Source organism: Petrotoga sp. 8T1HF07.NaAc.6.1 (assembly GCF_016772115.1).
GTDB classification, from domain to species: domain Bacteria; phylum Thermotogota; class Thermotogae; order Petrotogales; family Petrotogaceae; genus Petrotoga; species Petrotoga mobilis.
Map to the genome: position 1 here is coordinate 57,672 of NZ_AUPG01000002.1, position 115,343 is coordinate 173,014.

General features: G+C 36.5%; 114 protein-coding genes, 2 tRNA genes, 6 pseudogenes and 1 riboswitch (2 of these 123 cut by a window edge). Of the genes and pseudogenes, 42 read left to right on the top strand and 80 right to left on the bottom strand.

Annotated elements, in window-relative coordinates:
- Both NAAC61_RS01745 and NAAC61_RS01750 read left to right on the top strand, forming a co-directional pair.
- Positions 1 to 617, top strand: the 3' portion of a protein-coding gene (locus tag NAAC61_RS01745) for an AAA family ATPase (RefSeq protein ID WP_041534021.1). 265 nt of this gene lie to the left of the window's left edge; 617 of the gene's 882 nt are visible here — the last part of the coding sequence; its start codon lies off the left edge, out of view; it ends in the stop codon at positions 615 to 617.
- 137 nt (positions 618 to 754) lie between these two features.
- Positions 755 to 1,030: pseudogene (locus NAAC61_RS01750) on the top strand (GNAT family N-acetyltransferase); the annotation flags it as partial.
- Position 1,031: 1 nt separating this feature from the next.
- Here the strand turns inward: NAAC61_RS01750 and NAAC61_RS01755 are convergent.
- A complete protein-coding gene (locus tag NAAC61_RS01755) occupies positions 1,032 to 2,216 on the bottom strand; it encodes an MFS transporter (protein ID WP_202695123.1) in 1,185 nt (394 codons plus the stop codon).
- A gap of 399 nt (positions 2,217 to 2,615) precedes the next feature.
- Here NAAC61_RS01755 and NAAC61_RS01760 point away from each other — a divergent pair, with 399 nt between their 5' ends.
- Positions 2,616 to 2,978 carry an ArsR/SmtB family transcription factor gene (locus tag NAAC61_RS01760; RefSeq protein ID WP_202695125.1) on the top strand — a complete coding sequence of 121 codons (363 nt, stop codon included), beginning with the start codon at positions 2,616 to 2,618 and terminating at the stop codon, positions 2,976 to 2,978.
- A gap of 134 nt (positions 2,979 to 3,112) precedes the next feature.
- Positions 3,113 to 4,162 (top strand): ACR3 family arsenite efflux transporter, encoded by a 1,050-nt coding sequence (arsB, locus tag NAAC61_RS01765; protein ID WP_103079489.1) that lies wholly within the window; start codon positions 3,113 to 3,115, stop codon positions 4,160 to 4,162.
- Positions 4,163 to 4,237: 75 nt separating this feature from the next.
- On the opposite strand, the pseudogene NAAC61_RS11290 reads toward arsB, so the two are convergent.
- From NAAC61_RS11290 to NAAC61_RS02050, 59 genes and pseudogenes are all read right to left on the bottom strand, one after another.
- Positions 4,238 to 4,345 (bottom strand): annotated as a pseudogene (locus NAAC61_RS11290) (GDSL family lipase); the annotation flags it as partial.
- A 105-nt stretch (positions 4,346 to 4,450) separates the two neighbouring features.
- Positions 4,451 to 4,651, bottom strand: a complete 201-nt coding sequence (locus NAAC61_RS01770) for a DUF6440 family protein (protein WP_202695127.1) — start codon at positions 4,649 to 4,651, stop codon at positions 4,451 to 4,453.
- A gap of 123 nt (positions 4,652 to 4,774) precedes the next feature.
- Positions 4,775 to 5,209 (bottom strand): MOSC domain-containing protein, encoded by a 435-nt coding sequence (locus NAAC61_RS01775; protein ID WP_202695131.1) that lies wholly within the window; start codon positions 5,207 to 5,209, stop codon positions 4,775 to 4,777.
- Positions 5,210 to 5,593: 384 nt separating this feature from the next.
- Positions 5,594 to 6,124, bottom strand: coding sequence for an HD family phosphohydrolase (locus NAAC61_RS01780; RefSeq protein ID WP_150888704.1), 531 nt, complete (start codon positions 6,122 to 6,124; stop codon positions 5,594 to 5,596).
- A complete protein-coding gene (locus NAAC61_RS01785) occupies positions 6,072 to 6,791 on the bottom strand; it encodes a putative ABC transporter permease (protein ID WP_150888707.1) in 720 nt (239 codons plus the stop codon). The genes NAAC61_RS01780 and NAAC61_RS01785 overlap by 53 nt, the downstream gene beginning before the upstream one ends.
- A 40-nt stretch (positions 6,792 to 6,831) precedes the next feature.
- Positions 6,832 to 8,520 carry a 2-polyprenylphenol 6-hydroxylase gene (ubiB, locus tag NAAC61_RS01790; protein WP_150888834.1) on the bottom strand — a complete coding sequence of 563 codons (1,689 nt, stop codon included), beginning with the start codon at positions 8,518 to 8,520 and terminating at the stop codon, positions 6,832 to 6,834.
- Between the two features lie 142 nt (positions 8,521 to 8,662).
- Positions 8,663 to 9,529, bottom strand: a complete 867-nt coding sequence (locus NAAC61_RS01795; RefSeq protein WP_202695134.1) for a DegV family protein — start codon at positions 9,527 to 9,529, stop codon at positions 8,663 to 8,665.
- Positions 9,530 to 9,625: 96 nt separating this feature from the next.
- Complete coding sequence (locus tag NAAC61_RS01800) at positions 9,626 to 9,976, bottom strand: phasin family protein (RefSeq protein ID WP_027107875.1); 351 nt, start codon at positions 9,974 to 9,976, stop codon at positions 9,626 to 9,628.
- A gap of 25 nt (positions 9,977 to 10,001) precedes the next feature.
- Positions 10,002 to 10,577, bottom strand: a complete 576-nt coding sequence (locus NAAC61_RS01805) for a TetR/AcrR family transcriptional regulator (RefSeq protein ID WP_027107876.1) — start codon at positions 10,575 to 10,577, stop codon at positions 10,002 to 10,004.
- A 140-nt stretch (positions 10,578 to 10,717) separates the two neighbouring features.
- The gene (locus NAAC61_RS01810; RefSeq protein ID WP_150888713.1) at positions 10,718 to 12,280 is read right to left on the bottom strand and encodes a recombinase family protein; all 1,563 of its coding nucleotides are present in this window, start codon (positions 12,278 to 12,280) and stop codon (positions 10,718 to 10,720) included.
- Position 12,281: 1 nt separating this feature from the next.
- Positions 12,282 to 12,698 (bottom strand): recombinase, encoded by a 417-nt coding sequence (locus tag NAAC61_RS01815; RefSeq protein WP_202695136.1) that lies wholly within the window; start codon positions 12,696 to 12,698, stop codon positions 12,282 to 12,284.
- Positions 12,699 to 14,264 carry a recombinase family protein gene (locus tag NAAC61_RS01820; protein ID WP_202695138.1) on the bottom strand — a complete coding sequence of 522 codons (1,566 nt, stop codon included), beginning with the start codon at positions 14,262 to 14,264 and terminating at the stop codon, positions 12,699 to 12,701.
- 61 nt (positions 14,265 to 14,325) lie between these two features.
- Entirely contained in the window at positions 14,326 to 14,541 is a 216-nt protein-coding gene (locus NAAC61_RS01825) for an SHOCT domain-containing protein (protein WP_026478190.1), read from the bottom strand.
- A 55-nt stretch (positions 14,542 to 14,596) separates the two neighbouring features.
- Positions 14,597 to 16,537, bottom strand: coding sequence for a DNA polymerase (locus NAAC61_RS01830; RefSeq protein ID WP_202695140.1), 1,941 nt, complete (start codon positions 16,535 to 16,537; stop codon positions 14,597 to 14,599).
- A gap of 70 nt (positions 16,538 to 16,607) precedes the next feature.
- Positions 16,608 to 17,159 (bottom strand): DUF2815 family protein, encoded by a 552-nt coding sequence (locus tag NAAC61_RS01835; protein ID WP_202695142.1) that lies wholly within the window; start codon positions 17,157 to 17,159, stop codon positions 16,608 to 16,610.
- Positions 17,160 to 17,163: 4 nt separating this feature from the next.
- Positions 17,164 to 18,300, bottom strand: coding sequence for a DUF2800 domain-containing protein (locus NAAC61_RS01840; RefSeq protein ID WP_202695227.1), 1,137 nt, complete (start codon positions 18,298 to 18,300; stop codon positions 17,164 to 17,166).
- Complete coding sequence (locus NAAC61_RS01845) at positions 18,293 to 18,610, bottom strand: hypothetical protein (RefSeq protein WP_202695144.1); 318 nt, start codon at positions 18,608 to 18,610, stop codon at positions 18,293 to 18,295. Before NAAC61_RS01845 ends, NAAC61_RS01840 begins: the two co-directional genes overlap by 8 nt.
- The gene (locus NAAC61_RS01850) at positions 18,585 to 18,803 is read right to left on the bottom strand and encodes a hypothetical protein (protein WP_069980594.1); all 219 of its coding nucleotides are present in this window, start codon (positions 18,801 to 18,803) and stop codon (positions 18,585 to 18,587) included. The genes NAAC61_RS01845 and NAAC61_RS01850 overlap by 26 nt, the downstream gene beginning before the upstream one ends.
- Before the next feature lie 361 nt (positions 18,804 to 19,164).
- Positions 19,165 to 19,878: pseudogene (locus tag NAAC61_RS01855) on the bottom strand (peptidoglycan recognition protein family protein); the annotation flags it as partial.
- The gene (locus NAAC61_RS01860) at positions 19,878 to 20,285 is read right to left on the bottom strand and encodes a phage holin family protein (RefSeq protein WP_202695146.1); all 408 of its coding nucleotides are present in this window, start codon (positions 20,283 to 20,285) and stop codon (positions 19,878 to 19,880) included. The gene NAAC61_RS01860 and the pseudogene NAAC61_RS01855, both read right to left, overlap by 1 nt.
- 86 nt (positions 20,286 to 20,371) lie before the next feature.
- On the bottom strand, positions 20,372 to 22,843 hold the full coding sequence (locus NAAC61_RS01865; RefSeq protein WP_202695147.1) for a glycosyl hydrolase family 18 protein: 2,472 nt from the start codon (positions 22,841 to 22,843) through the stop codon (positions 20,372 to 20,374).
- Positions 22,840 to 23,421 carry a hypothetical protein gene (locus tag NAAC61_RS01870; protein WP_202695148.1) on the bottom strand — a complete coding sequence of 194 codons (582 nt, stop codon included), beginning with the start codon at positions 23,419 to 23,421 and terminating at the stop codon, positions 22,840 to 22,842. The genes NAAC61_RS01865 and NAAC61_RS01870 overlap by 4 nt, the downstream gene beginning before the upstream one ends.
- Positions 23,422 to 23,430: 9 nt before the next feature.
- Positions 23,431 to 23,625, bottom strand: a complete 195-nt coding sequence (locus NAAC61_RS11295; protein WP_069980589.1) for a hypothetical protein — start codon at positions 23,623 to 23,625, stop codon at positions 23,431 to 23,433.
- A gap of 14 nt (positions 23,626 to 23,639) precedes the next feature.
- The gene (locus tag NAAC61_RS01875) at positions 23,640 to 26,162 is read right to left on the bottom strand and encodes a phage tail spike protein (RefSeq protein ID WP_202695149.1); all 2,523 of its coding nucleotides are present in this window, start codon (positions 26,160 to 26,162) and stop codon (positions 23,640 to 23,642) included.
- A gap of 4 nt (positions 26,163 to 26,166) precedes the next feature.
- The gene (locus NAAC61_RS01880; protein WP_202695150.1) at positions 26,167 to 26,940 is read right to left on the bottom strand and encodes a distal tail protein Dit; all 774 of its coding nucleotides are present in this window, start codon (positions 26,938 to 26,940) and stop codon (positions 26,167 to 26,169) included.
- 13 nt (positions 26,941 to 26,953) lie between these two features.
- Positions 26,954 to 29,238: pseudogene (locus NAAC61_RS01885) on the bottom strand (phage tail protein).
- A 91-nt stretch (positions 29,239 to 29,329) separates the two neighbouring features.
- Positions 29,330 to 29,941 (bottom strand): GNAT family N-acetyltransferase, encoded by a 612-nt coding sequence (locus NAAC61_RS01895; RefSeq protein ID WP_202695153.1) that lies wholly within the window; start codon positions 29,939 to 29,941, stop codon positions 29,330 to 29,332.
- Positions 29,942 to 29,944: 3 nt separating this feature from the next.
- Entirely contained in the window at positions 29,945 to 30,391 is a 447-nt protein-coding gene (locus NAAC61_RS01900; RefSeq protein ID WP_202695154.1) for a MarR family winged helix-turn-helix transcriptional regulator, read from the bottom strand.
- Positions 30,392 to 30,473: 82 nt separating this feature from the next.
- Positions 30,474 to 30,665 (bottom strand): annotated as a pseudogene (locus NAAC61_RS11300) (hypothetical protein); the annotation flags it as partial.
- Positions 30,662 to 31,045, bottom strand: a complete 384-nt coding sequence (locus NAAC61_RS01905; RefSeq protein WP_202695155.1) for a hypothetical protein — start codon at positions 31,043 to 31,045, stop codon at positions 30,662 to 30,664. The gene NAAC61_RS01905 and the pseudogene NAAC61_RS11300, both read right to left, overlap by 4 nt.
- An 11-nt stretch (positions 31,046 to 31,056) precedes the next feature.
- A complete protein-coding gene (locus tag NAAC61_RS01910) occupies positions 31,057 to 31,659 on the bottom strand; it encodes a major tail protein (RefSeq protein ID WP_202695156.1) in 603 nt (200 codons plus the stop codon).
- A 3-nt stretch (positions 31,660 to 31,662) separates the two neighbouring features.
- A complete protein-coding gene (locus NAAC61_RS01915; protein WP_069980583.1) occupies positions 31,663 to 32,016 on the bottom strand; it encodes a hypothetical protein in 354 nt (117 codons plus the stop codon).
- A complete protein-coding gene (locus tag NAAC61_RS01920) occupies positions 32,013 to 32,444 on the bottom strand; it encodes an HK97-gp10 family putative phage morphogenesis protein (protein ID WP_202695157.1) in 432 nt (143 codons plus the stop codon). Before NAAC61_RS01920 ends, NAAC61_RS01915 begins: the two co-directional genes overlap by 4 nt.
- Positions 32,437 to 32,772 (bottom strand): phage head closure protein, encoded by a 336-nt coding sequence (locus NAAC61_RS01925; RefSeq protein ID WP_202695158.1) that lies wholly within the window; start codon positions 32,770 to 32,772, stop codon positions 32,437 to 32,439. Before NAAC61_RS01925 ends, NAAC61_RS01920 begins: the two co-directional genes overlap by 8 nt.
- Positions 32,773 to 32,775: 3 nt before the next feature.
- Positions 32,776 to 33,084: a head-tail connector protein gene (locus NAAC61_RS01930; RefSeq protein ID WP_184308332.1), complete on the bottom strand. Its 309-nt coding sequence runs from the start codon at positions 33,082 to 33,084 to the stop codon at positions 32,776 to 32,778.
- Between the two features lie 19 nt (positions 33,085 to 33,103).
- A complete protein-coding gene (locus tag NAAC61_RS01935) occupies positions 33,104 to 33,322 on the bottom strand; it encodes a Head fiber protein (protein ID WP_202695159.1) in 219 nt (72 codons plus the stop codon).
- Positions 33,323 to 33,337: 15 nt separating this feature from the next.
- Complete coding sequence (locus tag NAAC61_RS01940; RefSeq protein WP_202695160.1) at positions 33,338 to 34,537, bottom strand: phage major capsid protein; 1,200 nt, start codon at positions 34,535 to 34,537, stop codon at positions 33,338 to 33,340.
- A gap of 12 nt (positions 34,538 to 34,549) precedes the next feature.
- On the bottom strand, positions 34,550 to 35,230 hold the full coding sequence (locus tag NAAC61_RS01945) for a head maturation protease, ClpP-related (RefSeq protein WP_202695161.1): 681 nt from the start codon (positions 35,228 to 35,230) through the stop codon (positions 34,550 to 34,552).
- Positions 35,227 to 36,483 carry a phage portal protein gene (locus tag NAAC61_RS01950; RefSeq protein ID WP_443146876.1) on the bottom strand — a complete coding sequence of 419 codons (1,257 nt, stop codon included), beginning with the start codon at positions 36,481 to 36,483 and terminating at the stop codon, positions 35,227 to 35,229. Before NAAC61_RS01950 ends, NAAC61_RS01945 begins: the two co-directional genes overlap by 4 nt.
- Positions 36,484 to 36,501: 18 nt before the next feature.
- Positions 36,502 to 38,103 carry a terminase large subunit gene (locus tag NAAC61_RS01955; RefSeq protein ID WP_184308442.1) on the bottom strand — a complete coding sequence of 534 codons (1,602 nt, stop codon included), beginning with the start codon at positions 38,101 to 38,103 and terminating at the stop codon, positions 36,502 to 36,504.
- Between the two features lie 108 nt (positions 38,104 to 38,211).
- Entirely contained in the window at positions 38,212 to 38,436 is a 225-nt protein-coding gene (locus NAAC61_RS01960; protein ID WP_202695163.1) for a DUF7678 domain-containing protein, read from the bottom strand.
- A 4-nt stretch (positions 38,437 to 38,440) separates the two neighbouring features.
- Positions 38,441 to 38,620 carry a DUF5049 domain-containing protein gene (locus tag NAAC61_RS01965; protein ID WP_110133560.1) on the bottom strand — a complete coding sequence of 60 codons (180 nt, stop codon included), beginning with the start codon at positions 38,618 to 38,620 and terminating at the stop codon, positions 38,441 to 38,443.
- Positions 38,610 to 38,840 carry a DUF4314 domain-containing protein gene (locus NAAC61_RS01970; RefSeq protein ID WP_202695164.1) on the bottom strand — a complete coding sequence of 77 codons (231 nt, stop codon included), beginning with the start codon at positions 38,838 to 38,840 and terminating at the stop codon, positions 38,610 to 38,612. The genes NAAC61_RS01965 and NAAC61_RS01970 overlap by 11 nt, the downstream gene beginning before the upstream one ends.
- On the bottom strand, positions 38,824 to 39,516 hold the full coding sequence (locus NAAC61_RS01975) for a hypothetical protein (RefSeq protein WP_202695165.1): 693 nt from the start codon (positions 39,514 to 39,516) through the stop codon (positions 38,824 to 38,826). The genes NAAC61_RS01970 and NAAC61_RS01975 overlap by 17 nt, the downstream gene beginning before the upstream one ends.
- A 103-nt stretch (positions 39,517 to 39,619) precedes the next feature.
- Positions 39,620 to 40,855, bottom strand: coding sequence for a site-specific DNA-methyltransferase (locus NAAC61_RS01980; protein WP_202695166.1), 1,236 nt, complete (start codon positions 40,853 to 40,855; stop codon positions 39,620 to 39,622).
- On the bottom strand, positions 40,845 to 42,008 hold the full coding sequence (gene metK / locus NAAC61_RS01985) for a methionine adenosyltransferase (protein ID WP_237729708.1): 1,164 nt from the start codon (positions 42,006 to 42,008) through the stop codon (positions 40,845 to 40,847). The genes NAAC61_RS01980 and metK overlap by 11 nt, the downstream gene beginning before the upstream one ends.
- 2 nt (positions 42,009 to 42,010) lie before the next feature.
- Positions 42,011 to 42,550, bottom strand: a complete 540-nt coding sequence (locus NAAC61_RS01990) for a P27 family phage terminase small subunit (RefSeq protein WP_184308349.1) — start codon at positions 42,548 to 42,550, stop codon at positions 42,011 to 42,013.
- A 117-nt stretch (positions 42,551 to 42,667) separates the two neighbouring features.
- The gene (locus NAAC61_RS11175; RefSeq protein WP_337919684.1) at positions 42,668 to 43,030 is read right to left on the bottom strand and encodes an HNH endonuclease; all 363 of its coding nucleotides are present in this window, start codon (positions 43,028 to 43,030) and stop codon (positions 42,668 to 42,670) included.
- Between the two features lie 138 nt (positions 43,031 to 43,168).
- On the bottom strand, positions 43,169 to 43,594 hold the full coding sequence (locus NAAC61_RS02000; RefSeq protein WP_069980567.1) for a DUF1492 domain-containing protein: 426 nt from the start codon (positions 43,592 to 43,594) through the stop codon (positions 43,169 to 43,171).
- On the bottom strand, positions 43,591 to 43,815 hold the full coding sequence (locus NAAC61_RS02005) for a hypothetical protein (protein WP_069980566.1): 225 nt from the start codon (positions 43,813 to 43,815) through the stop codon (positions 43,591 to 43,593). Before NAAC61_RS02005 ends, NAAC61_RS02000 begins: the two co-directional genes overlap by 4 nt.
- Positions 43,812 to 45,169: pseudogene (locus tag NAAC61_RS02010) on the bottom strand (SNF2-related protein). The gene NAAC61_RS02005 and the pseudogene NAAC61_RS02010 overlap by 4 nt, the downstream one beginning before the upstream one ends.
- Positions 45,166 to 45,645 carry an HNH endonuclease gene (locus tag NAAC61_RS02015; protein WP_069980565.1) on the bottom strand — a complete coding sequence of 160 codons (480 nt, stop codon included), beginning with the start codon at positions 45,643 to 45,645 and terminating at the stop codon, positions 45,166 to 45,168. The pseudogene NAAC61_RS02010 and the gene NAAC61_RS02015 overlap by 4 nt, the downstream one beginning before the upstream one ends.
- On the bottom strand, positions 45,623 to 45,907 hold the full coding sequence (locus tag NAAC61_RS02020; RefSeq protein ID WP_202695168.1) for a VRR-NUC domain-containing protein: 285 nt from the start codon (positions 45,905 to 45,907) through the stop codon (positions 45,623 to 45,625). Before NAAC61_RS02020 ends, NAAC61_RS02015 begins: the two co-directional genes overlap by 23 nt.
- 157 nt (positions 45,908 to 46,064) lie before the next feature.
- Positions 46,065 to 48,413 carry a virulence-associated E family protein gene (locus NAAC61_RS02025; RefSeq protein ID WP_202695169.1) on the bottom strand — a complete coding sequence of 783 codons (2,349 nt, stop codon included), beginning with the start codon at positions 48,411 to 48,413 and terminating at the stop codon, positions 46,065 to 46,067.
- A gap of 69 nt (positions 48,414 to 48,482) precedes the next feature.
- The gene (locus tag NAAC61_RS02030) at positions 48,483 to 48,914 is read right to left on the bottom strand and encodes a DUF7768 domain-containing protein (protein ID WP_069980562.1); all 432 of its coding nucleotides are present in this window, start codon (positions 48,912 to 48,914) and stop codon (positions 48,483 to 48,485) included.
- Entirely contained in the window at positions 48,901 to 49,122 is a 222-nt protein-coding gene (locus NAAC61_RS02035; RefSeq protein ID WP_202695170.1) for a hypothetical protein, read from the bottom strand. Before NAAC61_RS02035 ends, NAAC61_RS02030 begins: the two co-directional genes overlap by 14 nt.
- A 14-nt stretch (positions 49,123 to 49,136) precedes the next feature.
- Positions 49,137 to 49,799, bottom strand: coding sequence for a Rha family transcriptional regulator (locus NAAC61_RS02040; RefSeq protein WP_202695171.1), 663 nt, complete (start codon positions 49,797 to 49,799; stop codon positions 49,137 to 49,139).
- Positions 49,800 to 49,863: 64 nt separating this feature from the next.
- Positions 49,864 to 50,412, bottom strand: a complete 549-nt coding sequence (locus tag NAAC61_RS02045; RefSeq protein WP_202695172.1) for a sigma-70 family RNA polymerase sigma factor — start codon at positions 50,410 to 50,412, stop codon at positions 49,864 to 49,866.
- 296 nt (positions 50,413 to 50,708) lie between these two features.
- The gene (locus tag NAAC61_RS02050) at positions 50,709 to 50,852 is read right to left on the bottom strand and encodes a hypothetical protein (RefSeq protein WP_169833029.1); all 144 of its coding nucleotides are present in this window, start codon (positions 50,850 to 50,852) and stop codon (positions 50,709 to 50,711) included.
- Between the two features lie 288 nt (positions 50,853 to 51,140).
- Between NAAC61_RS02050 and NAAC61_RS02055 the strand changes: the two genes are divergently transcribed.
- The 5 genes from NAAC61_RS02055 to NAAC61_RS02075 are packed head-to-tail and all read left to right on the top strand — an operon-like array spanning position 51,141 to position 55,687.
- Positions 51,141 to 52,142 (top strand): ABC-three component system protein, encoded by a 1,002-nt coding sequence (locus tag NAAC61_RS02055; RefSeq protein WP_202695173.1) that lies wholly within the window; start codon positions 51,141 to 51,143, stop codon positions 52,140 to 52,142.
- Entirely contained in the window at positions 52,135 to 52,587 is a 453-nt protein-coding gene (locus tag NAAC61_RS02060) for an ABC-three component system middle component 2 (RefSeq protein ID WP_202695174.1), read from the top strand. Before NAAC61_RS02055 ends, NAAC61_RS02060 begins: the two co-directional genes overlap by 8 nt.
- A gap of 6 nt (positions 52,588 to 52,593) precedes the next feature.
- Complete coding sequence (locus NAAC61_RS02065; protein WP_202695175.1) at positions 52,594 to 54,426, top strand: AAA family ATPase; 1,833 nt, start codon at positions 52,594 to 52,596, stop codon at positions 54,424 to 54,426.
- Positions 54,427 to 54,458: 32 nt separating this feature from the next.
- On the top strand, positions 54,459 to 54,668 hold the full coding sequence (locus NAAC61_RS02070) for a helix-turn-helix domain-containing protein (protein ID WP_202695176.1): 210 nt from the start codon (positions 54,459 to 54,461) through the stop codon (positions 54,666 to 54,668).
- Between the two features lie 35 nt (positions 54,669 to 54,703).
- Positions 54,704 to 55,687 (top strand): restriction endonuclease FokI catalytic domain-containing protein, encoded by a 984-nt coding sequence (locus tag NAAC61_RS02075; protein ID WP_202695177.1) that lies wholly within the window; start codon positions 54,704 to 54,706, stop codon positions 55,685 to 55,687.
- Here the strand turns inward: NAAC61_RS02075 and NAAC61_RS02080 are convergent, their stop codons facing one another.
- Entirely contained in the window at positions 55,688 to 56,899 is a 1,212-nt protein-coding gene (locus NAAC61_RS02080) for an ISL3 family transposase (protein ID WP_202695178.1), read from the bottom strand.
- Positions 56,900 to 57,015: 116 nt separating this feature from the next.
- On the opposite strand from NAAC61_RS02080, the gene NAAC61_RS02085 reads away from it, so the two are divergent.
- Positions 57,016 to 57,798 carry a restriction endonuclease FokI C-terminal domain-containing protein gene (locus NAAC61_RS02085; protein WP_202695179.1) on the top strand — a complete coding sequence of 261 codons (783 nt, stop codon included), beginning with the start codon at positions 57,016 to 57,018 and terminating at the stop codon, positions 57,796 to 57,798.
- Between the two features lie 30 nt (positions 57,799 to 57,828).
- On the opposite strand, the gene NAAC61_RS02090 is transcribed toward NAAC61_RS02085, so the two are convergent.
- From NAAC61_RS02090 to NAAC61_RS02140, 11 genes are all read right to left on the bottom strand, one after another.
- Positions 57,829 to 59,829 (bottom strand): Dam family site-specific DNA-(adenine-N6)-methyltransferase, encoded by a 2,001-nt coding sequence (locus tag NAAC61_RS02090; RefSeq protein WP_202695180.1) that lies wholly within the window; start codon positions 59,827 to 59,829, stop codon positions 57,829 to 57,831.
- Between the two features lie 590 nt (positions 59,830 to 60,419).
- Positions 60,420 to 61,595, bottom strand: a complete 1,176-nt coding sequence (gene rlmD / locus NAAC61_RS02095; RefSeq protein WP_202695181.1) for a 23S rRNA (uracil(1939)-C(5))-methyltransferase RlmD — start codon at positions 61,593 to 61,595, stop codon at positions 60,420 to 60,422.
- 115 nt (positions 61,596 to 61,710) lie between these two features.
- On the bottom strand, positions 61,711 to 62,985 hold the full coding sequence (locus NAAC61_RS02100; protein ID WP_202695182.1) for a hypothetical protein: 1,275 nt from the start codon (positions 62,983 to 62,985) through the stop codon (positions 61,711 to 61,713).
- A gap of 88 nt (positions 62,986 to 63,073) precedes the next feature.
- Positions 63,074 to 66,241 carry a hypothetical protein gene (locus tag NAAC61_RS02105; RefSeq protein ID WP_202695183.1) on the bottom strand — a complete coding sequence of 1,056 codons (3,168 nt, stop codon included), beginning with the start codon at positions 66,239 to 66,241 and terminating at the stop codon, positions 63,074 to 63,076.
- A 37-nt stretch (positions 66,242 to 66,278) separates the two neighbouring features.
- A complete protein-coding gene (locus NAAC61_RS02110; protein ID WP_202695184.1) occupies positions 66,279 to 69,095 on the bottom strand; it encodes a hypothetical protein in 2,817 nt (938 codons plus the stop codon).
- 36 nt (positions 69,096 to 69,131) lie between these two features.
- A complete protein-coding gene (locus NAAC61_RS02115) occupies positions 69,132 to 70,922 on the bottom strand; it encodes a tetratricopeptide repeat protein (RefSeq protein ID WP_012208251.1) in 1,791 nt (596 codons plus the stop codon).
- Between the two features lie 502 nt (positions 70,923 to 71,424).
- Complete coding sequence (locus NAAC61_RS02120; protein WP_012208249.1) at positions 71,425 to 71,781, bottom strand: hypothetical protein; 357 nt, start codon at positions 71,779 to 71,781, stop codon at positions 71,425 to 71,427.
- A 24-nt stretch (positions 71,782 to 71,805) separates the two neighbouring features.
- On the bottom strand, positions 71,806 to 72,933 hold the full coding sequence (gene tgt / locus NAAC61_RS02125; RefSeq protein WP_012208248.1) for a tRNA guanosine(34) transglycosylase Tgt: 1,128 nt from the start codon (positions 72,931 to 72,933) through the stop codon (positions 71,806 to 71,808).
- Positions 72,933 to 73,514 carry a cyclodeaminase/cyclohydrolase family protein gene (locus tag NAAC61_RS02130; protein ID WP_012208247.1) on the bottom strand — a complete coding sequence of 194 codons (582 nt, stop codon included), beginning with the start codon at positions 73,512 to 73,514 and terminating at the stop codon, positions 72,933 to 72,935. The genes tgt and NAAC61_RS02130 overlap by 1 nt, the downstream gene beginning before the upstream one ends.
- Positions 73,515 to 73,699: 185 nt before the next feature.
- A complete protein-coding gene (locus NAAC61_RS02135; RefSeq protein WP_103898142.1) occupies positions 73,700 to 74,773 on the bottom strand; it encodes a M24 family metallopeptidase in 1,074 nt (357 codons plus the stop codon).
- 120 nt (positions 74,774 to 74,893) lie between these two features.
- Positions 74,894 to 75,544 carry a peroxiredoxin gene (locus NAAC61_RS02140; RefSeq protein WP_012208245.1) on the bottom strand — a complete coding sequence of 217 codons (651 nt, stop codon included), beginning with the start codon at positions 75,542 to 75,544 and terminating at the stop codon, positions 74,894 to 74,896.
- A gap of 259 nt (positions 75,545 to 75,803) precedes the next feature.
- On the opposite strand from NAAC61_RS02140, the gene NAAC61_RS02145 reads away from it, so the two are divergent.
- From NAAC61_RS02145 to NAAC61_RS02175, 7 genes are read left to right on the top strand one after another with little or no spacing between them, the layout of a single operon-like run.
- Positions 75,804 to 76,073, top strand: coding sequence for a flagellar biosynthesis anti-sigma factor FlgM (locus NAAC61_RS02145; RefSeq protein WP_012208244.1), 270 nt, complete (start codon positions 75,804 to 75,806; stop codon positions 76,071 to 76,073).
- A gap of 5 nt (positions 76,074 to 76,078) precedes the next feature.
- A complete protein-coding gene (flgN, locus tag NAAC61_RS02150) occupies positions 76,079 to 76,576 on the top strand; it encodes a flagellar export chaperone FlgN (RefSeq protein WP_103064564.1) in 498 nt (165 codons plus the stop codon).
- A gap of 10 nt (positions 76,577 to 76,586) precedes the next feature.
- Positions 76,587 to 78,980 (top strand): flagellar hook-associated protein FlgK, encoded by a 2,394-nt coding sequence (gene flgK / locus NAAC61_RS02155; RefSeq protein ID WP_237729720.1) that lies wholly within the window; start codon positions 76,587 to 76,589, stop codon positions 78,978 to 78,980.
- A 42-nt stretch (positions 78,981 to 79,022) separates the two neighbouring features.
- Positions 79,023 to 79,919, top strand: a complete 897-nt coding sequence (gene flgL, locus NAAC61_RS02160) for a flagellar hook-associated protein FlgL (RefSeq protein WP_202695186.1) — start codon at positions 79,023 to 79,025, stop codon at positions 79,917 to 79,919.
- A 17-nt stretch (positions 79,920 to 79,936) separates the two neighbouring features.
- Positions 79,937 to 80,410: a flagellar assembly protein FliW gene (gene fliW / locus NAAC61_RS02165; protein WP_103064561.1), complete on the top strand. Its 474-nt coding sequence runs from the start codon at positions 79,937 to 79,939 to the stop codon at positions 80,408 to 80,410.
- A 2-nt stretch (positions 80,411 to 80,412) separates the two neighbouring features.
- The gene (locus tag NAAC61_RS02170; RefSeq protein ID WP_103064560.1) at positions 80,413 to 80,679 is read left to right on the top strand and encodes a carbon storage regulator; all 267 of its coding nucleotides are present in this window, start codon (positions 80,413 to 80,415) and stop codon (positions 80,677 to 80,679) included.
- Positions 80,680 to 80,703: 24 nt separating this feature from the next.
- Positions 80,704 to 81,072, top strand: coding sequence for a cupin domain-containing protein (locus NAAC61_RS02175; RefSeq protein WP_103064559.1), 369 nt, complete (start codon positions 80,704 to 80,706; stop codon positions 81,070 to 81,072).
- A 62-nt stretch (positions 81,073 to 81,134) separates the two neighbouring features.
- Here NAAC61_RS02175 and NAAC61_RS02180 read toward each other — a convergent pair whose 3' ends face one another.
- Positions 81,135 to 81,599 carry a chemotaxis protein CheW gene (locus NAAC61_RS02180; protein ID WP_121959861.1) on the bottom strand — a complete coding sequence of 155 codons (465 nt, stop codon included), beginning with the start codon at positions 81,597 to 81,599 and terminating at the stop codon, positions 81,135 to 81,137.
- A gap of 181 nt (positions 81,600 to 81,780) precedes the next feature.
- Here NAAC61_RS02180 and NAAC61_RS02185 point away from each other — a divergent pair, with 181 nt between their 5' ends.
- From NAAC61_RS02185 to NAAC61_RS02280, 20 genes are all read left to right on the top strand, one after another.
- Complete coding sequence (locus NAAC61_RS02185; RefSeq protein WP_202695187.1) at positions 81,781 to 83,592, top strand: DUF5074 domain-containing protein; 1,812 nt, start codon at positions 81,781 to 81,783, stop codon at positions 83,590 to 83,592.
- Between the two features lie 44 nt (positions 83,593 to 83,636).
- Positions 83,637 to 86,390, top strand: coding sequence for a formate dehydrogenase subunit alpha (gene fdhF, locus NAAC61_RS02190; protein ID WP_202695188.1), 2,754 nt, complete (start codon positions 83,637 to 83,639; stop codon positions 86,388 to 86,390).
- Entirely contained in the window at positions 86,356 to 86,949 is a 594-nt protein-coding gene (locus NAAC61_RS02195; protein ID WP_202695189.1) for a molybdenum cofactor guanylyltransferase, read from the top strand. Before fdhF ends, NAAC61_RS02195 begins: the two co-directional genes overlap by 35 nt.
- Positions 86,946 to 87,221: a MoaD family protein gene (locus NAAC61_RS02200; RefSeq protein WP_202695190.1), complete on the top strand. Its 276-nt coding sequence runs from the start codon at positions 86,946 to 86,948 to the stop codon at positions 87,219 to 87,221. Before NAAC61_RS02195 ends, NAAC61_RS02200 begins: the two co-directional genes overlap by 4 nt.
- A gap of 1 nt (position 87,222) precedes the next feature.
- Entirely contained in the window at positions 87,223 to 87,894 is a 672-nt protein-coding gene (locus NAAC61_RS02205) for a HesA/MoeB/ThiF family protein (RefSeq protein ID WP_202695191.1), read from the top strand.
- A gap of 600 nt (positions 87,895 to 88,494) precedes the next feature.
- Positions 88,495 to 89,697, top strand: coding sequence for an iron-containing alcohol dehydrogenase (locus tag NAAC61_RS02210; RefSeq protein WP_103064554.1), 1,203 nt, complete (start codon positions 88,495 to 88,497; stop codon positions 89,695 to 89,697).
- A 368-nt stretch (positions 89,698 to 90,065) separates the two neighbouring features.
- On the top strand, positions 90,066 to 90,200 hold the full coding sequence (locus NAAC61_RS02215; protein ID WP_199718827.1) for a 4Fe-4S binding protein: 135 nt from the start codon (positions 90,066 to 90,068) through the stop codon (positions 90,198 to 90,200).
- On the top strand, positions 90,188 to 90,553 hold the full coding sequence (locus NAAC61_RS02220) for a 4Fe-4S dicluster domain-containing protein (protein ID WP_199718826.1): 366 nt from the start codon (positions 90,188 to 90,190) through the stop codon (positions 90,551 to 90,553). Before NAAC61_RS02215 ends, NAAC61_RS02220 begins: the two co-directional genes overlap by 13 nt.
- 1 nt (position 90,554) lies before the next feature.
- Complete coding sequence (locus tag NAAC61_RS02225; protein WP_202695192.1) at positions 90,555 to 92,369, top strand: aldehyde ferredoxin oxidoreductase family protein; 1,815 nt, start codon at positions 90,555 to 90,557, stop codon at positions 92,367 to 92,369.
- Entirely contained in the window at positions 92,366 to 93,598 is a 1,233-nt protein-coding gene (locus tag NAAC61_RS02230) for an NAD(P)/FAD-dependent oxidoreductase (RefSeq protein WP_121959857.1), read from the top strand. The genes NAAC61_RS02225 and NAAC61_RS02230 overlap by 4 nt, the downstream gene beginning before the upstream one ends.
- Before the next feature lie 43 nt (positions 93,599 to 93,641).
- Positions 93,642 to 93,763, top strand: a riboswitch (molybdenum cofactor riboswitch).
- Between the two features lie 163 nt (positions 93,764 to 93,926).
- Complete coding sequence (gene wtpA / locus NAAC61_RS02235) at positions 93,927 to 94,892, top strand: tungstate ABC transporter substrate-binding protein WtpA (RefSeq protein ID WP_202695193.1); 966 nt, start codon at positions 93,927 to 93,929, stop codon at positions 94,890 to 94,892.
- Complete coding sequence (locus NAAC61_RS02240; protein WP_202695194.1) at positions 94,885 to 95,694, top strand: ABC transporter permease; 810 nt, start codon at positions 94,885 to 94,887, stop codon at positions 95,692 to 95,694. The genes wtpA and NAAC61_RS02240 overlap by 8 nt, the downstream gene beginning before the upstream one ends.
- On the top strand, positions 95,687 to 96,730 hold the full coding sequence (wtpC, locus tag NAAC61_RS02245) for a tungstate ABC transporter ATP-binding protein WtpC (protein ID WP_121959855.1): 1,044 nt from the start codon (positions 95,687 to 95,689) through the stop codon (positions 96,728 to 96,730). Before NAAC61_RS02240 ends, wtpC begins: the two co-directional genes overlap by 8 nt.
- 16 nt (positions 96,731 to 96,746) lie before the next feature.
- Positions 96,747 to 97,358: a hypothetical protein gene (locus NAAC61_RS02250; RefSeq protein WP_202695195.1), complete on the top strand. Its 612-nt coding sequence runs from the start codon at positions 96,747 to 96,749 to the stop codon at positions 97,356 to 97,358.
- 15 nt (positions 97,359 to 97,373) lie between these two features.
- Positions 97,374 to 98,609: a molybdopterin molybdotransferase MoeA gene (locus tag NAAC61_RS02255; RefSeq protein ID WP_202695196.1), complete on the top strand. Its 1,236-nt coding sequence runs from the start codon at positions 97,374 to 97,376 to the stop codon at positions 98,607 to 98,609.
- A gap of 210 nt (positions 98,610 to 98,819) precedes the next feature.
- Positions 98,820 to 100,718: a molybdopterin biosynthesis protein gene (locus NAAC61_RS02260; protein WP_202695197.1), complete on the top strand. Its 1,899-nt coding sequence runs from the start codon at positions 98,820 to 98,822 to the stop codon at positions 100,716 to 100,718.
- Positions 100,719 to 100,736: 18 nt separating this feature from the next.
- The gene (gene moaA, locus NAAC61_RS02265) at positions 100,737 to 101,708 is read left to right on the top strand and encodes a GTP 3',8-cyclase MoaA (protein WP_202695198.1); all 972 of its coding nucleotides are present in this window, start codon (positions 100,737 to 100,739) and stop codon (positions 101,706 to 101,708) included.
- Between the two features lie 2 nt (positions 101,709 to 101,710).
- Entirely contained in the window at positions 101,711 to 102,193 is a 483-nt protein-coding gene (gene moaC, locus NAAC61_RS02270) for a cyclic pyranopterin monophosphate synthase MoaC (RefSeq protein WP_121514536.1), read from the top strand.
- Entirely contained in the window at positions 102,171 to 102,620 is a 450-nt protein-coding gene (locus tag NAAC61_RS02275; RefSeq protein WP_202695199.1) for an MOSC domain-containing protein, read from the top strand. The genes moaC and NAAC61_RS02275 overlap by 23 nt, the downstream gene beginning before the upstream one ends.
- Before the next feature lie 11 nt (positions 102,621 to 102,631).
- The gene (locus NAAC61_RS02280; protein ID WP_012208219.1) at positions 102,632 to 103,114 is read left to right on the top strand and encodes a MogA/MoaB family molybdenum cofactor biosynthesis protein; all 483 of its coding nucleotides are present in this window, start codon (positions 102,632 to 102,634) and stop codon (positions 103,112 to 103,114) included.
- A 28-nt stretch (positions 103,115 to 103,142) separates the two neighbouring features.
- Here NAAC61_RS02280 and NAAC61_RS02285 read toward each other — a convergent pair whose 3' ends face one another.
- From NAAC61_RS02285 to NAAC61_RS02315, 7 genes are all read right to left on the bottom strand, one after another.
- On the bottom strand, positions 103,143 to 105,122 hold the full coding sequence (locus NAAC61_RS02285; RefSeq protein ID WP_202695200.1) for a glycoside hydrolase family 13 protein: 1,980 nt from the start codon (positions 105,120 to 105,122) through the stop codon (positions 103,143 to 103,145).
- A 2-nt stretch (positions 105,123 to 105,124) separates the two neighbouring features.
- Positions 105,125 to 106,945, bottom strand: coding sequence for a ribosomal protection-like ABC-F family protein (gene abc-f, locus NAAC61_RS02290; RefSeq protein WP_202695201.1), 1,821 nt, complete (start codon positions 106,943 to 106,945; stop codon positions 105,125 to 105,127).
- 28 nt (positions 106,946 to 106,973) lie between these two features.
- Positions 106,974 to 107,933, bottom strand: a complete 960-nt coding sequence (locus NAAC61_RS02295) for an ABC transporter ATP-binding protein (RefSeq protein WP_231282474.1) — start codon at positions 107,931 to 107,933, stop codon at positions 106,974 to 106,976.
- Positions 107,890 to 108,342 (bottom strand): SsrA-binding protein SmpB, encoded by a 453-nt coding sequence (gene smpB / locus NAAC61_RS02300; RefSeq protein WP_012208215.1) that lies wholly within the window; start codon positions 108,340 to 108,342, stop codon positions 107,890 to 107,892. Before smpB ends, NAAC61_RS02295 begins: the two co-directional genes overlap by 44 nt.
- Positions 108,343 to 108,407: 65 nt before the next feature.
- Positions 108,408 to 109,517: a DNA integrity scanning diadenylate cyclase DisA gene (gene disA, locus NAAC61_RS02305; protein WP_121959852.1), complete on the bottom strand. Its 1,110-nt coding sequence runs from the start codon at positions 109,515 to 109,517 to the stop codon at positions 108,408 to 108,410.
- Between the two features lie 4 nt (positions 109,518 to 109,521).
- Entirely contained in the window at positions 109,522 to 110,868 is a 1,347-nt protein-coding gene (gene radA, locus NAAC61_RS02310; RefSeq protein ID WP_103065779.1) for a DNA repair protein RadA, read from the bottom strand.
- Positions 110,865 to 113,357 (bottom strand): ATP-dependent Clp protease ATP-binding subunit, encoded by a 2,493-nt coding sequence (locus NAAC61_RS02315; protein ID WP_103065778.1) that lies wholly within the window; start codon positions 113,355 to 113,357, stop codon positions 110,865 to 110,867. Before NAAC61_RS02315 ends, radA begins: the two co-directional genes overlap by 4 nt.
- Before the next feature lie 291 nt (positions 113,358 to 113,648).
- On the opposite strand from NAAC61_RS02315, the gene NAAC61_RS02320 reads away from it, so the two are divergent.
- The 5 genes from NAAC61_RS02320 to NAAC61_RS02340 form a co-directional block, all read left to right on the top strand.
- A tRNA-Thr gene (locus NAAC61_RS02320) sits at positions 113,649 to 113,724 on the top strand.
- Between the two features lie 19 nt (positions 113,725 to 113,743).
- Positions 113,744 to 113,830, top strand: a tRNA-Tyr gene (locus tag NAAC61_RS02325).
- A 37-nt stretch (positions 113,831 to 113,867) separates the two neighbouring features.
- Positions 113,868 to 114,032: a 50S ribosomal protein L33 gene (rpmG, locus tag NAAC61_RS11305; protein WP_012208211.1), complete on the top strand. Its 165-nt coding sequence runs from the start codon at positions 113,868 to 113,870 to the stop codon at positions 114,030 to 114,032.
- 37 nt (positions 114,033 to 114,069) lie between these two features.
- Complete coding sequence (secE, locus tag NAAC61_RS02335; protein WP_012208210.1) at positions 114,070 to 114,288, top strand: preprotein translocase subunit SecE; 219 nt, start codon at positions 114,070 to 114,072, stop codon at positions 114,286 to 114,288.
- Positions 114,289 to 114,345: 57 nt separating this feature from the next.
- Positions 114,346 to 115,343 carry the 5' portion of a transcription termination/antitermination NusG family protein gene (locus tag NAAC61_RS02340; RefSeq protein ID WP_012208209.1) on the top strand. 67 nt of this gene lie beyond the right edge of the window, so 998 of the gene's 1,065 nt are visible here — the first part of the coding sequence; the start codon lies at positions 114,346 to 114,348; its stop codon lies off the right edge, out of view.

A 115,343-nucleotide genomic window follows, 5' to 3' on the forward strand; every position in this document is an offset into this window, starting at 1 on the left:
TTCTCATAAATGGAATCATCGAGCGATTTATTTCCGATAGTGTTCCAACATTTCTGAATGATGAGAAAGTGAATAAGCTGACGGATTTTATCAACAGTCATCTAGGCAAAATCCGCAGCTTCCACGACTACTTCATCAAGGCAACCATTGCCCCAAATCCAACAGAAATGCTGATGAGCCTTTTCTATCTCTCTGATGGTGATAGGAAAATTGAGTCGACAGGAAGCGGTGTCCAGTATCTGGCGATGGCTTCGATAAACATACTGCGCCAGATAATGGAGTTATACAGAAGTAAGTCCACTCCGTTTGAGGAACACCTATATAGCGACGACAAAGGCAAAAAACTGATGCCACTCGTATTGTCGATTGACGAACCAGAAGTCCACCTTCACCTGTACTTACAACGGTCGCTCATCGGCTACTACAAGAGAATTCTGCAGAATCAAGATGCTGAATTCACCGAGCTTTTGAAGAGTTGCTTTGGTATAGATGGCATAGACGGACAGTTAATTATCGTCACACACTCAACGGACGCATTGCTTGGGGATTACCGTAACCTTATACGTTTTTACAAGGAAGGTGATAAAACGGCGGTAGTCAGCTGTGGAGCGAACTGAGCAAAGTAAAAGCTTAAGTCTAAAACACTGATAAACAAAGGAGAAGGAAGGCATGTAGTGACACTTTTGAAAAACAGAGAAAGCAAAAAACGCCTTTTTGCTATTATTCATGCCTGTTTTAGAATTCTTACGTTTTTGTAACTGTCAAACTCAGGAAAATCATCGGTACAATCCTGTGTGGCGAAGATGGAAGAAGAGGATATCTCTACCATCTTGCGGTTGATAAGAAGTATAGAAGAAATGGGATAGGGAAAGAATTGGTAAACTTGGTTTTAAATAGTTTAAAAGAAAAAGGTATCATAAAATGCCATTTGTTTGTTTATTATGAGAATGAAATTGCTAAGACATTTTGGGAAAAAACAGGGTGGTACAAACGTGATGAATTACTGATTTACTCAAAGGATATTAAATAAATCAGGGGTTACTATTGATCACGGGCTTTCTCAAAAATAAATTATTTGCGTTTTCCACCATGACTATCATAAGAAAGGCTAATATAATCAAATATATGGGGTATAACCTTATATCAAAATGTTCTTGCAAAAATCCAAACAAGGGTGGCATAAGAGTTATTCCAAGATATGCAGAAGCCATCTGTACCCCTATAATGGAATGTGAAACATCCTTACCAAAATTAGTTGGTGTTGAATGCATCAAACTTGGATATATCGGTGCACAACCTAAACCTATGAGAATAAGGCCTATAAATGCCGTATAATTGCTAAAGGGAAGAATCAATAGTAACAATCCTAAAATGATGATCCCTTGCCCCAAACGTATCATATTTTTATTATTCATTTTGAAAGTTATAAATCCGGATATAAACCTTCCTATTGTAATTCCGAAATAAAATGAAGCAGCCCATTTGGCTGCTATTTCAGCAGATATACCTCTATTTAGTACTAAATAACTTGCCGCCCACAAACCAGTGGTTGCCTCTAAAGCACAATAAGAGAAAAAAGCGATCATAATAGACATTGCCCCAGGTAAGGCAACAACATCTTTTAAAGAATAATTTTTGTATTCTCCTTCTTTGGTTTTGTTATCTGTTTTTTTCTCTTTCCATAGCGGCAAAGTAAGAAAAAGTACAGAGGTTAAAGCGATCTGAATTAACGAAATAGTAAAATATCCTGAATTCCATTTAAAACCGTTAGTCAACAATATCCCCATAATATATGGGCCAAGTGTGGCTCCAACTCCCCAAAAGCAATGTAACCAGTTCATATGTCTAGCTTTGTAATGCAGGGCGACAAAGTTGTTAAGTGCTGCATCAACACTTCCTGCACCTAAACCGTAAGGTATCCCCCACAGACACAAATGCCAAAAAGAAGTTGATATAGAAAAACCAAACAACGCTATAGCAGTCATTCCAACGCTTATGGAGGTCAATTTCCCAGTACCAAGTTTATGAATAAACTTACCGCTGAACAAAGTTGAAAAAATAGTTCCTCCTGAGATGATCATGGCTATAATTCCTGCATACGATACTGGCACGTTTAATGTTTCATACATGCTTGGCCAGGCTGACCCTAAAAGAGCATCTGGCAATCCAAGACTGATGAATGAAATATAGATAATCACTAGTAAGATAGAATACATATTAAAATCTCTCCGTTGATTTAAAATTTGAATAAGTTCGAATGCAAGTAAAAGCATTTTTGGTGATTGATTAGATTTACAGATTTAATCTTAAATTTTGAAAATGCTTTTTGCTAAAACGCATTCCATAAAAACACAAAAATAAATATACATCCCCAAGCATTTCCTGTGATTTCTCTTACCAATAGCATACCATAAATAATGATTATTACAGTTAACAATTGGCCCTTATGTGTGACAATTGGTATCCAAATCAATTTTTAGTAGCTTATGTCTTTTGGACCAGTAAGTATCCATAGATCTTTGCTTTGTCCGAAAACTTTTTCAAACACATTGACAAAATTTGATATGATGTATATAATAGTATCATATCAAATAATTTTGATATGAGGTGATATCTTGGCAACTGTTTATGAGAAACAAGCAAAGGTATTTAAAGCGTTTTGCGATGAAACACGTCTGCGAATACTCCAGCTACTTCGCACCGGTGAAAAGTGTGCATGTGTTTTGCAAGAACAGCTGAACTTGGGGCAGTCGGGACTTTCCTACCACATGAAAATTCTGGTTGAATCAGGCGTTGTGGAGAGCAGGAAGGAAGGGAAATGGACGTACTACACAATTAGTGAAAAAGGTAGTGCTTATGCGGCTACTTTGCTTAAAAGGCTGACAACTCCTAAAGCGATTGCTAAAGAAAGCAATTGCTGCAAAAACAAGCCATCTAATAAGAATTTTAAAACGGAAAAACACATCAAAATTATTTGATATTGACGTTATTTTATTGAAAGTGGCGCAGGCACAGTTTGGATGGAGAAGTTATCTCTTATACCAAGATCTTAGAAGTCGAAGAGGTCCTATAGATTTTGCAAAAAATCCAATAGAATTTGAAGGGTGGTTATATGAAAAAAAGCGAAAATACAGGGATCAGTTTTTTTGAAAAATATCTCACGGTGTGGGTTATCTTGTGCATGATTGCAGGTGTACTGATTGGTAGATTCCTCCCTGGAATTCCTGCGTTTCTAGGACGCTTCGAGTATGCCAATGTATCCATTCCGATTGCCATACTCATCTGGCTCATGATCTATCCCATGATGCTGAAGGTCGATTTTCAAAGCATTAAAAACGTGGGCAAAAATCCAAAAGGGCTGTTTGTAACATGGGTGACGAACTGGCTCATCAAGCCTTTCACGATGTTCGGAATTGCCTGGTTGTTTTTCTTTGTGATTTTCAAAGCACTTATCCCCGCAGAGCTCGCTAAGGAGTATCTAGCAGGAGCCATACTTTTGGGAGCTGCTCCATGTACTGCAATGGTGTTCGTATGGAGTTATCTGACAAATGGAAATGCAGCATATACTGTTGTGCAGGTTGCAACTAATGATTTGATTATCCTTGTTGCTTTCACTCCGATCGTAGCATTTCTGCTTGGTGTAGGAGGCATATCTATACCATGGGACACCTTGATTCTGTCGGTAATTTTGTTCGTTGTCATCCCCCTTGTAGGCGGAGTAATAACTAGGAACTATATTATCCGCAAGCATGGTCTGGAATATCTTCAGAACCACTTTATTCCGAAATTTGGAAATGTTACAACCATTGGACTTCTTTTGACATTAGTCATCATTTTTTCATTCCAAGGCGATGTTATTCTTGCTAACCCTCTACACATAGTTTTGATTGCAATACCCCTGATCATACAGACATTCCTTGTTTTTTTCATCGCTTATTTTTCAAGTAAGAAATTAAAACTGCCGCATGATATTGCTGCACCAGCCAGTATGATCGGGGCATCAAATTTCTTTGAACTTGCTGTCGCTGTCGCGATCTCTCTTTTTGGTACACAAAGTCCTGCCGCCCTTGCTACAATAGTTGGTGTTCTAACTGAGGTGCCAGTTATGTTGATGCTCGTAAAGATTGCAAATAATACAAAAAAATGGTTCAAGCATGCGTAAATTAAAGAAAGATAATCTATAGCAGTTTGCATAAAATGCGCAATCTGGGGTAATTCCTTGGATTTTAATGTCATTTTATAACGCTTCCACAGTCCCAAGCCAAGATTGCGTTATAAGCGCATGCCCTGCAGGCGATGGATGTACGCCATCGGGCAACCAAAAGGCGGGATCCCTTTGTTTAGAGAAATTTACAGTCCTTCTATTCCTCAAGCCTTGACACCAATGCCACGGACTTGACTCGAAGTTTCGGCGCCAGAAGTAGGAGCAGACAGACTGCCTCTATATGCGTCATTGCTTTATTCCTAACTTGTCAACAATTACTTTACCTTCTGAATCTAATAAAGGTGTAATACCCTTTGGCCCAATACCAGTGTTCATTAAATAATTAACTCCAGTTTGAGTATCAACAACGATATAAATAGCACCTAATCCTAATGATTGTTCTTCTTTAATGACAAACCGTTCCTGTTTCTTCTGTTTTTTAAACATATAAAAATCTCCCCCGTATAATATGTGTGGATGTGAAACTTAAAAAATGGTACTAAAAATCTGTCAGGAGTATTGATTAAATTAATTTTAACAGAAAGATCGCAATAAAAAAAAGGCCCTGAATTATTCCAGGATCTCTATCTCATCTCCAGGACGTATATATCCACCCTTTATTACCTTTGTGAACACCCCTTCCATGGGCATAGCGCAGACACCCACCTGTTCAAAGATTGCACATTTTGTATGACATTTTTTGCCTATCTGACTAATTTCCATTACTGTCTCGCCTATCTTGAGCCTTGTCCCTACAGGATATTTATATAAATCTATACCCTCTGTCGTAAGGTTCTCGGCAAATTTTCCCGCACTAAGGTCTTCGATGCCCAGTGCAGCAATCTTATCAATACTTTCCTGGCCTAAGAGGCTCACTTGTCTATGCCATTCTCCAGCATGGGCATCTCCCATCAGACCGTGGTTTTCCTTGAAATACCCCAAAGATATCGGCTCCTTTATCACTCCCTTTTTCTGGCTTATATTAACTGCCGTAACCCTTCCCATATACTATTCCCCCTCGTATAATATGTATGGATGTGAAACTTAAAAAAGGTGGTGAAAGGTGGTTCTCAATTTTTGGATTTACAAAGACTTACACGCCATGGGTTCCATGTATAGCTTATTATTGTAAGGTAAGAAAGCAGCTTGGAATTAAGTGAAATTTGACTATAGAGCTGTATTAGATAGTTAATCCACTCTCGTCATCAATGCTACTGACTCAACGTGCTTTGAGAGGTCATGATAGCTATCAATTAAGATTGTTCCAAGCTCTTTTTTTCAAGGATCGTTTACGGGAATATATCCAAGAATGACTGTCGTATAGGGGAACAAATCAACCTCTAATACATTTTCAGTTAATCAGACGAGTAGAAGATTATTTAAATTCTTCTACTTGCTGATTCTGCTTTCGTATCTTTTAAGTTGATTGGTATTTGAGCTTAATAAATTCAATGTCTCAGTTAAGGCGCAATATTTATCTACCATCAAGACAACATATGACTCCTTATATCTTGGAAGTCTTAATGTTAATGGCCACATATGTTTTTCAATAATGTCCTTCTCAATATTATTCATTGCAAAATACTCATTAGCATTTTGCAATGCTATACCAGGATGAACAAGTCCATGTAGCCCATTGTAAGTTTTTTTATCAGCGTGCCAGTCATACAAGAAAAAATCATGAAGCAGCCCACCCCTTGCTGCAGAATGGTAGTCCAGCCCCAGTTTCTTGCATAATCGAAAACTTATATACGACACATGTAGACTGTGGGAGTAACAACTAATATCCCCATGTTGCATATAATCTTTCATTGATTTTACCTTTTCGTGATCAATCAAATCATAAACACAATCCCAATATTCCTTTTCAAGGTTGAAATTTATTTTTAAATTCAGTTTTGATTTTATTAACTCTACCATTCAAAATTCTCCTCACATCGCGATTTAAAATGCCCGCATTTAGGAATAGTAATCTAGGAAAGGCAAGAAATATCCTTTTATATTTTATAACCTTATCTTTATATATACGCACCGATAGTTCAGAATAAAGTAAAATTGTTTTTCTTAAATCCAATACATCAACAATAGATTTTGTAGTGTCAATAATAAAATAAACAATGAGAATGATAGCAGCAGAATTTTTTAACTGAACTGGAATGATATGGACTAAATTTGTAACAATTGGATGGATTATCTGAATTAATGCAAAGGCAAGCACTCCCCACAAAATGGAGTATTTAATACATATATACCCTTTTAGGTTCAAAATATTATCGCTGTAATCCCACCATTTTGAATGGAATATTTTTTCCAATGCAAATCCTGTAACAAACTCCAATATCGTAACTAATAATATTGAAACAATCAAATTCATAATCAACAATAAAGATTTACCATCTATAGAAAATGGACTCCAATTAAAATATGAAACGATTAGAACCCCGCCAAATCCATAGATCGGCGTAAAGGGTCCTATCAGAAATCCTCTATTGATAAATTTTCTTTCTATTATACTTGCAAATACAGTTTCAAGTACCCATCCTAAGAACGAATAAATCGTAAAAAAAAGTATTATATCAACTGCCATATTAATTTTTCTCCTCTATAGTTAATTATCATTGATTAGGTTATATTCGTTTTGATCTGAAAATTGCAATAATCAGTGCAACAAAGGTAATTACTGCTAGGATAAGGCTGCTCCTTAGTATTATACTTGTGACTGCTATAAAATCAGACCCTCCCACATCAGTTAAACTTAATCCAATGATCGTTCCTGCTATTACAATACTTAAAGATAGTAAAACTAGGCTGATTGATAACCGGCTAAATGCCTTATCAAGCTTTTGCGCATATCGGTCTGCCTCTTTAAGTTTAAGTTGCACAGTAAAGTCATCGTGTTCCATTTTATCTAGGAAATTCAAGAAAATAGACGGGAATTTTCGAACAAGATTACCGTAGTCCATGGCACCACCCAGGATTTCCCTGCCAATTTTTTCTGGGGTAATTAATGTAAAAACCAACTTTCCAGCAATAGGTTCGGCAATTTCCAAGACATTTAGCTCTGGATCCAATTTTTCAACCAACCCTTCCAGAGTAATAAGGGATTTGGCAAGCATAGTAAATTCTCCAGGAATCATAATATTATATGAAAATGCTAAATCAAAAATTCCATTAAAAATTTCACCGATTTTAATTTGACTCAATGGAACTGACAATACTTGATCTCTCAATCGATCAATATCTTTTTCCAGGTTTCTCATATTGATTCTTTCTGACATTGCGTCAAGTTCAACAATTGCTTGAACAATCAGTTTACTATCTTTCAGCGTTATCCCCATCAACATTTTCAGGAATTGGTTTTTCCTATGAGTGTTCAATTGTCCTATCATACCTAAATCTAAAAATGCTATTGTATTATTCTCAAGCACCATTATATTTCCTGGATGAGGATCCCCGTGGAAGAAACCATCCCGTAATATCTGATATAAAAGAGAATTAGCTAAATTTCTTGCAATTATCGTTTTATCTAGCCCTAATTGATCTAACGCTTCAAAATTCTTTAACGAAGTCCCTTTGATTTCTTCCATTGTTAAAACACGATTAGTTGTATGAATCCAACTAATCTCTGGAACAATTACATTAGCATCATCCTTGAAATTCACTTTAAAAGTTTCTGCATTTTCTCCTTCTAATCTAAAGTCTAATTCATTCGATAAAGTGGTTTCAAATTCTTCAACCATTTTGCTAAAGCTATAAAGTTTTCCAAACCTAGTTCGATTATCAATAAAATCTGCCAGATCTTTTAATATACCTAAATCAAGCTCAATATTTTTCTCGATATTTGGTCTTTGAACTTTTACTACCACTTCTTTACCCGCTAATAATTTTGCACGATGGACTTGACCAATAGAAGCTGCAGCAATAGGTTCCTCTTTAAACTCTCTGAATATGTTTTCAAGTTTATCTCCCAACTCAAATTCTATTACTTCTCTTACTTCATTTATGTGAAATGGGGCCACTGCATCTTGAAGTTTTTCCAGTTCGTGTATAATGTCACGGGGCAATAAGTCCGGTCTTGTACTCATGATTTGACCTAATTTTATAAATGTCGGTCCCAATTCTTCGAAAGATAATCTCAACCTCTCCCCAACTGATAATTTTGAAATTTCCCTCTCTGTATATTCTTTGGTTTGCTTCTCTATTTTAAGATATTTAAGGATACCCAATCTGTCTATTAAGGTGCCAAATCCATGATTTATAAAAATCGTAACGATTTGCCTGGATCTCTTAAATTTTCTATATTTACCAACCGCCATCATTTATCACCACTCAGTCTAATCTCATTTTTTGTAAAAGAAATAGCAGATATAGATTAAAAGACGCCCTGTCATCTATATCTGCTTAAACATTAGTAAGCTAATATACCTTTTTTTAATCTTATTGGAAACGACAACATAACTATCTTTCTTTCCCTAAAAAAAACACACCTACCATGTCTGGTCCTGTATGGGTCCCTATAACTGGCCCTAAACTATTTATTACTATATCTTTGTGCGTTGTCTCACTTAGAATCAGAGATTTTAGATACTCTGCATCCTCTATACAATCACCATGAACGATGTATATCATCTGTTCTTCTGGTTTAATGGCACGAGTTTTATATTCTTCAAATAAAGTCCTAATTGATTTTTTTCTTCCTCTAACTTTTTTTACAACGTTAAGGCTTCCATCACTAGAGACATGTAAAACCGGTTTAACTTCAAGCAATCCACCTATAGCTGCACTGGTGGCTGAAATTCGTCCCCCCCTCTTTAGATGTTCCAAACTATCTATAGTAAACCAGTGGTTTACCTTAAGTTTGTTAGCCTCAATCCAATCTACGATTTCTTGTTTAGATTTTCCTTGTTTTAACATCTCGCACGCATAATACACCAATAAGCCCTGACCAGCAGTAGCGCTTTTTGAATCAATCACTGTTATATCTGCTTCTGGTTCCGCTTCCATTATTTCATTTCTAGCTAGAACGGAACCATTAAACGTTTCACTTAGAGCAGATGAGAAACCTATATAGATAACAGAATCTCTTTTTGAAACTAAACTTCTAAACTCATTTTCAAAAGTATATGCAGTAATCTGAGCAGTTGTTGGCATACTTCCATTTCGAATTCCGTCGTAAAATTCCTTGTAACTTAAAGATTTCCCAAAATCCTCTGTGTAATTAATCCCATTTAGTACATAGGTAAACGGAATAACATGTACATTGTTTTGGGAAATATATTCAACAGGCAAATCACAATTTGAGTCGGTAACAATAACTATTCCCATTTCTAACGCCTCCTAATTAATAAATTGCTCAGCTAAAACTTTACCAACATATAAAAACCAACCATTGTTCTGTCTTTTAGCTGACCAATCATAATTTTATTTTTTTAACTCATTTATATCCTTCTTTGTAGCTATTTCTTTCTCTTTTAATATATCAATTAACTCTTCTCTTATAATCTTTCTGAAGTCCTCTTTTTCCATGAGATCTTCTTTACGGGCAATATCTTTCGCATCTAGCGCTTCTAAAATTTCATCCTTGACCATTTTCTTGAAATCATTACGTTGATCTTCGCCTTTTTTTACTAAATCATTAACCAGATCCTTTGCATCTTTCCTAGTAACTTCACCTTTATTCACTAATTCATCAACTACTTCTTCAATTTTTTCTCTAGAGTAAGAAAACAACCCCAACCCTAAATTGACTGACTTTTCAATTAATCCTGACATAATAAATTACCTCACTTTCATATAATTATTCAAATAAAATTTGCATGGCATTTAATGCTTCCGGTAATTCTTCATCTTGGTCAAGTAAAACCTGAATACCTGTACCAAACATCGACCCCAAAATTAAACGAGACAAATTTTTTGTAGAATAGCCTTTTAATTCCTTTAATTGAAGATCTTTAAAAATATACTTTTCAATCATGTCCGATAAATCTTTAAATAATTCACTAAGCAAGCTACTGAATACAGGAGACCAAATTGCTAAACCTGTAAAATCATAGAGCAATCTAAAAAGTTCCGGATTGTGCTGCAACATATTTTTAAAGTAATTAATTAAGCCTTTTGCTCTTTTCTGAGGTGAATTTTCCTGCTTTAATGATGCTTCAATCTCCTTTAAATACTTTAAAATCATCATTCTTACAACTTCTTTAAACAGTCCCTCCTTATTTTTAAAATAATAGTTTATCTGGCTTAACACTACTTCCGCTTCATCAGCAATGTCCCTCATCGATACGTTGGCATAACCTCTAGTCGAAATGCACGCATAAGCTGCTGATAATATTTTTTCAGATTGAGTTTGTTCATTTGTTTCGTTAATCACAACACCATCACCTCACAATTCGGTCGTTCGTCCGATTTATATTTTATGATAATATTTTTTGACCAGTTTGTCAACAACTAAAATGATAACCACTAGTTCCCTTTAGCTAAGTAAAACGGGTCAATTCTATAATCCGTTTTTTATACTTCAATCTCAATGCCAGATTTAAAGCTTATCACAAAATGCTCTTCGTACACGGTGACGTTTTGGATGAGCTTCCTTACAAGCGTGTCGTCATATAGTAGGGTGCGATATTTGTTTTTGCGGATAATTTCTACCAGTTCGTTGATCCGCTCATTCTCACCACTTAATGATGCATCTTCCACAAGGAGGCTCTGTCGCTCTTCACGGAGCTTATCAATCTCATCGGCTAAGAATTCGTAATCCTTTCCTTTGTTGGCGAGGCTGATTACTTCTTTCTGCTTTTCCTCTAGTAGTTTGTTAATTTCTGAAATCTTATATTCTGTGGTGTCACCAATTACCGCATGGATGTTTTCTTCTAGTGTTCTTATCATGTTATCTCCACCGGCAAGGAGTCTATTAATGGCAGTCATAACCGCATCATATAAATCTCCTTCTTTTACCGTCCGGTTCTTACACGTTTCAGGACCTTGCTCGATTCTCGTAACGCATCGCCATACAAACTCTTTTCTACCGCGTATATTCCAATACACCCGTCTGTAAATGTCCCCGCAATCCCCACAGAAGGTTATGGTGCTCAAAGCATATTTACTGCTATAGAGTCTTTTGTTTTTATCTGTTCCTGTGTAAATATTATTCCTGCGATGAAGTTCTTCCTGAGCCTGTAAAAATAGTTCCTTTGGTATGATCGCCTCATGGCTATTTTCAACATAATACTGTGGGACATGGCCTTCATTCTTGACCCTTTTCTTTGTAAGGAAATCCACGGTGAAGGTCTTCTGTAAAAGGGCATCACCGATATACTTTTCGTTCAAGAGAATCTTCTTTATGGTCTCCGGTCGCCATCTCTGTTTTCCTGCAGCTGTTAAAATACCATCCTTCTCAAGATCCCTACCAATGCCAGCTAGGCTTTTCCCCTCAAGGTATTCTCTGTAAATGCGCTTAATAATGTCAGCTTCTTCTGGAACTATGATCAGGTTGCCTTCTTCATCTTTCGTGTACCCCATAAATCGATTGTGGTTGACCTGGACTTTCCCTTGCTGATATCGATACTGAAGTCCAAGTTTAACATTCTGAGAAAGGCTCTGACTTTCTTGCTGCGCGAGGGATGCCATAATGGTAAGTAGCACCTCCCCCTTGGCATCCATTGTATTGATGTTCTCTTTCTCGAAAAATACGGCTATGTTCTTATCCTTGAGTTGCCTAATATATTTTAGGCAATCCAGAGTGTTACGGGCAAATCGACTGATGGACTTTGTAATAACTAGATCGATGTTCCCCTCCATACACTCATCAATCATGCGGTTGAACTCTTCTCGTTTTTTCGTGTTCGTGCCTGAAATACCGTCATCTGCAAATATTCCAGCAAACTCCCATTCAGCATTTTTCTTTATAAACTCGGTGTAATGAGCTACCTGGACCTCATAGCTTGAGTTCTGCTCTTCAGTTTCTGTAGAAACACGGCAATAAGCAGCAACACGCAGTTTCTTTACTTTTTCTTTTGCGGCTGTACTTCCGACCCTTTTTCGTGCTGGAATTACAGTTATGTTTTTCTCTGCCAATTTAAACCTCGCTTTCTATCAGACTATACAGGTACTCCGCTCGCGCTACTGGATCATCTGGAAGTTTACCTTCTGATTTTATCATTTTAAATCTTTCTATAGGTGGGGGAGCACTGAAAGCTGCAAGCTCTGCAATCCTCCCTAGGTCCTTCGCACGTTTATTTCTAACTTCTTCGGCCTTATCAAACGTCTCTTTATCAATGATTTCGGGGTATACGTCATTTCCAAGATAGTTGATGTTTTTCAAAATAAGGCCCATTGATGAATGAGTCTTCTCAATACCTGCCTGTTCACCAGCCACTGTAAGGGAAAGTCCTGAAATGTACTTTTCAAAGAACTCCTTTACTTGACCTGCTGCCTTCTCATCGACAGTTATGACTCCGTCTTTAACTGTATATCCGTATGGTACATATGCCATTTATCTCACCACCTTTTCTATAAGGGAAAGTCCACATTTCATTTTAAAGGTTAGTTCATCCCTTGAATTTACAATGATGTTTTCTACAAGCTTTTCAAAAGCTTCATCTGTATAATTGCCATCAAAATTATCTGCTGACACATAATCAAGAAGTGCCTTTACCTCGTCTGCCTGAGAAGAGCCACTTGTAAATGACATGACTAGGTTCGTCTTCTCAGCAGTAAAATTTTTCATTTCTTTATCCAGAACATTTCGTTCCTTGTTAAAAAGAGCTGGTTCAAGAAACCCTTTAGTCATAAGACCAATCAGTGTATTGCGTTCTTCGGTTAATTGCTCCATGCGTTTATCTATGGCATCAATTCTTGCAAGATCGCATTCTTCATCAATCTTGTTTATAGAATCATAAAGTGGCTTCAGTATTAGCTTTTTGCTAAATGCGAGCTTATTCATCATGGTTGAGAATGTTGCTTTTATCTCTCCATCACGCAAAAATAACATGGAGCAGCTGTCCTTGTCTTCAATGTGTCCTTTGCAGCTCCAAGCAATATAACTTCTGCCAACAGAGTAGTTTGTTCTTCTCTTGAATTTACTGCCGCACTCTCCACATAGGATTCTGCCACTTAGCACATACCTGTTTTGATAAGCTTTCTTGTTAGCAGTTTTGCTCATAGATTTTGCTCTTTGAGTTATCAGCTTTTGAGCCTTGGAAAATACTTCTCTGCTGATGATCGGTTCATGATGATCCTTGCAGTAAAACTGATCTTTCTCTCCATTGTTAATGTGTCGATTGAAGTTGCTATCCGTGTAGGTCTTTTGGAAAAGCACATCACCTTTGTATTTTTCGTTACGAAGCATATCAATCACCGTACCAGAACTCCAATGATTGCCCCTTCTTGCAGGGATTTTGTCCTTGTTCAGGCCTTTTGCGATAACACTTCCACCTTTCCCTGAAAGGCACTCTGCAAAAATACGTTTGATTATTTCAGCTTCTTCAGGAACAATAACCATCTCACCATTTACGTTTGCATAGCCATATGGCGGAGTGCCAATAATGTAACTGCCATTTTGAAACTTTTTACTGATTGACCATGTTGTGTTCTGTGAAATAGACGCGGACTCTTCAGCAGCAAAACCAGATAAAATAGAAAGCATTAATTCACTTTCCATATCACCTGTATTCAGATTTTCTTTTTCAAAATAAATATAAACACCGATATCCATTAGGAGCCTTACCAGCTCCAGGCAATCCGTGGTATTTCGTGCAAAACGACTGATGGATTTGGTGATAATAAAATCAATCCTATTACTTTCACAATCACGAATCATACGGAGAAGTTCAGGTCGTTTTTCCTTCTTTGTGCCTGATATGCCTTCGTCATAATAAAGTCCGGCAAACTCCCATTCCGGATTGGATTTAATATATTTTTCATAGTGTTCCCGCTGAGCTTTAAGGCTTACCAGCTGGTCATCACTATCCGTTGAAACCCTTGCATAAGCGGCAACTCGAAGTTTGCTTTTTGATGGCTGTGATTTGGGCAGTTCATCTATTTTCGTTATCTTTTTCATCATCTCACCTCACTTTCTGCTATTACATATATCACTCTAAAAGGTAATAATAGCAAGTGTTTCAGGGCATTATCTCGGCTAACTTCGGAGAGAATTTCTGGCGGTTTAATGCTGATATTTTGTGTAGTTCATCTTGTGTAATCTTGCCCTCTTTATAGAGCATGCCAACAATGCTCTCAGCTATATAAAAGTCATATTCTTTCTGTAACTGTTCTTCTGACATCGGTTCTGTCTCACCCTTGATAGGAGAACCATCTTTCACTTCAATAATGTTCATAAAAAAACACCTCCTACCTGGTAGCCACGGCGGGAGGTGAAATCTGATGTTTTCTTTAATCTTTCTTATAAAAATCGCATTCGTAGCCATCGGCATCAAGGAGCAGTCCCTTTGCCCAGGGAGGTACTCTGCCCATCTGCTTGCATACCATATCAAGTGGTACTCGAGGATTAGCCTCAATAATTATTTCATCATGTACATGAGCCACTATGCTACAAGTGCTAAGTGTCTTCATGGCATACATTAAAATATCACGGGAGATGGCTTGAACAATGTTTTCTACAAACTTGGGTCCATAACTTTCAATCCGCTCCCATTTCTTTGTAGCACCAACTCCCTCATAAGTAACTGATTCACCACCGAAGATATTTTCTCCAATATTAGGCTTTACATAGGCAAGCTTTCTGCCAGAAGGAAGAACAATAAACAGCATTCCACTCATGTAATGAAACTTGATATTTTGAACTTCTTGAGACTTTTTTTCCTTAATGCATTTCTTAACTTCTCTATCCACATCCCACCAGAATTTTACGATGTATGGATTGGCCTGCCTCCAGGCATTAACAAGGGGTTTTAGTTCTTCTTCTAAAATTCCCATCTCTAGGGCTCCCATAGCCTTTAAAGCACCCACTGATCCACCATAACCAAGTGCCAATTCTGCAATTTTACCTTTCTGCCTTAAATGAGCATTTACACCATGCTTTTCAACAGGGACTCTAAACATCTGTGATGCCGAGGCACAATATATATCACCGCCATTTGCGAATACTTCATTTCGCCACTGTTCACCCGCAAGCCAAGACAGCACACGAGCTTCAATGGCAGAAAAATCGGCAACAATAAACTTATTGCCTTCTTTTGGTACAAAGGCTGTGCGGATCAGCTGTGAGAGCGTATCAGGTATATCTTCGTAGAGCATTTCAAGGGTTTCATGATCACCGCTCTTTACTATGCCTCGTGCCTCTTTTAAATCCGGCATATGGTTCTGAGGTAGATTTTGTAACTGCACAAGCCGTCCTGCAAAGCGACCGGTTCTATTTGCACCGTAAAATTGGAACATTCCTCTGGCACGTGAATCGGCACAAACAGCCTTTTCCATTGCCGTATATTTCTTAACGGATGATTTTGACAGCTGCTGACGGAGTTTAAGAACTTCAGACAAGTCATCCGGTGCATCCTTTAATAGTTCTGCCACAGCCTTTTTGCCAAGAGTGTCTGTCTCAAGACCATTTTCAGCGAGCCAACCTTTCATCTGCTGTACCGAGTTTGGGTTATCAAGTTCTGTTATTTCCTGCATCTGATTCATCAACTTAGTATGAGAAATCTCATCTGTAGCAATCGCCTGTTTTACAAAATCCATGTCTACCTTAATGCCGCGGTCATTGATTTCTTGGTCGAGAAGATATTCATCCCATATTTCATCTGGCACAGGAAACTTAATAAGTCTTTGCTGAATTAACATTTCTGTTTCAACATCACGCTTGTTATAAGCTACAAACTTCTGCCACTTTTCCATTTCATCACTTGGTAGATTACGGTTTCTACCACCATTTGTTTTGGTAGGATTACACGGAATACAAAAATATCTGATTAGGTCTTTCCCTTCCGTCAGTTTTTGTTTTTCAAGCCCAAGAACGGCTCCCACACCTTCCAAAGAAAGGGGAAGTCCCATATAGGCTGACCACACCATTGAACATTTCCACGATGAAGGGTTTAGATAAGATCCAAAAGGATATCCAAGGTAACGGGAAAGGCATACACGTTCAAATTGAGCGTTAAATGCCCATTTGGTAATATCTTCATCAGTTAAGGCATCCAGTATATCGCTAGGTATCTTTTCACCGGCCATTAAATCTATCACCTTCACTTCGCCACCATCAACAGAATAGCCAAACAACATTATTTCAAAATCATCTGCCTCTACATAGCGATAAACTCCGCTCTTTTGTAAGTTTATAGATGAGTAGGTTTCGATATCGATTTCAAGATTCTTCATTTCCTACCTCCATTCCTAAAAAATAGGTGGCAGAGGAAGTACCTCCACCACCATCAATCGATCCTTTCTTTTAGGCAAGGAAGTCATCATCTACAAGCGTTGAAAAATCATCTGCTGCAGAGGTCTTTCCACCAAGTGGCTCTCCATCCTTAATTTTTTGAATATTACCCAAACCACAAGCAACACCTTTATTACCGTTTGAGTTAAAAGCATAGAAATTGAGTGAAACTCTACCATAGCAACCGCTGTACACTTCGCTGCGATCCATAATAGGTTTAACACTTTTATCTACAATCTGTGGAGCAGTTTTGCTATTGGCATTGATAAAATAATGCCCCTTATAAGCCTCATCATCACGCTCTACATCTCCGTCACGCAGTGGCAGTTTAATTGCCGCTTTGTTCGGTTTCTTTCCACCAAATTTAGCGATGCCTTCCTCAATGGCTGCATCCACTGCAGCATTTATGGCATTAATGGTTTCTGTATCGTCTTTGGGAATAAGCACAGATACGCTATATTTTTCTGCGCCACCGTTGATGGATACTGGCTCCCATCCGTGAAAATAAGAAAGCCTTGTGTTTACACCTGTAATAACTTTAGTTCTGTTTTCGATTTTACTCATAATATTAACCCTCCATAATTTCGTTAAATTCGTTTTTTGCATCAGCTACGTTCATCGCCGGTCTTTTATCCGAATTGGGGACAAGAGTCGGCTTGCCCGGTGGTTTATAAATGAGGTTTCCTAGAATTTCCTCAAATTTGGTTTTACCCATCAATTTTTGCATTTCTGTCATAGGGATGAGGCTCTTACGATAAATGTCCTTGTATCCGCTGATTACAGCTTTTTCTGCTACTGCATTTTCATCTTTATACTTTCGAACAGATCGACCTTCCACAACCTTAAAACCTTGCCACTCTTTACCGTGATTGACTGCAGCATCTGTCGCATAAGCAGTTATCTCATTCGCCCATTTGGTAAGGTCGGGAAGAATGGATAGCACTTCTTCTATCTCACTATCTGTAAGTAACGGTGGCATCTTAAACTCCATCTGTGCCAGTTTCAGATTTTCATCAGCTCTAGCACGACATCTGCTGGATGCTCTGCAGAAAGTACACCACGAGCCAGGCATATATTCACCTTCACCTTGATAGGCTTTTGCGGCTTTTGGTTTTAGTTCCTCTTCTGCCCAAGCTTTAAGTTCTTCTACCGGAACAGTCCATGTGCTGACATTTTCTCTTCGTGGTTGAAAAATTGTCATTGATATTTCTTTGATGTCGTATAGGCTGTCATAAATCTCTAAAGCGCCTAATGCATACAGTTTCATCTGTGGATTGTCCTCTGCATCCACTAGCACGCCCATACCATATTTGAAATCTACGATGTGAAGTCTATCATCTGAGATGATCACACAATCTCCTGTCCCAAAACCATCTGGAACATAACAAGAGAAATCAAGACGTTGTTCAATAAGAACGATAGGATCTGTGCAAGACTTTCTTGCAAGTTCTACCTGCTCCATGATGAAGTCAACGTAGGCATCCGTGCATTCTTCCATTTCATCTGAATCATACTCTGATGTAGGCCTCTTACTTCTGATTCGAAGTGCCTTTTTTAGCTTGTGTTCAGAGAGGGCATGAGCTGCTGTACCTTCTTTTGCTGCTTCTCCATTTGTGTTTTCAAACTCAAGTTCAAGCCTTGCAGACGGTAAACAATGAAGCCATCTGTGTGATGAAGATGCAGATAATATTGCATGATTACCCATTCCCAAGAACCTCCGCATCTTTCAAGATGTCAGCATAATAAGCCTTATCAACAGCACTTAACTTGTCAGCACCATACTTCCCGATGATGCCCCGCACTTCAGCGGTAAAGCCAAGCTGACTTTTTTCGGCAAGTACCATTCTCACTTTTTCCAGCGAAATATCCGGCTCCTTTGCTTTTTCTGTCTTTGTGGTAGGTGTTTCTTTTGGAGCAGAATCGCTATCTGCCATTGCATCACAAACCGCTTGTATGCTATCAGCAAGACTTCGCATATCATTTACCACATCAAGCAGTAACTTTATTTTGCTCAAGGTCATTTCCTCCTTTCGTCATCTCACAGATAGAGAGTTCCTCGATGCTGTCTCCGGGGATTACAATCGTTACACGCTGTTTTCCCCCAAGTAGGAATCGAAGGATGCGCTCCCTCACGGAAAAGTTACGGTAAGTAACAATCCCGCCTGTCTGTGGTTTCTTTGAAACACTAATTTTTAGATTGTGCTTCATATCCATCACCTCTTTCTGAAGGGCGCTTTTATTTGTTGCCCTCTACCTGGTAGCCTCAGGAGATACATAAATCTGACGGTTTAATAAAAAAAATGCCCAAGGAAGTTTTAAACCTCCAAGGGCATCATGCTTAGTTAGGGATTTTCAGTTTTTGACCGGTATAAATAATCGTTGATTTTAAATTGTTCAGTTTAACAATCTCTGTGTATCTTGTGCCGCTACCGAGTAGCTTGGCTGCAATTGCCCAGAGAGAATCACCTTTAACTACCGTATACTCTTTGTAAGTTGGTGAAGAGGTGCTACCGGTGGGATATACAATCATACCATCGTTGTTGAAAACATAATAACCTGGGTTCATATCAACCTGTGCCTTTGCATTGGAAAGGATACGATATGCACCAAGCTGTGATTTCGTATCTGCCCAAGTCTTTCTAACGCGGTAATAGCCTGTAGTCAGCTTTTCAGGGTAGGTTGTATTTTCAGAGCCCCCAGCAGGTGGTTCATCTGCTGAAAGTAACTTTTTAACCTCTGTTCTAAAAGTGTCCATGCTCTTACCATATCTTGAAAACCAATGTCTTGGATCAGCATGATTGGATGCAATCCCTCGTTGATACCCCTCATAGTGGCCGATAATCGTACCGTCAGCCATCGGGTCGAGTTTATACTCCTTACAAAGGTATGCACATAGCTCCACCGCTTCTTTATAGATAGCATTAAAATACGAGGCATCGGTCAAACCGTCCTCGCAGATTTCAAAGCCAATATGTGTGTTATTTGCATCGCCTCCAGCATGCCAACCTCTATGATTCCATGGTAGGGTTTGATAAGTTGCAATGGAGCCATCTTTAAGTTTCCCTATAAAGGCATGGACACAAACCTGTCTTCCATCTGGTCTGTCTTGATTCCAATGATTATTATATTGATTTACTCCTAACAGACCATCATCCGGTCCAACATATCTGCGTAAATTTGGATTGTTCGCTCCGGTGCTATGAACCATGATGCCTTTTGGTGTAATCTTTCTGCCTGCCTTGTAGCAAGCATTCTCTGTAAAAATAAGCTTTCTGAGATTCATTATTGCTCTCCTCCTTTGTTATGCAGCTGAGCAAGAATATCCTTTAATTTCTCTGGTATCGGTAATCCTAAGCGCCCTGCATTTTCCAACATGGAAACCCCTTCATTGGAGCAATAGAAAAAGATGATGGCGGTTCGGAGCATGCTACCGTCTCCTATAAGGTTCGTGTCGATAATATGGCCGATTCCAACCATTACAAAAATAAGCACCTTCTTAAAAATGCCTCGAAAACCGACTTCGCTGGATAGTTTTTTATCAACAATGGCGCACATGACACCAGTGATATAATCAGCCACCATCAATGTAACTAATGCATATAAAAACCCATCAAACCCTCCTAAAAACCATCCCAAGAATCCGCCTAATGCAGTTAGTGCCACTTGTACCCAGTTCCAAATTTCCTTCATGACTTTTACCTCCTTCATGATTTTGAATATATAAAAAGAGTGCCTGCATCTTCGCAAACACTCTTGGATCGTTATAATTGATTCGTTTATATTTGTTTAGGCAGTGCCTCCCATAATCTCATGTCCTCCTGTCCTAAAGACCAAATGGCAATTCCTCTAAGTTTCCACCGATATGCTGCTTCATTTGCCCAATAAACAAGGCTGTCTACGTCCTGGTAATAAAGAATTGAAAAACCATCAGCATCTCCAAGAAATAGGCGAGAGATCCAAACATTGATATCCTTAGGCACGACTTTTACTGAATAATCATTTCCGCATACAAGTGGCAAGACTCCTGAGTGAAAGAAATCATAATCCATGGAGATGTCTTGGCTTCTTGTTGAAGACTCCTCCACATCACTATTTACAGCGAATACCTGAAACTCATTATCCCAAGTCACACCAGTCCTTGAAAGCCTTCCATACTCTACGGTCGTTCCTCCTGGAAATATCACATCAAACCTTTCATACGGTTCATAGACCCAAGCATCTCCCAACCTTAATAGTTCACAAAGAATGCGACCATCAGAACGAACCCCTGCATAACCTCCTGAAAACCCATTAAGGGTTGCAGTAAATCGAAGAGTATTACTTGCCCCTGAATAGACCCTTACCGAGTTACCTCTAATCCTCATTTCAATAGTGTACACTCTCAGATTGGAACGAAGGTTTGCCTCTGTTGTTTTTATAATCTCAGTGGCAGTACTACCTAGTAGGGAAGAACCTTTATAAAGCTCGATGCGTTGCGTATTGAAATTAAGACAGCAAAATACATCCCCGCAAAATACCCCCGCTCGGCCATTTCCTTCCGGTGTAAATGCTATTCTTGCTCGTAAATGAACATCTGAAAAACCTGTGTAATTCCATGCCAACTCTCCTGATCCATCAAGCTGTGAGTAGGGACGACTAGTTGTTTGATTAGGATTTCTCCACACCTGCCACTGTCCACTTAAAGCTGTCCAATAACTAGATGGTAAGGGGTTGTCATCCCTAAAGTCTTCATACCAAACTAGTGCAGAGTCTGCTTTTCGACGTAGCACCTCTGTGGTTAGCTTAAATCCTCGATCCGGTTCAGCCATCACTCCGTTAACATCTTTAAACATTCGTGGTGATAACATAAATTCTGCCTCTCCTGCAGAAGGACTCTCATAGAAATTAGAGCATACACGAAATCCATAAAACTGCACACCTGGTACTAGCGCACTGACGCTGATTGTGTGCGTGCCGGCTGAAAGATATACACCCGAAGACAAGGAAAGCCAGCAAGTTGTGCGCCAATATGGCCACCATAGTCTATTCTCACTAAAAGTAGAACTTACACCATCCAAAGCAACATGAATACCATTCTTATCCCAAAAGGGAAAAGAGATACGGAATGCAACATCATAAACACCGGCAGTAGCTATTTCAAATTCATATTCTGCTTCGCCTCCTTCTCCAAGGGTTACCATTTGAGTAGAAATGGACACGCTCCCAGTATGGCTATCTGGACTTCCTCCAGTACGGTCTACATAGATTGTGCCAAACTCAGTTCTTTGCTGTTTACTATAAGCTGTCAAATATCTGCGCCTGTTATAGGTTTCTCCAATTAACGGATACGTTCTTGAAACCGCATCCCACCCTTCCATGTAGTCATACACCTGCGGTAAAGCCCAAGGAACCTTATCGTAATCATCCCAATACGCAATGATAGGAATACGAGGTTGGGGAGGAGCATCATTTGTGAAGTTATAGACTCCAGTCATCCAGTTTTGGGCTGCATAATAGGTGTTGGAAATTCCTCGGTAGGTAATGCCTAGATTCGCAGGAGAATCGTGTATCCTCCAGTTCCAACCATAAGCAGGCAGTCCAAAGAACACTTTTTCAGGAGTCATTACGCGAGCCGCATAATCATAGGTCCCTTCCAGCCAATTCCTAGGGGATACAGGTCCCGGTGCAGAACCCGCCCAAGCCATGCCATAACTCATGATTGCTGCTGTATCGCAGTAGGGATCTAAATCTTCATAAACACACCAGTTTTCACCACCAACGGAGCCTTGTACCCCTGTCATGCCGGGTAAGCAAATATTCACGAGTTTAGATGGATTGTATGCTTTAACCGTATTATAGATATCTCGAAAGAGAGCATTAGCCGCATCCTTATTTTCATAACCCCCACCACGCTCCAAGTCTATATCCACTCCAGCGCACCAAGGGTATTTATTCATAATACGAATAATCTCAGTAAGGAATTTATCCTTCGCGCCGTTTGTATTATTTCTAAGGGCTGTAAAAATGGATGCTGTACCATGATTCATGATTGTAAGCAGCCACTTGATGTGTGGCCATCGGTTGATGTAAGTAAGCATGCTGGAGATGCTTGTACCTGTTTCTGTTATTGTTCCGGTAATATCTACTTCAAAGGTAAAAATCCCTACGGTATCCAAGCGATCACCATAATCACGTAAGGCTTGGTACATACGAGCATTGCCCATGAAACTCCAAACCATGCACCGCTTTCCTTTTAAATAATCTCTCATGGGCGTTCACTTCCTTCCTGCATTTCTTGAAACTCGAATAATACCCTGGCAGATTTTCTATCTTCTAACTTCACCACATGCTTACTATCACTAGCTGCGGTGTATTGAAAAAAGCCCTCTTTTTCAGAAGGGCTCCCATTTTTCAAACACTGCCTGGTAGAGGCTAAAAGAGAAAATGTGTCTCCTGGGTTTATGGAATCTTTAAACTTAACCTTATGTGCTCCAGCTCCTTGAGATAACTCAATACCTCCTGCTTGCATACCCTGTATCGGGTAAATGTGACAATCAAGACCAGCTGAGGTTTTACCAAGATTAAAAAGGATGATTGTTTCACTACTACGAACCACTCCGTTATAAAAACGAACAGGCACAATGCTATTATTCTGCCTAAATTTCTGGAGCATGGTTTCTGTATTGATTGTGTAACCCGTCAAGCGGTCTCCTTCTTGCGCTTGAATGTCGGTAAAATAAACCGTACCGGTGCAGTCTTCTAAAAGTAGTTCCACCGTTATGCTAACAACACGCTTTTCTTCTTTGCAATGAATGGTCTCTGCAAATCTAGTAAAAGAAACTGACAATATCACCACCTACCCATCTAGTGTCCATTTAATTTCTGATACATGGGGAGTCCAGCCTGTAGCAATTGAGCCTCCTTGTAAAAGCATATCAGTAAAGAATACTGCGCCTGTGCAATCAGAAACATATATACGAATGGTTAGAGCCTTTATCTTGCTAAACCCTCGCGGTGAGATAACATGAGCTGTATGGAAAAAATAAGCCATAGCACCACTCCTTCCTAAAAGAGATCAATAAACCTGGTTTCGGTTGTACCATCCTCGTATTCAATCATAACTTCAATGCCAATTTGCCCATTAGGACCTTTTTGAAGATTCTCTGATGCAATCTGAGCTGAGAATGTGTAACTCCTCCTACTTGCTGGATAGATAGTTTGGGATAGACTTTTTGTCATACCTAAAACCCCATCAGCTTTAAAGGAAGCATCTCCTGAGACACCATTGTTTGGATCAACATCAAACCCTGAATTGAGCCAGTAGGTGATCCCGTCATCGGCTCTTGAATTTCTTAGATGGTTAAAGGGGACTAAATCTTTTACTTCCTGCCTGTCAAGGACATCGGCTGAGGATAAAATATCGGCAGCTTTATCCCACCCAGCAGATGCATCCCCTAATTCTCTTAAGGTGGTGGATAGCTCCAGCACTGTTTTCCATGGCTCTTGTAGATTGTACTGCCTGCGCACCACACGAGTTTTTACTGACAAATTTAAGTCTTTATCATCCACGGTAACGATGTCTCCAAGATTCCAAGCTTCATGTTCATATCCCGTCAGCACAGATAAATCCATAGCTGAAAGAACATAGGAAATTCTAGGCCTTGAATACTGTGCTAATCGCATATTAGCAAACTCGAGCATCTGATAAGGATTGCTAAAGGATGAGGCATCAAGGGTTGCCACTCTTACTTCTGATGAGTAACTGTAGTCCTCCACATATTCTTTATTTCCATTAATAGAGGCAAATGTCATCCCATCTTTTCCATATGCATAAAGTCGAGTGATTAAGCTTCTTGTATCTACTACCCTTTGTATGCTTTTCATGTTTTTTCTATAGCAAAACAATGCTCCACTGTCTGTGCCACCAAATGTCAGAAGATGCACCAACCTATTAGCACTATCAAATATTAAATCTCCACCATGAATGTTCTGTATGGCCCGAAGAATTGATAGAGCGTTTTTCTCGGTAGATTGCCATGTTCTCCTTGTACTTACCGTGACATTCCCTAAAGCCCAGCCTGTACCAAGAAGGGCATAATGCATAGGAGCCTCTGGTGTTTCAGCGACAAAATCCATCGGCTCTTTTGCCGTGCTGAATGAAAGATCATAAAAGGCAGCTTCCGCATACACTTGTGTAATCACTCGACCATCAGAAGTTTTCTCATCTGTCGTGGTCCGAATTCGGTACACATCATTTACAATCTGCACCTGTTTCTCATTATCTAGGGACTCTCGCTTGGGATCATGAAATGGCAACTTAAATTCCAAGATATCGGCGCCATTTACCTCACTGGTTACAATGATGTCAAAGGCATTTTCTAACACCGCTTCCCACGCACCGTTGGTATCCAAAACAACTGGTCTTGCAAATCCCAGCCTCTCGTAAGGTGGTTTCGGAATATCATGAAGCTGTATTTCTATAAGCTTAGGTGTTCTTGTTGTATCTTGAGTGGTCAAAGTAATTCGATAACGAATATAAGCTCTATTCGGTGACTGAAGTTCTCCGCTGGGTCCCACTGACTGCCACTGTGTCCAACTGACTAAATCATCAGAGGTAGAGGTTTCAACAAGGGAGATAGCAGTTACCCCTGCTGTGTATTCGCTGGTTACTGATACTCGTCCTGTTCCTGCAAGACCACAGGCAGCTGCATTTGTATAAAGCTGACCATTTTGAGCATAAACACCACTTGTTGCCTTCAGCATAACAGTACCCGGTTCCGTTAGGGCATCTACATCAGAGGCACTGTCACCACCATTTGCCAAGATAGAAGATTTGAAGTAGGAAATAAGCTCCTCCATGGTAAGGTCAGAATTCTTTTCATAAAACCAATCATCAAATCCGCCTGCATAATAATAAGTATCAGCCAGCATTCCCATGACAATATTGGCAACACAATTTTGATTCAAATCTCCGGTAAAAGTTCTAAGGGGCGATTGCCAAACAGCACCATCACTTCGGTCACAGACCAAATTTTGTACTCTTTTGCTATTTACTTCAATAATGGACGCTATAAAATACCAACCATTATTCCTAAGCGTAATACTTGGTGTTTCCGTTTGATCATAAATCAGCGAACCCGATGCATTGTAAAGCATTAATCTTAATCTGCCTTGGTATAAGGAAACATAGAAAATCGGCTGTCCTGGTCCATGTCTGGTATTAAAGATGGGAATAAAATTTTGACCAATGGAATAAGTTGTCGGGTTAATCCATCCACCCACTACGATTTTTTCTCCTAAATCACTAAAAAAGCTACCGTCATTGGTAGCCACTAAATGGGTTCTTTCACTTGTAGGGTTGACAATGTTTTGCCTGAAAAATCTTCCAAGTCTACCTAAGACCAAACTAGCTGAAGTTCCTGACCATCCGGAAACAAAGAAGTTTCTGTTATTGCCTGACGCATCTAAAAGCATGGTGTTTCCATCTGGCGCTGATTCATTAAATCTCCAAAGTCCAACGGTCTGATCACTTACTGGATACTCGCCTGTAAAATCTGTTTGCACTGTTAAAATCGACTTAATGGCCACCTGATCACCTCCATCTGCTTTTAGCCAGAATCCTTAATTCAGAAAATGTTGCTCCCGCCACAGTGATTGTTATTTCATTATCTCCCTTATGAAGAACAGGAAAATTCAGCTCATCCAAGCCTGGTAAACCATTTCTCAATGTGTTTCCGTTTGTATCAGTTATTTTGGCTGTCACTAGTCCACTGTCAATGACAAGAACTTCATCTGCGGTCAAAGCTCCAACAACTCGTAATTCTTCACCATTAGTTGTAATCGAGATATAGGTGGAGGCTGAACTGCTTATTGTCCCCTTAAGTTGATAAACGGGTTCTGAGTCAGCATTTCCGGTTAATCTTTCAATCTCATGATTGCCTTCGCTGGAAAGTGTAAATTGCTCATCAGTTAAAGCATAAGCATGAGGATCTGGGCAGATAAACTTAAGATCAAATGCCCCTGCCGTTCTAAGTAGCCTCTCACAATCCACCTGTTCAGTAAGACGGGCATAAAAGTAACGATCTGGAATATCATCCAATACAAGTTGTTTCAAACCATTCATGGGGTTTAACCATTCAGCTAACCCATCCAATACATCTACTAGATCAGCAAAACTTTTTTGTGGGTATACATTACAATTAACGATGATGATTCGCTCTGAGCTATCACAACCAAAATCAGCAACCCCCGCTTTACCCGGCACCATTTCATAAGAGTTTCTAAGAGCGGGCGATGCCTGCCAGCTTGTGAGTCTTGCTTTTATCTTCATGTTCTTTGAACTAATGCCGTTATAAATAAATCCCATACATCGCCCTCCTTTACGTCGTTATAAAGCGCCCCTGTGCTCGAGAACCGGTCTGCATTAAATTGTAGAGTTCTTGTGATATCTTTCTAATATCATCTTCACTGCGTACAATCATCTGCTGAATGGTAATTAAAGAGCCGCCAAGCATTCCATATCCGCCACCTGCACCACCATTTACATTTACATCGGAGTCTAATTTAAAATCTGTGGGGATGACCTTTTGCATATCTTCACTAACATCATCCATGGCCTTCTCAAATCCTACACCGATACCTTCACCCATGTTTTCACCAATACCTGCAAAAACTTGAGATGGAGATCGGATGCCTAAAATCCCCTTAACTCCTTTGACAATTCCACCAACCATATCACTGACTTTGTTTTTAAGCCAAGTCACCATGGAGGCAATACCATCCCAGAGTCCTCTGGCGATGTTTTTACCCACATCAATAATGGCCGGAATGGCTTTCCCTAAACCAGTCAATATTGCTGTAATAATCTGAGGAATTTGTGCCACTAACTGCGGTATAGCCCGAATCAATCCTGCCGCAAGCTGAATAGTAAGCTGAACACCCATCTCAATAATCTTAGGTAGATTTGTGGTGATAAAAGTAATAATGCTACTAATAATTTGCGGTAAAGCCTCAATTAATGTAGGCAGTGCATTTAAGATACCTTGTGCCAAACCACTGATAATTTGGAAAGCCGCTTCTAGGACCAAATCCAGATTATTAATCAATGTTTCTACAATCAAAATCACTGCTTCTACGATGGATGGAATTAGTTCCGGCAGTGCTTCACCAATGCCAGTGGCAAGGGTAACAATCATCACAAGTGCCGCTTCAACAAGGGCAGGGAGATTGGCAATGATTCCATCCACTAAAGTTAGTACCAATTGAAGCGCCCCTTGAGTTATCTGTGGCAATGCCTCAATAAGACCGCCCACTATGGTCATAATAATATTTGTCGCTGCATCAATCAGTGTTGGTAAATTATCCAAAATACCGTTAACAAGAGCAATGACTAGCTCAGGAGCAACTTCTGCAATGGCAGCTATCAGTCCAGTGACCACATCTAAGATTTGAGGAAGAATTACTGCTATCTGGTCAACTGTTTCTTTGGCTCCTTCTTTTAACTGTTCCGCTGCACCTTCTTGCCCTGTGATTAGACCTGTAAGACCATCAAGGATCATGGTAAAGCCGGGAAGGAGTTGGGAAGTGATATTGTTTTTCACACCGGTAAAAGAACGGGTAAGATTATCCATGGCATCGGTATACTCGACTGCAGCATCGATGGATTTATCACTCATCACAAGCCCTAGCTCGCTGGCTTTGTTCTTTAAGTCTTCTGTGCTTTCTGCAGTTTGGTTTAAAAGAGCTGCTAGTTCCACTGATGAGTTTCCAAGGAGATCATTGGCAATGGCCGCTTTTTCGCCTTCATCAGCAATCCCCTGCAGTCCTCTCACCGTCATCTCAAAGATTTCTTCTCTTGATTTCCCTTGGAGATCTTCCATCGAAATTCCTAATCGCCTGAATTTATCAGTGGCAGAAGTACTACTATTGATGGCATCATCAACCGTGTTATTTAGTTTTTTCATGCCATTTTCTAAAGTAGATATGCTTGCACCATTTTGCGAAAGCACATAGTCCCACTCTTGATAGCCTTTTCTGGAAAGTCCAATACGTTGACTTGCTTTATCAATCTCATCTCCAGCTGCGGCAGCATCATTAGCCATGTCATAAAGCTTTTTACCTGCGGCAACTGCGGCAGTTCCAATGGCAGCCATAGCCGCTCCGATTGCCACACCGATTCCTTTGACAATACTGCCTAGTTTCTCAAATTTTCCTCCCGCATCATCTGCAACGTTGGCACTCTTTTTTATCTCATCACCAAAATCATCCGCTTCATTTCCTGCTTCATCAAAACCTTCACTGGCTTCATTTAGTGCTTTGTTATTTTCATCAAGCTCCCGTTCCATCTTATTTAAATCAGCGTTGGCATTATTAAGCTGGATTTGCCAAGCCTGTGTTCTTTTATCATTTTCACCAAAGGATTCAGCGGCATTTTTAAGGGCAGCTTCCAAAGTACCGATTTTATTCTTTTGTGCATCTATTTCCTTATTTAAAACTTCATTTCTTGCCGTTAAGGCTGGACAGATTTATCCTGCTTATCAAACTGTGAGGATACCAGTTTCATCTCAGATCCCAGAACCTTAAATGTCTGATTGATGTCACGAAGTGCACTTTTAAATTCCTTCTCGCCCTCAACACCAATTTTGAGCCCAAAGTTATCTGCCAAAATCACCGCCTCCTTCCTAAAACGGGCATAAAAAATACCCGGATCTCTCCGAGTATAAAAAAAGCACCTATTTTTTAGGTGCTAAAACTTATCACAATCGTTTGCTATATAATAAACAAGTAAGCGATACAGCTTTTCCTTGTAGCTCCATTTTAATTTCTTTTTCTTCTGACCTTTCAAATCCTTTGTGTTCGTAAAATTGGTAAGTACAATTATCATCTGTGTATAAATAAATCAGTTTACCTTTTTCTCGTCTGCTTAATTCTTCAAGCAGTTTTGTTCCGATTCCCTTACCGTGCATGGTAGGATCTGCTGCAAGAAAGCAAATCTCCCCATCAGGAATAGCTCTATTTAAATATTTTTGATACATCGCCTTGTTTGCTTCGTCATATATATCTGCTCCTCCTTTAACAACAACCGCCATAATTGCTTTGAACATTTTCACATAGAGTTTTCTCCAAAAAGAGGAATACTGCTTCGGTTCATTTTTCATATCAGCCATTAGAATACCCACAAGCTGATCTCCTATATATGCCGCAACTACCTGTGATGCACGTTCCAATTCCAAATACAGAAAATATCTGCCGTATAAACGAAGTGCTAGTGGGTTATCAACATATCTGTTAAAATTCATTCCTTTGATAGCAAAGTCGATAACTTTACCAAAATCTTTTCTCTGTAATTGCTTGATTTTCACTTCCATGCTTCACACCTCACTATCACTTATTTCTGCAATTTCATCTTTGATAATACCACTAAGCTTTTCTGCTGTTTCAATAAGAAATAAACAGGTATCTTCTCCCAATGAGGAAAGCACCTTTTTCTCAAATCGTTCGGTTTCTTCGAAAATCTTAGAAAAAAAGCCTCTTCCTTCTTCAGTAAAAATAACAAATTTTTCTTTCTTGTTACTCTCAGCTACGAGGGTGACGTATTGTTGTTTAATAAAATCAGATAAAATGCTATGAACAGTAGACTTCGGAAGATGTAACGTGTCACATATCTGTTTTTGCGTAATGTTTTTAGATTCCTCTAACAAATACAGCATCATTAAAGAGTTAAAAGTCAACCCATGGTTTTTTGCAATCTTCGCATAAGCTGAATCAATATTATTGAGCGACTTATTTAATCGCGACATAGTCTCTTTATAATTCATTTGATAACCTCCTCGATTTTAGTGCGAAATCGTACTATATTTATTATAGTACGATTTCGCACCATTGTCAAGGATGTTCTAGTCAAATTCCATAGGGAATAACATCATCTATGGAAATCTCCCTTTTTTGCTTGCTCAGTCCAAGGAACTGTTTGTGACATTCCCATAAATCCATCAAAAGCCCAAGAGGTGTTAGCCATGTTTCCTCTTCAGTACGATTTAAATGGACTGTTCCGTAATATAAAAGCCGGGTAAAGAGCTCCTCCTCATTTACCCGGTTTGTGCGTTTTTTGAGTCATCTTCCGATGCAATATTTCGTTTCGTCCCTTTAAACATCGCTTCCATCAGTGCGTTTTTATATGTGGCAAGCTCCAAAGGTGAAGTAAGAAGTTCAATCTCTTCTTGAGTGAGAAGACTCTTCTTATCATTCGGATTTCGTAGGTTATAAATAAGCAAACTTTGATTGGCCATTAATGTAATCAGCCAGACAATCTCATCCAGTGCCATCTCGAAGTTTTCTGATTTCATGAGCTTTTCACCCAGGTTTTCAAGCCCACCATATCTTCCTGCAATTTCTTTTGTTGCCCTAGTCGTTAAAATAAGTTCATACTCCTGACCACTGATAGTAATCTTTGCGCTGCGTTCGTTATCCATGGAACATCCTCCTATTCTTCAGTGCCACCAGAGGCGGCAAATGTAGGTTCATATACTTCGTTGTACCATTCGGTAATAATTGATTGTGTGACTCCTTCATCACCCTCGTTAACTTCTGCTTTCCAAGGATGTCTGCCCTGACCATCCAATTTGTTCCTGCGTAGCACTGTCCCTTCAATGGTTGGAGTTGAAAAGGTAATGCTATCGCCTTTAGTAGCCAGATTAGTTGCTGGGATACCAAACTTGACACGATACAGCCAAAAATAACGATACTTTCCGTTTGCTTTTTTAGCCCTAAAGCCTACCGCAACAGGGTCACCGCCATCTTCACTGGTTGAAATAAGCACATGATTGTCATCAATGGTTGCTCCTGTAAGATCTCCTGCAGCAGTCACTCCAATATCATCAATACCAAGCGCTAATGTGCCGCTTCTAAACTCTTTAATGATTTCAGCCGCACCATCATCGGCATAAAGCGTTGCCTCAGCAAGCTCTACCGACAGTTCTGCACTGATGGCTTTTGCCAAGGGCACCGGGGTTTCATAGGTTTCATCACCGTTTGCATCCTCAGTGATTTTTGCATAATAAAGTCTATCAAGACCAATTGTAGCCATATTTTATTCCTCCATTTCTAATTTAAATTCATAGGGTTTTGCCACATCAATGGCATAGTGGTGATAGCCGGTATCATCTTCATGGCCGATATACCTGCGGTCTGTTATTGTAAAATCTGCACCCAAAAGAGTGCGGACTAAATTATTTTTAATGCCTATATAGTTACCTTTTACAAATAGGGAAAGTCTAACTTCCTGCACTTCATATTCAGGCTTGTTATCAGCATGAACCTCAAACAAATCGACAAGAGGTGTGATTACAAGATAAACATCAGGAGGCACACCAGAAAAAACACCTGTCTCTACTGGAATGCTACACATGTCTGCTATGAGATTTAATTCTTTTAAGATGCTCATATCTTATCCACCTCTTCATCAAATCGCTGTTTCATTGCTTCTATACAGGCTTTTCTTGAAGTCCTTCTTGCAGGCTTTAAAAATGGTTTTGGTGGTTGACCGGATTTCCCATACTCTATGATATTGGCTATCTTGGCATTGCTTTCACCATTTTTTCTTGGTTCTTTAAAACCTACTTTTACATTAAAATTACCGTTTCGATCTAGCTTAGCAGGAGAGACACCAAGGGAATCGACTAGTTCACCCGTAGACCGGCTTTTTTCTTTTGTTCCACTACCAATAGTCCCTTGTAAATTTGACTTTACCCTTTCTAGAACTACTTCCCCTCCTGATTCCAGTACCTTCGGTATAATTTCATCTGTCTTATCACCCAGCTTTGAAAGTTTTAGAAGAAAATCGTCCGGCATTTTAACATCTGCTTTAGCCACTTGATGCCACCACCTTTTTCGCCAAAACTTCAATATACATACCTTTTCCTTTTACATCCTCCACACTTGTGATTTCGTATCGTCCATCACTGCACGCTATGACCATCTTAGTAGACACCGGAATATCTGGTATCTTACGAAAGCAAAACAGTGCGGTGGCTTCAGAGAAGGTTGCTCTATTGGCCCATTTTTCATTCCCGTGACGGTCTTCCTTATAAGCACGAACAGACGCAAGAATGGTGTCAGTGGGTTTACTAAATCCCTCACTGTCTTTCATTGTTTCAATAGAAATAATATCTATAAAGGTATTCATTTTTCCAAAGCTCATACGCTACACCTTCCAATCCCGATCAAGCCTGAGCAGTAAATTTACCGTATTCCAAACCTGCTGGCCCGCCTGCACATTGTCAGCAAAAAAGCCACCCGTACTGCCATCCCGACTTTCATAGAAGTGGGATGACAGCATGATGATGGCTTGCTCCGTAGTTGGCGGCATTGCATTTTCGCTATAATGACCTTCCGGCAGATGCTGGTAACTCTCGGCATAGGAGGTTGCAGTGGTGATGTATGTCTGAAGAAGTTCATCATCACGATCATGCTCAAGAATTAGATTTGCCTTTACCTTTTCAAACAGTGTCATCACCGTCACCTTCCTTTCTCTACGGAGTATCCTCTACCATTATTCCAGTGGCTTTTAACTTGATTAAAAGGGCATTAAAGTCCGTTACCAAGTCCTCTACAGTAGCCGCAGTGCTTGCTGGTTGATTCTCAAGAACAGGGAGTCCGGTTACTTTGGCCCCCTCTTCTATGACAAGTTCACCACCGATTACGGTCTTTTCTCCACCTTGCTCTGTATAATTCTTCGTGTTATAACTCATCATTTGCACCTCCCATTAAGCCTTTTGCTGCAGGATTTTAACAGCTTCAGGAAGGATCAATTTACCATCCACACGTTGACTTGCAAGGAAACCAACTTGACCAGTGGTTGCAAATAGCTCATTTAAACGCTTGAAAGAACGTCCTTGTCTGTCCGCAATCCAGTAGTAACCAAAGTCACCAAATGCGATGCTCTTTGCCCCAGCCTCAATAATTGGAGCATAGGCTGAAGTATATACTGGACGGTTTAGCAATGTATCTGGAGTACCCGCAGTCAGCGAAGGCTGCCATAGATATTGGCCCTGTCCGTCTTTTAGTTTACGGATTGCTTTCACCGTTGCATCATTCATTAAGAACACTGCATTTTTTCTGTATGGTGCTTTTAATGAGTAGACAAGATCGATAATCTCATCTGCTGTAATAGCTGTAGCCGAACCTGCAGTAATCCCAAGCTGTGCTCCACCCGTAGCATTGAAGATGCCTGTAGGTTTTCCATCAGCATCTCCAACAAGAAATGCTTCCTCTTCCTTTGCTCCAATTCTTCTGGCAAACTCAGTGGAAATATAGCTTTCAAGATTAAATACACTATCGTTTAAGAGTTCATCCGAGACTTTAATCATCGTACCCAACTTATATGCACCAATGGAAGTCTGACCAAATACAGAATCACTCTCATCAAATTCCTCGCCTTCATCAAGCCAAGCCGCAGTACCTTTGGTCACTACAACAGGAATTTTTCTGTCACCGCTTGAAGTCTGAATAATCTTTGCCAGCTTACGGAACACATTTTCTTCCTCAAGGGTTTGAATTAGGGTACGTTCAAATTCATCTGGAACAAGATATCCACCCTCAGAATCAGTTCCTACAGATAGGGAATTGAGTACATCATGTCTAGGATTTTTACTTCGCATGACATTCCAGAATGCCTTCTTATAATCATCACTTGCTCTTCCAGTCTTTGTTTCCATCCCTGGAATATTTGGTTTTCCAGTAAGAGGCATATTCACAGGTTTATTAAGTTCTGCTTCAAGTGCCTCTTGGCGTTCCAGTCTTGCTATTTCCTTACCAAGATTAACAATGTCCTCTTCCATTCTGTCGTAGGTTACCGCATCCTCTGCAGAAACAAGCCCGTCACTGCCACGTTTTGAATCAAGAAATGCCTTTGCCGCTTCCCATGCTTTTGCGCGTTTTTCACGCAGTTCAAGAATTTTACTCATTTTGATTTCCTCCTAATATTTTAATAAATTAAGCCGCTCATAAAGCGGCTCGGTTGATTGTTTAACAACTGGTTTTTTAAGCTTATCCATTAATGAATTGGTCACTGCTCTTCGGCTAAACACAAAACTATCTTGCACAGTACTTTCTCCAGTTCTAAACATGATGTCATCAGCAAAACCAAGCTCAATCGCTTTATTGGCATTAAGCCATGTTTCTGCATCCATCAGATGGGATAGCCTTGTTCGTGATAAACCGGATTTCAGTTCATAAGCATTGATGATACTTTCCTTTACTTCATCTAACATTTGCATTGCCTTTTGCATCTCCTCACTATCACCAATGGCTATGGTGAATGGGTTATGGATCATCATGAGTGAGGTTGGTGACATCAAGACTTCTGTTCCTGCCATTGCTATGACCGATGCGGCTGATGCTGCAATACCGTCAATTTTTACAGTGACATTGCCCGTGTAATCCATCAGCATGTTATAAATCTGTGATGCTGCGATACAATCGCCACCGGGAGAGTTGATCCAAACAACAATGTCTCCTTCGCCACTCATAAGCTCTGCTTTAAAAGCTGCAGGAGTAACATCATCTTCAAACCAACTCTCCTCTGCAATTGCACCGTTAAGGTAGAGGGTTCGTGTTTGTGTATCTAAATCACGCACCCAGTTCCAAAACTTTTTCATTTAGCTGTTTCCTCCAATCCTTCTTTATTTGCAAATATGCCCGCATCCGCGAGTTTGGTCATATTGCCGTTAATTAGGTATAAATCTCCTCCCAGCTCAGGTGGAATTCGGTCTAGGTTCTCAAGCTCCCTAATATCATTGGCGCTCATCCATCCGTTTTGTCTGGCGGTTGCATAGCCGCTCATTCGAGAAACATAATCTCCACGAAGTAAACCATCTACGTTAAACTTGGAAAAATACTGTTTCTTTTCATCTGATCTTAAAAGCGCCCTGCTTATGGCCTGTTCCCAGCGAATGACCCAAGGGTCCAAAGTGTATTTCACAAACTCCAGTGATTGCTGTTCAATATTAGAAAAACTCGACTTTTCCAAGTCCCCAACCATATGTGGAGGTACGCGGAAAATTCGAGCGATTTCATTGATTTGAAATTTCCTTGTTTCTAAAAACTGAGCTTGCTCCGGCGAGATACCAATTGGCTGGTACTTCATGCCTTCTTCAAGTACTGCTACGCGATGAGAGTTGCTACTCCCTTGATAGGCTGCATTCCAACTTTCCCTTACTTTCTGAGGGTCTTTAATGGTGCCAGGATGTTCAAGTACCCCTCCTGGTGCTGCCCCATTCGCAAAGACCTTAGCTCCATATTCCTCACATGCTATTGCCATGCCTATAGCATTCTTAGCCATAGCAATCGGCGAGTAACCCACAAGACCATCAAAGCCTAAACCTGGAATATGAAGTACATCGCTTGGTCTTAATGTAACCGCCACACCATTCATCGTTGGTGCATCATCGGAATATCTGGTGTAGGAATAATAGAGATTGCCACTGGAATCTCGATCCACAGACATTCGATTTGGCATTAATGGATACAGTGCTATGACTTCACCTTTGCCGTTTCGAATAATCTGAGCATAGGCATTGCCCCATAATAAAAGATGAGTCATCATCGTCTCGCGGAAAACGAAAGAACTCATCTCTGGATTTGGCTCATCATGTAATAAAAAATATAGCGGATGAGAAAGTGCTTTCTCCTTACCACCGCTATCGGTGTATTTATATAGATGAAGGGGAAGCCCTGCCACAGCCTCTGCTAATATCCTCACGCAGGAATACACTGCAGTCATTTGCATGGCTGTATGCTCATTAACAGGCTTGCCGCTTGTCGAGCCGCCAAAAAGGAAACTATAGTTGCTCCCTGCAGTTCGATTTTGTGGTTTGTCACGTGCTTTAAAAATATTTGTAAATAGCCCCATCTGCATCACTTTCCTCTCCTAAAACACGAGTAATCCCCGACCGTCATAAACCGAAGCACTCGTATCATTGCCACAGCGAATTGCTCTATCCAGTGCCATAATAGTGGCTACAGCACCATCTATTTTTTCTGTTGACTTCTCTTTATCCGGTTTAATGTTGCCCGCCGGATCAGTACGAATAAAAATATTATCCATCATCCATCTAAGAACAGGATGTCCACCATGTGCGACCTTTTCCTCCAAGGTTAGTTTCATAAGTTCCTTGGTTGGTGGACTCATATCTTTAAATCCCTGTCCAAATGGAACAACGGTAAATCCCATGCCTTCAAGGTTTTGTACCATCTGGACTGCACCCCAGCGGTCAAAGGCAATTTCTCGAATGTTGTACTTTTCACCAAGACTTTCAATAAACTTCTCAATGAAACCATAATGCACCACATTGCCTTCTGTAGTCTTAAGATGTTCTTGCTTTTCCCATACATCATAGGGAACATGGTCACGATTTACTCTGAGATTAAGGGTTTCTTCCGGTAACCAAAAATAGGGAAGAACAACATATTTGTCATCTTCATCTTCCGGTGGAAACACGAGTACAAAGGCTGTTATATCTATGGAACTTGAAAGGTCTAGACCGCCATAGCAAACTCTTCCAAATAAGTCTTCTTCATTTACGGCAAAAGCACATTTATCCCACTTATCCATTGGCATCCATCTAACTGCTTGTTTGACCCATTGATTAAGTCTTAACTGCCTAAATGTATTCTCTTCTGCAGGATTTTGCTTTGCAGATTCACAAGCGGCTTTTACCTTGTCGATTCCCACTGTAATCCCTAGGCTTGGATTTGCTTTTTTCCATACTTTTGGATCAGTCCAATCATCAGATTCGTCTGCTCCATAAATAACTGGATAAAATGTAGGGTCAACCTTTCGCCCTTCCAAGAGGTCTTTCGCTTTTTGATGTGTCTCATAGCAGATAGATTTGGTGTCTGACCCTGCAGTGGTAATAAGAAAATACAGCGGTTGGGTTCTTGCATCACCAGAACCCTTGGTCATAACATCAAAGAGTTTTCTATTGGGCTGGGTATGAAGTTCATCAAAAACAACACCGTGTATATTAAAACCATGCTTTGAATAGGCTTCAGCTGAAAGCACTTGATAAAAACTATTTGTCGGCTGAAAAACAATACGCTTTGTTGCCGACAGGATCTTAACTCGTTTACTAAGTGCTGGGCTCATACGCACCATATCAGCTGCAACTTCAAATACTATCGATGCTTGCTGACGATCTGCAGCACAACCATAAACCTCCGCTCTTTCTTCACCATCACCACAACAAAGAAGTAGGGCAACAGCAGCCGCAAGTTCTGATTTACCCATTTTCTTTGGTATCTCAATATAAGCTGTATTAAACTGTCTATATCCATTTGGTTTAAGTGTTCCAAAAATATCTCTGATAATTTGCTCTTGCCAATCTATGAGTTCAAAAGGCTTTCCTGACCATTTACCTTTGGTATGGCTTAAGCACTCAATAAAGTTGACCGCATAGTCTGCAGCATCTTTATCGTAATAAGAGTCCTTTGCCATAAAAGCTGTCGGTTTATATTTCTTCAACTTTCTAATATGCGGTCACCTCCCAACAAGCATAAAAATAGACCTGCATCAAGCAAGCCTTATCATTCTATCCATACGAGAAACAGAGCCAACTTTGGCACTGTCCTCTTTTACTATTTAGTTGTGTTCTAGCAATAGGATTGCAAGCGCAATTTCTGCATCCTCATCCACAGGTTCAATGTCCCAGCCCCGGTCATAATTTGCAATAATCTTTCCGTTACGTTTAAGCATCAGCTTAGAGATGCGTCCTTCGTCAATTCCAAATTCCGAGCCTTTCTCATAGCACTTTACCCAATAATGGATGATACTGTCATGAACTTTGATGCTACCTTCTCTCCACATGGCTTTATTCCTCCTTACCGGTCAGAATGAACCTGGAATAAGCCCCAATGTTATCTGCAAGGTAAAGAAGCAACTCGTCATATCCTTCCCTTAGAGCAATTTCCTGTACTTTTCCCACATCAAACATATTGGTTTCACCTGTGTCACGAATAGCAAGAATCTGTTGTTTTATCTTATCTGTCATCGTGAATCCTCCTGCACAGGTCTTCGCCAAAAGCTACTGAGAGGCTGGAGCCTGAATCCCAACGCACCATAATAGAACCAATATCGTCAACTCCTACTACTGTTCCTTTTGTACCAATCTTTGGAGCTTGAATATCATCCATCTTTAATAGTTCTACTCGACATCCAGCAGGGTACTTCTCACGAAGGTTTAGCAATTCTTCTTTACTGATTATCCTCATTTTTTACTCCTCCTTTGAATGCCGCAGAACCGGTTAGATTTCTGAGCAATATTTTTCGTTCTTCTTTATACTCTTTGCCAATAAAGCCAAGGCGGAGCAAAAAGCATCTAAATGCGTATTTTTCATTTGAGGTTTCCTTTTCTTTTGCAGTAATGCGTTTCTGGTTTCTTGCCATCTCGCAAAGTGCAGAAATAAAATGGTTGTAAGCCTTAACCTCTTCTGGTGTTGGTATTTCTTTAAACCATGGGAATGAAACTTCATCTTCAGAAATTTCAATCGGTAAGTCTTCTGCCTCAAGTGCATGACGGATAAGATCGCCTTTTGCCTCAACAATCTCCTTTAGGTTTTCAAGTGCCTTTTCTGTAAAGCTACTCCTTGGCATTGATACATAAAGGCTTAAAGCCTCACTGTCTGCGGTTTGTTGGCCCTCTGTGGCGTTAATTTGTTCCTCTGCGATAAAACCCTCCCTTGCCAAACACTGGGCCACGTTTTCGATTATTTCGCTATCCGCCTTATCACTAAATTCAAGGCTCCCATTTTTGTCGATGATAAAGGCATCCACCTCGTAAGCCATGCTGGGCATTCCAAGGTACTTTGCTTTAACACCTGTGATGTCGCTAAGTGCTGTCACTAACCTCTTTCGCTCTGACCCTGTTACGTTATAATTAATGATCATGTACAAAACCTCCTTTGTTTTGGTATGTACATATATCACTCTAAAACACTTATTTATCAAGCTTTTTATCGATTATATGGTGGGAAATTATATAAACATTCGCTTACTCATTAGTTTCCTTGAGTTCATCATAGTTGTAGCTTAGTCCAGCCCTTTGAACACTGACTTCTTTGGAAGTTCCAACCTGTTCAATGTAGCGTTTAATAATGACATCGCAAAACTTCTCATCCAGTTCCACTGTGTAGCAAATACGCTCTGACTGCTCACAAGCAATTAATGTACTTCCACTTCCACCAAAGGGATCGAGTACAATTGTGTTACTCATAGAGGAATTCAAAATAGGATAGGCAAGAAGAGGAATCGGCTTCATCGTAGGATGCTCACCATTTCTCTTTGGTTTATCAAACTCCCATATGGTAGTTTCTTTTCTTCCCGTATACCATTGATGTCTTCCTTTTTTCTTCCAGCCATAAAGCACTGGTTCGTGTTGCCATTGATATGGTGAACGCCCAAGTACAAGGGAGTCCTTTTTCCATATACAGCACCCGGATAAATAAAAACCGGCATCCGAGAAGGCTTTTCTAAAATTAAACCCTTCGGTGTCGGCATGAAATACATAGATGGAGGCATCGTCTGCTAATACTTCTTCAATATTAATAAAGGCATCTAAGAGGAATTGATAAAAGGCATCATTTGTCATATGATCATTTTTGATTTTCCCTGCAGAGCCTTCATAATTTACGTTGTAGGGAGGGTCTGTCACACACAAATTCGCCTTGTTTTTATTCATCAGCACATCATAGGTTTCTTTTTTTGTGGAGTCTCCACATACCAGTCTGTGCCTCCCTAATGTCCATACGTCACCAAACTTGCTGATTGCAGGCTTTTTTAATTCTTCATCCACATCAAAGTCATCATCGTGAATTCCATCTTTGATGGTATCTTTAAATAAGTCATCCAGTTCTTTAGGATCAAATCCAGTAAGCGAAACATCAAAATCTGCACCTTGTAAATCAGCAATCAAAAGGGCAAGCTTATCCTTATCCCAATCACCGCTAATTTTATTTAGAGCGATATTGAGGGCTTTTTCCTTTTCCTCATCCATCTCAATGATGACGCATTCGACTTCTGATATACCCATATCAATGAGTACCTTAAGTCTTTGATGGCCACCTACAACATTGCCTGTCACCTTATTCCAGATAACCGGCTCCACATATCCAAACTGCTCAATCGAGCGTTTCAGCTTTTCATACTCTGCATCACCTGGCTTTAAATCTTTACGAGGATTGTATTTAGCAGGAAGCAGGTCTTTTGTATTCTTTTTTTCAATCAACATACCTTTTTACCGCCTCCCTTAGTTCTTTATAGCAATCTAAAAACTCCCAAGAATGCAATCCATATCTGAAATGACCGTAGGTAGCAGTATCCGCATAAATGACATCGGTCAGCCTTAACTTTTCGATAATTGCTGCAGGTCTAAGATTAAATACTTCTTGAACCGCACTACAAAGGATACTTTCAGCAACTTTGCCTGTTCCAAATGTATCAATCTCCACAGCAACTGGATCTGCTTTTCCAATCGCATAAGAAATGGCAACCTGGCATCGTTCTGCATACCCACACCAAATAATGTTCTTTGCGATGGCTCTTGCCATATAGGCACCACTGCGATCCACTTTTGTCGGGTCTTTACCGGAAAAAGCACCGCCCCCGTGGGATGCAATGCCGCCGTATGTGTCTACCATTATTTTTCTTCCTGTCAATCCTGTATCAGCGGCAGGTCCACCTTCCACAAAGCGCCCGCTTGGATTAATGAGTATCTCCGTTTCATCATCAAATGGATATTTTTCAAAGACAGGCCAAAGCACCTGAGAGATGATTTCATTTTTTAAATCATTTAAGTCTTTATCAGCACCGTGCTGAAGGGAAACAACAATGGTCTTGATTCGCTTTGGCTTATCATCTTTATACTCTACTGTAACTTGTGCCTTACCATCTGGACCGATGTTTTTAATAACACCATTCTTCATAACTTTATCCAGCTTTTCACAGATAGCATGAGATAGAACAAGAGGTAACGGCAACTTCTCACTTGTTTCATTGGTGGCATAGCCATAAACTGTGCCTTGATCTCCTGCACCTAGCATGGAATACCAGGAAGTATCGCCTTCACGGGATTCCAAGGCTCTATCAACACCACCTGCGATATCTTTGCTTTGCTGATGTACATGGACAAACACGAGAAACTTTCTTGGATTGTAGCCGACATCAGTTAGAACATTACGAACTACTCGTTTGATATCAATTTTCTTTGAACAGGTAATCTCACCGGCAACAATGATACGTCCTTTGGTTGCCATCACCTCGCAGGCCACACGAGAGGATTTATCTTTTCTCAAACACGCATCTAAGATGCTGTCAGAGATTAGGTCACACAATTTATCGGGATGCCCTTTACACACACTTTCACAAGTTCTATATTTTTTCATTATCATTTTCCTTTCCTAGCAGATAATAACCGCTCCATTAAATCATCTTGTGGACTTCTGCCACCAAACTCTACAGAGCAGTTTTCTTTTACAATCTGGTAAATCTGATACCAACACTGATTTACTTGTTTCATGTATTCACGGCTCATAGCAACATACGGTGATGCTATGGCTGCTGATGTAGTAGGATGTTTTGCAAGAAATCCATATTCTGAAATACACTCCTCGCACTGAATCCAACGAGAAACACTCATGGCATATTGCTCGATCAGCTGGTTGTTTACTAACATTTCGCAGCTACGATCCTTTAACCATTTATATGTTTCTATATAAATATCTTCTGCACAGAGGTCTTTACCGTTTTTCTGAGTCGCCTTTAGATAATCTTTTACTGGAGGAACATCCGTGCCTTCCATTTCTGCTGGCTCCGGTAGTACTTGAGCCCCGTTTAATCTGCCGTCAGTAATTTTATCTGTTAGAGCTTTTGACTTTCTTCCTGCGCCAACACGCTGGCCACCTCTTGCTGTACCGTCCTTTGCCATTTTTCCACCTCACTTTTCTAAAAGTCTTTAATACCCCCTTTGATTTCTGATTTTTACACGCAAGACCCCAGGCCGTTGTCCGCTATAAAAGGTGTAGAGATTTGAACCGCCCCTGGCTCACTTACGAATCTGTCTATCACCAAGTTCTAAATGTATCTTGTTGTGGCAGGACTTACATAAAGACATCAAATTACTTTTGTCATGCGTACCGCCTAAAGAAATGGGGAGGATGTGATGTACTTCTTCAGCAGAGGTAAGCCGTCCGTTTTCCTCGCACATCTCACACAAAGGATGTTCCCTAGCATATCTGTCACGGATTCTTTTCCAGGCTCTACCGTACTTTTTATTGATATCCGGTGAACGTTCAAATTTATCGTAGCGCCTGCGCTCTACTACTCTATGATCCTCACAGTACCTCCCATCGGTTAGGTTAGGACATCCTGGGGTACTGCACGGTCGCTTTGGTCTTTTGGGCATCATTTCACCTCGCTTTCCGGGCACAGAAAAAGCCCTGCGAGGAATTCCCACAAGGCTTGGTAAATATTCTATTTTGCTGATTATATACTAACACAAATGCAATAGAGGTATCTTGTTGCAAAGTGTTGCAAGTTGTGCAAACTATATTTTAATAGGATCTTTAGGAAGAGTTACATGGTTAAGAGCTGCATTATGCCATCTATAGACTGTTGTTCTATCTGCATTAAGTTCATCGCCAATTTGCTCCCAGGTTAGGTTATGAACATACCGATACCGTAATACCATGCGCTCATCAGTGTCTGGAACTTCGTTTATAACACGCCTTATCTGCTCCTTGAGTGCTACAAGATTATCTACTTCCGTGTTTATTTTTCTTTCCAAATCCATAATCCGCTCCAAACACCTTACAAACCTGGCATCGGCATTTTGTGAGGTTTGAACTTTTTCATCCCAACTTGGTGATGATACACTTGTTGCCATTTCTCTTAAGGATTCCATTTCTTCGATGTCTGATTGTATTCTTTTATCAAGCCTGTAAGCTTGGTGTAAATATTCCTTTACTTTCATATCTCTCTTACCTCCGATTTTAATTTTTTGATTAGGATGTTCCCATCAACAGAGGTAAGTTCTCTATACCAATCAGAGCGGAAGAACCTCTCCACCTCGTTTTTCATTATTTTAGCCGGCTCATAGTTTGGACGCTTTTTAAGTTTCTTTAACGCAGACCTATAATCCTTAACTGCCATTAAAATGATAGCATTGGCTAAGTTTTCATAAGGTGTGGTCATCGCATCACCTCCAACTTTGCCTTTACAGCATCAATAAGAGAGGCTTGTGTTTCTTCTTTTTTTGTAAGAGCAGTCATTACATCTTCATCAATAGTACCCTTGGTAATTATGTGATGGATAATAACCGTCTCGTTTTGACCTTGCCTATAAAGTCTGGCATTGGTTTGCTGATATAACTCCAATGACCATGTAAGTCCAAACCAAATGAGTGTCGAACCACCGCTTTGAAGATTAAGACCATGTCCTGCACTTGCTGGATGGATCACAGCGATAGGGATATTGCCGTCGTTCCAATCTTCAATATCCTTCGATGCTTTTATTTGCCTCACCGAAAATCTATTCTTAATTCTCTCTAAATCGTGTTTGAACCAATATGCAACAAGGACAGGTTTGCCATTTGCGCCTTCAATTAAATCTTCCAGTGCATCAAGTTTTTTGTCATGAATGATATGTGTCTTGTTTTCACTATCATAGACAGCACCGTTCGCCATCTGTAGAAGTTTTCCTGAAAGCACAGCAGCATTAACTGCATCAATCTCCTCATCACCTAATTTCGTGACCATATCATCTTTAAATTTAGAGTATATGTTCCATTCTTTTTCATTCAGAGAAACAGCCACTTCATTTACGATGCATTCAGGCATTTTAAGATAGTCTATGGATTTCATGGAAATCGTAATATCAGATATCTGCTTATAAATTTTGTCCTCAGCACCAGGTAATGGCTTATATGAAAATATAACCTGTGCATTACGTTTATCCGGAGTGAAGTAAGTATTACGGTAGTGAGTGATATATCTGCCAAGTCTTTGACCTAAGTCTAGAATGCGAAACTCTGCCCATAAGTCCATTAAGCCGTTACTCGATGGAGTTCCCGTAAGACCTACAATTCTATTAACAGATGGCCTTACTTTTAGTAGACTTTTAAACCGCTTTGCACCATAGGATTTAAAGGATGACAACTCATCAATGACCACCATATCAAAATCAAAAGGAATGCCACTCTTGTTAACAAGCCAATCCACATTTTCACGATTGATGATATATATTGTTGATCTTGTCATAAGAGCATCGATTCTTTCTTTTTCTGTTCCAACCGCTACAGAATAGGATAGACCTTTCAAATGCTCCCACTTTTTAATTTCAGAAGGCCAAGTATCTCTTGCTACTCGAAGTGGCGCAATGACCAAGACCTTTCTTATTTCGAATTTATCAAGGCATAAATCAAACAATGCTGTGAGAGTAATTGCTGTTTTTCCTAACCTAAGCCCATATCAAGGAATATTGCAGATATTGGCTTGCTCTCAATAAAATCAATTGCATACTGCTGATAATCATGTGGTATGAACTTCATTCGGCATCACCTCCTTCCCAAAATGCACGATCCCTTAAGTGTAGTTTTGCGTGTTCTGACTGTGAGGGCAAAATAATCAAATTACACTCATCGTTGTTACGTTTGTTTCCATCAATATGATGAACAACTTCTTCCATACGGAGGGATCTCCCTAATATTTTTTCTGCAACGACTCGATGTTCATGTACTCCGTAGTATTTTGAATAAGTAACTCCGTTCCCACAGTTTAAACGGGCATTTCTAAGCTTTTGTCTTGTTTCATTAGTCATCCTTGTAGGGTTAAGTTTCTTATTTATTTCAATCATGTTTTTTGACATCGATTCATAATTTTTCAATTTTGAGTATCCATTAGGATTCTTATTTTTGTTGCTAAAGTCAGCCAAGCACTTACGGCTACAGAAGTTATGCTTTTTTATTTGTGATGGGTATCTTGAAATTTCTTTTTCACACCAATCACATTTTATTTTTGATTTCATCAAGCACCCCTCCAATCTGTTCTACACCGTCCAAGCAATAAACCGAAAAACCTAATGCCTCCAGTTGTTTCTTTCTTTTTTCTTGTATAGGGCGCATCTTTTTTCCCGTTGCTTTACACTCAACAAATGCCATTCTCCCCAAAGGAAGTAGTACAATGCGATCTGGCACACCATCAACTCCAGGACTTACAAACTTCAGTGCAATACCTCCCATGTCTTTAACTGCTGCTACAAGTTTTTTCTCTATATATTTTTCTTGCATAATATCCTCCCATCTGACACAAGAAACACAAAATCACAACCATTCCCCTATATTTACTAACGCGCGTATACGCTCACAGTTATTTTCTATCTACTTTTAAGAAAAAGCATTTTGAATATAAGGGAAAAAGTTGTGTTGTGTCGCATTCTTGTGTTCCCTATCCACCATAATGATATAATCGCTGCCTACCATAAATCGGCAAACGCTTAATACTACTGGTTCGTTCCCAACCGGCAATCTGAGACATAAGTGCTGCAATCTGATAACTGTCGGTAGTCTTTAATTCTGGGAGACTACGATTAAAGCATTCACACCAAATTTCCGCATTGCTTACAAAGGTTCGTGCAACAGTACCTGTATGCTTGGCTCCACCAAATTCGCTACCGCTTAGGTAATTCCTACGGGCAAATAAGTCCATACTATCCCAATCATCTGGAAGTAGAGTATTTAGGTATTCTTCAACCATGCCAACACGCTCATCAGCCTCCATCGCACCTTTCTGTGCTTTTTCAGCCTCCTCTAAAACATCACCCTCGAGGTACAGTTTTTCACCCGATTTCCATATTTCTTTAGCTTCGGCCCAGAACTGCTGCCTATATGCTTCAGTAAAATTCCAGGTCTTCTTCTGCTTTTTCTGATGTACCTTAATAATCCAAAAGCGGCGGTTTCCTGTGATGTCACGTAAATATCCTCGCTCTCCATTTACCGTTGCAATGACAATGCATTGTCTGGGATGGCTTTCAACAACTCTGCCATAAGACGGTCTGTATTTATCATCTGATGTAGAGAGGAACGCTTTTACTTTTTCAATATCCGCTTTCTTCATTCCAGCAAGTTCTCCGATTTCAACCACCCAGAATCCTTGCAGTTTTTCAGCACCAGACTTATCATCCATATCCGTAAGAGATAATGTTTCAGAGTAGAATTCTGCTGTTACAAGGTCTTTAATGATGGTGCTTTTCCCAATACCCTGATCGCCATCAAGCACAGGAACACAGTCAAACTTAATTCCAGGAACATATACCCGTGCAACAGCAGCTGCAAAGGTCTTTCTGGTCACTGTGCGTATATACTCGGTATCATCTGCCTGGAGATATTTGATAAAAATATCTTCTACACGTTTTACTCCATCCCACGCAGGGAGGGAATCAAGGTAATCCCTTATAGGATGGAATCTTCTATCATCAGCAACCTTGGTAAATGCAACATCGTGGTTTCTGCTTGAAAACGGAAGGTAGCGAATATCCATAATGGACTTAAGCTGGGCTGTGTCGGCATCTCTCCAAAATACGTTACCTTCTGGTCTTTCCCATGGTAGTGATCCCGTGACCTGGATACGGTTCGACAGCTCGTTATATGCAAAGTTCTTGAAATCGGGGTCATGATTAAGAATAAGGTTTAAGTTGTATACGCTGTTTTCCAGTAAACTTGATCTAGGTTGATACCTAAGTCTTGACTTCCAATCATCTCCACTGTCAGTGAAATCCACTTCAGCCTCTGCTAGTTTTTCATTGGTAGCAAAGACTTTTACTTCATCAATTTTCATGGCAAAATCACACATATTCTTAAAGGACTTCTTATCATCCTCATCACCAAATTTATGGATACGAACGATGTCAAAGGCATTGCATAATTTTAGGTATGCCGGGTCCTTGGCATGATGGCTATACACGAACTTGCCACCTTCTTTGATTTCAACTCCAGCCATACTGCTTGACTCTATAAAATGGTAGCGGTCCTCATTTTCTGTAGGCTCGTAGACGTCTGATAAAAATGCATCGATTGCTTTTGTAACAGGGAAATAAACTCTATTAAAAAGGCCCACAACACCCTCCTTCGCAATAGGGTCCTGTACCTTCTCATGCGAAACTGTATTTGCCTTGCTCTCCCTAGATGAAGTCGGAAGTCTTGTAGGATCAGTCCATTCGGGATGGGCTATTAAAATATCATCTGGATTAAGCCAAGTTTTGTCTACTTCCTTATATACAAATTTTCCGTTAGATGGAGTGCTTGGCCAGTACATCAGCTGGTTTGGTAGATAGGAGCATTCATCGAAATAATCCATGCCAAGCATCTGTGCTAAATATCTTGAAACTGCTACAAATTCCTCTGAGGTTACATCTCTTGTTAGGGGAAAAATAAGACGCACCCGTGGATTTTCTTCTGTGCTACTATGGGTTGAATAAAGAACAGAGGTATATGCAGCTTTCGATTCATAGTTTTCAAGAAATTCTTTATTAATTTTGTCACCATCTAAAGCAATCATTGATCGAAGTTCCACAGTATCGTTTTTTCTGCGACCACCTTTTAATACACCTGCAACAAAGCCACCATGGTCTTTTACAATATCCTTTTGACCTTTACTGAACTTGGCATATTCTTCAGCTGATTCCGTGGTCCTAATTGGAGTCTTCAATCTATCTTTTAGCGCATCAAAAGTGATTTCTTTGTTGACCCACTTCTTTGCCTGTCGGCTGTTCCCATAAGCAATGGCTAATTTTCTCAACTTAAAGACCTCCTTTCAAACGAGGTCTTTGTCCATGTTCAAATCTTGCCTGTATTGCCTTTATTTTTTTCATAAAGCCTCTACCTCCTCAAAATCCTTATTGAAATATCTGACCGGTTGTCTACGTTTCTTTGCCTTTTCAATTTCAATACTCATGCCTTTTGAGATGACATCACCGAGCACCCAGACTTCCTGGCACTTGCCCATAAGGATGATGTCCATGAAAATAGCAAGATCACGTTCTTTCTCATTACTGTCATCCATGAAAGGGAATAGAAGGTGCGGAGTCAGCGGGATACATCCACGATCGAAAGCAAATTCTGCAAACTGAGTGGCTTTTAATACATTTTCCTTAACAGCTCCGTGAAAAGGGGCACATATATAAACCAAAGGACGGAAGGCAGGTTTTGACGCTGCCTTTTCCTTTTTTACTATATTAGTTAGTGCTTCATGCGGAGTAGGGTCATAGTATCCTTCAGCATTGAATTTATTTATGTTCATCACAGCTACCTCCGGCTCTAATTTTTTTACTACATTCGCTACAATATACTGCAGTACCAAATAAATCACTTTCACCATCACCTAGGATTTCTGCAATATCCACCATTACTTCAACATCACACATCGGGCAATGGCAAAAAACATTCTCATCTGTTATTTCAATAGATATCTCCATGGAATCATTCAATCTTTCTTTCACATAAAACATAGTAAGAGCCCTCCTTAATTCTTCTCTATTTTGGTTTTGTACCATTCCAAGTAACGCTTGCGCTGCCCATAATCTGGAACAGCTACTAACAAACCAACATCTACTTTTTGTAATATGTCTAGCATTGTAATCTGCTCATCAGATAAGTAAGGTCGAATGCTTTTTCCTTTTGCAATTCCATTTGCTAATCTAAACTGCTTTGCCGTCATTCCGATAACGATGCGATTTAACATATCGCATTCATTACTGAACTGATATGGCTTTGGATTTTCATGAAGTAACTTAATGTTGTCTGTTAGTAAAGGGAACTCCTTACGAGCCGAAACAAGAGTTTTAATGAACTGCTCCATTTCATTAAAGCGTTTGATGTATAACTCTTTGAACTTCATTGCTTTCTGCCCTGTATATCCCATAACCAACATAGTGAATCCATCACGAGTCATGGCATAAGCCTTTTGCTTTCTGTTCCAACCATCCGTGTATGAGGTCGGCTCAAAATTGAGCTGAGCAAATTCTGTGCTTAACCCAGATTTGGGGTCAGTGATTTTAGCAATGTCACGCAGAACATTTTTATGTTCCTTCTCAAAGAACTCTGCTACAAACAAACTATCCGCTCTTGCCGTATCTTTGGTGTCGGCAAACACACCATATTGATCTTTAGGTATTAATTCTCTCATCAGAATTACCTCCTTAAATTTTTTTGGAGGTCTTGACCTCCTACCTGGTAGCCTTGGGAGAAGGTCAAATCTGACGGTTTTTATATTCTTGTTCCAATTTTTTTGTTGCTCGTTTTAACTTCTGAGTAATGTTGTTTTCATCAGCACCTATGGAGTTGGCATATTCGCGGATTGACATACCGTCTATGCGAACTGCGATAAACATATCCGCCCAATCTTCTTTTTTACCGAGTACCTTGCGTATCCATTTACAAACATCCTCGTACTCGTATTGGTTAGAACGCTCTATTTCTTGAGAGTTATCTGCAAATGTATCCATAACATCTGTTTCATCTTCAGCCTGATCATCTTTACGATAAGGTGTCTTCGGATTGCCAAGATGCCTATGATAGCGGCGCCAGTGGTTGTATTCTTTGGAATTCATTAGTTCGAACATTTCCTGTAAAGTCTCACAACGCTTAACTTCTGCTTTCTTTTCAGGCTTTGCCTCTGCAAGACGTTGCTCATAGTCAATGTCCAGCATAACGCTGTAATCTCCATCTGGAATTTCAATTGTGGTGTAGTTCTTGTGACCATTTTTGATGTTGTCTTCATATAAAACTCGAATCTTCATAAAGTATTCCTTTCCGTCCTGGCATTGGGCGGCGGAATACAAAAAGAGCCTGTGATGAAGATGACCACAGACTCCGCTTGTCCTAAATAAGGGCACACGAAATTACGGTGGGTGCATCTTCATTCCAAACACAGTCTTTATCACTGTGTTCTGAACTCTTATGCATCCCGCCGTCCGTATGCGCACTAGGACTTTGAGATTGATTTTGTTGAGCAATAAATGCTCTTTACTGATTACTACCTTTGAGGAAGATAGGCAGGCTGATTATTCAAATCTGTCTCTGCCTATCACTGAAACTATTTCTTTTTGCTTAGTCTCGTTTGACTTAAAGCACTGCCAGCAACTGATTTAGAATTTTTGCTGTAACGTCCATCGTTGAGAATTTTACTTGCCTTTGAAGCAACTTTCTTGGATGTTTGGCGTGTATTACGTTTTGCCATTTCTTTTCCCTCCTTCCTTTTCCTCGATATGCCTTTAATGGAAATCAAGCATTCGGTATCTTGCTGAAGAAATACTGAACAATTGCTCTTAAGATATTTACAATCGTGAATTTCCCCTCTGGAAATGTGTGAATTTTCATGATATAATCTAAAAGACTTTAATAAATTACAATTCCTTCTCCAGAGCGTTTAATCACTAATAAAATTGTACAAAAAAAAGTCCAACCATTAAGGAAGGACTCGGAGGGGTTCGGAAAGATTCGGAAATATAGTTGGAGGTGGCAGATAATGCTCTTTAGTGAATTTGCGAATATATTATTTAAACATAGTGACACAACGTACAAGCCACATGAATTTTTTCTGTCACTTTTCGACAACATTATGAGAGATCCAAAATCACCAGAAGAAATAAAACTATCAGAGGAGAATAAATATAATCCTTTTGACTCTCTTGCACCGGATTCTTTGGATCGTTTTTTTAAAGGCACTCTCCCATTAAGTAAGAGAAACGTACATAAAATTATTAGCCGCAAAGATACAGATAAATTTGCAAACTATATAAACGAATATAACGATCATAACCAAATCGCTATTGAAGAAGAAATCAAAACAATGATTCCAGATTTCAATCCTGATGATGTTTTAGGATACGCCTGCGCTGATTTATTCCTTCAGATTTTAGATGATATATATGAAGGTCGAGAATCTTCTAGTATCGTTACTCCCAATAGCTCAACTCTCCCTACGAAATTAACTGCCCTACCTACTCAAACTATTTATTATGATGAATCCGATGGCAAGTTACACATAGGAGATGTTGAAATATCTATTCCAAAAGAGATTGAGCCTCCACAGGATATTGCTCCAGAAGAAGAAATTTATGTTCGTGAGCTTCTGGCTGCCTACACAGAAGCCATAGGATCTGGTGAGATTACGAAGAATGATTTGGATTCCTTGCATATGAAGTATAAAAGGAACTTTTCTGATCAAAGAATCAACTTTTATAGTGCTGTACGTATTGATCGTTTTATACGTGAATCCTTTGATAAAGGAGAGGAACATGCGAAGAAATGGAAGTCTGAAACGCATGATTATATTAAGGATACCCTATGGGATGATTACGATGACGGGTACAAAAGATTGTTAGCAGTAATGAAAAAAGTGGTGGACTGCTCTACCACGGCTGTTGTTGACAATATCCAAAATCTTGTTGGCCCAAAAGAAAAGAAAGGGACCTGTCACCTATTAGTAAATGACGGTTGCATCCGCTGGGTGGATGAAGATGAATAATAAAGTTTTTAATACAGTATTTGAAATATCCATGAGATTGTTGCTTGTTTTGTCCTTATCAAAAAAGAAAAAGCTTACACTAGATAATTTAGTAACAGTAGATTTCATATCAAATTATTCAAAGGAGTTCGGACTGTCGGGTAGCAATCTTCATGGTGATAATGAATTTAGTTTTTCTGAATTCTCTATCCGGAGAGCATTAGTACAAGATGCAATAAAACAGCTTGTACTTGAAAATATGATAAAGGTTTCATATTCAAAAGAGGGCTTCATATATTCCATTACAGAACGTGGACGAATATTTAGTAACTCTCTAACTTCTGACTATGCGACTGAATATAGATTACATGCTCAAAAAGCTCTTGAATATATAGACTCAAAAAACGAAAAAGAACTTCTCAATTTAATTAGCCGAGAAGCCTCTAAATCATTAAGGAAGGAGTAATCCCAAATGGCATTTTATATAACAAAGGTTACAGCAACTGGCCCAGGGAAAGCCCCTGCCACAGTAACATTTAGAAAAGGATTAAATCTCATCTGCGGGGTTTCCGACTCCGGAAAAACCTGCGTATTAAAATGCATACAATTTGCTATGGGTGTAATCAAGAAACCTTTTGAGAAAGAGCAAACAGGTTATGATAGTGTTAGTCTAGACATTATGACTCCAGATGGTCCTATTCACCTTTCTCGAATACTTGGAAAGAATGTAGTAAACGTGGTCACTGAAATTGCTTCAATTGATGGTGGCAACTATGACATAGACTATAAAGGCAAGGGAAATAAGAACCCTGTCTTAAATGAACTGTGGCTCAAAGTAATTGGTATTCATAAACTTCCAATGATAATAAGCACCCAGGATTTCACTAGGCAACGCTTAAAATGGAATACTCTTATGCGACTTTTTTGGTTAAAAGAACAAGATATTGAGAATCCAAAATCTGTACTTTTACCATCAACACCTACACAACACCCTTATTTTTTTGCATCTTTGCTCTACCTTATCACAGGAGATAATTACCCAAATGGTGAAGAGCAAGATAAAGATGAAATCAGCAAAGCTAAAAGGGATGCTGTTCGTCAATTTGTGAATAGTAGGATTTCACATATGTCTAAAAAAAGAGAAGAACTTCAAAAAGCATTATCTGCTTATAATAACTTAGATGTCGAAGAAGAAATGCAAAAATTAATTGACAATTTGTCCGAAACTGAAGAAGCTATCGCAGCCGCCACAGAGGAAAGCAAGGATTTACTTAGTACTTTACTTAATTTAAAAGAAAAGGAAGCAGAAACCAAAGTAACTCACTCTCACTTTCAGGCACTAAAAAGCCAATATACAGCTGATATAAAGAGGCTTACCTTTATTGTAGATGGAGAAGTACATTTACACTCTGTAGGCAATAATAAAAAGTGTCCTTTTTGCGACGGAAGTATTCCACCAGCAGAAAGGAAATCTTATATTGAAGCATCAAAATCCGAACTAAATCGTATAATCACACAATTGCAGGGCTTAGCAGAAAGCGAAAATGACGTCATTTCAACTTTAAATGAAGTTAGAAATAAGATTAAAAATTTAGAAGAACGAAGATCCGAAATTGAAAAATGGATTGAAACAGAACTCGCTCCTCAAGCTGATAAATTAAGAGAAGGCATACAGCAATACCGCTCTTATATACAATTACAACAAGAATCAACTGTTCTGCATAACGTTTCCCAGGAGTGGATTACAGAGCTACAAAAGCAAGAAAATAGCGAGGATTTAGATAAACCCAAATTTAAACCAAAGGAACATTTTCCCGTAGACTTTAATTCACGTATAGATGAGATAGCTTATTCAATATTAACTGACTGCAAATATGAAAATCTGAATACAGCTCATTTCAACATGGGAACCTTTGATTTAGAAATAAATGGATATGCCAAAGAAGATAGTCATGGCAAGGGATATTGGGCATTTATCAATACCGTATTAGGATTAACCTTTAGGCAGTATTTACACGAGGAGGCTATCTACAAACCAGGAATTTTTGTAGTAGATACTCCCTTACTTGGTTTAGATCAAGGTGTTGAAGATAATGCTCCTACAAGCATGAGAACTGCCTTATTCCAATACTTTATTGATAATCAATCCGAGGGACAAATGATAGTTGTAGAAAACACAAAAGACCTGCCAGAATTAGATTATGAGGCAGGTGGTGCTAAGGTCATAGAGTTTACTCAAGACAAATACAAAAGCAAGTATAAAGAAAGTCGTTATGGTTTTTTACATGATGTATATAGTAATTAGGATGATAATCCTTATAACGGAGGTGGCAATATATGCTACGAATAAGCTATAATAAACTTTGGAAAATGTTAATTGATAAAAATATGAACAAACAGGATTTAAAAAATGCCACCGGAATAAGCTCTGCCTCAATAGCAAAGCTAGGTAGAGGTGATAATATTACGACAGATGTTCTCCTTAAAATATGCGAAACTCTAGATTGTAAGGTAGAAGATATTATGGAGACTATTGATGATAAATAATGTCTGTTTAACCATTATTAAAGGAGGAAAAATATATGATTTCAAGAACATTCGGTTGGGTTCAGAATCCCTCTGATTTTTCAAAACTAAAATTAGTCGTACAAATTTTTGATAACCAATCAGAACACTACAAAACCCTAAGAGATATACTTGTCCCAAACTTGATTTACTTTCCAGAAGTTAAAAATCAGTTGTTAACAAAGTTAAAAAGTAACACCGCCGATTTTTCATATTTAGAACTTGTTGGTACTTCAAAAGGAAAAAATGGAAAATCACCAAATAAACGTTCAGATGCTGTTGCTGATGCGCTAATTCAAATTACAATTTTGCCTCAGTCCCTCAATACAACTGGAAAACGCTGGACAGATAATTGGACATCTGATGGCTATTTACGTTGGGCACTTAGTCTAAACTTAATCAAACATGATAGAGAAACTGATATGTGTTCGATAACACCTTTAGGTCTTGAATTTTCACGCACAGGAAATGATTCAGATGAAGAGACTGAGATTCTTCGAAAAGCACTTTTGTGTTATCCTCCTGCTACACAAGTACTGAAAATTATTAGTGAATCTAAGAAGCCAATTACTAAATTCGCTATTGGTAGTCAACTTGGTTTTGTTGGGGAGAAAGGATTTACCTCTTACGATGAAGAGCTCATGCTCGATTGGTTTAAAACCGCAAATACTGTGGAACAAAAGAAAATAAAATCAGACATTGAAGGCACAAGTGATAAATATGCAAGAATGATTGCTTCATGGTTGCAAAAACTGGGTTTTGTCGAAAAACACAGTACAACTATTGAGACGAGAAATGGGGAAAAAGCCGGATTCCAAGAATTTAGTATTACTGCTCGTGGGCTACATGCACTAAAACAGAGTAACGGCAGCTCAAAAAATACTCGTGTTTCTAAATTTTTAACATGGGAATTTCTTGCCGTAGAAGGAAAAAACCGTGATTATATACGTACAAGAAGATCTTATATTCTTAAATGGTTCTATCACGAAAATAGTGGGTAATTAAGCTGGAGTTAAATTAAGTTTACCAAGGGCAATAAAGATAGTGATTTTTAAATTCTTTAATGTTTTAAAACCAAAAGCCCTTTTAGTAAATCCTCTAAGTTTAGAGTTCATACCTTCTATTTTACCGTTAGAGATATTCGTTTTTATGTGCAACAAGATACCTTCTATGTGATTTAAAAGAGTCTTAGCAGCTTTAATCATTTCAGGTATATTTGATTCTATTACCTTTTCATACCATCGTTTAAAATACTTAGCTGCATAAGAAGGTTTCTTGTAATCGAACATCTTTTTGAACTCAAGTACCAATCCGTAGGCTTGAACTGTATCAAGGTGTTGATATTCCATCAATTCATCGAGTCTAACTTTATCTTTCTTGGTAAGGTTGTTAGGATTTTTTAATAGCAAGTATTTTGTCCTTTTGAGTATTTCATGGTACCCTTTATTCTCTCTGGCTCTTACTTTATCAAGTTGGACACTTAATACATTAAGCACATGGAATTTGTCAAATACTATCTTTGCTTTTGGAAAATGTTTCCTGGCTCCAGCTTTGAAAGGTACCGACATATCCATGCATATGGACTTTATGTCTTTTGGATCACCGTTTTTTTCAGTGTATCTTTCTTTGAATGATAGGAAGGTTTCTGCATCTTTTCCATCAGCTATATGTACAACCTTTTCTCGTTCCACATCTAAGAAATTGGTTAGATATACATGATGCTTTTTCCTTGCTATTTCATCAACAGATAACGTTTTTATCGGTTCTTTTGAGAAATCTTGTTTTTCTAATTCCTTTGAAACGTAAAAGTCTAATATTCTCCACAATCTATTTTGGGTTGTATTATACTTTTTAGCTATCTCAGCAACCGTCATGTGATTGTACAACTCGAGAATAAACGCTTCAAACAATAAGGTGAATCCAGAGTTTTTTCGAGCCCAAGGAACCTCTACAGTCTTTGTCCCATCATCTGTTTTTATCCTAGGTACCCTAGCATGTATATATGTTTCATATTGGAATAAGTTTAAGTGTCTCCAACTTCTTTGAACCGTATCGTATGCACTGTAATATTTACCGTTGTATTCGAACTTTGCACCTTTTTTGAAATCCACATATATGTTGATTGTATTTCCTTGTTGCTCTATCTTTTCTATGTACCATGGATCTGTTATATTCAGTATCTGTTCAAAGAATTTTGGTAGTTCTTTTCTCATCTGGCATCACTCCTTGTGTATTTTTGTGTTTTCTTACATGATACCAGATTATTTAATCATTTGTTCATGTTTCATTTTTTCTACCCACACTTTTTGGAAGAGAACCTCTTAAATATTTGCAAGAAACAAAATCTTTTAATGTTTTGATTGATAAACTCCGTCAAATTGGCTTTCAAGATGATATGAAGATTATTGAGAATGATATAAAAGGGTTAAATACATTTGGGATTAGAATTGATATAGATGGTGATAAACTTGAGTTGAAAGATTTGCTTGTTGATTTCACTATCCCTGCTCTTAACCTTACTCAAGAACTAAAAGATTTAGAAACAGAAAGGCGCAAAGCGGAATTCATGAATAAAACAGACTTATCAGCGAAATACATTGAGTTGCTAGAAATTGCATACGATGGAAAGCGAAATCGAGATTTTGAAATAGTTACTGCTGAACTCTTCAAAAAAGTTTATGGATTACAATCTATCTTACTTGGTGGTGGACGCAAACCTGACGCTATAGTATTTACTGACAAGTTTGGATTTATTATAGATACTAAGGCATATGGAGAAGGCTACTCAAAAAGCATTTCTCAGGCAGATGAGATGATTCGCTATATTGAAGATAACAAAAGACGTGATATAAATCGCAATCCTACTGAATGGTGGATTGATTTTGATCCGATAATCCCACAAAATCAATTCTATTTTATGTGGGTTTCTAGTAAATTTGTTGGTCGCTTCCAAGAACAACTTGACTACACTGCTAGTCAAACTAGCACAAATGGAGGTGCACTAAATGTAGAACAATTACTTCTTGGTGCAGACGCAGTTCTAAAAGGTATTCTCGATGCAAATACTTTACCTTTGTACATGAAAAACAAAGAAATCGAATTTATTTCTTAATAAAATAAAAGGAGCTTGCTTTGGCTCCTTTTATCTTATTTGTGTTTCGTAATAGTCGTACTCCATATTCTTCAATTGAAATGTATTTGTGTCATAGTTTGTTACCAACACTTCTATACTACCGGAACCTACCGTATTGTGTGAAGAGTTATCATAATTATAGTCCAAATAATTCACATCCACATTTGAATTTTTTATAAAAGACTTTAAATATTCATTAGACCGGCCTTTATGTTCTATTACGTTGCTTAGTGCCCAGCGGACACCCTGTCCCGTTAGTTTTCTTAATAAATCATACATTGCATTTTCTTGTTCCTCATTCCAATTCACAAAACCACGATTCCCATCGTTGTAATTACCTGTAGTAATAAGATAGGGCGGGTCTAAATAAACAAAGTCATTTTCAGTAAGGTTTGATATCTCTAGGTCTGTAAACAAACCATCTACAAATGTCGCGTCTATATTATCAAGTTTAGATACAAAAGAGCGTAAATTCCTTTCCATGTTTTCACTAAACTGACTTCGATTACGTCCAAAGGGATTATTGAATTCCATAGAATTATTAAATCTAAATTGATAGTTATAGCTATATGATACGAGAACATACAAATCTAATGGATTGGGGCTATTGTTATAATCAGATCGAAATTTTAAGTAAGCTTCTTCATTTGTCTTACTAAGGCCGTATTCATTAATTCTAGTTTTAATTCTTTCAACCAGTTCATCTGGTTTTTTAGTTGCAAAGTAACGGAACATCTCATTAATACGATCATTCATGTCATTAAAAACATAACGTTTAGCATCTACATTAATCCCTACATTTGCCCCACCACTAAATAAATCAACAAATGTGTCTATATTCTTGGGGAATAACGGTATGATTTGTTTCAATAATTTGTATTTACCCCCGATATAATTCAACGGACTCTTGATGTAAGAATTATTATTTGCTTTCCATTTGTCCATTGTCTTAAGAGTTGCTGCAATCACTTTACCTTTTTTTATAGGTTTTTTTTGAATATAAATAAGTGTTTCACTTAACTTATCTCTATTTGACGGTATTTTAGATTTATACTTGCGATAATCAATATGCTCAATATCAATTACACCCTTAAAGGAGTATCTTTTCATTAAATTAGTTAACTCATTGATTGGTATAATTCCTTCATCATTATAGCTTAAGACAATATGTGTTGCACTTATATTGCTAATCAAGTCATCCATAGCATTTAAAGCCTTACGCTTCATAGCATAGTCACTACGTAAATTTGACCAATCAAAAATTTTCGTTTTACCACTTAAACTTGGTTTATCATTCCTAGCCACGTTCTCTAATAGGTGGTAATTAGAAGCATACTGCCTATTATTATATGGTGTATCAATATAAGCTATATCAACATCAAGTCTTTTAATTAGTTCATTTGCATCTTCGTTAAAAGCTTTATTCTCTTTTTTATTATCTTTCACTTCTAAAGGAATTAATTCTAAATCTTTTAATGCGCGTTTATCCCAATGTTTTAAATATGCACCATAGGTTCCGGTTATATTACTCACAAAAGGAATAGCTTCTATCAGTGAAGATAATAGATAAAAATATTCACCTTCAGTAATCCACATTTTATTTTTCCATAATTCGATTGTTTCACGAATGTAATCTATCCTTTTTCCGTTTTCTACAGTAAGGTACATACTATCTCCTGTAGGAGTATAAGCTTCTTCATAATAGTGGCTTCCTGTAAAATCCATCTTATCTGCGTTCTTTTGTAAATATAAGATTGGGTCTACGATTCCATTATGTTGTAATCCGTCAAAAGATAATTCTTTATTATTTTCAATAATTGCTCTAGCATTAACATAGCTAAAATATAATAAGTCATTAGAATAGACTGTAAAATCTTTCTTGAAATAATTTCCAACAATATTTGTTCCTGCAAATAAGTCAAGGAAAGTTTCCTCGCTACCGTTAGTATGCTTAGAAAGTAAATTTTCTATATTTTCAACCAGTAATTGTTTAGATCCTATAAATCTCAAATTAACATCCCCTTTCATCCTTGTCTAATATAGAATACTATTATTTGATGAAATAATCAACTATAAAATTAAAAAAACAATATCAAATTAGATTTTATATATTGCTTTAATATATTTATATACACCACTTTTACTAAACGGTTAAACCATTAAAGCAAAACTTCATTTGCATGGGTGAGCTCAATTCATCAACTAAACCATATTTCCTTAAATCTCACTCATAATCTACAACTTTACCCGCCATCAGAAACAAAGAACCCCCTGACAACACTGAAAATGCACCATTTTCAAGGGCCTATACATCTATTATCTTGTCAGCAGGCAGAAGATTTCAAGTATTCTCTAAGGAAATAGCAATTGAATCTGGCCTCCTGATTAGGATTAATAAAAGTGATAACTATTTTATCAACTCACCACGTCTTTGCCAGCAATCGTGTCAACTCACCACATCAATATCCATATCATCTTCTTGATCATCTAACCCGCCTATCTTGGACAAGTTCCCACAAAGAAAAATCCCGTGATTATCCTTCCGGCTTGGAGCCAGATCTCAAATCACGGAAACCCTTTATTTATAAAGTTTTTTATCCCTAAAACATCGTATTTACCTTAACCCTTGACATCAATACTACCGTCTCAACGTGGTCAGTGTGTGGGAACATATCTACCAGATGAAAATCTGAGATTGTGTAGAGATCGGATAATTCTTTTAAATTGGGTATTAGAGTTTTAGGGTTACATGAGATATAGATAATTTTATTAAATTGTTGGGTTTTTATGAATTTTATAAGATTTGGGTGTAATCCAGCTCTTGGTGGGTCCACCACTATATAATCAGGTTTTTCTGTACCGCTTTGTTGTTTAACAAAATCTTTTACATCCTCATTTACAAATTCTACGTTGTTGATATTATTTAATATGGCGTTTTGCTTAGCTGCCTCTACTGCTTCTTTTATAATTTCTATTCCATAGACTTTTTTCGCCTTATTTGCAAGTAATAGGGATATTGTGCCCGTTCCAGAATAAAAGTCATATACAACATTTGAATTTTCTGCATAAGATAACGCAGTTTGGTATAAGATCTCTGCTCCTTTTGTGTTTGTTTGAAAGAAAGAGAATGGACCTATTTTGAAAGTTAAATCAAAAATTTTTTCGTAAAAATAATCTCTACCGTATAGTATTTCCATTTCATCTGCTTTGACAACGTTGGCTTTAGATTTAGTCTTACTTTGAATTATGGAGACGATATTTCCTTTTAAGTTAGTATTCAACGTTTCTTCTTTCCATGTTTCTACTTCTTGATAATAATTATTGTCTAAAGAAGTCACCAAGTTTAAAAGTATTTCCCCAGTTTTTAATCCTTTTCTGATTCCCAAATTTCTAAGAAAGCCAGAGTGGTTTTTATAATTTCTAAAAGGTATGTTTTTGTTTAAGAAAAATTCTCTTGTTTGCTTAACGATAGTGTTGAAGTCATCGTCCACTAACTTACAATCTTTTGTGTAATAGACGTCGAACTTCTTACCTTTTCCTCTTAATCCCAAAACAAGAGGACCATCTTTGTATTCGTTACCAAAAGAGTATTCCATTTTATTTCTGTATTCATATATATACACAGAAGGCGTAATACCGTGATAATTATTAGGTTTTATGTGGTATTGATCAAACAACGAAAAAACGATGTTCTCTTTTATTTTTAGTTGTTCTTCGTAACTTATATTCAATTTACTACATCCACCACATTTTTCAAAGACTGAACATTTCTGCATTTTATGACTCCCTTTTCGATAATTAAAATAAAAAATACCCCCGAACAATTCAATTTTAACACTTTTCGGGGGTAAATGGTTATTTTCTTACTTTAACCTTATTTAAAGAAGAGGGCTAATAACTAATTATACTTTCTTCCATGCCAGCTATTGGGTCTAAATATTTTGTTAAATCATCTTCGTTCCCTGAAACTGCTTTAAAGTGCTGATATGAACCAACTTCTTGACTATCAGGATACCATAAATCGTTCCAGCCTTCTAAATCTGATAAATTGGGTATTTCATATTCGTATGAATCTGCACTTCCCAACCAACCAGAGGATAATACTATCATCATAGTCCAATTAGCATTTACTAAAGAGGTATTATAAAATCTCAATTCATGATTGTTGATTTGGGGATCATACTGATTCCATGTGAATGTATTGTTTGAAAAGACAGGTTTTTCCCAGTTAGTAGAAGGAAGGGTGTCCAAAATTTCAATATCAGACGGATAGTCTGTAAATTTTGTAAATAATCTATAAACTGAGTTTTCAGAATCGTTGTGACTTAATTCTAAAGCATATAAGTCATCTGAAGTTGCAAGAGATTGAGGGATTTTTACCTTGGAATTATCTTCGAACCAAGTAAATATTGGGGTTGTTCCACCCACTAACAAACTACCCCATGCGGTTGCATCGTTTATGGTGGTTGTAGCAATGTATGTTGCGAAGTCTTCAAAGTCAGACCATGAAATGTCTTCGTTGTCGGTACCAGCTGCTATTGATCTATCTCTGTCTATATATATTTTTGAAAAATCTTCATTTTGATCTCCGGCTAAAATTACCAAATCATAGGTGCCAGGAATCGCTTCTAGTTGGAATATTAAATCATCCACAGTACTAAACCATGGAAATCCATGACCTATACCGTAAAATGTGCCAGCACTTTTCCCTATAAAATCATTTCCAAAATTCAAATTTAATGTAGCATCAAAAGTATCTGGCCAATACTCGAAGATTATTGGTACTTCTTTTCCTTCTGTGGTGTTGAGATTCATTACTTGAATGTCGTAGTTAAATTCCTCATTCCAAGGGTCATACCATTCGTTGACAGCATAGATGCTAAAATTCCCATCTGCTGATTCAGGGGTAAAAGTATACACGCCGTTAGTTGAACTTAATTTTTTCCAGGTTCCATCTTTCCCATCTTGATAAGCTAAAAACTCCACACTTTCTCGAACAGTGCCAATAATAAATGGGCTTTCTCCAAAAAGTCCAATAAATGTGTTTATAACTACTTGATTGGTTATGTCATCTCCGTTGCCATCTCCGTCGATTGGTAAAGTTGCGCAACTTACAAAGAGCAAACCGATCGCTAAGATCATAAAGAACATGCTTAATTTCCTCATTTAAAATCCTCTCCTTTTATTAAAAGTTGTTTATTAGATTTTAGTAAAGAGATCTAAAAAAAATCTAAAACAACTTTTTTGGAGAAGATTAATAAATTTGGAATTCTTTGACGAAGTAATTTATTTCTTTTGAATTAAAAGCTGTTCCTAACTCTTTTTTGTACAACTCATTGATATATTTGTAATAATCCAAAGCCTTTTTTCTTTCACCTTTTTTCAGTAGAAGATTGATGTACTCAATGTTCATTTCGTCGGCGAAAGGTTCGATCCGTAAGTATTCGTCTAAATAATTTTCTGCCATTTCAATGTCTTTCTCTTTTTCTAAAGAATACAAAATAGCAAGTATTGACAGATAAGATTTTTCAGCATCTTCTATCTTTGGGATTGCCCAATCGTCGTAAATATTAGATGGTAAAAGGCCATAGGAATAGAGTTTCTTAGCCTTTAAATAATGTTCTTTAGCTTTTAAGTATTGCTTGTTTTTAAATGATTTATTTCCTTCTTCAAAATGGAGGATAAAATCTTCGTAATCCAAGTAATAAACCTTGTTTACATTGAATTTGTAATTTTTATTTTTTTGAAGTATGTATTCCTCAACCAAACCAAACTCTTGAAATCTCTTTCGTATGTCGTGAAGTGCTACGTATAAACTTTGACGACTTTTTTCAAAAGGTAAATTTGGCCAGAAATTTTCAATTATGAGATCTTGAATAATCCATTGATCATAATTCAAAGTTAAAAATTTAAAAAGTTCTAACGCTTTTTGATTTCTCACCTTTCTCATAGTTAAAACCTTATCGCCACATACTAATCTAAATTCGCCAAAGAGATAGATTTTAGGGTATAAAGCTTTTTTGGATTCAAGATAAGAGATTTCTTGTGCATCTTCCAATCTCAATTTAAATGAAGTAACTAAGGAAGGTATTTTAACTTCTGAATTAATTTCTGTGAGATCTCCAATTGAACTCGTTATTTCGGGATATTTTTGTAGAATGAACCGATAATTGTTGTCTGATAATAACTCTTTAAATGTTTTTAAATCATCCTTATAAGAAGACAAATTAAATGATTTACTTAAAAATAATTTTAAGAGTAACGCTTGAGTTAGTATTAATTTTGCTTTCCCTTCTGTGGCAATCTGAATAATTTTTCCAATGTATGACAGGGCTTTTTCGAATTGTTTTAAATGTATCAACAACCGAACTTTTTGTAGTTCAAAGTTCAATATCTGATATTCGTTGAAAATAGTTTTAGCAATTTTGATTGCCTTTTCAACTGTTGAAAAAGACTCTTTAAGTTCACCTTTTTTTAAAAGATACAGTGATTGGACGAAGTAATAATTTGCTTGTAGAAATTTTGATCTTGAATAATAATTTTCAGCTTCCATTAAACTTTTTTGAGCAGAGTTTAATTCGTTTTTTTCTACTTCTAGTTTAGCTTGCAAGATTTTTAGAACAGGTAGGTAAGCAATGTTTTTAGTTTCCAAGTAGATATTTTCAAAGGCTTTGAGATGCTCTTTAGCTTTGTCATATTTTTGGGTTTCAATATAAAAATCGGCAAGATTCGCATTTAAAAGTGCTTTTCCGTATAGATCTTTTGAATCCTCAAAGCTTTTTAAAGATTTAATAAAGAAATTTTCCGCACTTTCTAAATTTCCTTCGATTAGAAAAATATTGTAAGCAAGGTTGTTGAGAAGCCAGGGTTTCATTTCTGTATAATTGAATCTTTCACATAATTCCATAGCCTTGTTTAAATACAGTTTCCCTTCATCTAATTTTGAAAGATAAGAATAACTGGTTCCCAATAAATTGTACAAGGAAGTTAAGCTCTGGTAGTTTTCATTTGGTATACTTTTTAGCAATTCATTTCCCATTTCGATGACCTTTTCATATTTTTCCTGATGCCAGTAAATTCCTATTATTTGTGTATCTATATTCTCAAGAATACTTTTATTGGAAATTTTATGGATATTATCTTTTACAAGCCTATAATCTGAAAGAGCTTCATCAAACATGGAATATTTCTCTTCTATAACGCCGCGGTAATAGTACAATTCAATGTTGTTGCTGAAAAAAGAGGTGGGTATTAAATCTAACCATTTTTTGATGATTGAAAAATCTTTTATCAATAGCTCAGAATGGTTGAGAAAGAAGTCATAGACTTTTTCTAAATCTTTCATATTTAGTAAGCAATGAAATTGTCCATAGTAATCTTGCTCTTTTTGATATATGTTAAAAAGCGTCTGGTATATATCGCTTTTTTCTCTTTCTCCAATGCCTTTAGAGATAGTTCGACGGAATATTTCGTTCATATAGTAATAATGCGGATCTTTTTTTTCTAACATGTTTAGATCGTATAACTTTTCAAAAGACTCGTGAATTTTTTCATCGTTTTTGAGATTGAAATATGCTTTACAAATCTTTGGCTCTATTTCATTCATTAAGCTGAAAACTTTCAAATACTCTCTTAAATCTTCTGATAAGGCTTCAGTTAGTAAGTTTATATATTCATCTATTTTTTTTGCTGAATCTATAAGCGTTTCATAATTTTTTAGATTTGTTTTTTCTATGTATGTGGTTAAAAGGTTAATAAAAGTAGGTATTCCATCGGTCAATTGGTATAGCTCTAACAAGTTTACTTCTGACAAGTTAATTTTTTTTGTGCTGATATAATTTTTAAGTTCATCAAAAGAAAATTTCAGTTCCTCTTCTTGAATAGTGTAAACATTATTTGCCATAGCAAATTTTGTTAAAGGAATTGGAAACTCTTGGTTAGTAGTAAAAAGGAAATGGACGTTTTGGGGTATGAAGTTTAATAACAATTTGAGAAGATTTTCATTTTTTCCTTCAAACATAACATTTTCGAAGGAATCAACAAATATAAATATTTCTTCTTTACTATTTGAAAAGGCGTTTAACAGTTCAACAACCTTCTCTTCTTCCGTAAAAAAAGAAATATTATTTTTTAAATCATCATCAAATACTTTCAGATTTAGAGTTTTGGATAAAGTATAGATTAGATGATTTAGGAAGGTGTCAAAATCAAAGTAATCCTGTGGGCAACTAATCCATACTTTCGATTCTTTCAATTTATCAAAATACATACTAAAAGTAATGCTCTTACCGTATCCTGAAGGAGCTTTTATTAGAATGTAATTTTTACTTTTATTATCGATCAAAGAATTAAGTAACTTTTCTCTATATTGATGATGTGGTTTTATTAAGAGAGGCTTAAAAACCGGGTCTAATATTTTCATATTAATCAGCACCTTTGTATATTCAAAAAGGGGAAAATTATAATATATCTATTATTAAGGCGATATTATTTATCCCATTGATGGTGGTATTTCCAAAAATATAGATAGAATTTTGATTTTCGGGCTTTGATATACTGATTATTTCAAAATCATAATCGAGAGTGTAAGTGTTTAACTTTTCGAATTTTTCCTCTTCGAAATTTACCTCGTAGATGATTCCGGCTTTTTTCCCATTTTCAATACTGTAACCATATGCTAGATATTTTCCATCTATTATAGTAAAGCCTAAAAATTTATTCGATCCTTCTAACGGAAATTCAAAAGAATCTCCAAATCCATTTAATTCATCTACTTCTAAAATTCCGTAACTCATAGGTGTTGAAGTAGTTTCGAATAATACGTAGTATTTTCTACCGTCTTTGATAACCCCTACGGGGATGTTGTCGTTAGAATCACCGTAGACGTTAGACCATTTCATATTTCCATAGTAATCAATTTTTAAAACGTATATATCAAAACCACCTGCACCAAAGGACCTTGAGGCTCCAAAAACCATGAAACCTTGATCTTGAGAGTTTTTTATATCCAAAGCAATCTCTACATCGTTGCCACCAAAGTTATTAGTCCAGATTCTAGTTCCATCGTTTAAATACTTTGAAACGAATATATCTGATAATTTTTTGTTGATGAATAAATTTCCAGTGACTGCGTAACTATTTTCGTCAATGTTTGTAATACTTATACCGCTGTCTCTACCAATATCCCCGTAATCTATTTGGTAATTAACGCTGCCATCTTCAGTCAAAGAGACAATGTAAGCATTACCGTTTAAGCCGTAAGAAAGGGTATCGCCAACGTAGATTATATTCTTAGTGTTATCGGTAGAATCTTTAGTGAGTATGGCATCTCTAAAAAAGTCTGTATTTTGTGCATATAACGACGTTTCGTTTAAAATATTTCCATATGGATCCATTTTCCATGTTTTTGCATCCCAATTGTCATTTTTGCCTTCATAACCATATAGGTAAAAGTTTTCTCCATCGTACAAACTTCCGTAGATATATTCATCAAAACTTTTAGAGAATATTTTAGTTAGTTCTGTCGCTTCAGCCGTTGATGGCGTAGGTTCAACAGTTATATCAACAGGAGTAGAAGGTGCCGTAATATCTTCTTCTTCTAATGGTTCTGGTATTGTGATTTGAGTAGGTTCGGGCGTTGTCTCCGTTGCCTGAGGTGTTGATGGAGTAGGTTCAACGGTTATATCAATAGGAGTAGAAGGGGTCGTAATAACTTCTTCTACTGGCTCAGGTACTGTGATTTGAGTAGGTTCGGCTGTTATCTCCGTAGCCTGGGGCGTTGATGGCGTAGGTTCAACGGTTACATCAATAGGAGTAGAAGGAACGGTAATAGTTTCTTCTACTGGCTCTGGTACCGTGATTTGTGTGGGTTCAGGCGTTATTTCCGTTACCTGGGGCGTAATGGGGGTAGCTTGGACAGTTACTGTTGATGGAGGTGCCACTATTTCTTCGATTGGTTGAGGTAAAGACATTTTTTCTTTGATGTATCGAGTAAAATAGTATTGAGAATCGAAATCATCATAAAATATTAAAAATCGAGTTAAAAAGTCTTTTACCCCTACCATTAAACCTTTGTCGTATACTAAGGGTTCATTGATTATTTGGAATTTATTAATGGTTGAATAATTCCAGACTAAATTCCCTTCCAAATTGAAGGATTTAATACTTTCTCCTACTAATATGAATCTATCTTTGTTAACAGGGACAAAATAATTGAAATTTTCTTCATATGTGAAAGTTCTGATTAAATTTAATTCAGAATCATAAAAGTTAAGATTTTTTGAACCGGATAATAGAACTATTTTGTCGTAATATGTGTATATCTTTCTTTGATATCTTTGAGTTTCAATTTGAAAGTCGAGTTGTGACATTTTTTGCAGGTTGGTGTCTAAGAGTATAATGTTATTATTAGTCAATATGGGGAATAAAGTCATATTTTGAATTTCAAGATAGTCGAAATCGAAAGTTTTATCGTTAAAATCATAACTTTCAACGGCCTCAAAATTACTATTCATTTTAACAAATTTATCCTCAGTTAAAAGATAGATATATCCATCTTTTACTAAGGCTTTTTGAATATTGTTGAAATCGATTTGTTTTTGTATTTGGAAATCGTCGCTTATCGAAAAGATTTCATTTTCACTGTAAAAGATATTTTCTCCTGCTAAACCTTTAATCTTAACGTTTAATTGTGCCTTTTTTTCTAAAGAATGGTCAAGTACAAAAGTTTCGCTTTGAGTAACTAGAAAAACAGCGTTACTTGTCAAGAATCCATCTTCAATATTTTGTTCAAAATCAACCGTTTTTACTATAACTTTATTGGCATTCATTAATTCAACTTTGTTTTTCGATATGCCCAGGAAGTTATCATCTAAAGGAAGAATTTTATCAAACTCTTCAAATATGATAATATATGCATCCCCAGCACGTAAACTTCTTGTAGTAAATTTAGCGGTTTTACTGGAGTACACGTTTCCATCCTGATCAACTCCTTCTACTTTCCAGTAATAAGTTGTTTCAGGCTTTAAGACGTCTCCCGTATAAAAGTTTGAAAAAATATTTTCCAATTTCAAATCTTTTTCGTCTATATTGGCATCTTCAGAGATATAGATCTTATATCTAAGCTCTTTTCCTTCTGCGTCTATGGTTTGCCATCTAAAAGAAGTTCTTATATCGACGTTTTGGGCATTCTCTTGTGGGGAGAGAATATTTATATTCAAAGCAAAAGTAATAGTGGAAAATAAAATCACTACAAATATTATTAAATAATTTTTCATGTAGCACCTCTAAAAAATTTATTTTTGGTATGGAATTTACTGCAAAAAAGAGTTGGAAATCGAGTTAAGATTCTGTATGAATAAAGATAAAATTTTTGTGTTATGATCTTTGAATTTGACTGAAGTTATTTCTTCGGCTGTAGTTTGTATTCTAGACATGGACAAAAAAACTTTTAGAGCATCTTTAAAGTTATTTATTTTAAAATCTACTATCGAGTCGAAATCCATCAAATGTTCTTCGTAATTAGCAAATATTTGGGCAAAAGTAAAAGACATATCTTTGATTTCTTCCACATTTTCTTGAATAAAGTGCTCTAAGGGTAACGATTCTCCTAAGATTCGATCTTGGTAGAATCTTAAGAGTAATCTACCGAAAGCTAACCCATCACCGTCTTTCCAAAGAAACTGTGATATAGTTGTTGCTACCCTTTCCGATAGGCCGTAATTAAAGCCAGAAAGAAGTAGGCCGTTTGTGAGTAATTCAACACCATCTGGATATGACTTTGACTCTATTGAACTCTCTTTTAACCAGCTAATGAATGGACGTTCTATTCCTTTAGCTACCAGATGCTCCGACAAAGTAAAAGGGTCGATGTTGCCAAATTCGTCTATACTTTCAAATATTGAGTCAGAGATATTTTTATCTGTAAAATCTTCAAGTTTGGAGATGTAAAAATCTAATCTATCTAATTTATCTATTAGTAGAGTAAAACTTGATACGGATTCTCCTAATAATATCTCTTTCACTTTTTCTACTCTACCTTGGGATAATTCGAACAATACTTTGAAATTAACAGCAGCTTCGTGAAAGTCAGAATTCAAATTTAAAATTTCAAAATATTTTTCCACTTGTTCTTCGTCTTCTATTATTACATAGAGTTTTAATAAAGTTAAAACAATAAGGTCTTTATTTTCTTCTGAAGCTAATTTTAAAGCTTTTTCCTCTGTTTCAATTGCTTGTAAGTATCTTCCCATGTTTTTATATTCCAAAGCTAATTCGTGAAGTATATAATCTGTTTCATTCAAAGAGGCGGCTTTTTCTAAAGCTTTTATTGATTCGTTGTGGTTTCCTAATCTAGCCAATGAATGAGCATCGTTATAATAAATTTCATATCTATTGCTATCTATTTCTAAAGCTTTTTGGTGGACTTTGTGTGCATCTTTATAGCGTTGAAGCATATTCAGAGCAACACCCAATCTTTCATAGGCAGGAACGAATTTTTCATCAATTTCTATGCATTTTTGTAGAAGGGGTATAGCTTCTTCAAATCTGCCATTTTCCATGTATACATCTGCCATTTTCAGAAACCCTAACGTAAAGTCCTTTTCAAGTTCGACGGATTTAGAATAATATTCTATTGCTTCGTCGTATACATTTCTTTCATACATAAGATTACCGAGTTCATAATAACCATATGCAAAATTTGGCTTTTCTTTTATTGATTGTTTTAAATGTAACTCTGCCAGTTCAAGATTTCCTAATTTTTTGTAGTATAATCCAGTATAAAAATGCAATCGATAATCGGGGTAAGTTTTACCTGCCTTATCTAAAAATTCCTTAGCCTTTTCAAAATCTGAATCGTTGAGGGATTTTTTAAAAGCTTCATAATAATAATAAACCAAGTAAGATAAGTAATATCGATTGTTTTTATCTATATCAATTTGAGCTTCTAATCCTCTAATAATTATGTCCAAAGGTATTTTATTGGTTTTTCTTGCTTTTTGAAAATCTTCCACTAAAATAGGTAATTTTACAGGGAGATTATTCAACTTTGCATAATTGGGATCAATATTCAGGTAAACTATAGCATATTTTACTTCTTTCAAAAGAAACGCACCTCTTCATACTTTTTTAAACTAATTGAAAGCCTTATATTTGAAGGCAAAAAAAAAGAGAACCACAAACGGCACCTAAATAACTTGCAACCATGTCTAAATGGCTATATGTATGATAAATACTGAATTTTTGAAAATATTCTGTTAGTAAGGGAACTAAAAAGAAAAAAAATCAAAAAAAGTATAAAATAAGATCTTTTACTTTTTTTGAAAAAAGCCATAAAGAAAAAATCGGCACCCAAAAAATACGAAACAAAATGAACTATTTTGTCTTCTCCTTTGAAACTACTATAATTAATTATGGGTTTGGAAACCGATAGATATATAATAAAAACTATGTATAAAAGGAATAAAGCTTTCCAAAACATATCTTTTATTTTAGTTATATCTTTATTTTTATCATCCATTTGATTACCTTTCTCTAATTTTATTTATAACTTATAAACCTGGGGATGCTGCCCCAGGTTTGACAAATTTTTTTTAACTCTATTTTTCATTCCATTCTAAATGTTTCGGTTCTATCATGATCTTCAATTATATGTTTATATCTAGCGTAGGCAGCTTTAGCCATTTTTTCTAAAATGCTTGGAAGATCACTATCAGTCCAATCTTCAACTAAAAAATTCATCAGTTCTTTTTTTAATTTAAAATAAGGCTCTTTATCTGGATCGAATTCTATATAACTTTCTATAAGTTTTCTATCTAAGTTATCTTCTCCATAAATGTTTTCTAGTAACTTGCTTACACTTTCTGAAAAAAGACTGGGGATCTCTTGGAATTTTTTGGTAAGGTCTAATTTGTTTTGATATAAAGGTTTTATTTCATTGTAGTACTTTATAAACGATTTCACTGGGGATCCCTCCTTTCTAGTGCTTTAATTAGTTAAAGAATATGTTGAACTGCTAAAAAATTCATCTTTAAAAAATTTAAATTCGTCATTTTCTATAGCTTCTCTCATTTTCTCTACCAGAGAAATGTTGAATCGCAGATTGTGAATGCTTAAAAGGATTTTCCCGAGTACCTCATCTTTTTTAAAAAGATGGTGTATGTAACCACGTGAATGATTTTTACATGTATAACAATCACATTTTTCATCAATAGGTTTTTGATCAAATTTAACCTCTGAGGATTTTAAGTTTAGTTTTCCTTTCCAGGTTAATGCTGTTCCGTGTCTTCCCATTCTTGTTGGTAAGACGCAATCGAACATATCCAAACCGTTTTCTACAGATAAAAACATCATAGTGGGAGAACCTATCCCCATTATGTATCTTGGTTTGTTTTCAGGTAATTTATTTCCAAAAGCTTTTAAAATCTTTTCAGAATCTTGGTATTTTTCTCCTACGGCTAATCCTCCTAAGGCATAACCATCGAAATCTAAAGAGGTTATCTGAGACAAACTGAGATTTCTTAAATCTTCAAAGAGGCCTCCTTGAACTATACCGAATAATGCCTGTCCGTTGCTATTATGATATCGTTTGGATCTTAAAGCCCAATTAAAAGTTTTTTGCACACTATCTTTTACAGCATCGTACCCAGACAAGGAGTTTATACATACATCTAAAACCATTGCAATATCTGATCCAATTACTTTTTGTATATCCAAAGATTTCTCGGGAGTTAACTCTATTTGAGAACCATCCAGTGGAGATTTGAAAATTACTTTTTCATCAGTTAATCTAGTGTTTGGTAAGGAAAATACCTGAAACCCTCCGCTATCTGTCAAAATCGGCTTCTCCCAGTTCATGAAGTTATGAAGACCTTGAAAATGCTCAAGAACCTCTAAGCCTGGTCTTAAGTAAAGATGAAAAGCATTAGCTAATATTATCTCAGTATTGATATCGTTTAATAACGAGTTAGTTAAAGTTTTTACGGTTGCATTCGTACCTACAGGCATAAAAACTGGTGTTTCAATAGTGCCATGTTTTGTGACGATTCGCCCACGCCTAGCCCCAGTGTATCTATCAATATGAATTAATTCAAATTTTATAGGTGAATCATCCATTAATTTTTTATTTCCTCCTTCAAATCCTTTAACAAGGAATCCGCTTCATTCTTGAACTCTATTGTATCATTTAAAAGGTTTTGTCTTACTTTTTCCTCTTTTATTTTTTCTAAATTTGCTTCAACAGAAATAATGGCGGAATTCAACGTTGCCCATGCTAAATAACAAGTGATTTTTGCTTCTGGTTTTAGTACGGGGTTGCCATATTTGTACAAGGTAAAGCAATTTTTTAGAATGTTATAAGATGATTTTGCCATGTTGAAAGAAAATATGGCGGCACCTGTTAAAGATTTGTCCTTATCTTTTCCTTCCATGACATTCTGGATCCTTTCTGAATATTTAGAAGACTCTTCAGCGTATTCCATAAGTTTTTCTTTGATGTCTATAAGATTTTCTAAAGCTACTTCTAGCGTATTTTCATAATCCTTGTCATTTTCATTGGAGATAGTGTAATTTGCAACCATGTAACCCAGTGCAGACGCTAAAGCCCCTACTAAAGCTGTGACAGTTTCTCCAGCCGAAGCTGGATCTGTGGATGAAATTTTATTTAAAATTTCCTCAAAAGTCATATTTTTATACATTCATCCACCTCCTATCTCAAAAAAATTGAAGTATCTGTACTTTTATTATACCATACTTTTAGGATTGTTAAGTGTGAAAGAAAATCAAAATGAGTTCAGCGAAGCGGAGGGTACTAACTAAATTAGTGAAAAAAGACTCTAGTTTCAATTAGTAGCAAAGAATTGATCGAAAGCATAAGAAGTGATTAAATTACCAAGAAATCTTTTGGATACCTATTTAATACTTCACAACCATTATCAGTCACCAAAACCAGATCTTCTATTCTTACTCCGCCGACACCAGGTAAATAGATTCCCGGTTCTATTGAAAAGATCATGCCAGGTGTTAGAATTTCTTCGCTATTTGAAGATATGTAAGGTTTTTCATGAATCTCTATTCCTACCCCATGCCCTGTTCGATGAGTAAAGTACTTTCCATATCCTTTGCTTTCTATATAATTACGCGCGGTAGCATCAATTTCAGACGCCTTAGGGCCAGGTTTTATTTTTTCAATAGCTTTTAAATTGGCTTCTAAAACTATATGATAAATATTTTTCAAGGTTTCAATAGGTTTGCCAAAAAAGACTGTTCTTGTCATATCTGAACAATAATAATTTTTTATGCAACCCATGTCTAGTAATACGACATCTCCATCTTTTAACTTTGCATTAGTAGGCATATGATGAGGATTAGCAGTATTCTGACCGTATCCTACTATAGGTTCAAAAGAAACACCATCGGCTCCTTCTCTTTCGAAAATATTTTTGATGGCTTTGGCTAAGTATTTTTCTGGAAGCATCTCTGATACTAGGTCTATAACCTTTTCCATAGCTGAGTCATTTAATAAAGAAGAAGACCTCATTAACGCTATTTCATCAACATCTTTTACCATCCTTAATTCACTAATTATTGGAGAAAGCTGTTTTAAAGATAAATCTTTAATAATATCCATTAAACCTAAAAGAAAACGGGTTTCCCAACTTCCATCTATGCCTATAGGTTTATCTTTTTCAATAAGAGAAGATAAAATTTTAAGGGGATCTTCTGAATCAGAATATTTGATTAAATTTTCTTCTTCAACAGTATTTACCGGGAACAATTCGTTGACTAGCAATTTAACTTCGCCAGAAGTATTTACGAATAATACCAATAACCTTTCTCCAGGTTCAAACCACTCATTCAGAAAATAGTAAAGAGAAGGTGGTGAGGATATTATTGCCTGATAAATATTATTTTTTGCCATCTTATTGAGAAGTTTTTCTATTCTATCTTTACGCAACCTTCAAAGCGCCTCCCATGAATAGTGTCTAATTTCATTCGATTTATATTCATAATTGTATCATAAAAAAGTAGGAAGTAGATAATATCTTATCTACTTCCTACTAGCTGGGGTTTAGTATTATTCTTTAACTTCTTTAACCTTTAGCCACCAATCGTATCCTTCTTCGGCTGACGTTTTTCTCTTCATTGCTTCAGCATAAGTTGATGCTGGTGGAATTATTACTTTACTTCCAAATATCGAGTTTTCGGGCCAATTGGCTGGGGTTACTACCTTGTTTTTGTCTGCCAATTGTAAAGCTCTTACAGCTCGGTATATTTCCTCGATGTATCTTCCAACCTCAGAAGGATAGTACATGATCAATCTAATGGTTCCTTCAGGATCTAAGATGAAAACTGCTCTAACAGTTGCGGAACCTTTTTCGGGGTCTACCATTCCCAATCTTGAGGCTACTCTTCCCATTGTATCAGCTATTATAGGGAAAGTAATTTCTACTCCAAGGTTATCTTTGATCCATTCCATCCATTTGATATGTGAATGAACGGCATCAACAGAAAGTCCTAAAAGTTCCGTGTTGATCTTTTTGAAATCTTCATGCTTTTTTGCAAATTCAACAAATTCTGTTGTACAAACAGGTGTAAAATCTCCTGGATGGCTGAAGAGCACCAACCATTTTCCTTTGTAGTCTTTTGGTAGTTCTTTTGCACCGTCCGTTGTTAATACTTTCATTTCAGGAAACTTTTCTCCAATTAAAGGAATCCTTCCTTCCATATTTACCTACCTCCTATTTGATGATTTTTTATTTATGAAATATCTATTTTTAGGTCTGTCTAAAAAAATTATATACCTAAAAAATAGAAAAGTCAAGTAAAAAAATAAATAAAATTTTTAAATTTATATTTCTTTATTATTGCTACAAAGGTATAAAAGTCTTTGGAAAAAAATAATTTTGCTACAAACTTCTAATGTTATAATAATTGTGGACGATAATACATATGAAATTCAAATTGTTGAAAGGAGGGACTAAATTATGGATATCAACAATATCAATCCTGCTGATGGTAATAATTTAGATAAAATAAATCGAAAAAGGCTTGATAAGGATTTTATTAAGAGGCAGGTAAAATCTGAAAACCTAGAAAGTGCAAATAGGATTACAGGAGAATCAAAGAAGTATATAGAACTATCAAGTAAGATACCAGAAATTCGACAAGAACTGGTATCGAAATTGAAGGAATCTATTGAAAATGGCTCGTATAATATCAATGTAGACCAAATTGTAAACAAAATGTTTGAGTGAAGTAGGTGACCAACATTAGTAATGATTTAGAAGCGATAAAAAAAGTATTAAAGGAAGAGAACGTTAGTTTAATAGAGTTAAAAAAATCTTTTTATAACCTTAGGGAAAGCTTAGTAAAAAAAGCATCTATCGAAGAGATTAATTCAACCCTTTTGACGATTGAAAAATTAGCAAGTAACTTTAAAAAAATAGAAGGTTTAAGAGCACAGTTAATATCGAAAATATGTTTGGAAGAAAGAATACAGAACAAATTAGAATCGATTATTGATTATTTTTCAAAGAATGATTATGAAATTGCACTTCTCTTTTCAGAACTAGTTAAAAATTTAAAGGAGTTAGTGAGTGAAATCGATCTTTTAAGTAACATCATTTCATTTCAATCTAACTTGAACAATTTTATATATCAAATTTTGAATCCTGAATCGATTACGAACAGCAAAACTTACTCTCAAAAGGGTAGTAGATTGAACAAAGATTTAACTTCAAGAAGTTGGAGGGGTTAGCGTGTGTGCAATGACTTTGAACGGCCTATTGAACACGGGTTTACTAGGAGTTTATACCAATAAAATCGCTATGAGCGTTGTCGCCCATAATATTTCTAATTCTAATACCCAGGGCTTTTCTAGGCAAAGTCCTGTTATTGTGACTACCAACCCTATTAATTTAACAACGATAGGGAGTGGGGGAGCAGCTTTATCTTTTGGAACTGGTTCTACGGTAAGCGATATTCAACGAGTGAGAGACGAATTTTTAGATTTGCAATTTCGAGAAACTTCTTCTCGTTTGAATTATTGGGAAAATATATATTCTAATGTGCATTATATTGAACAATTGTTTGGTGAACCTGGAGAAACGGGTTTGAGAAATATGTATGATTCTTACTGGGCATCAATCGAGGAGTTGAAAACTGATCCATCAAATGAAGCCGCTAAAACTCAGGTTGTATCTCGAGCGGAAGAATTAGTTAACACCATGAAAGATCTTAACTATAGGTTAGAAGAATTAAAAAATGATATAAACAATGAAATAAAGCTCAGAATAGACGAAATAAACGGTTATTTGAAAAGGATTGCCGATTTAAATCAAAAGATACTCACATCAAGTTCAATGAGTGGTTCCCCTAATGATTTGCTTGATGAGAGGGATAGATTGTTGGATAAACTTTCAGAACTTTCCAATATAAGAATAACAAGTCATTCAAATGGTCAAATTTCTTTGAGTATGGGGGATAAAGTAGTTTTAAATGGAAGTAGTTATCAAGAGATAAGATCCTTAACCATTGCAGAAACAAACGATGCCTATTATGCCTATGTAGGCAGTAATTTGTTGACTTTTAACGATGGAAAAATGTCTGCACTTTTTGAATTGAGAGATGAAATCATCCCTTCTTATCAACAACAACTCGATGAGTTTGGTTTGTATTTAGTAGATACAACTAATCTTATTTATAAAGAAGGGTGGGATTCAACAGGAACTATAACAGGGGCCAACTTTTTTGCTGATATAAGTACCAAAAGAGGTTTTGAAAATTCAAGATTTTTCAGGATAGCAGGAAATTCGGACGTATTCCATCCAGACGAAATTAAGCACGTCACGAGTTTAAGCAGTTTTTATAGTGATCCTTCAATTGATTTAAATAATTTCGATCTTTACACTGTAGATGCTGCAGCTTTGCCTTTTCATTATAACGATAACAATTCAATAAAATATGATTCAACAAATAATGCTATTTATTTTGATGATACTTCTGGTTTTCAAGACAAATTACTAGTTGATATAGAAGGAGATTTTCTCAGGGAATACGGTTTTCCTACTAAAGAAATTAAGGCATACAAAATAGATTCTGCAAAAGTTATACCTGGTAACCTTGAATTTGAAATGTCCGGTGCTAATTATAATATAAATTTTTCTAATGCTGTAGATTTAGTATCAAATATAAACAGCGGTTCTGGAGGTTACTTGAAAGCAGAAGAAATTGATGGATTTATATACATATTCCCCACAACGAAAATTCCAAATGCAGACTTGGATACCATCGTTTTAAACGACATAGATGGGTCTCTTTCACAAATGGAAGCACAAAAAGTTACATTGGATGTCTTAGATACTTCACAACCTACTTTGAATAATTTATTAGGTTCAAATGAAAAAATAGAAATGAGTATAAATGGAATAAAAATCGAGATTAACCCTCTTAAAGACACTGTTTATGACTTGGTTGATAAAATCAATGCCACAAACACGGGGGTTACCGCTTCTGTTACTCCACATGGTTCATTTGTGTTGAGAGCTGGAAATCTAATAGATTTTGACTTAAAGAACGTTACTATAAAGGGTCCCGAAAAATTATTCAATGCTTTAGGATTTATCGAAGATGATTCTAACAATATCGTTACACTGATTTCTCCAGATATAAGCCCTGAACAAATAGATGAAAAGTTTTCTAAAGCGGATCTTTTACGAATTGATAAGGAATTAGGAATAGTCAATCAAATTTCTGTATCGTCTAACTTAAAAGAGAACCCTTCTTTACTTGCTACCGATTTGGGTTATTATGATATTAATTATTCTCCCACTGGTGCAGGAAACGTTAGTGTATGGGATGAAATATCCAAGATGTATGATAATTCCGTATTAGATAATGGAAGGGTTGGTTTTTCAAACTTTTTGGGAAATATTGTTACAGATATAGGAGTTAAGGGAGAAACCGCGGATAAAATGAGGCTAAACAGTGAAATGTTGAATAGTGAAATCAGCCTTGAAAAAGAAAGGGTGATGGGTGTTTCTATCGACGAGGAGATGACTAATCTTGTGAAATATCAGCAGGCTTTTAATGCTTCTGCCAGGGTTATCACAGCGGTCAATCAAATGATGGAGACGGTTATTAACAACTTGGGTGTTGTATAATAGAGTGAATAGTACTTGTTTGGTTGGTGAGGAGGTAAAAACATGAGAATCACTGAAAATCTTTTAAGTAGTAGAACACTTAACGATATTCAAGATGTTTTAAGGAAATACAGTGATTTAAATTCTCAATTAACTTCAGGAAAGAAAGTTCGATACCCATCAGATAATGCAGCTGTTGCGACAAGGATTTCCGATTTAGATAGCCGATTGAGGGAAATTGAACGTTATAAAACTAATGTGGAAACAGCCCAAAATTATGTGAATATGTATGATACAGCATTACAGGAAGTGAGCTCGATATATCTTAGAGTTAAAGAGCTTGCAGTTAGAGGAGCAAATGATACATTAACTAAAGAGGATAAGGTAGCTATATCAGAAGAACTTAACAAGATAAATACGCAACTAGTTTCTATAGCAAATACAGAAATTTCTGGAAACTATGTGTTTGGGGGAGCTAAAAACAATCAAAAAGTTGTAGAAATAGATGGTAGTGGGGATTTTAAAATAACAGTACCATCACAAGCGAATATCAGGCAGAAGATTTCCGTTGGCGGGCAAGGTATAGAATACGGTAAAACAGTTTATGATGTTTTTGTAACCGATAGTGGTGCGTCTATTTTTGGTATAGTCAAAAGACTATCCCAAGCTATAGAATCGGGAGATAATACTTCAATCCAAAATGAGTTAGGAAATATTGAAGAAATACAAGGTAAAACGTTAAAGAATTTAGCCGAAGTTGGTGCCACTCAAAGAGTTTTAGAAATGACTTCAAATAGAATGGAGGACTTCAATACTTTTTCGACTGAATTTTTATCCAACGAAGCTGATGCGGATATCGCTCAAGTTGTCATGGAATTGGCAATGCAGCAAAATGTTTTACAAGCCGCTTTAAAAGCTGCTGGTAATATTATTCCCCCAACCTTGGCAGATTTTCTATAAGGAGGTTTTCCAAAATTATGATAAAAGAATATGAAACGAAGTTGGGAAGTGTGAAGATAGATACTGAGCGAACGATAATTTTTGAGTATGGTATTCCTGGTTTCGAAGATCTTAAACAGTTTGTTTTGCTGGAACCGGAAGATACTTATCCCATCATGTGGTTAGCTTCGTTAGAAGATAAGAAAGTAGCTTTTCCTGTTACTTTTCCTCAACTTATAAGAAACGATTATCAGTTTGCTCTTCCTCAAGATTTAACAGAATACTTGGAATTAGAGAAATCAGAAGATGCTATAATACTAAGTATTTTGACTATACCTGAAAAAGAAGATGAAATAACTATAAATTTAGCTGCTCCAATTATTATTTCGCAAAAAAATCATAAAGGGGTACAATATTTAATTGAAAATGAAGAATACAAAATTAGACATCTTTTGAAAGAAGAATTGGAAAGAAGTAATGCTATACTGTCTGTTCAAAAAGATGGTGAATAGATTTGTTGATATTATCTAGAAAAATAGGAGAATCCATCGTAATACAAGTAGGAAATAGAAAAATAAAACTCATTATGGTTGAACAAGATAATGGAAGTATAAAAATCGGTTTTGAGGCACCTAAAGATATAAAAATTTATCGTGAAGAAGTGTATGAAGAAATTGTAAAGCAAAATAAAGCCTCATTGGAGAGCGATGTTAACAGATTGGGAAAAATAAAGACCAGTATCCCAAAACTAGTAACAAAAGATAAAAAACAAAATACTTAGATACAAGGGAGGAAAAAATCGAATATGTCGCAGGAAAAAGCAATAATAGGTAAAGCAAAGGAAGTTAAACCTTTAATAATAAATAATGAAATGACTAAAGATGTTGAAAAAAGAATATTAATAGGGAAGAGTAATTATGGAGCGCCTAATTTTGTTATGAGGCTATTCACTGTTAAACCAGGTGGATATTCTCCTAAACACTCTCATAGATGGGAACATGAAATATTTATAGTTAAAGGTAAGGCAGAAGTTTATGATGGAGAAAAATACAATACAGTTGAAGCTGGAAGTTTTGTTTACGTCCCTGGAGGCATAGAGCACCAATTGAAGAACGCAGGAGATGAAGATTTAGAATTTATTTGTGTTATTCCAACATCTGCAGATGAAGAATGAATTTTTCATAAAAAAGTGGCGTAATAAATATATCGCCACTTTTTATGCTTTTTGAAAGCAGGTTAATTATTAATAACTTCGTCTATAGCTATCTTTTCTTCCTCAGTCAACAGTTTATCTATATCTAATATTACTAACATACCATCTTCTAAACGTGCTATGCCACTTATAAAATCAGCTCCGCGCATTCCACCTATATTAGGTTTTTCGTTTATTAAATTAGGGTCGATACTTCTTACGTTTTTTACATCGTCAACCATTATTCCCACACGTCTTTGATCGATTTTTAAAACTATTACTTTAGCGTGAGATCTGTCTTCAAAGTCGGACATTTTAAATTTTCTTCTCAGGTTGATGATAGGTAAAACTTCTTCATTGCGATAATTTATTACACCTTCGAAATAGTCAGAAGCATTTGGTAATTTAGTGGTCTCTTCATACTCAATTACGGCATCCACATTCATAATATCGAGGCCAAACTTTTCTTTACCAATGTTGAATGTGACTATTTTCAACTCGGATGGCATTTTTACTCCCCCTTTTTAAAATCAAAATTTTGTTTCTAAAATGGTTAGTTATAATTCAATAAATTTCTAAAAAATTATATCATAAAAGTATTTAGAAAAAAAGTTGTCTCTGGGCTAAAGAATATACGAAAAAAATTATGTTATAATTATATTAAAATTATAACATATTGGGGTGTAACCCGTGCGCAAAATTATTAAGAATTATACTATTTTAGGCTTTTTAATTGTTTTAATTTTGATAATGACTTCGGTTGTAATATTTTACATCCAAATTGCAAAAGAAAGGTCTGTTCAGGGGAGTAGTACTCAAGTAGAAGAGGTTACTAATCCGATTGTTCAAGAAAAAATTCCTATTTCAACAGTAAATGCCAAATACGGAGTAATAATAGGAGGTTACGAAGGATTTTATGTTTTCGATGTTGAAAAGAAAGAAATAATTGCTTCAGTAACAACCGGTAGTTATGTTAACGATGCTCAAATTTATGAAGATTATCTTTATCTTGTTGACAGAGAGGGATTGAAAATTTATGATTTTTCAGATCCCCAAAAAGTAACTTTATTAAACTCTTACTCCACATTTGGTGATTCTTTATCCGTTGCAACGAATGGAGAATTATTATTTGTTGCGGATGGTGAAAATGGCTTGATAAGCTTCGATTTGAAAGATAAGGTGTATATAAGATTGAAAGAACATATTCGTTTACGGGGCATGGTAACCCAAGTTGAAATGTTTGAAAAGTATTTATTTGTTATTGGTCCAGGTTTAGGGATGAAGATTTATGAAGTCAAAGAAGATCGAACAGTTGAAGAAATTAATCATTATGATCAGTTGGTTTCACCTAGAATGATTAGTTTGAGTAAGGATTTTTTTGTAGTGAACGACGATTTAATGGGTATACAAATATTTGAAACAAAAGATTTGACCACGACAAAAAAACATGATGTGAAACCATTGTATATATGGGATGAAGATGCTTTTTCTATACATTTAGCAGATGATTTGCTTTATTTTTCTACGAATAACGGTGTATATAAAAGAAGTTTGGAATCATTAGAAACTCAAGAAATTATTACTGGACAATTTTCTAGACCAAATATTATGATAAATGACGGGTATATATACTTAACGAATAACGAAGACGGGCTGTATATTTATGACCTAAATACTAAAAAATTACTTAAGTATATTAATACAGTTGACTCAATTGATGAGTTTGTCACATTAGAATCAGGAGTATTAATTGATGAGGGTGGAAAGATAGTTTATATAGATAAACAAAAAGAAAAGTTATGGGAGAAAAGATATATTGGGGATTTGATAAAAGGCGAGAAGGGCTTTTACGAACTCAATGAAAATGTAGTTAATTTCTATGATGCTACGAATACAATTACCAAAAGTTTTCCTGAAAACATTGTAGGTATAAAAGAAACACAAGAAGGTGTATTCGTTATTGCCCAAGAGAATATATATTCTTTCTTTGATGGAACAAAGGTGTTTGTAGGAATGGCTCAAGATATAGAAATTATTGATAACTTTGCGTATATAGCTGAGGAAGATAAGATAACAGAGTTTAACTTTTTAACGGGAAAGAGTAGTTTTAAATTTTATTCCAAAGATCATATTGAACAAATTCATTCAATTTCTGATGGATTTATCCTTTTAACAGAAAAAGGGGTATTTAGGACAGACGTAAATTTTAACATTATCGATTATTTTAGCTTTGATTATTCGCCCGATATAATTGCTCTGAATGATAAATATATATTTTATTCTATAGGCTCTCAATTGGCGATCGTTGATCTGTCAAATTTTGATTTAAATAGAATCATAGATTTAGATCTTCCAATTTTAAGTATGGATTGTAAAAATGGATATCTTTATATTTCTTACTCTTCAAAAGGAATAACGAGATATAATATTACAGATAAACTTCAACTAGTAGATGAAGAAGTTGTTGTAAATATTTTCACCGCTAAGAATATGATTTTTTGATATTGAATTTTTCGTAAATTTAATAATGAAAGGGGTCTTATGTTTTGGTAGTTACTATAAATCATAATGATTACGAAGCTGAACCAGGCCAAACTATACTCCAGGTTGCAAAACAAAACGGTATCTATATTCCTACCATATGTCATAGTCCACATTTATCCGATGTAGGTTCTTGTAGAATGTGTTTGGTAGAATTGGAAAATAATCGTAAATTAGTTGCCTCTTGTGTTACACCAGTAACTGATGGGATGAAGGTTTTAACGGATAGTGAACGGGTTATCGAGGCTAGAAAGACGGTTGTAGATTTACTAGTTTCTGATCATCCAATGGATTGTATGACATGTGAAGCTAATGGAAACTGTGTCCTTCAGGATTTAGCTTACGAATATGGAATTAAAGAATCCACCTTCGGAACAAAGAAACTCCCACGTTTTGAGATAAAAGCTCAGAATGAATTTATACAGCTTGATCCAGACAAATGCATACTTTGTGGTAAATGTGTACGAACATGTAAAGAGATTCAAATGTGTAACGCATTGGATTTTGTCAATAGAGGTTTTGAAACTAAAGTTAGCCCTCCATTTGATGAAGATCTGGGAGGGAAAGATTCTCCATGCGTCTTTTGTGGGCAATGCGTTGAAATGTGCCCAACAGGGGCTCTTACTTATATTCCTTCCAAAGGGAAGGGGCGTTATTACGAATTTAATAAAACTATAACGACCTGTCCTTACTGTGGGGTTGGTTGTCAATTGGAATTAAGAACCAAAAACAATAAAATAATTCAAGTTGGTTCGGTTTACAACGAAAACTCTCCAAACCCCCATGGAGAAAGCTGTGTGAAAGGCCGTTTTGGTTATGATTTTGTCAATCACACGGATAGATTGACTGACCCTTTGATAAAGAGAAATGGACATTTTGAAAAAGTTAGTTGGGAAGAAGCATTAGATTATGTTGCAGAAAAACTATTGAATATAAGAGGAAAGTATGGAAGTGATTCAATAGGTGGGTTGAGCTCAGCAAAATGTACAAATGAAGAAAACTATATTATGCAGAAATTTATGAGGGCAGTAATTGGTACAAATTCTGTAGATCACTGTGCCAGACTTTGTCATGCCTCCACTGTTGTTGGATTAGGGATGGCATTTGGTTCGGGAGCCATGACCAACTCTATATCAGAAATAGAGGGAAGTGATGTAATATTTGTTATAGGTTCAAATCCAATGGAGAATCATCCGGTAATTGGAAGCAAGATAAAAAAGGCGAAGAAAAACGGGACCCATTTAATAGTAGCAGATCCTCGGAAGATAGAACTTTCTGAAATTGCTGACATTTCATTACATCACAAGCCTGGAACAGATGTGGCTTTAATAAATGGAATGATGAATGTTATCGTCCAGGAAGGGTTACTTGATAAAAAATTCATTGAAGAAAGAACGGAAGGATTTGAAAGTTATATAAAAGTAATAGAAGGTTATACACCATCTAAAGTATCCCAGATTACAGGTGTGCCAGCAGATAAGATAATCGAAGCTGCAAAAATGTTTGGTTTAGCCGAAAAAGCAGCAATATATTTTGCAATGGGAATAACTCAACATAAATACGGAACTAACAACGTACTTTCTCTTACGAATCTTGCACTCTTAACTGGGAACGTTGGTTTTGAAAGCACAGGAGTCAATCCATTAAGGGGACAAAACAACGTGCAAGGTGCTTGTGATGTAGGGGCTTTACCTGATGTTTATCCTGGTTATCAAAAAGTCAGTGATCCCAAAATTAAAGAAAAGTTTGAGAATTATTGGGGTGTAAAATTAACTGATAGAGAAGGATTGACTTTAACAGAAATGTTTGAAGAAGCTGGTAAAAAGATAAAGGCTCTCTACATAATGGGTGAGAATCCTTTTTTGTCTGATCCAGATCAAGACCATGTTAAAAAAGCTCTAGAAAGTTTGGATTTTTTAATAGTGCAGGATATATTCTTGACTGAAACTGCACAATTTGCAGATGTAGTTTTGCCAGCGGCGTCGTTTGCTGAAAAAGAGGGTACGTTTACAAATACCGAACGACGCATACAAAGGGTGAGAAAAGCGGTCAACTCTCCTGGAAGGGCTAAAGCAGATTGGGAGATATTAACTAAATTGGCTAATAAAATGGGTTATGAAATGAAATATAATTCTCCTTCTGAAATTATGGATGAGATCGCACAAGTATCAAAATTATACGGCGGAATAAGTTATGAAAGATTGGAAAAAGGTGGTTTGCAATGGCCTTGCCCTGATGTTAATCATCCAGGTACAAAATATTTGCATAAGGATGGTTTTTCTCGTGGGAAAGGTAAATTTTTTCCAGTTGAATTTGCTCCTCCAGAAAAAGAAGCTGATGAAAAGTACAATTTTATATTAATGACGGGAAGAATGTTATACCATTTCCATACGGGAACTATGACCAGGCGATCCTATCCTATTGACAAGCATGAACCAGACTCCTATGTTGAAATAAATATAGAAGATGCAAGAAAATTGGGGATCAAAGATAAAGATAGAGTTAGGATAACTTCGTCTCAAGGAACGGTTGAAACCTATGCAAAAGTTGGAGAAAGAGTTAAATCTGGTCAACTTTTCATGCCTTTTCACTATGCGGAAAGTCCAGCAAATAAACTTACCAATCGTGTTTATGATTTAAAAGCAAAGATACCTGAATTAAAAATAACCCCAGTTAAATTGGAAAAAGTTGAAAAAAGAGTTTCACAAAGAGAGGTTTTAATTGATGAACGCTTTACTTCTATCAGGAGGCAAGAGTAGCAGATTTGGAACTAATAAAGCAATGGAAACAATTAACGGGAAACCTTTGATAGAACAGATCGTTGAAGGTCTGCAAAATGCATTTGAAAAAGTATACATAATAGGGAACGTCAAAGAGTATGTTTTTTTGCAAGATGTAGTTTTTTGTGAGGACATCATACCAAATAAAGGTCCATTAGGAGGTTTGCTTACTGGTTTAACCTGTTCTGATAGCGAGTACAATTTTTTGACAGCCTGTGATATGCCTTTTTTGACAAATGAATTTTTTGAATTTGTAAACTTACAGAAGAAAGATTATGACGTTCTTGTGCCCGAGTATAATTCTTACCTTGAGCCACTTGCCGCTGTTTATAGCAAAAAATGTTTGCCTTTTATCAATGCTTCACTAAAAAATGATCAATTAAAGTTGAAGAGTTTTTTCCCCAAAGTAAAGGTTAGAATAATAAAAGAAACCATTATAAGAGAAATTGGAGAACCCGAAAAACTGTTTTTCAATATAAATTATAAGGAAGATATTGAAAAAATGGAAATGAATATGGAAAGGAGTGAAAAGATTTGAAAATAAAATTCTTTTCCCTTATAAAGTTTGATTTGAACAAGGATGAAGTTGATTATCAATTATCAGGCTCAAAATCCGTTAAAGAAATAATAAAATTATTGGATCGTGAGTTCGATAATTATTTTAATAGAAAACTACTAAAAGATGGAGAACTTAAAAGCGGTACGATTATATTATTAAATGGAAGAAATATTCTCCATTTACAAGGTCTGGATACGTTGGTAGAAAATAAAGACGAAATAACGATCTTTCCACCTTCTGGAGGAGGATGAAATGGATTACTTGGAAAGACAAAAAATGTTGTTCACAGAAGAAGAGGCTCTAAAGTTAAAACAAGCTGTTGTTTATATTGGTGGAGCTGGAGGTCTTGGAACCCATCAGGCGTTGGAGTTACAAAGGGTTGGTGTAAAAAAAATATATTTGGTGGATTATGATAAGGTTGAGCTTTCTAATTTAAACCGTCAAGTATTATATGGCATGGATAGCATCGGCGAATACAAAGTCGATCAAGCTAAAAAAACTCTTGAATCTTTTAACTTACCAACGATAATAGAAACAAAGGTAGAAAAAATTTCAAAAAAGAGTAAAATACCAAAAGATGTGAACGTTATATTAGACGCTCTTGATAATTTCGAAACGAGATATATTCTTGAACAACTTGCTTGGGAATCCAACACTCCTTATATACACGCAGGGGTTAATCAATGGTATGGTCAATTAACAACCATAATACCAGGTAAAACTTTGACTTTAAAAGATATATTTGGAGAAATTGATACAACAAAGGAAAAGGTTTCTGTTGTCTCACCTGTAGTCTCGATTATAGCATCCATTCAAGTAATAGAGGCAATTAAAGTAATAACAGGAAGAAAAGATACCCTAGACAACAAGTTACTACTCATAGACTTAAAGGATTATTCCCTTGAAATAGTTAACCTTCAATGAAAAATAAGACTTTCATTTCTCTATTATTCCTTGATTTTCAGGATAAGATTAAGAAAAGCGCTTATTTGCAAGAATTTGCCTTCTAATTGAAAATAATCGTCCCTAAACGCTTCTAATTGCCAATAAATCAAATTGACTTTTTTTTACATAAGAGTTAAAATAGGTTCTATCACGAAAATAGTAGATAATGAAGGTTGAGTTAAAGCAAGTTTATCAATGGTGAGAAAGAATAGCAATATAAAAAAGAACTCCAAATACTGAATGAAAGCACAGAAGGTGAAAAATGGGCGTTTTGAAAAAATCGTTTTTTAAAAACGAAATGATAAGTGTTTTTAGAGTTTCTGAAGACACTACATTTTGAGAATAGACACTTTAGAAATAGAAAAAATTATGAAAAAGGAGATGGTTTTTATGAGGGTTTGAGAATACGATAAAATGCCTTGCTTTTCAGAGAATTAGTAAAAAAGAGTTTCAAATATTGAATAAGAGCGTATAAGGAAAAAGGAGGTATTTTGTAAAAAGTTATTTTTTAAAACCATGATGTAGTGAGTGTTTTAGAGTTTCTAAAGAGAGTATTTTGAGAATGAGAGGAGGTGTATTATGAATTTTAACGAAAACAAGATTGATATCAACAAAGTTTTCGCGTTGCAACCTGCTCGGCCTGTTACCTATTTTGGTGTTGGAGCGATCAACAAGATTGAGGACATTGTTAAAAATTTGCGGAACAGTGGTCATGGCAAAATATTGGTCGTAACAGATAATGTTGCTTACAAAGCTTGCGGAGCATGGGATATTGTAGAACCTGTGCTGAATAAAGAAGCGGAGGGTTTTGAGCATTACAGTGGTGTCCGGCCTAACCCCACTTATGATAACTGTGAGGAGGCTGCACAGGTGGGGGAGAAGATGCAAGCCACCGCAGTTTTGGCAATTGGAGGAGGTTCGGTTATAGATACGGCCAAAACTGTAGCAGTGCTGATGTATCACTCTGGGAAAAAAGCAGTTGACTTTTACGAAAAAGGAGAACCGATTACTGGAGCTTTGCCCATTGTGGTCATTAATACAGCTCATGGAACCGGTAGTGAAACAGATGCATTTGCTGTAGCTCAATCTGACGGAGATGATAAGCCGGCTATCAATTCTCCTCACATTTATCCCACTTATTCCATTGACGATCCACAGCTTACTTTATCTCTGCCTCTCAAACAAACTATATCAACAAGCATTGATGCCATAAATCATGCCACAGAAGCGGCAACAACGATTACTACAAACCCTTACTCGATAGCTTTAGCTCGTGAAGCTATTCGACTAGTGTCCAAATATTTGCCTCAGGCAATTGTTGAACCAAAGAATCTCGTTGCGCGTTATTGGTTGATGTATGCTTCTGCTATTGCTGGAATTTCATTTGATATTGGTCTCTTACACATAACTCATGTATTGGAGCACGCCATGAGCGCCATCAACCCAGAAGTAACTCATGGGGAAGGACTTGGGATTCTTCTGCCAGCTGTGGTCAAAGAAATTTATCACGCTGTACCTGAGGTTCTGGCTGATATATATCACCCAATTGTGCCTGAGCTTCGAGGCCTTCCTGGTGAGGATAGCTTTGCTGCCGAACGAATAAAAGAGTGGTTATCCATGGTTGGACAGCCTACAAGTATGGGGAAGTACTTTTCGGAAAAGGATATATCCAAGTTAGTAGAACAGGCTAAAACCTCAATTGCGGGAAAACTTATGCTACCCTTGGCACCTATTCCAGTTAATGATGAAGTTTTACAAAGAATTTTTCAGGAGTCTCTGTAATAAGGTGAACTTCTCAGGTAGATGCGATTATTCAATCGCATCTACCTGAATTAAATATGTAAAAGAAAAAGACAGATGGTGAACCTTCGATGAAAAAATAGAACTTTCATTCCTCTATTAATCCTTGTTTTTCAAGATAAGATTAAGAAAAGCGCTTATTTGCAAGAATTTGCCTTCTAATTGAAAATAATCGTCCCTAAACGCTTCTAATTGCCAATAAATCAAATTGACTTTTTTTTACATAAGAGTTAAAATAACAACAATATAAATTTTTCAAAAATAGGAGTTTGAATGTAACAAAGTTTTCTTTTTTTTTTAGTTAACTGTAGTTCAGTTAACATTTTAAAATATTGAAAGGAGGAGTGTGCATGAAAGTATTGATGTTGGATCAGGCAAAATGCACGGGATGTAGGGCATGTGAGTATGCTTGTTCTTTTGAGCATACGGGAAAGTTTAACCCCCTTGACTCTCGAATCAAAGTGAACGAGTTTTGGAAGATTTAACCTTCGTCCCAAGTGTTTGTCTGCAGTGTGAGAGAGCATATTGTGAAGAAGTATGCCCTACTTCCGCTCTGACTAAGAACCCTGAAACAGGGGTGGTAGAACTTAACAAGGAAAAATGTATCGGATGTAAACAGTGCATCGTAGCATGCCCGTGGGGTTCCATAAAATTGGATCACACAGGGAAAGAGGTAATAAAATGTGATAACTGTGGTGGGGATCCAGCGTGTATTAAAGTGTGCTATCCAGGAGCTTTGTCTTACGAAGAAGTAGAAGATATCACAAATGTGAAAGTAAGGGAAACTGCCACCCGCCTTAAAGAAATCGCAAAAGATTTAGTAAAGGGGGGAGCTTAAAATGATAAAAGGTGGATTCAAAGGTAAATTATTGAGAGTTAACTTAACAACCAAAGAAGTAAAAAGTGAACCATTGAATGAAGAGTGGGCTCAGAAATATTTAGGGGGCAGAGGGTATGGGACTCGTTTGTTGTTGGAAGAAATCGATCCGAAAGTAGATCCTCTCTCTGAAGAAAACAAGGTCATTTTTGCCACTGGTCCTTTAGATGGAACATTAGCTCCTTCTTCTGGAAGAACTATGGTAATCACAAAAGGCCCTTTGAATGGAGCTATTGCGTGCTCTAATGCAGGTGGACATTTTGGCCCCGCTTTGAAACACACAGGATACGATATGATCGTTGTTGAAGGAAAATCAGCCGAACCTGTATATATATGGATTAACAAAGGTAAAGTAGAATTCAGATCCGCAAAGGAAATATGGGGGAAATTGGCTGACGAAAGTGACGAATTGATAAGAGAGCAAACACATCCCTTGGCTGAAACCATGACGATTGGAGCGGCTGGTGAGAAATTATCTCCTATCTCTAGCGTAATGTTCAATGGTCATAGGGCTTCTGGAAGAACCGGTGTTGGCGCCGCAGTTGGGAGTAAGAATCTAAAAGGTATAGCCGTTAGAGGGAATGAAGATACTCCAGTGGCTGATCCTGAAGCTTTTATGAAAGCAGTTTATAAGGCTAGAGATATTTTAAGCAAAGATGCCTTTGCAGGTCAAGGGGCTGCTATGTTAGGTACCGCAATGTTGGTGAATGTTATCAATGGTGTTGGTGGGTTCCCCACTCGTAATGCCCAAGATGCTTATTTCCCAGAGGCAAATAAAATTAGTGGAGAAACTCTAAGGGAGAAAAATTTAATTAGAAATGAAGGATGTGCCGAGTGTCCAATAGCTTGTGGTAGGGTAACGGTAGTAAAAAGTGGACCGTATAAAGGAACTATTGGAGGAGGTCCAGAATACGAATCAGTTTGGTCGTTTGGTGCAATGTGTGGTGTTTCAGACCTTGATGCAGTGATAAGTGCAAATCATCTTTGTGATAAATATGGAATCGATACTATCGCTATGGGTTCAACTGTCGCCTGTGCCATGGAATTGTACGAAAAAGGATATATGCCCAAGGAAGATGCCCCTTTTGAACTTAGATTTGGTTCAGCAGAAGCTATGTTAAAAGCCGTGGAATTGGCATGCAAGCAAGAAGGAAATTTTGGGAAATTATTAGCTCAAGGTTCCTATCGCTTAGCAGAGCATTATGGTCATCCGGAACTTTCCATGTCGGCAAAGAAACAGGAGTTCCCAGCTTACGATCCAAGGGCTATCAAAGGTATGGGTTTAGAATATGCAACTAGCAATCGTGGTGCTTGCCACGTCAGAGGATATGGAACAGCCGTAGAGGTATTGGGAGATGCTGATCAGTACGCTTATGAAGGCAAAGCGGCTATAATTAAAACCTTACAAGATTTAACCGGTGCACTTGATTCTTCTGGAATATGTTTGTTCACGACTTTTGGTCTCAGTGCTAATGAGTTAGCCGAGATGGTGTCAACTGCAACAGGTTTTTCAATAGATGCCCAAGAGTTCATGAAAATTGGAGAAAGAATTTGGAATATTGAAAAGCTTTTCAATCTTAAAGCTGGTTTTACAAGACAGGATGATACCTTACCTCCAAGAATATTAAATGAACCAATCAAAACGGGTCCTTCAAAAGGCCATGTAGAGGATCTTGGAAAGATGTTGGATGAATACTATCAGTTAAGAGGATGGGATAAAGACAGTGTTCCCACAGAAGAAAAACTTAAAGAATTGGAGGTCCAGATTTCAAAATGAGATACGTTATTGTTGGAGCTAGTGCAGCTGGCTTAAATGCTGCTCGAACATTAGAATCTCTGGATCCTCGAGGGGAAATTACTATATTATCCGCTGAAGAAGTATTCCCCTACAGTAAAATGTCTTTACCTTATTTATTATCGAATAAATTAAAGAAAAGAGATTATCTGTTTCTTCCCCATCCATCTAAGGCTAAACTTCTACTAGGGCAAAGGGTTGTCAACATTGATGTTGAAAGAAAAAAGGTAGAAACTGTACAAAACCAAACATTTTCCTTCGATAAATTGTTGATAGCAACTGGAGCAGAACCGTATGTTCCAGATATGGAATTAGAAGGATCCCCGCTAGTTCTAACAGTGCGAAACCTTTCAGATATGGATAAATTGAAAGATAAGTTGAAAAAAAGTGACGTTAAAAGAGTAATACTTTCTGGTGCAGGATTAGTTAATTCTGAGATTGCTGATGCCCTAGCGGAACTAAATATACCTGCTACTTTTGTTATAAGATCGCGTAGAATGTTATCTCAGATCGTTGATGAAGAAGGTTCGGATATTATTGCTGAAAGAGCTATAGAAAGCGGAATGGAGTTAATCACGGGTGAAAGTATAACTAAGGTTCAAGAAGAAGGAGATCACGCAAACATCTTTCTTGCATCAGGCAAAGTAATTCAAGGCAGTTGTGTTGTTGTGGGAAAAGGAGTCAGACCAAGTATAGATTTTCTCGAAAAAACGCCTATCAAATGTCACACTGGCATCTTGGTAAACGAATATATGGAAACATCTGTTAAGGATGTTTATGCGGCAGGGGATGTGACTGAATCCATAGACTTAATTTCAGATGAGTATGAAATGCATGCCTTGTGGCCTGTTGCGATGGAACAAGCAAGGATAGCTGCCACCAATATGGCGGGGTATTCTTGGAAATATCCCAAAGAAGTATCTAGAAACATAGTAAATTTATTTGGAGAAGTTGTTTTCACCGGAGGTATTAGTAAAGAAGATGCTTACGATGTTTATAAGGAAAAAGAAGGTAGAAGTTACCACAAAATTCTGGTAAGAGATGGCAAACTTGTTGGTTTTATCTTTGTTGGAGGAGTCCTAAATCCTGGAGTTTATTTGGCAGCGATGAAAAATCAATGGGATATAAGCCATCTATTGAATGAAGCAATAAAAGGTGCGTTAAGTTATTCGATGTTTAAGGCTCCTACGAGAGAAGTTGTGAATATATAACTTTAAAATTTAAGTTCTTTTGAAAACAATTTTTTTCATATACATTTTATAATGTCTTCGATCTAGGTTACCTACGGAATTCATTCTATGGTGACTTAGACGATAGGGTATAGAAGGAAACTTCTATGCCTCCCGCATTAGGAAAGGAGACACATTATGAACCGGTGTCTTCACACGCCGGTTTTTTTATTTTGTAATGTCATTAATTTTTTTAAGCTGCTCTCCTTTCCTCAATCTTCTAGGTTGATGTAACAGTAAAGGGTTGCTAAAGTAAGTTTTAGAGTTTATAAACTTAGATAAAAAAATTTAGATAAGGGGAGAGGAAATAATGAAGAGCATTTATAAGTACACATTTATGTTATTTGTTTTTTTATTTGGGACGTTGATGATGGCTGAAGATATAACTGGAGAGATTGTAGTTTTCCATGCGGGATCTTTAAGCGTTCCATTTGCACAAATTGAAAAAGCCTTTGAAAGTCAGTATCCTGGAACAGATGTTATTAGGGAAGCAGCGGGAAGTAGAGAAGCTGTTAGAAAGGTTACCGATCTTGGAAGAGAAGCGGACGTTATAGGTTCTGCGGATTATACGGTCATCGAAAATCTGATGATCCCAGAGTACACAGAATGGTACATAAATTTTGCCAACAACGAGATGGTGATAATGTACACAGAAGATTCTCGCTACAAAGATGAGATTAATTCTGACAATTGGTATGAGATTCTTTTGCGCCCAGATGTTGAGTACGGTCATTCGGATCCAAATGCCGATCCTTGTGGATACAGAAGCCAGATTGTTTGGAAATTGGCAGAAAAATATTATAAAGTGGATAATCTATATAAAAAACTCGCTGATAACTGTCCACCAAAAAACGTTAGACCAAAAGAAACAGATTTAATCGCACTATTAGAGGCAGGAGAACTGGATTATATTTTCATCTACAAATCTGTGGCGTTGCAACATCGAATGCCCTACGTGGAATTACCAGAACAAATTAATTTGAAAAGTACGAAGTATGCCGATTTTTATGCAACTGCTTCTTTTGATGTAACGGGCAAAGAGCCTGGTGAAATGATAACCCAAATAGGGCAACCTATGGTATATGCTCTAACCATTCCCAATAACGCTCCAAATCTACAGGGAGCAATTGCCTTCATCAAATTCGTCATTGGTCCACAAGGCCGAGCCATTATGGAAGAAAATGGGCAACCGCCAATTAATCCCCCAGAAGGTGTAAACATAGAAAAAGCTCCCCAGGAGATTCAAGATTTCTTAAAAGGTGGAGCGAATGATTAAAAAAGCATGGTTCGAACTAATACTTAGTTTTTTGGGGATTCTGTTGTTGTTTTTCATAGCTGCCCCGGTAGCCAAGCTTATCTTTGGAGTTGAACCGCAAGTTCTTATTGACACTGTAAAGGAAGAAGAAGTTTACAGCTCCATATTGCTTACTTTCAGTGCATCGTTAGTTGCCACTTTAATTTCCATATTGTTAGGGGTGCCTTTGGCTTACTTGCTTGCTCGTAAAGATTTTTTTGGTAAGTCTTTTGTTGAAAGTTTGATAGATATCCCTGTTATAATACCACATACAGCGGCTGGAATAGCGCTTTTGACAGTTTTTGGCCATAGATTTTTTCTGGGAAGATTCTTCTCGATATTTGGAATAGAGTTCGTTGGCGAATTTGCAGGAATAGTTGTTGCAATGATGTTTGTCAGTATGCCTTTTTTGGTGAATGAAGTTAAAGAAGGGTTCAGATCTATTGATGTTAAACTTGAAAAGGTTGCTAGAAGTTTGGGCTCATCCCCTGCGAGAACTTTCTTCAGAGTATCGCTACCTTTGAATTTTAACCATTTAATCTCTGGTTCACTTATGATGTGGGCAAGAGGATTATCTGAATTTGGTGCGGTTATTATATTAGCTTATCATCCAATGACGGCGTCGGTACTTATCTACGAGAGGTTTACTTCCTTTGGATTGAAGTATTCAAGCCCCGTTGCAGCCATTATGGTGATAACAAGTCTCATTGTGTTTATCTTTTTAACACTCATAAACAGAAAGAATTCAATAGAAGGTAGAGAGAAGGAAAACGAGCTTGATTAAAATCGTGAATATATCTAAGAGATTTAAAAAGTTTTCTTTAGAAGATATCAATTTGAATATTGAAGATAATGAGTATTTTGTAATTTTGGGGCCAACAGGTGTAGGTAAAACAGTGATTCTTGAGATTATAGCAGGTTTAATAAAACCCGACTCTGGGGATGTGTTTATAAATGAGAAAAGAATCACAAATTTACCTCCTGAAGAAAGAAATGTTGGGATGGTTTATCAGGATTATATGCTTTTTCCACATTTAAATGTAGAAGAGAATATTATTTTTGGATTAAAATCGAAGAGAGTTAAGAAAGATGAAGTAAGATATCTGTTAAACAACATAGTAGAGCTTTTTCACATAGAACATTTACTCACAAGGAAAACGAAGAATCTAAGTGGAGGAGAGAAGCAGAGAGTAGCTCTCGCTAGAGCTTTAATTACTTCTCCACAAATTTTGCTGTTAGATGAACCTTTAAGTGCATTAGATCCTCAAACAAAAGAAAAATTTATAGAAGATTTGAAAAAATTACACAAACAGCTCAAGACTACTACAATTCATGTAACACATGATTTTAATGAAGCATTTTCTTTAGCGGATAAAATCGCTATAATGAAAGATGGGAAGATCATTCAAGATGGAAATTCAAACGAGGTGTTCAACAAACCGAATTCTGATTTTGTTGCTCAATTCACTGGGGTTAGAAATATTTTTAGAGGAGAAATAGTAAAAGATGATTCTGGTACCTATGTTTCAGTGAATGGATTGAAAATAAGTGTGGCCAGTGAAAAGAAAGGGAATGTTAATATCTCTATCAGACCTGAAGATATATTGTTATCTATAAATCCTTTTGATTCAAGCGCTAGGAATGTTTTCCCTGGAGTGATAAAGCGGATTTATGAACAATTATCTATAGTTCATATTACCGTGGATATCGGTATTCCTTTGGTGGTGTACATAACAAGGCAATCGTTGAAAGAGTTGAATTTAGTAGAAAACAAAAAGGTTTTTGTTACATTCAAAGCCTCTGCGGTGCATGTTTACTAAGATAGGAGGGACTTTTTTGGTTACAATCGTTGTTAGTGGAAAAACGAGTAATGTAGGTAAATCTACTTTAATTTCACGAATGATAAAGAATTTAAACTGTCACGTTGGGGTGATAAAAACATCTCTCCATAAAACTAATAAGGAAATAGAAGTTACAGCTGATCCTTCAATTATCAATGAGAAAGGTAAAGATACTGCGCTTTTTAAAGAATATGGAGCCCAAAATGTAATCTTACTAAAAACAAATTATCAGGGATTGTTGGAAGGTTATAGAAGGGCACGCAAACTCTTAGATGAGGATATTGAATATTTGATCGTTGAAGGGAACAGTATCCTAGATTTTATTAGACCAACTTTGGTTATTTACATTGATTCTGATGATACACAAAAAAAAGAATCGGCGACTAAAGCCAAAAGTAAAGCCGATATTATAATCGATAAAGAAAACCTTGAAGAATTAATCAAAGACGGAAACAGTATGAAATTCAAGATTAATTTTGAACAAGTGAGTTGTTTTAATGCACACGCTATCTGTAAGGCATTGAATATCAAATTACCTAAATTTGGGAAATTGTTGGATGATCAAAACATCAAAGTTCGGTACTGCCAGCTTGGTTTATTCAAATAAAGACGGAGGCTAAGTATGTCTGAATTCTTGGATTTAAATACTTCAGAAATGTTTTGGGAAATTGTGAATAAAAATATAAATATTGGTTTATTGCCATCAGAAACGATAAACTTTAAAGAGTCCAATGGGAGAATTTTAGCCCAGGATTTATTTTCTCCCATCGATCTTCCACCTTTTAGTCGATCAACTGTTGATGGTTTCGCTGTGAAAGCGGAGGATACTTTTGGTGCCTCGGAAAGTATGCCTATCTATTTGAACGTTAAAGGTGAAGTGTTCATGGGGCAAGAAACAAAGATAATGGTAGAAGCTGGTGAAGCTGTAAAAATTCCGACGGGTGGAATGTTGCCAGAAGGATCAAATGCAGTCGTTATGATAGAATACGTTGATTACGTTGGCGAAAAAATGATTGAAATCAATCGTTCTGTTGGAGTTGGTGAAAACGTAATTTATAAGGGTGAAGATATTCCTAAAAGGAAGGTAATTTTAAATAAATACCATAAGATCAGGCCACAGGATGTGGGAGCTCTAGCAGGCCTTGGAATAATTGATGTTGAAGTTTATAAAAAACCAAAAGTTGCTGTAATTGCAACAGGAGATGAATTAGTTTCCCCGGAAAATGTTCTTGGAGTAGGTGAAATCAGGGATATAAATAGTTACACAATAGGAACAACATTAGAAGAAGTAGGTGCAGAAATTAGATACGTTGGGATAATTCCAGATAAATTTGATTTTCTAAGGGAGAGTATAAAAAACAATTTAGATTGTGACTTGATCCTGATCTCTGGGGGTAGTTCTGTAGGAGTCAAAGACATGACGGTGGAAGTTTTAAATTCATTAGGGGAACCTGGTGTATTGTCTCAAGGAATTACGATAAAGCCTGGTAAACCTACGATTTTTGCAATGGTTGAAGGTAAACCTATTTTAGGCTTACCTGGCCACCCTTCATCGTCGTTTATCATTACCCAGGTGATTGTTAAACCATTGGTAGAGAAGATAATGGGTATAAAAGAAAAAAGAATAAAATGTAATATTAAAGCAAAATTAAGTAGAAACCTAGATTCAGATAAAGGGAGAGAAGAATATGTCCCAGTTCGATTGATTGAAAGTGCTGAAAGAAATTACATTGCGGAGCCATTAGTCGGTGAATCAGCAATGATATCTACATTTGTTTATGCCGATGGTTATATAATAATAGAAGCTAACAAAGAAGGACTCAATAAAGAGGAAACGATAGTTGTCTATTTATATTAGTTCTATTTATCCTTATGGGCAGGATATGGGTTACAGAGCGGAGCCCTGTTTGCGTCACTGTGCAAACCATGTTTTTAAATGATTTTGATTTTGAACTTGATTATGGGGTTTTAAGGGGTTTACCCCTTAACGTCCGGGTGGGGAGCGGGGCGAAGGGGCGCTATATAAGAGCTTTTCAAGGTGGTAAATTGAATTCAAGAAGGTGAATAAATGAGTAAAATATATTTAGAAAAAGTCTCTTTAGAAAAAGCTAAAGAAGAATATTTAAAGATTTTCAAAGACTATTCTGTTGAAACAGAAAATATTAAAGTTGAGAATTCTAACGGTAGAGTTACAGCAGAAGCTATCTATGCAAAAAGGTTTGGGCCACACTATTATGCATCCGCAATGGATGGTATAGCGGTTAAAGCTTCAAATACATATGGAGCCAGTAAAACAAATCCATTGATGTTGAAAAAAGGTTTAGATGCGGTTATAGTTGATACTGGGGATCCGATACCAGAAGGATTTAATGCGGTTATAAAGATAGAAGAAATAAATGATGAAGGTGATTTTTACATTATAGAAAAAAGTGCTACACCATGGCAAAATATTAGAGCTATTGGAGAAAGTGTAATGAAAGGGCAATTAATGTTCCCAGTAAATCACATGATAAGGCCTTATGATGTAGGATCTTTATTAGAAGCAGGTGTGAAAGAAATCAACGTTAAAAAAAAGCCTTTGATAGGAATCATTCCAACGGGTGATGAGATTATTCCTCCCGATCAGGATCCAGAAAAAGGTCAACTTGTGGATTTCAATTCGACTATGATGAAAATTTATGGCGAACAATGGGGGGCAAAAGTTTCAATTACCGAGATCCTTCCCGACAAATATGAAGATCTCAAGAAAAAAGTGCTGGATGAGATAGAAAAAAACGATATTTTGATCATTATAGCGGGTTCTTCTGCAGGTAGGGAAGATTATACCGAGAAAATTTTAAATGAAGTAGGAAGAGTTGTTGTACATGGAATTAACATAATGCCTGGTAAACCAGTCATTCTTGGTGTTATAAAAGAAAAGCCGGTAATTGGTATACCTGGTTATCCTCTATCTGCTTTGCTGAATTATTACATTTTTGTACGAACCCTTGTGTATCAGATGTTAAGTTTGGACGTTCCAGAAACGCCATATATAAATGCGGTTGTTCGTAGAAAAGTTCCTTCACAAGTTGGCTTGGAAGAATTTTTAAGGGTTAATTTAGCTTTTATTGATGGAGAATACGTAGCGGTTCCAAGAAAAAGGGGTTCGGCTGCCATGGAGTCACTGGTGAATGCAGATGGTATTATGCCTGTCCCAGAAAAATCCGAAGGAATAGGTATCAACGAAAAGGTGAAAATATATATTTTGAAACCCATCTCCTCCATTTCAAAAAACGTGTTATTCATTGGGAGTCATGATTATTCATTAGACATATTGGTTAACGAAATAAAATCTCAAAAACTTGGATTTGACTTTAACATCCAATCTGTGGGGAGTATGGGAGGATTGATGTCGCTTAAAAGAGGTGAGTGTCATTTGGCTGGAGCCCACCTTTTGGATCCACAAAGCGGAACGTACAATAAAACTTACGTTGAAGAGATTTTAGGTGATAAAAAAGTAACTATGGTTAATTTAATTTGGAGACAACAGGGTTTAATTGTACCAAAAGACAACCCTTTAGGATTAGGAAAGATAGAGGATTTAATCCGTCCAGATATTAACTTTATCAATAGACAGAAAGGTTCAGGTACCCGCGTATTACTAGACTATTGGTTGAACAAAAAGGGGATACCTTCAAAATCAATTAGGGGATACGAGAGAGAAGAATTCACCCACACTGCTGTTGCAGCAGCCGTTGCAAATAAATCTGCAGATGTAGGATTAGGGATAAAGGCAGCTGCCGATGCGATGGATTTGGATTTTATACCTCTTTTAGAAGAAAGATATGATTTTATAATTCCAACTGACTTTCTACAAGATACCAGGATGGGAAAAATTCTTGAGGTTATTAATTCTGAAAAGTTTAAGAGCCAAGTAATTGCATTGGGGGGTTATAGAACAGATAATACAGGTGAAATAATGTCATAAAAGGAGAGTTCAATTATAATGATTGATAAATACGGAAGAAGTATCGATTATCTTAGAGTATCGATAACAGATAGATGTAATCTACGTTGTATTTATTGTATGCCATCTCAAGGTGTGACTTTCAAGACCCATAGCAGTATTCTACGATATGAAGAAATAATCAAAATCGTTGAAGTAGGTACTGAACTTGGTATAAAGAAAGTTCGTATCACTGGTGGTGAACCTCTTGTTCGACAAGGCGTAGTAAATTTAATCAAAGAATTGAGGAAAATTCCTGCACTTGAAGATATTACTATGACAACTAATGGCGTTCTTCTACCAAAATATGCATTTGCTTTAAAAAGGGCAGGTTTGTCTAGGGTTAACATTAGTCTTGATTCTTTAAATCCCGATACCTATAAAACGATTACTCGAAGGGGCGAATTTTCTCAAGCAATTGAAGGGATTAAAGCAGCACTTGAAGTTGGCTTAAATCCAGTAAAGATTAATACCGTTGTGATGAAGGGTATCAACGATAATGAATTGGAAAATTTCGTTAATCTCACAATAGATAAGGACCTACATGTGAGATTTATTGAGTATATGCCTATGGGTGAAACAAGCCTTCTTTCTGGTAATTATTATGTTTCTCTAAACGAATTCAAGGAAATAATTATCGATAAGATGGGTATGGTCCCTGTAGATATACAAAATAATGGCCCTTCAAAGGATTTCAAAGTCCCTGGGGCAAAGGGAACTGTAGGATTTATTACCGCTATTAGTCATAACTTTTGCTCAACATGTAATCGAATGAGATTAACTGCTGATGGATTTTTGAGGCCTTGTCTTGCCAGCGATGTTGAAGTAAATATGCGCGATGAAGATGGAAAGATCTCTTCAGAAGGTGTGAGAGAAAAGTTTGAAAAAGCTCTTCTTCTTAAACCCATTAGTCACAACTTTTACAAAAATGATTTTTTCCCGAAGAAAAATATGTCTCAAATTGGAGGATAGGTATGAAAGAATTTACTCATATAGACGAAAAAGGTAGAGCAAAGATGGTTGACGTTACAGATAAAGATGAAACCAAAAGAGAAGCTATAGCCTATGGGCAAATAAAGCTAAAAGAATCAACCCTTGAAAAGATAAAGAACGATCAGATAGAAAAAGGAGCTGTTTTAGAAACTGCAAGAGTGGCTGGAATTATGGGTGTTAAGAAAACATCTGAGTTAATCCCAATGTGTCACCCTTTGCTGATAACCGGCATAGATATAAAATTTGAATTTGAAAATGCTACAACATTGGGTATCTACGCAACGGTGAGAACAACAGGTAAAACGGGGGTTGAAATGGAAGCATTTACAGGTGTTTCAATAGCAGCTTTGACGGTATACGATATGTGTAAGGCTGTAGATAAAGATATGGTTATTAAAAATATAAAATTAATGAAAAAGACGGGAGGTAAAAGTGGGACTTATGTTAGAGAAAACGATGATTAGAGAAGGTAAAGTAGTCAAAGTTTGTAAATGTGAAAAAAGAGGAATGCTCAAAAAAGAACAAGATAAAATAAACATTATAACTAACTTTGGTGTAGAGGGTGACTATCATGCAGGAAAAAGTCATAGACAAGTCAGTTTGTTGGGCATAGAAAGCCTTGAAAAAATAGTAAAAGAAAGGAATTTAAAATTAAAAGATGGATATTGCAACTTCGCACAGAATATAACCATAGAAGGGATAGAGTTATATAAATATCCTGTGGGAACCAAATTTAGAGTAGGTGAGAGTGTATTACTCGAAATTACTGAAATAGGAAAAGCTGGAGAATTCAATCCTGACAATATAATGCTGACAGAGGGGATTTTCGCCAAAGTTTTAGAAGGTGGTATCGTGGTTCCAGGTGATAAATTAACGATTGTATCAGAGTAGGGGGTACAGTAATGATTAAAGTTGCAATAATAACAATAAGTGATAAAGGATCAAAGGGTTTAAGACAAGACAAAAGTGGTGAATTACTAATTAAGATGATTGAAGAAGAAGGTTGGATTAAAAGTTTTTACCTAATAATTCCCGATGAAAAAGAAGAAATAGAACAAAAATTAAAAGAAGTAGCCGACAATAATATTGCAGACTTAATACTCACAACAGGGGGAACGGGTTTAGCTCCAAGAGACGTTACTCCGGAGGCTACGAAAAACATTATCGAAAAAGAGGTTCCAGGAATTCCAGAAAAAATCAGATATGCCACGGGGGAGAATACCCCAATGGCATATCTTTCTAGAGGAGTTTGTGGAATTAGAAAATTCACTTTAATTATCAATTTTCCAGGTAGCACTAAAGCGGTTAAAGAATGTTTTGAAGCTGTTAAAGATCTTATCCCACACGGAATTAATATTTTAAAGGGTGAGATTACAGAACATTAAAAAAAGCCATATATCCAAGCAAGGGGAATCAATTAATTTTAAATACAAGGGCAATTTTCTCTGGGATTTTTAGAGATTTTTTGCCGTCGTTATAAGAATTATCTTCTAAATTGAAATCTTTTGTAGCGAATAAAAGATCTATTTTCCCTTCTTTTTTATCGAGTAGCCATAATGGCAGTTCAACATCGATCTCTTTTTCTTCTCTATTTATAACGGTGATTATATTTTCACTTTCATTCCATGAAGCGTAAGATACGTATCCTCCATTCCAATCAAGAAAATCAAAAGACCCCTTTCTCAATGCAAGATGTTCTTTGTACATTTTAATTAATTCTTTTGTGAAATTAAACAACATTTTATTTTCTTCACTTTCTTTTCCCCAAGGGTAAGGTCTTCTATTATCTGGGTCTGTCCAACCTTCTAAACCTATTTCATCACCGTAGAATAATCCGGGTGATCCTGGAAGAGTAAACATTGTGACTAACCCTATTTTGAAAACATCTAAATCCTTTCCAAGGGAAGCTTCTTCATGAGTTTTTGGTCCCAATCTCCCAACTTTTTGTGTGGTTCTTGTCATCCATCTAGAATGATCATGGTTGCTTAGTTGGTTTAAAGCAATAAATTTACTATTCATGGGTAATTGAGATAAAGCCCATCTCACTGAGTTAACGAAATACTCAGCATTTTTTAAGAGCTCAGGTTTATAATGCTCGTTGTGTTTTTCCATGCCTGTAAGAAAATAACTAACCGGATCCATACAGGTTATATAATTCATTATAGAGTCCCAGCATTGTCTTTCTAACCAAGCAAGAGGTGATTTATAAATTTCTGCAAATATTATCGATTCTGGATTTGACTTTTTTACAACTTTGTAGAAGAATCTCCAAAAAGCTGTGTTCATTTCAAAAGATTTACCTAAATCATCCGCAACATCGAGTCTCCATCCATCCGCATTGAAAGGTTCACTTACCCATTTTTTCCCAATATCAGCTATGTATTTCCATAAACTAATATTTCCATAATTCAATTTTGGTAGGGTGTGAAAACCCCACCATCCCTCATAGCTCTTTTGGGTACCGTCCCAATAAAAATAACTTTTGTAGGGAGAATCCTCCCTATGTAGACTACCTTCACCATACAAATCCATTTCGTCTACCCACTTATGAAAAGAGCCACAATGGTTGAAAACGCCATCTAAAATAACTTTTATACCTTTTTCATGGGCTTTTTGAATAAGACTTTTTAGAATTTCATCGCTTTTTTCGAGGTTCTTTATAGAGGTAGTTCTGACTTTGTATTTTTCGTTAAGATCTTCAGAATCTTCCTCTATAACCCCAAAATGAGGGTCTACATGTTCGTAATCTTGAGTATCATATTTGTGCGGACTTGGAGAAACAAAGATAGGGTTTAGGTAAATCGTTTCCACTCCTAAATCTTTTAAGTAGTCAATCTTTTCTAAAACTCCTTGTAAATCTCCGCCATAAAACTCTCTATGACCATTTTTAGGATCTGGCAGTGAGTTCCAATCTTTTTTCAAAACTTCTTGACCATCGTATTGATACTCGTGAGATACTGGATCGTTTGTTTCATCTCCGTTTTTAAATCGATCAACAAATATTTGATAATATATTGAACCATGGGACCATTTTGGAGTTTTAAAATCTGCAACGAGTACAAAGTCATGAATAGTGCGATTTTCTACAATCCCCATAGCGTCATAGAACATTTTTTTGCCCTTTTCTATTAAATCTATTTCGAAATGGTACCTAACAATTCTGTCTGGCATTTTGAAAGTACTTTCAAAAAAATAAAAATAAGTAGTTTCTTTTGAGAGTTGCATTGGTTTATGTTGATAATTTTTTAAGTTTTTTTGAGGAGTAAAAATAACACTTCCGATACTTTTACCTAAGTATTTTGGAATTCTTAGTTTAATCGTGACATGGTCATCTATACTTGGTTCTTCTGGATAAAGATAACAGCTAGTTTGATCAGAATATATGCCTTTCATAATTATCCTCCGTAATTATTGTTTGAGATTTGAGTATGTTGATTTAATTCTTCTACATATTTACTTTCCAGTTTTTGTAGTTTTGTAAGTTCCTTTTCTAATTTGTTTTTTTCTTCAATTAATTCTAACACCTTATTATAATCGTCTCCATACTCAAAAAGTTTAGCTTCAACTGAATCTAACTTTTCAAATAGCAATTCCGATTCAACTCTGATTCTTGAAATTTCTTTGTTCAAAGTTTTTATTCTGTTTTTTCTTTTTTTATTTTGTTCGTATTCTTCGTTTACTTTTTTTTCTTTTTTTATTTTAAAAGAGTTATTTTTTATTTCTTCTAAAAGAGGTTCAATATTTTCAGATATTTTGGATTCACCGTTATCTATCAAAAGGAATTTGTTTGAGATATTCTCGATAAAAGATTGGTCATGTGAGACAAAGATTATGGCTCCCGTGTACTCCTTAAGTGCTTGCTCCAAACTTTCAATCGTTAGGATATCCAAATGGTTGGTGGGTTCATCCAATATCAAAACGTTTGGTTTCTCAAGTAAAATTTTAGCTAATGCCAATCTGGTGAGTTCTCCACCAGAGAGTTCGCTTACTTTTTTGAACACTTCGCTAGAATAGAATCCAAATCTCCCAAGATACTTTCTTACTTCGAAATCTTTCCAATCCTTTACCAATTCCCACGTTTCATTCAACACGTCATATTCTTGAGAAAGATTAGATATAACTTGATCTAAATATCCGATTTTGATATTGTATCCCCACTCAATGCTCCCTTCATGATTTTCTAATTCGCCTATCAATAATTTTAGTAAAGTGCTCTTTCCGCACCCATTTTTTCCTAAGATGGCTAATTTCTCTCCTTCGTAGAGTTCAAAAGAGATGTTTTCTAGTAATTTTTGTTCTTTGTTGTATGAAAAAGATAGGTCTTTAACCTCTACTACCTTGTAACCAGTTTTTGTGGGTTGGGGGATCTTTACGTCTATACCTTTTTCTTCTTCAATATTTTGAATCTCTTCGAGTTCATTTTTCAACTCTTCCAATTTTCTCTCGCGGATTACGGCTTGTCTAACCATTTTTTCTGTAGCCCAACTTCGGTAACGCTCTATCATTTTTTCGAGTCTTTCGATTTCTTTTTGCAAGTTCTGTTTTCTTGAATTTACTGAATTTATATAAATTTCACGTGATTGAATGTATTCTTTGTAAGTCCCTTTGAATTCCCAAATCTTAGAATTGTTTATTTCCCAATATTTGTTACACAACTGTTTTAAAAATGTCCTGTCGTGGGATACTATAACCATCGCACCTTTGTAATTTTTGAGATAGTTGATTAACCAATCGATAGAGAAGAGATCCAAGTGATTAGTAGGTTCATCAAGAAGTAATAAATCGCTTTTTTCAGAAAGGGTTTTTCCGAGGGACAATCTAGTTAGTTCACCGCCACTTAAACCAGAAACATTTCTGTTCCATTGGCTTTCTTCGAAACCAAGACCCACTAGCAAACTTCTGACAGTCTTATCGACTATGTGTTCAGGTGTATTTTTTGAGACACTTTCTTTTATAAAGTCATACAAAGTAGGATCTGTTTTATTTAAATCTAATCTATATTGCTTTAAAAGAGATATATTTAAATCATTTCTCTTGAGCACCCGTCCTTCGATAGGCTCAATATTTCCTGAAATAATATTCAATAAAGTAGTTTTTCCTGCACCATTTTTACCTATTAAAGCGATCCTATCGTTTTGATTTATAACCAAGTCGACATCGTAAAAGAGGTAAAATTCACCAAAATTATGAGACACATTTTCAAGTCTTAAAAGCAAATTTATCACCTTAAGTATTTTATTTCTATCATTGATTTGGGGTGGATATTATATAAGAATATATGTCTTCCAAAGTTGGACGTAATTTTCTTATCGACACTTTGAAATTATTCATTGTAAAGGTACTATCTTTTGAATCGATTATTAATTTTTCTTTGGATACGGGTTTTATTGCCAAAACATCAGAGAGATCTTTTAAATAGGTTAATATTTTTTCATGGTCTTTTTCTTCAAAAGTGAGTTCATAAATATTAATTATAGAATCGAACCTTTTGTAAATGTTTTCTATGTTGTCTTTAATAACAATTTTTCCATCTATGATTATCCCCACACTTGTAGCTAATTGTTCAACTTCCCATAAATAATGGGAGGTTATCACTATTGTGGTTCCATTTTTGATGTTTTCGTTCAGTATATAACGTCTTATAAATCTTGAGGATTCTACATCTATGGCATTTGTTGGTTCATCCAACAAAAGTATTTTTGGAGATTTTAATAATGCCCTAGCTATATTCAGCTTCTGCTTGTTGCCAGAAGAAAGGTTTTTAGTTAATTTGTTTTTATATTTTTCCAATCCAAAACTATGAAAAAATTCGTTAATTTTTTTATCACTATCTTCGATATTTGAGGCTAAAGAAAACAATTTTAAATTTTCATAGGGGGTTAAATCATTTTCCAATACAGAGTAATCAGAGACTAAAGAGATCACTTTTCTAAGGCTTGGTTTGTTTTTCGAAAGATCTTTTCCGAGTATTTCCACTTTTCCTTGTGAAGGGTTTAAAAGCGTGGAAATAGTCTTCATAATGGTGGATTTGCCTGCACCATTGGGACCTATAAGTCCAAAAATCTCTCCTTCGTTAATTTCTAGATCAACGTTATCAACCGCAACCGTTTTCCCGAATCTTTTTGTTAATCCCTTAATTGATATTGCTGGTGAGATTTTTTCAGATATTTTCATATTTTTGTTGTTTTCTAATTCTCCTTTCATACTCTTTTTCTGCAATCTTTTCACGCTTATCGTATTTTTTCAATCCTTTAGCCAAAGCGATTTTAACTTTTATCAGCCCTTTATTGTTAGTATAGATTTCGAGCGGAATCATCGTCAAGCCTTCCTGTTGAACTTTAGATTGCAAACGCCTTATTTCTTTTTTATGAAGTAAAAGTTTTCTAGGTCTTTCTGGATCGTGATTAAATATAGATGCCCCTGAATAAGGGCTGATGTGAACATTGTATAAAATCAATTCGCCTTTTTCTATTTTACAGAAACTATCCTTGAAATTGATTTTTCCAGCTTTGCTGGATTTTACTTCTGTGCCCAATAAAGAAATCCCTGCTTCAAAGGTTTCTATTATTTCATAATCGTGAGTAGCTTTTTTGTTTCTTGCTAAAGTTGTTATATTTCTTCACCTCTAAAATTGTGATGTTTTTACAATATTAAATTGAAAAACTATTAATAGTGTTATTACTTCTTTTCTTTGCTCATTATTTGTGCAGTTTCCTCTTCTATTTCCTCTTTTTCTCTTTTCTTTTTATTCAATGTTCCCAAGATTATTTCCGCCCTTCTTTTGCCGATTCCGCTTATATCTGTTAATTCTTCAAAAGTGGCGTTCATTAATTCTTGAAGGTTTTTAAAACTTTCCACAACTTTTTTTACCGCAGAAGTTGGTAACTTAGTAGAATAAAGGATTCTGTAGCCTCGTGATGTTAAAGCTGTTTCTTCCAGATCGTCTTCAGATGAAACATCAATATAACCTAAAGTTTTTGCTATTTTGAAGGGATCGACCAAATCGTTAAAGTCTAATTCTTTGAATATGCTTGTCGCATCTTCGGGTCTTTGATACTTTAAGTTTTCTGAGCTGTAATCCATTATAACAGCACCCACATACTTAGGGACTGTCCTTAAGATTTCTTCGTATTCTAATTTTGCACTTCCAGCGATTTCTCCTAATTCTAATAAATATTTTTCAGCTCTTTGTACAATTTTTATCGTTAGTAAACCTTTGGAAAGTATCTCAACAACGTCAGAGAGACTTACATTTCCCCTTGTCTCTTCGATGTTCAGATAGTCTAAAAGGTTCATAAAGCTTTGTCTATATCTTTGTGCAATGGTAATTTCTTGATTTAATCTAGCAAATAAAACATTTTCAGGTAGAAGTTCGTATTTCATTTTATTATAATACACTGAAACAATATTTCTTCTTTTAGAAACTGCGACTGTTAAATCTCCCGTTTGAATAGACACTTTTTCAGCAGTTTTGTGTCTCATGCCGGTTTCTGAACTAGGTATGCTCTTATCGGGATTAAGTTGTGCATTCGCTGCAAGAATTTGAGTTCCATCACTGTTTAAAACAATAGCCCCATCCATTTTTGAAAGTTCATAAATTTTTTCAGGTAAAAAATCCGAATCAACTCTAAAGCCTAACTGTATTAGACCTTCTTTAAGGTGCTTTTCAGGTTGTGAGCAAAAAAACAACAAAGCCCCCAAATTTGCTTCCATTATCCTGTCTATACCTTTTCTAATAGGCTTTCCCGGAGCTAACAATTCAAAAATTCTTTCTAATTTCTCATTCAAAATTTTATCCCCCTTTTTTGAATAATTTTATCAAATCTTTTACACTTTCTGCAACTATAATAGAGTTTTTTCTAGGGGAAAGATTTTTTGGAATAACTATATTATTAAAACCAATTTTCTGTGAAAGCTCCAATCTTTTTTCTAAAAGAGGAATACCTCTTATTCTCCCATCTAAACCTATTTCTCCAAAGGCTATCGTTGAAGAAGAAAGTGGGGTATCGAATATAGAGGAGATTAAAGATAAAGCGATAGCAACATCCATAGAACTGTCATTGATCCTTAGACCTCCTGCACTGCTGACAAATATATCTTTACTTTCCAATGGGAGCTTCAACTTCTTGGAAAGTACTGCAATTATCATTAAAAGTCTATCTAACGGTATACCAGAAGTAACCCTTCTAGGGGACCCGTATACCGGGTTACTGACTAAAGCTTGTATCTCTATTGGAAGCAATTTTTGACCAACTTTTACTATAGTTAAAGTGTTACCCGATTCATTTGAATAATCAGATAAGAAAAAAGAATTTATATTATCTATTGGTTTTAAGCCTTTTTGGGTTATTTCAAATAAAACAACTTCATCTGTAGGACCGTATCGGTTTTTGGTTACTTTTAAAAGCCTTAGTCCAGATCCACCTTCCAATTCCATTTGAAGTACACAATCTACCATGTGTTCCAACACTTTTGGACCGGCAATAGCTCCTTCTTTGTTTACATGACCTACCAGTACTACAGGGATATTCTTTTTTTTAGCGTATTCTACCATCTTTCTAGTACTTTCCCTTACTTGTAGAATACTACCAGGTGAGGAATCAATACTGTCTATCTTTAAGGTTTGAACAGAATCTATGAAAATAACAGAAGATTTCATATTAGACTTTTCTAAAGCATTAAGTATAACATTCACATTGTTTTCAAATATCAATCCTATATTTTTATTTTTTATTTCTAGTCGATTGAATCTTTGAACTACTTGTTCTGTAGATTCTTCACCAGAAACATAGAATATGTATCCTTCAGCTGTCTGAATAGACTTTGCGATTTGTGCCAATAATGTGCTTTTTCCAATACCAGGATCGCCACTCAACAAATAGACCGCACCCTCCACTAACCCACCGTTTAACACATTATCAATTTCTTGAAAATTAGTAGGTATTTTTTTCGCCGGAAGAAGTTCTTGATCAAGAAAGACTATGTCTGGAACTTTAATATTTCCAGTATCAATAGTAACATCCGCGGTATTATATTCTACCGCGGATTCTAATTCATTACACATAGGACATTTTGCGAACCATTTATCGGATTCATAGCCACAATTACTGCAGACATAGTGTTTCTCAGATTTTCTCAACTATTGACCACTTTCTTTTCCATTTGCTTCTTATCCTTAGGAACTCTTCTAAAAGAAAGACTTTCTTTAGATTTTTGGTGAGTAACTAATATCTTATCTCCTTCTTCATATTTTCCTTTTAATAATTCTTCGGACAAAGGATCTTCAATATATCTTTGTATAGCTCTTTTCAATGGCCTAGCTCCAAAGACAGAATCATAACCCTTTTCCAGTAAGAAATCAATGGCACTTTCTTTCACGGATAATGTAAGATTCCTTTCTTCCAATCGGCTTTTTAGGTCGCTAAGTTGAATAGATATAATATTTTTAAGTTGATTTTTAGTGAGCGGGTGAAATACAATGACATCATCTAATCTGTTTATGAATTCAGGTTTGAATGCCGCCTTTACCGCAGACATCACCTGTTCTTTGATATCTTTGTATTCGCTTTCTATTGTACCTTCTTCTACAAAACCTAAGCTTCTTTTAGTTTTGCTAATCTGTTCAGAACCGAGGTTAGAGGTCATAATAATTATTGTGTTTCTAAAGTCAACCGTTCTCCCTTGAGAATCAGTCAATCTTCCTTCATCCATTATTTGCAACAAAATATTGTATACGTCTGTATGAGCTTTTTCTATTTCGTCCAGCAAAATTACGGAATAAGGTCTTCTTCTTACTATTTCTGTTAATTGCCCACCTTCATCGTAGCCGACATACCCCGGGGGAGCACCCACAAGTCTGGAGACACTGAATTTTTCCATGTATTCACTCATATCTATTCTTACTAAATGCGTTTCGTTTCCAAAAAGATAAGTTGCTAGAGTCTTAGCTAGTTCAGTTTTCCCAACACCGGTCGGGCCTAAAAACATAAATACACCTGTTGGTCTTCTAGGGTCTTTTAATCCACTTCGCGCTCTTCTTATAGCTTTTGCAACTGATTTTATTGCTTCATCCTGTCCTACCACTCGTTCGTGTAAGACAGCCTCTAAATTCAATAATTTTTCCATCTCTTCTGCACGCAACTGTCTGAGCGGAACACCAGTCCAATTAGATATTATTTCAGCTATATCCTCTTCGGTTATTTGAATTATTTTATTTTCTGCTTCAGATCTCCATTTTGAATATTCTTCTTCATACTTTTCTTTCATCTTTTTTAGTTTTTCTTCAACGTTTTCTTTAGAATTGGGATCGTTTCTTTTACTTTCGATATCTGCAATCTTTTCATATTGAATTTTTAATTTATCAGGGAGCGTTAGAGCACTTAAACGGGCTTTAGCTCCGGCTTCATCGATAACATCTATCGCTTTATCTGGTAGGTGTCTATCTGTAATATACCTTACCGAGAGTTGAACAGCTGATTGAATTGCACCATGGTTATATTTGACTTTGTGATGTTCCTCGTATTTGAATTTGATTCCAGATAATATATTTATAGTTTCTTCGATAGTTGGTTCAGTTACATATATCTTTTGGAAACGTCTTTCGAGGGCTGGATCTTTTTCGATGAATTTCCTGTACTCATTTGCTGTGGTGGACCCTATTACGGTTATTTCTCCGTTTGCTAAAGCCGGTTTTAATACATTGGCTGCGTCCATGGAAGAACCTTCAGCCGCACCAGCCTCTACAATCATATGCAATTCGTCGATAAAAAGAATAATATCTTCAGTCTTTTGTAATATCTGCATCAATTTTTTCATTCGTTTCTCAAATTCTCCACGATATTTTGTTCCCGCTACTATTGAGGTAATATCTAAGGAAAAAATAGTTTTATTTTTTAATATTTCAGGTACTCGGCCTTCAACAATTCTTTGTGCCAGACCCTCGACCACCGCACTTTTACCTACACCTGCCTCACCAATCAAAACAGGATTGTTCTTTTTTCGTCTCGCTAATATTTCCATTATGCGATTAATTTCTATTTCTCTTCCAATTATAGGATCCAGTTTGCGGCTCTCAGCTTGAGCAGTTAAATCAGTTCCGTATTCTTCGAGCTGTTTTAGCGCATTTTGTTTTTGACGCTTTCTTTCTTCTAACTCTTCAGTTTTAGCAATCTCCATCCTCCCGGTTGATCTACCCTTAATCATCATATCCGTTAATTCTTTTCTCATCAAAGTTAGATTTATTCCTGAACGTTTCAATATATGAGAGGCTATCCCTTCGGCTTCCCTACAAATGCCTAAAAGAAGATGTTCCGCATCTATCTTATTGAAACCCATAAGCTCAGATTCATCATATGCCAACTCTAATATTCTTTTTGCTCTAGGAGTTGGTTGTGGAGAACCTATTATTCCCTGTGTTGAATTCGTACCAACAACATTTGTTATTTCCATCTTTATAGAATTATAGTACAAATTAAATTCTTCAAATACGGTATCTAAATGGCCTCCTCCAACTTTCAACAATCCTAATAAAATGTGTTCTGTCCCCACATAGGGATGTCCCATCTGTTTTGCTTCATTTTGAGCCTCAATAAAAACTTTCGCAGCTCTTTCAGTAAAATTATCAAACATGTCTACTCTCCTCCTTTACCGTACATCTAAGCAACAGAAACTACCGATTAGTTCGCGTCGCTTTATATAGAAATATTATTATTAGCCATTTTTTATACTTTCACTTCAATATTATTTTACCATGAATATTGTTAAAAACAAAATATGTAAAGATAAATTCTTTGTTATTGGATTTTTTGATAACAGATGTCAACCAACTTAAAGTACAATTTAATATATTTTTAACTTAAAATCCATTGACAACGTTTTTTTGGTTTGATATAATCAACTTCAGTTGGTAAATAACTGGTTGCCGATGTAGCTCAACTGGCAGAGCGGCTGACTTGTAATCAGCAGGTTGGGGGTTCAAGTCCCTTCATCGGCTCCAACGTTTTTTTGAATTTCATGGTGAGGTGCCCGAGCGGCCAAAGGGGGCGGACTGTAAATCCGCTGGCAGACTGCCTTCGAAGGTTCGAATCCTTCCCTCACCACCATTTGTATTTTAATTCATCACAGAAAGAGGTGATAACAGTGGCGGCTAAATCCCAAATTATAGAATTTTCTTTGAAATGTACAGAGTGTAATAATAGAAACTATTATAAAAAGAAAAATAGAAATTACAAAGAAAAAATCGAATTAAAAAAGTACTGTCCTCATTGTAGAAAACATACTCTTCATGTGGAATCGAAAATTTAGTTGTGTATTTTTCATAACAATAGGGGAGTGTTTATAAATGTCTAAATTTTGGATTTTTTTAACTTCCGTTTGGCAAGAGGCAAAGAAAATTAATTGGCCCACCAGAAAAGAGTTGTTAAATTCTACTTTGGTTGTGTTGATTGTTATAGCAATCTTTGCAGTTTATCTTTTTGCTGTTGATTTTGGACTTTTACAACTGTTTTCATGGTTAGTTTATCCGGTTTTCTTAAGAGGAAGCGGAGTACCTACTCAATAATCATTTGATTCGAGACGCATAAATTTGTTGAATGAGATGTGGTGAGAATAATATAAGATGCGAAAAGAATGGTATGTACTACAAGTTTATTCAGGAATGGAAAATAAAGTTAAAGAAACTCTCGAAGAGAGAATAAAGAATTTAGGGTATGAAAAGTATTTTGGAAAAATAATAATACCCGAAGTTGATGAATTGAATTATAGTAATAAAAGAGTGCAAAAAATCTACATTGAAAAAGAAGCTCAGATCTTTGTTAAAAAGGGTAAGGATGTAAAAAAAGGAGATATTTTAGCAAGAGAGCCAGAAATATACGCAAAAACTTCAGGAAAGATAGTAGACATAAAAAATTTCCGTAAGATTTTAGTTGAGACAGAAGGGAAAAAGTATTCAAAGACTTTTCTGATACCTGAGAGTGCAGGTTTATTAGCGGGATTAAAAGCTGGGAAAAAAGTTCGTTCGGAGACTCCGTTCAGTAAAAATCTCGAATATAAGAGTGATGTGGACGGAGAAATTGTAGCCGTTGAAAAAGTTAAAAGAGTAGTCGTTGAAAACGAGTCGAAAGAAAATAGTATCTACTTATTGCCCAGAGAAACCTTTATCCATGAGAAATTTAAAATTGGAAGTAAGGTTCAAATAGGCGATAAATTGTGTGAGCCTAAAGAGTATAAGGCAAAGTTTTCAGGAAGCATTGATATCAGAGAGACCCCTTTTCACAAAGAGATAAAGATTATAAAAACAAAAAAGAAAAATTTATTTCCCGGTTATGTTTTTGTCGAAATGATGTACATTAAAGAAACTGAGGAATTAGTTAGCAATTTGCCTTATGTATCTACTATCTTAAATATAGGCGGAAAACCTGTAAAATTGAATAAAAACGAGGTAAGATTTGTTCTTAGAGTGATGGGTGAAGAAGCTTATCAAAAAAGGCAAGTCAAAGAAGTTAGAACCGATTTCGAATTGGGAGAACATGTCAAGATTATAAATGGTCCTTTTGAATATTTTACAGGTAAAATTAAAGATTTCGATTTGGAGAAACAAGAAGTACAAGTTGTAGT

Coding starts and splice junctions, on each gene's coding strand:
- NAAC61_RS01755 (WP_202695123.1), bottom strand. CDS start 2,216: ATGTATTCTATCTTACTAGTGATTATCTATATTTCATTCATCAGTCTT.
- arsB (WP_103079489.1), top strand. CDS start 3,113: ATGAAAAAAAGCGAAAATACAGGGATCAGTTTTTTTGAAAAATATCTC.
- NAAC61_RS01770 (WP_202695127.1), bottom strand. CDS start 4,651: ATGTTTAAAAAACAGAAGAAACAGGAACGGTTTGTCATTAAAGAAGAA.
- NAAC61_RS01775 (WP_202695131.1), bottom strand. CDS start 5,209: ATGGGAAGGGTTACGGCAGTTAATATAAGCCAGAAAAAGGGAGTGATA.
- NAAC61_RS01780 (WP_150888704.1), bottom strand. CDS start 6,124: ATGGTAGAGTTAATAAAATCAAAACTGAATTTAAAAATAAATTTCAAC.
- NAAC61_RS01785 (WP_150888707.1), bottom strand. CDS start 6,791: ATGGCAGTTGATATAATACTTTTTTTTACGATTTATTCGTTCTTAGGA.
- ubiB (WP_150888834.1), bottom strand. CDS start 8,520: ATGGCGGTTGGTAAATATAGAAAATTTAAGAGATCCAGGCAAATCGTT.
- NAAC61_RS01795 (WP_202695134.1), bottom strand. CDS start 9,529: ATGGGAATAGTTATTGTTACCGACTCAAATTGTGATTTGCCTGTTGAA.
- NAAC61_RS01800 (WP_027107875.1), bottom strand. CDS start 9,976: ATGTCAGGATTAATTGAAAAGTCAGTCAATTTAGGGTTGGGGTTGTTT.
- NAAC61_RS01815 (WP_202695136.1), bottom strand. CDS start 12,698: ATGGCATATGTACCATACGGATATACAGTTAAAGACGGAGTCATAACT.
- NAAC61_RS01820 (WP_202695138.1), bottom strand. CDS start 14,264: ATGAAAAAGATAACGAAAATAGATGAACTGCCCAAATCACAGCCATCA.
- NAAC61_RS01825 (WP_026478190.1), bottom strand. CDS start 14,541: ATGAACATTATTGAAGTGAAAGATGGTTCTCCTATCAAGGGTGAGACA.
- NAAC61_RS01830 (WP_202695140.1), bottom strand. CDS start 16,537: ATGAAGAATCTTGAAATCGATATCGAAACCTACTCATCTATAAACTTA.
- NAAC61_RS01835 (WP_202695142.1), bottom strand. CDS start 17,159: ATGAGTAAAATCGAAAACAGAACTAAAGTTATTACAGGTGTAAACACA.
- NAAC61_RS01840 (WP_202695227.1), bottom strand. CDS start 18,300: ATGGGTAATCATGCAATATTATCTGCATCTTCATCACACAGATGGCTT.
- NAAC61_RS01850 (WP_069980594.1), bottom strand. CDS start 18,803: ATGAAGCACAATCTAAAAATTAGTGTTTCAAAGAAACCACAGACAGGC.
- NAAC61_RS01860 (WP_202695146.1), bottom strand. CDS start 20,285: ATGAAGGAAATTTGGAACTGGGTACAAGTGGCACTAACTGCATTAGGC.
- NAAC61_RS01865 (WP_202695147.1), bottom strand. CDS start 22,843: ATGAGAGATTATTTAAAAGGAAAGCGGTGCATGGTTTGGAGTTTCATG.
- NAAC61_RS11295 (WP_069980589.1), bottom strand. CDS start 23,625: ATGGCTTATTTTTTCCATACAGCTCATGTTATCTCACCGCGAGGGTTT.
- NAAC61_RS01880 (WP_202695150.1), bottom strand. CDS start 26,940: ATGGGATTTATTTATAACGGCATTAGTTCAAAGAACATGAAGATAAAA.
- NAAC61_RS01895 (WP_202695153.1), bottom strand. CDS start 29,941: ATGGAAGTGAAAATCAAGCAATTACAGAGAAAAGATTTTGGTAAAGTT.
- NAAC61_RS01900 (WP_202695154.1), bottom strand. CDS start 30,391: ATGAATTATAAAGAGACTATGTCGCGATTAAATAAGTCGCTCAATAAT.
- NAAC61_RS01905 (WP_202695155.1), bottom strand. CDS start 31,045: ATGGATAACGAACGCAGCGCAAAGATTACTATCAGTGGTCAGGAGTAT.
- NAAC61_RS01910 (WP_202695156.1), bottom strand. CDS start 31,659: ATGGCTACAATTGGTCTTGATAGACTTTATTATGCAAAAATCACTGAG.
- NAAC61_RS01915 (WP_069980583.1), bottom strand. CDS start 32,016: ATGAGCATCTTAAAAGAATTAAATCTCATAGCAGACATGTGTAGCATT.
- NAAC61_RS01925 (WP_202695158.1), bottom strand. CDS start 32,772: ATGAGCTTTGGAAAAATGAATACCTTTATAGATATTATTTCTATTGAA.
- NAAC61_RS01930 (WP_184308332.1), bottom strand. CDS start 33,084: ATGACACTGTTTGAAAAGGTAAAGGCAAATCTAATTCTTGAGCATGAT.
- NAAC61_RS01935 (WP_202695159.1), bottom strand. CDS start 33,322: ATGAGTTATAACACGAAGAATTATACAGAGCAAGGTGGAGAAAAGACC.
- NAAC61_RS01940 (WP_202695160.1), bottom strand. CDS start 34,537: ATGAGTAAAATTCTTGAACTGCGTGAAAAACGCGCAAAAGCATGGGAA.
- NAAC61_RS01945 (WP_202695161.1), bottom strand. CDS start 35,230: ATGAAAAAGTTTTGGAACTGGGTGCGTGATTTAGATACACAAACACGA.
- NAAC61_RS01950 (WP_443146876.1), bottom strand. CDS start 36,483: ATGGGGCTATTTACAAATATTTTTAAAGCACGTGACAAACCACAAAAT.
- NAAC61_RS01960 (WP_202695163.1), bottom strand. CDS start 38,436: ATGTGGAGAGAAGGTAGCATCAAAGTTCATGACAGTATCATCCATTAT.
- NAAC61_RS01965 (WP_110133560.1), bottom strand. CDS start 38,620: ATGACAGATAAGATAAAACAACAGATTCTTGCTATTCGTGACACAGGT.
- NAAC61_RS01970 (WP_202695164.1), bottom strand. CDS start 38,840: ATGAGGATAATCAGTAAAGAAGAATTGCTAAACCTTCGTGAGAAGTAC.
- NAAC61_RS01975 (WP_202695165.1), bottom strand. CDS start 39,516: ATGATCATTAATTATAACGTAACAGGGTCAGAGCGAAAGAGGTTAGTG.
- NAAC61_RS01980 (WP_202695166.1), bottom strand. CDS start 40,855: ATGTTGATTGAAAAAAAGAATACAAAAGACCTGCTTCCTGCTAAATAC.
- metK (WP_237729708.1), bottom strand. CDS start 42,008: ATGAAAAAATATAGAACTTGTGAAAGTGTGTGTAAAGGGCATCCCGAT.
- NAAC61_RS01990 (WP_184308349.1), bottom strand. CDS start 42,550: ATGGCAAAGGACGGTACAGCAAGAGGTGGCCAGCGTGTTGGCGCAGGA.
- NAAC61_RS11175 (WP_337919684.1), bottom strand. CDS start 43,030: ATGATGCCCAAAAGACCAAAGCGACCGTGCAGTACCCCAGGATGTCCT.
- NAAC61_RS02000 (WP_069980567.1), bottom strand. CDS start 43,594: ATGAAAGTAAAGGAATATTTACACCAAGCTTACAGGCTTGATAAAAGA.
- NAAC61_RS02005 (WP_069980566.1), bottom strand. CDS start 43,815: ATGACCACACCTTATGAAAACTTAGCCAATGCTATCATTTTAATGGCA.
- NAAC61_RS02015 (WP_069980565.1), bottom strand. CDS start 45,645: ATGAAATCAAAAATAAAATGTGATTGGTGTGAAAAAGAAATTTCAAGA.
- NAAC61_RS02020 (WP_202695168.1), bottom strand. CDS start 45,907: ATGCAAGAAAAATATATAGAGAAAAAACTTGTAGCAGCAGTTAAAGAC.
- NAAC61_RS02030 (WP_069980562.1), bottom strand. CDS start 48,914: ATGAACATAAATAAATTCAATGCTGAAGGATACTATGACCCTACTCCG.
- NAAC61_RS02035 (WP_202695170.1), bottom strand. CDS start 49,122: ATGTTTTATGTGAAAGAAAGATTGAATGATTCCATGGAGATATCTATT.
- NAAC61_RS02040 (WP_202695171.1), bottom strand. CDS start 49,799: ATGAGAGAATTAATACCTAAAGATCAATATGGTGTGTTTGCCGACACC.
- NAAC61_RS02045 (WP_202695172.1), bottom strand. CDS start 50,412: ATGAAGATTCGAGTTTTATATGAAGACAACATCAAAAATGGTCACAAG.
- NAAC61_RS02050 (WP_169833029.1), bottom strand. CDS start 50,852: ATGGCAAAACGTAATACACGCCAAACATCCAAGAAAGTTGCTTCAAAG.
- NAAC61_RS02055 (WP_202695173.1), top strand. CDS start 51,141: ATGCTCTTTAGTGAATTTGCGAATATATTATTTAAACATAGTGACACA.
- NAAC61_RS02060 (WP_202695174.1), top strand. CDS start 52,135: ATGAATAATAAAGTTTTTAATACAGTATTTGAAATATCCATGAGATTG.
- NAAC61_RS02065 (WP_202695175.1), top strand. CDS start 52,594: ATGGCATTTTATATAACAAAGGTTACAGCAACTGGCCCAGGGAAAGCC.
- NAAC61_RS02070 (WP_202695176.1), top strand. CDS start 54,459: ATGCTACGAATAAGCTATAATAAACTTTGGAAAATGTTAATTGATAAA.
- NAAC61_RS02075 (WP_202695177.1), top strand. CDS start 54,704: ATGATTTCAAGAACATTCGGTTGGGTTCAGAATCCCTCTGATTTTTCA.
- NAAC61_RS02080 (WP_202695178.1), bottom strand. CDS start 56,899: ATGAGAAAAGAACTACCAAAATTCTTTGAACAGATACTGAATATAACA.
- rlmD (WP_202695181.1), bottom strand. CDS start 61,595: ATGCAGAAATGTTCAGTCTTTGAAAAATGTGGTGGATGTAGTAAATTG.
- NAAC61_RS02100 (WP_202695182.1), bottom strand. CDS start 62,985: ATGAGGAAATTAAGCATGTTCTTTATGATCTTAGCGATCGGTTTGCTC.
- NAAC61_RS02105 (WP_202695183.1), bottom strand. CDS start 66,241: ATGAAAATATTAGACCCGGTTTTTAAGCCTCTCTTAATAAAACCACAT.
- NAAC61_RS02110 (WP_202695184.1), bottom strand. CDS start 69,095: ATGAAAAATTATTTAATAATATTTGTAGTGATTTTATTTTCCACTATT.
- tgt (WP_012208248.1), bottom strand. CDS start 72,933: ATGGATGATTCACCTATAAAATTTGAATTAATTCATATTGATAGATAC.
- NAAC61_RS02130 (WP_012208247.1), bottom strand. CDS start 73,514: ATGTATAAAAATATGACTTTTGAGGAAATTTTAAATAAAATTTCATCC.
- NAAC61_RS02140 (WP_012208245.1), bottom strand. CDS start 75,544: ATGGAAGGAAGGATTCCTTTAATTGGAGAAAAGTTTCCTGAAATGAAA.
- NAAC61_RS02145 (WP_012208244.1), top strand. CDS start 75,804: ATGGATATCAACAATATCAATCCTGCTGATGGTAATAATTTAGATAAA.
- flgK (WP_237729720.1), top strand. CDS start 76,587: ATGACTTTGAACGGCCTATTGAACACGGGTTTACTAGGAGTTTATACC.
- flgL (WP_202695186.1), top strand. CDS start 79,023: ATGAGAATCACTGAAAATCTTTTAAGTAGTAGAACACTTAACGATATT.
- fliW (WP_103064561.1), top strand. CDS start 79,937: ATGATAAAAGAATATGAAACGAAGTTGGGAAGTGTGAAGATAGATACT.
- NAAC61_RS02175 (WP_103064559.1), top strand. CDS start 80,704: ATGTCGCAGGAAAAAGCAATAATAGGTAAAGCAAAGGAAGTTAAACCT.
- NAAC61_RS02180 (WP_121959861.1), bottom strand. CDS start 81,599: ATGCCATCCGAGTTGAAAATAGTCACATTCAACATTGGTAAAGAAAAG.
- NAAC61_RS02195 (WP_202695189.1), top strand. CDS start 86,356: ATGAACGCTTTACTTCTATCAGGAGGCAAGAGTAGCAGATTTGGAACT.
- NAAC61_RS02205 (WP_202695191.1), top strand. CDS start 87,223: ATGGATTACTTGGAAAGACAAAAAATGTTGTTCACAGAAGAAGAGGCT.
- NAAC61_RS02210 (WP_103064554.1), top strand. CDS start 88,495: ATGAATTTTAACGAAAACAAGATTGATATCAACAAAGTTTTCGCGTTG.
- NAAC61_RS02215 (WP_199718827.1), top strand. CDS start 90,066: ATGAAAGTATTGATGTTGGATCAGGCAAAATGCACGGGATGTAGGGCA.
- NAAC61_RS02225 (WP_202695192.1), top strand. CDS start 90,555: ATGATAAAAGGTGGATTCAAAGGTAAATTATTGAGAGTTAACTTAACA.
- NAAC61_RS02230 (WP_121959857.1), top strand. CDS start 92,366: ATGAGATACGTTATTGTTGGAGCTAGTGCAGCTGGCTTAAATGCTGCT.
- wtpA (WP_202695193.1), top strand. CDS start 93,927: ATGAAGAGCATTTATAAGTACACATTTATGTTATTTGTTTTTTTATTT.
- NAAC61_RS02240 (WP_202695194.1), top strand. CDS start 94,885: ATGATTAAAAAAGCATGGTTCGAACTAATACTTAGTTTTTTGGGGATT.
- NAAC61_RS02255 (WP_202695196.1), top strand. CDS start 97,374: ATGTCTGAATTCTTGGATTTAAATACTTCAGAAATGTTTTGGGAAATT.
- NAAC61_RS02260 (WP_202695197.1), top strand. CDS start 98,820: ATGAGTAAAATATATTTAGAAAAAGTCTCTTTAGAAAAAGCTAAAGAA.
- moaA (WP_202695198.1), top strand. CDS start 100,737: ATGATTGATAAATACGGAAGAAGTATCGATTATCTTAGAGTATCGATA.
- moaC (WP_121514536.1), top strand. CDS start 101,711: ATGAAAGAATTTACTCATATAGACGAAAAAGGTAGAGCAAAGATGGTT.
- NAAC61_RS02275 (WP_202695199.1), top strand. CDS start 102,171: ATGTTAGAGAAAACGATGATTAGAGAAGGTAAAGTAGTCAAAGTTTGT.
- NAAC61_RS02280 (WP_012208219.1), top strand. CDS start 102,632: ATGATTAAAGTTGCAATAATAACAATAAGTGATAAAGGATCAAAGGGT.
- NAAC61_RS02285 (WP_202695200.1), bottom strand. CDS start 105,122: ATGAAAGGCATATATTCTGATCAAACTAGCTGTTATCTTTATCCAGAA.
- NAAC61_RS02295 (WP_231282474.1), bottom strand. CDS start 107,933: ATGAAAGGAGAATTAGAAAACAACAAAAATATGAAAATATCTGAAAAA.
- NAAC61_RS02315 (WP_103065778.1), bottom strand. CDS start 113,357: ATGTTTGATAATTTTACTGAAAGAGCTGCGAAAGTTTTTATTGAGGCT.
- secE (WP_012208210.1), top strand. CDS start 114,070: ATGTCTAAATTTTGGATTTTTTTAACTTCCGTTTGGCAAGAGGCAAAG.